General features: G+C 47.2%; 105 protein-coding genes, 3 rRNA genes, 2 pseudogenes and 1 riboswitch (1 of these 111 only partly in view). Of the genes and pseudogenes, 83 read left to right on the forward strand and 27 right to left on the reverse strand.

What is annotated here, in order from left to right:
• Both NST33_RS02730 and NST33_RS02735 read right to left on the reverse strand, forming a co-directional pair.
• Positions 1-18: the start of an aminoglycoside phosphotransferase family protein gene (locus tag NST33_RS02730; protein WP_339306650.1), read on the reverse strand. 1,020 nt of this gene lie to the left of the window's left edge; the window shows 18 of its 1,038 coding nt (coding positions 1-18); its start codon is at positions 16-18; its stop codon lies beyond the left edge, outside the window.
• A 21-nt stretch (positions 19-39) separates the two neighbouring features.
• Positions 40-1,014 carry an SMI1/KNR4 family protein gene (locus NST33_RS02735; RefSeq protein ID WP_221823692.1) on the reverse strand — a complete coding sequence of 325 codons (975 nt, stop codon included), beginning with the start codon at positions 1,012-1,014 and terminating at the stop codon, positions 40-42.
• Between the two features lie 192 nt (positions 1,015-1,206).
• On the opposite strand from NST33_RS02735, the gene NST33_RS02740 reads away from it, so the two are divergent.
• Positions 1,207-1,914, forward strand: coding sequence for a helix-turn-helix domain-containing protein (locus tag NST33_RS02740; RefSeq protein WP_221823690.1), 708 nt, complete (start codon positions 1,207-1,209; stop codon positions 1,912-1,914).
• A gap of 50 nt (positions 1,915-1,964) precedes the next feature.
• A complete protein-coding gene (locus NST33_RS02745) occupies positions 1,965-2,294 on the forward strand; it encodes a DUF6516 family protein (protein WP_339306653.1) in 330 nt (109 codons plus the stop codon).
• A gap of 112 nt (positions 2,295-2,406) precedes the next feature.
• Here NST33_RS02745 and NST33_RS02750 read toward each other — a convergent pair whose 3' ends face one another.
• Positions 2,407-3,438: a ribonucleotide-diphosphate reductase subunit beta gene (locus tag NST33_RS02750; protein ID WP_145325587.1), complete on the reverse strand. Its 1,032-nt coding sequence runs from the start codon at positions 3,436-3,438 to the stop codon at positions 2,407-2,409.
• A gap of 366 nt (positions 3,439-3,804) precedes the next feature.
• Entirely contained in the window at positions 3,805-6,123 is a 2,319-nt protein-coding gene (locus NST33_RS02755) for a ribonucleoside-diphosphate reductase subunit alpha (RefSeq protein WP_221823685.1), read from the reverse strand.
• A gap of 774 nt (positions 6,124-6,897) precedes the next feature.
• Between NST33_RS02755 and NST33_RS02760 the strand changes: the two genes are divergently transcribed.
• The gene (locus NST33_RS02760; protein WP_221823684.1) at positions 6,898-7,224 is read left to right on the forward strand and encodes an MTH1187 family thiamine-binding protein; all 327 of its coding nucleotides are present in this window, start codon (positions 6,898-6,900) and stop codon (positions 7,222-7,224) included.
• Between the two features lie 135 nt (positions 7,225-7,359).
• On the opposite strand, the gene NST33_RS02765 is transcribed toward NST33_RS02760, so the two are convergent.
• Positions 7,360-7,887 carry a stalk domain-containing protein gene (locus NST33_RS02765; protein WP_221823682.1) on the reverse strand — a complete coding sequence of 176 codons (528 nt, stop codon included), beginning with the start codon at positions 7,885-7,887 and terminating at the stop codon, positions 7,360-7,362.
• Positions 7,888-8,131: 244 nt separating this feature from the next.
• Here NST33_RS02765 and NST33_RS02770 point away from each other — a divergent pair.
• A pseudogene (locus tag NST33_RS02770) lies at positions 8,132-8,299 on the forward strand (thiamine-binding protein); the annotation flags it as partial.
• Positions 8,300-8,522: 223 nt separating this feature from the next.
• A pseudogene (locus NST33_RS02775) lies at positions 8,523-9,703 on the forward strand (IS3 family transposase).
• A 74-nt stretch (positions 9,704-9,777) separates the two neighbouring features.
• On the opposite strand, the gene NST33_RS02780 reads toward NST33_RS02775, so the two are convergent.
• The gene (locus NST33_RS02780; RefSeq protein WP_221825907.1) at positions 9,778-10,902 is read right to left on the reverse strand and encodes a PsbP-related protein; all 1,125 of its coding nucleotides are present in this window, start codon (positions 10,900-10,902) and stop codon (positions 9,778-9,780) included.
• A gap of 443 nt (positions 10,903-11,345) precedes the next feature.
• On the opposite strand from NST33_RS02780, the gene NST33_RS02785 reads away from it, so the two are divergent.
• The 6 genes from NST33_RS02785 (at position 11,346) to NST33_RS02810 (ending at position 16,429) form a co-directional block, all read left to right on the forward strand.
• Positions 11,346-11,450, forward strand: a complete 105-nt coding sequence (locus tag NST33_RS02785; RefSeq protein ID WP_017690880.1) for a hypothetical protein — start codon at positions 11,346-11,348, stop codon at positions 11,448-11,450.
• 42 nt (positions 11,451-11,492) lie between these two features.
• Entirely contained in the window at positions 11,493-11,600 is a 108-nt protein-coding gene (locus NST33_RS02790) for a YjcZ family sporulation protein (protein WP_221825910.1), read from the forward strand.
• Between the two features lie 263 nt (positions 11,601-11,863).
• Positions 11,864-12,175 (forward strand): hypothetical protein, encoded by a 312-nt coding sequence (locus NST33_RS02795; protein WP_260633066.1) that lies wholly within the window; start codon positions 11,864-11,866, stop codon positions 12,173-12,175.
• Positions 12,176-13,149: 974 nt separating this feature from the next.
• Positions 13,150-13,746 (forward strand): sigma-70 family RNA polymerase sigma factor, encoded by a 597-nt coding sequence (locus NST33_RS02800; RefSeq protein WP_076215584.1) that lies wholly within the window; start codon positions 13,150-13,152, stop codon positions 13,744-13,746.
• Between the two features lie 188 nt (positions 13,747-13,934).
• Complete coding sequence (locus tag NST33_RS02805) at positions 13,935-14,726, forward strand: anti-sigma factor (RefSeq protein WP_339308592.1); 792 nt, start codon at positions 13,935-13,937, stop codon at positions 14,724-14,726.
• Between the two features lie 191 nt (positions 14,727-14,917).
• The gene (locus NST33_RS02810; RefSeq protein ID WP_221825929.1) at positions 14,918-16,429 is read left to right on the forward strand and encodes an HD domain-containing phosphohydrolase; all 1,512 of its coding nucleotides are present in this window, start codon (positions 14,918-14,920) and stop codon (positions 16,427-16,429) included.
• A gap of 4 nt (positions 16,430-16,433) precedes the next feature.
• On the opposite strand, the gene NST33_RS02815 is transcribed toward NST33_RS02810, so the two are convergent.
• Complete coding sequence (locus NST33_RS02815; RefSeq protein ID WP_036607365.1) at positions 16,434-17,087, reverse strand: phosphatase PAP2 family protein; 654 nt, start codon at positions 17,085-17,087, stop codon at positions 16,434-16,436.
• Between the two features lie 353 nt (positions 17,088-17,440).
• On the opposite strand from NST33_RS02815, the gene NST33_RS02820 reads away from it, so the two are divergent.
• From NST33_RS02820 to NST33_RS02835, 4 genes are all read left to right on the forward strand, one after another.
• On the forward strand, positions 17,441-18,853 hold the full coding sequence (locus NST33_RS02820) for an ATP-binding protein (protein WP_339306658.1): 1,413 nt from the start codon (positions 17,441-17,443) through the stop codon (positions 18,851-18,853).
• Between the two features lie 163 nt (positions 18,854-19,016).
• On the forward strand, positions 19,017-20,219 hold the full coding sequence (locus NST33_RS02825; RefSeq protein WP_339306660.1) for an MFS transporter: 1,203 nt from the start codon (positions 19,017-19,019) through the stop codon (positions 20,217-20,219).
• A 235-nt stretch (positions 20,220-20,454) separates the two neighbouring features.
• The gene (locus NST33_RS02830) at positions 20,455-21,141 is read left to right on the forward strand and encodes an oxidoreductase (RefSeq protein WP_221825715.1); all 687 of its coding nucleotides are present in this window, start codon (positions 20,455-20,457) and stop codon (positions 21,139-21,141) included.
• Between the two features lie 149 nt (positions 21,142-21,290).
• Positions 21,291-21,665 (forward strand): RidA family protein, encoded by a 375-nt coding sequence (locus NST33_RS02835; protein WP_017690870.1) that lies wholly within the window; start codon positions 21,291-21,293, stop codon positions 21,663-21,665.
• Between the two features lie 117 nt (positions 21,666-21,782).
• On the opposite strand, the gene NST33_RS02840 is transcribed toward NST33_RS02835, so the two are convergent.
• The gene (locus tag NST33_RS02840) at positions 21,783-22,541 is read right to left on the reverse strand and encodes a tryptophan-rich sensory protein (protein ID WP_339306662.1); all 759 of its coding nucleotides are present in this window, start codon (positions 22,539-22,541) and stop codon (positions 21,783-21,785) included.
• A gap of 223 nt (positions 22,542-22,764) precedes the next feature.
• Here NST33_RS02840 and NST33_RS02845 point away from each other — a divergent pair, with 223 nt between their 5' ends.
• Positions 22,765-23,733, forward strand: a complete 969-nt coding sequence (locus NST33_RS02845) for an arsenic resistance protein (protein WP_339185306.1) — start codon at positions 22,765-22,767, stop codon at positions 23,731-23,733.
• Between the two features lie 361 nt (positions 23,734-24,094).
• Here the strand turns inward: NST33_RS02845 and NST33_RS02850 are convergent, their stop codons facing one another.
• Together NST33_RS02850 and NST33_RS02855 are read right to left on the reverse strand one after the other, a co-directional pair.
• Positions 24,095-25,723, reverse strand: a complete 1,629-nt coding sequence (locus NST33_RS02850; protein ID WP_339181602.1) for a response regulator — start codon at positions 25,721-25,723, stop codon at positions 24,095-24,097.
• Between the two features lie 5 nt (positions 25,724-25,728).
• Positions 25,729-27,558, reverse strand: a complete 1,830-nt coding sequence (locus NST33_RS02855) for a sensor histidine kinase (RefSeq protein WP_339306664.1) — start codon at positions 27,556-27,558, stop codon at positions 25,729-25,731.
• Between the two features lie 143 nt (positions 27,559-27,701).
• Here NST33_RS02855 and NST33_RS02860 point away from each other — a divergent pair, with 143 nt between their 5' ends.
• From NST33_RS02860 to NST33_RS02915, 12 genes are all read left to right on the forward strand, one after another.
• Entirely contained in the window at positions 27,702-28,583 is an 882-nt protein-coding gene (locus NST33_RS02860; RefSeq protein WP_036607341.1) for a sugar ABC transporter permease, read from the forward strand.
• Positions 28,583-29,419: a carbohydrate ABC transporter permease gene (locus NST33_RS02865; protein ID WP_145325571.1), complete on the forward strand. Its 837-nt coding sequence runs from the start codon at positions 28,583-28,585 to the stop codon at positions 29,417-29,419. The genes NST33_RS02860 and NST33_RS02865 overlap by 1 nt, the downstream gene beginning before the upstream one ends.
• Before the next feature lie 619 nt (positions 29,420-30,038).
• On the forward strand, positions 30,039-31,337 hold the full coding sequence (locus NST33_RS02870; protein WP_237177715.1) for an ABC transporter substrate-binding protein: 1,299 nt from the start codon (positions 30,039-30,041) through the stop codon (positions 31,335-31,337).
• A 429-nt stretch (positions 31,338-31,766) separates the two neighbouring features.
• Positions 31,767-32,333: a TetR/AcrR family transcriptional regulator gene (locus NST33_RS02875; protein ID WP_339308593.1), complete on the forward strand. Its 567-nt coding sequence runs from the start codon at positions 31,767-31,769 to the stop codon at positions 32,331-32,333.
• Between the two features lie 61 nt (positions 32,334-32,394).
• Positions 32,395-34,386 (forward strand): alpha/beta fold hydrolase, encoded by a 1,992-nt coding sequence (locus NST33_RS02880; protein ID WP_339306666.1) that lies wholly within the window; start codon positions 32,395-32,397, stop codon positions 34,384-34,386.
• A gap of 95 nt (positions 34,387-34,481) precedes the next feature.
• Positions 34,482-35,429 carry an aminopeptidase gene (locus tag NST33_RS02885; RefSeq protein ID WP_339306668.1) on the forward strand — a complete coding sequence of 316 codons (948 nt, stop codon included), beginning with the start codon at positions 34,482-34,484 and terminating at the stop codon, positions 35,427-35,429.
• 387 nt (positions 35,430-35,816) lie between these two features.
• On the forward strand, positions 35,817-36,041 hold the full coding sequence (locus NST33_RS02890; RefSeq protein ID WP_339306670.1) for a hypothetical protein: 225 nt from the start codon (positions 35,817-35,819) through the stop codon (positions 36,039-36,041).
• A gap of 14 nt (positions 36,042-36,055) precedes the next feature.
• Positions 36,056-36,475: a chemotaxis protein CheW gene (locus NST33_RS02895; protein ID WP_164783412.1), complete on the forward strand. Its 420-nt coding sequence runs from the start codon at positions 36,056-36,058 to the stop codon at positions 36,473-36,475.
• A gap of 205 nt (positions 36,476-36,680) precedes the next feature.
• The gene (locus tag NST33_RS02900) at positions 36,681-39,884 is read left to right on the forward strand and encodes a DEAD/DEAH box helicase (RefSeq protein ID WP_339306672.1); all 3,204 of its coding nucleotides are present in this window, start codon (positions 36,681-36,683) and stop codon (positions 39,882-39,884) included.
• Between the two features lie 46 nt (positions 39,885-39,930).
• Positions 39,931-40,743, forward strand: a complete 813-nt coding sequence (locus NST33_RS02905) for a hypothetical protein (protein WP_339306674.1) — start codon at positions 39,931-39,933, stop codon at positions 40,741-40,743.
• A gap of 239 nt (positions 40,744-40,982) precedes the next feature.
• The gene (locus tag NST33_RS02910; protein ID WP_127551134.1) at positions 40,983-41,957 is read left to right on the forward strand and encodes a M15 family metallopeptidase; all 975 of its coding nucleotides are present in this window, start codon (positions 40,983-40,985) and stop codon (positions 41,955-41,957) included.
• A gap of 227 nt (positions 41,958-42,184) precedes the next feature.
• Positions 42,185-42,616, forward strand: a complete 432-nt coding sequence (locus NST33_RS02915) for a RidA family protein (RefSeq protein WP_237177720.1) — start codon at positions 42,185-42,187, stop codon at positions 42,614-42,616.
• Between the two features lie 197 nt (positions 42,617-42,813).
• Here the strand turns inward: NST33_RS02915 and NST33_RS02920 are convergent, their stop codons facing one another.
• Positions 42,814-43,884, reverse strand: coding sequence for a copper amine oxidase N-terminal domain-containing protein (locus NST33_RS02920; RefSeq protein ID WP_339306677.1), 1,071 nt, complete (start codon positions 43,882-43,884; stop codon positions 42,814-42,816).
• Positions 43,885-44,132: 248 nt separating this feature from the next.
• On the opposite strand from NST33_RS02920, the gene NST33_RS02925 reads away from it, so the two are divergent.
• Both NST33_RS02925 and NST33_RS02930 read left to right on the forward strand, forming a co-directional pair.
• Positions 44,133-44,609, forward strand: a complete 477-nt coding sequence (locus NST33_RS02925) for a GNAT family N-acetyltransferase (RefSeq protein WP_339306679.1) — start codon at positions 44,133-44,135, stop codon at positions 44,607-44,609.
• 47 nt (positions 44,610-44,656) lie between these two features.
• Positions 44,657-45,727: a Gfo/Idh/MocA family oxidoreductase gene (locus NST33_RS02930; RefSeq protein WP_339308595.1), complete on the forward strand. Its 1,071-nt coding sequence runs from the start codon at positions 44,657-44,659 to the stop codon at positions 45,725-45,727.
• A gap of 89 nt (positions 45,728-45,816) precedes the next feature.
• On the opposite strand, the gene NST33_RS02935 is transcribed toward NST33_RS02930, so the two are convergent.
• The 3 genes from NST33_RS02935 to NST33_RS02945 form a co-directional block, all read right to left on the reverse strand.
• Positions 45,817-46,185 (reverse strand): hypothetical protein, encoded by a 369-nt coding sequence (locus tag NST33_RS02935; RefSeq protein WP_339306682.1) that lies wholly within the window; start codon positions 46,183-46,185, stop codon positions 45,817-45,819.
• Positions 46,186-46,280: 95 nt separating this feature from the next.
• The gene (locus tag NST33_RS02940) at positions 46,281-46,442 is read right to left on the reverse strand and encodes a hypothetical protein (protein ID WP_339306684.1); all 162 of its coding nucleotides are present in this window, start codon (positions 46,440-46,442) and stop codon (positions 46,281-46,283) included.
• The gene (locus NST33_RS02945) at positions 46,432-49,014 is read right to left on the reverse strand and encodes a UvrD-helicase domain-containing protein (RefSeq protein WP_339306686.1); all 2,583 of its coding nucleotides are present in this window, start codon (positions 49,012-49,014) and stop codon (positions 46,432-46,434) included. Before NST33_RS02945 ends, NST33_RS02940 begins: the two co-directional genes overlap by 11 nt.
• A 531-nt stretch (positions 49,015-49,545) precedes the next feature.
• On the opposite strand from NST33_RS02945, the gene NST33_RS02950 reads away from it, so the two are divergent.
• Together NST33_RS02950 and NST33_RS02955 are read left to right on the forward strand one after the other, a co-directional pair.
• Complete coding sequence (locus NST33_RS02950; RefSeq protein ID WP_339306688.1) at positions 49,546-50,361, forward strand: zinc ribbon domain-containing protein; 816 nt, start codon at positions 49,546-49,548, stop codon at positions 50,359-50,361.
• A gap of 73 nt (positions 50,362-50,434) precedes the next feature.
• Entirely contained in the window at positions 50,435-51,241 is an 807-nt protein-coding gene (locus NST33_RS02955; RefSeq protein WP_339306690.1) for a helix-turn-helix domain-containing protein, read from the forward strand.
• 264 nt (positions 51,242-51,505) lie between these two features.
• Here the strand turns inward: NST33_RS02955 and NST33_RS02960 are convergent, their stop codons facing one another.
• Positions 51,506-52,198, reverse strand: coding sequence for an NUDIX domain-containing protein (locus tag NST33_RS02960; protein WP_339306691.1), 693 nt, complete (start codon positions 52,196-52,198; stop codon positions 51,506-51,508).
• Positions 52,199-52,277: 79 nt separating this feature from the next.
• On the opposite strand from NST33_RS02960, the gene NST33_RS02965 reads away from it, so the two are divergent.
• Entirely contained in the window at positions 52,278-52,580 is a 303-nt protein-coding gene (locus tag NST33_RS02965; RefSeq protein WP_017690846.1) for a hypothetical protein, read from the forward strand.
• 242 nt (positions 52,581-52,822) lie between these two features.
• Here NST33_RS02965 and mscL read toward each other — a convergent pair whose 3' ends face one another.
• Together mscL and NST33_RS02975 are read right to left on the reverse strand one after the other, a co-directional pair.
• Complete coding sequence (gene mscL, locus NST33_RS02970; protein ID WP_339306693.1) at positions 52,823-53,317, reverse strand: large conductance mechanosensitive channel protein MscL; 495 nt, start codon at positions 53,315-53,317, stop codon at positions 52,823-52,825.
• Positions 53,318-53,588: 271 nt separating this feature from the next.
• A riboswitch (purine riboswitch) is annotated at positions 53,589-53,688 on the forward strand.
• A gap of 99 nt (positions 53,689-53,787) precedes the next feature.
• The gene (locus tag NST33_RS02975) at positions 53,788-53,934 is read right to left on the reverse strand and encodes a hypothetical protein (RefSeq protein ID WP_339306695.1); all 147 of its coding nucleotides are present in this window, start codon (positions 53,932-53,934) and stop codon (positions 53,788-53,790) included.
• Positions 53,935-53,991: 57 nt separating this feature from the next.
• Between NST33_RS02975 and NST33_RS02980 the strand changes: the two genes are divergently transcribed.
• Positions 53,992-54,579 carry a xanthine phosphoribosyltransferase gene (locus NST33_RS02980; RefSeq protein ID WP_221825729.1) on the forward strand — a complete coding sequence of 196 codons (588 nt, stop codon included), beginning with the start codon at positions 53,992-53,994 and terminating at the stop codon, positions 54,577-54,579.
• Between the two features lies 1 nt (position 54,580).
• Positions 54,581-55,942: a nucleobase:cation symporter-2 family protein gene (locus tag NST33_RS02985; RefSeq protein ID WP_339306698.1), complete on the forward strand. Its 1,362-nt coding sequence runs from the start codon at positions 54,581-54,583 to the stop codon at positions 55,940-55,942.
• Between the two features lie 268 nt (positions 55,943-56,210).
• Here NST33_RS02985 and NST33_RS02990 read toward each other — a convergent pair whose 3' ends face one another.
• Together NST33_RS02990 and NST33_RS02995 are read right to left on the reverse strand one after the other, a co-directional pair.
• A complete protein-coding gene (locus tag NST33_RS02990; RefSeq protein ID WP_047840268.1) occupies positions 56,211-56,549 on the reverse strand; it encodes a membrane protein in 339 nt (112 codons plus the stop codon).
• A gap of 197 nt (positions 56,550-56,746) precedes the next feature.
• Positions 56,747-57,022, reverse strand: a complete 276-nt coding sequence (locus tag NST33_RS02995) for a transposase (protein WP_221825736.1) — start codon at positions 57,020-57,022, stop codon at positions 56,747-56,749.
• A 399-nt stretch (positions 57,023-57,421) separates the two neighbouring features.
• On the opposite strand from NST33_RS02995, the gene NST33_RS03000 reads away from it, so the two are divergent.
• The 9 genes from NST33_RS03000 (at position 57,422) to NST33_RS03040 (ending at position 65,037) form a co-directional block, all read left to right on the forward strand.
• Positions 57,422-57,610, forward strand: a complete 189-nt coding sequence (locus NST33_RS03000) for a hypothetical protein (RefSeq protein ID WP_017690840.1) — start codon at positions 57,422-57,424, stop codon at positions 57,608-57,610.
• Positions 57,611-57,743: 133 nt separating this feature from the next.
• Complete coding sequence (gene map / locus NST33_RS03005) at positions 57,744-58,505, forward strand: type I methionyl aminopeptidase (RefSeq protein ID WP_076329704.1); 762 nt, start codon at positions 57,744-57,746, stop codon at positions 58,503-58,505.
• Positions 58,506-59,070: 565 nt separating this feature from the next.
• Positions 59,071-60,123: a cytochrome c oxidase subunit II gene (gene coxB, locus NST33_RS03010; RefSeq protein WP_047840266.1), complete on the forward strand. Its 1,053-nt coding sequence runs from the start codon at positions 59,071-59,073 to the stop codon at positions 60,121-60,123.
• 32 nt (positions 60,124-60,155) lie between these two features.
• Entirely contained in the window at positions 60,156-62,045 is a 1,890-nt protein-coding gene (ctaD, locus tag NST33_RS03015; protein ID WP_047840265.1) for a cytochrome c oxidase subunit I, read from the forward strand.
• Complete coding sequence (locus NST33_RS03020; protein ID WP_047840264.1) at positions 62,042-62,668, forward strand: cytochrome c oxidase subunit 3; 627 nt, start codon at positions 62,042-62,044, stop codon at positions 62,666-62,668. The genes ctaD and NST33_RS03020 overlap by 4 nt, the downstream gene beginning before the upstream one ends.
• Positions 62,669-62,671: 3 nt before the next feature.
• The gene (locus tag NST33_RS03025; RefSeq protein WP_036613178.1) at positions 62,672-62,992 is read left to right on the forward strand and encodes a cytochrome C oxidase subunit IV family protein; all 321 of its coding nucleotides are present in this window, start codon (positions 62,672-62,674) and stop codon (positions 62,990-62,992) included.
• 108 nt (positions 62,993-63,100) lie between these two features.
• Positions 63,101-64,024: a cytochrome c oxidase assembly factor CtaG gene (ctaG, locus tag NST33_RS03030; protein WP_221825744.1), complete on the forward strand. Its 924-nt coding sequence runs from the start codon at positions 63,101-63,103 to the stop codon at positions 64,022-64,024.
• Positions 64,025-64,058: 34 nt separating this feature from the next.
• Positions 64,059-64,523: a DUF420 domain-containing protein gene (locus tag NST33_RS03035; protein WP_221825738.1), complete on the forward strand. Its 465-nt coding sequence runs from the start codon at positions 64,059-64,061 to the stop codon at positions 64,521-64,523.
• Between the two features lie 142 nt (positions 64,524-64,665).
• The gene (locus tag NST33_RS03040; RefSeq protein ID WP_036613171.1) at positions 64,666-65,037 is read left to right on the forward strand and encodes a hypothetical protein; all 372 of its coding nucleotides are present in this window, start codon (positions 64,666-64,668) and stop codon (positions 65,035-65,037) included.
• Positions 65,038-65,147: 110 nt separating this feature from the next.
• On the opposite strand, the gene NST33_RS03045 is transcribed toward NST33_RS03040, so the two are convergent.
• On the reverse strand, positions 65,148-65,477 hold the full coding sequence (locus tag NST33_RS03045) for a hypothetical protein (RefSeq protein WP_221825739.1): 330 nt from the start codon (positions 65,475-65,477) through the stop codon (positions 65,148-65,150).
• A 213-nt stretch (positions 65,478-65,690) separates the two neighbouring features.
• Between NST33_RS03045 and NST33_RS03050 the strand changes: the two genes are divergently transcribed.
• The 11 genes from NST33_RS03050 (at position 65,691) to NST33_RS03100 (ending at position 77,935) form a co-directional block, all read left to right on the forward strand.
• On the forward strand, positions 65,691-66,404 hold the full coding sequence (locus tag NST33_RS03050) for a hypothetical protein (protein ID WP_221825740.1): 714 nt from the start codon (positions 65,691-65,693) through the stop codon (positions 66,402-66,404).
• Between the two features lie 89 nt (positions 66,405-66,493).
• Positions 66,494-66,883: a GntR family transcriptional regulator gene (locus NST33_RS03055; protein WP_036613231.1), complete on the forward strand. Its 390-nt coding sequence runs from the start codon at positions 66,494-66,496 to the stop codon at positions 66,881-66,883.
• 15 nt (positions 66,884-66,898) lie between these two features.
• The gene (locus NST33_RS03060) at positions 66,899-67,795 is read left to right on the forward strand and encodes an ABC transporter ATP-binding protein (RefSeq protein ID WP_221825741.1); all 897 of its coding nucleotides are present in this window, start codon (positions 66,899-66,901) and stop codon (positions 67,793-67,795) included.
• A 20-nt stretch (positions 67,796-67,815) separates the two neighbouring features.
• Positions 67,816-68,718, forward strand: a complete 903-nt coding sequence (locus tag NST33_RS03065) for an ATP-binding cassette domain-containing protein (RefSeq protein ID WP_036668607.1) — start codon at positions 67,816-67,818, stop codon at positions 68,716-68,718.
• Positions 68,711-70,006 (forward strand): ABC transporter permease, encoded by a 1,296-nt coding sequence (locus NST33_RS03070; RefSeq protein WP_339306701.1) that lies wholly within the window; start codon positions 68,711-68,713, stop codon positions 70,004-70,006. Before NST33_RS03065 ends, NST33_RS03070 begins: the two co-directional genes overlap by 8 nt.
• Positions 70,007-70,103: 97 nt before the next feature.
• A complete protein-coding gene (locus NST33_RS03075; RefSeq protein WP_221825693.1) occupies positions 70,104-70,382 on the forward strand; it encodes a hypothetical protein in 279 nt (92 codons plus the stop codon).
• 182 nt (positions 70,383-70,564) lie between these two features.
• Complete coding sequence (locus tag NST33_RS03080; RefSeq protein WP_221825695.1) at positions 70,565-71,785, forward strand: TraB/GumN family protein; 1,221 nt, start codon at positions 70,565-70,567, stop codon at positions 71,783-71,785.
• Between the two features lie 538 nt (positions 71,786-72,323).
• Positions 72,324-73,876 (forward strand): 16S ribosomal RNA (locus NST33_RS03085).
• A gap of 307 nt (positions 73,877-74,183) precedes the next feature.
• Positions 74,184-77,111 (forward strand): 23S ribosomal RNA (locus tag NST33_RS03090).
• A gap of 75 nt (positions 77,112-77,186) precedes the next feature.
• Positions 77,187-77,303: ribosomal RNA gene (gene rrf / locus NST33_RS03095) — 5S ribosomal RNA — on the forward strand.
• The 16S, 23S and 5S rRNA genes sit together here, the layout of an rRNA operon.
• A 278-nt stretch (positions 77,304-77,581) precedes the next feature.
• On the forward strand, positions 77,582-77,935 hold the full coding sequence (locus NST33_RS03100; protein ID WP_221825673.1) for a FlxA-like family protein: 354 nt from the start codon (positions 77,582-77,584) through the stop codon (positions 77,933-77,935).
• 155 nt (positions 77,936-78,090) lie between these two features.
• On the opposite strand, the gene NST33_RS03105 is transcribed toward NST33_RS03100, so the two are convergent.
• On the reverse strand, positions 78,091-79,446 hold the full coding sequence (locus NST33_RS03105; protein WP_221825670.1) for an MATE family efflux transporter: 1,356 nt from the start codon (positions 79,444-79,446) through the stop codon (positions 78,091-78,093).
• A 162-nt stretch (positions 79,447-79,608) separates the two neighbouring features.
• Here NST33_RS03105 and NST33_RS03110 point away from each other — a divergent pair, with 162 nt between their 5' ends.
• The 11 genes from NST33_RS03110 to NST33_RS03160 all read left to right on the forward strand — a co-directional run bounded on the left by NST33_RS03110 (position 79,609) and on the right by NST33_RS03160 (position 90,223).
• The gene (locus tag NST33_RS03110; RefSeq protein ID WP_221825669.1) at positions 79,609-80,343 is read left to right on the forward strand and encodes a class I SAM-dependent methyltransferase; all 735 of its coding nucleotides are present in this window, start codon (positions 79,609-79,611) and stop codon (positions 80,341-80,343) included.
• 227 nt (positions 80,344-80,570) lie between these two features.
• Entirely contained in the window at positions 80,571-81,149 is a 579-nt protein-coding gene (locus tag NST33_RS03115; protein ID WP_221825667.1) for a sigma-70 family RNA polymerase sigma factor, read from the forward strand.
• Positions 81,146-82,429, forward strand: a complete 1,284-nt coding sequence (locus NST33_RS03120; RefSeq protein ID WP_221825666.1) for a hypothetical protein — start codon at positions 81,146-81,148, stop codon at positions 82,427-82,429. Before NST33_RS03115 ends, NST33_RS03120 begins: the two co-directional genes overlap by 4 nt.
• Positions 82,430-82,488: 59 nt before the next feature.
• On the forward strand, positions 82,489-82,947 hold the full coding sequence (locus NST33_RS03125; protein WP_221825664.1) for a DUF523 domain-containing protein: 459 nt from the start codon (positions 82,489-82,491) through the stop codon (positions 82,945-82,947).
• A 195-nt stretch (positions 82,948-83,142) separates the two neighbouring features.
• Entirely contained in the window at positions 83,143-84,888 is a 1,746-nt protein-coding gene (locus NST33_RS03130; RefSeq protein WP_339306706.1) for a methyl-accepting chemotaxis protein, read from the forward strand.
• 210 nt (positions 84,889-85,098) lie between these two features.
• On the forward strand, positions 85,099-85,776 hold the full coding sequence (locus NST33_RS03135) for an NAD(P)H-dependent oxidoreductase (RefSeq protein ID WP_339306708.1): 678 nt from the start codon (positions 85,099-85,101) through the stop codon (positions 85,774-85,776).
• Positions 85,777-85,936: 160 nt separating this feature from the next.
• Positions 85,937-86,380, forward strand: a complete 444-nt coding sequence (locus tag NST33_RS03140; RefSeq protein ID WP_313771532.1) for a MarR family transcriptional regulator — start codon at positions 85,937-85,939, stop codon at positions 86,378-86,380.
• Positions 86,381-86,546: 166 nt separating this feature from the next.
• Positions 86,547-87,128, forward strand: a complete 582-nt coding sequence (locus tag NST33_RS03145; protein WP_221825658.1) for an NAD(P)H-dependent oxidoreductase — start codon at positions 86,547-86,549, stop codon at positions 87,126-87,128.
• A gap of 114 nt (positions 87,129-87,242) precedes the next feature.
• Positions 87,243-87,554 carry a metalloregulator ArsR/SmtB family transcription factor gene (locus tag NST33_RS03150; protein WP_036668255.1) on the forward strand — a complete coding sequence of 104 codons (312 nt, stop codon included), beginning with the start codon at positions 87,243-87,245 and terminating at the stop codon, positions 87,552-87,554.
• Between the two features lie 159 nt (positions 87,555-87,713).
• The gene (locus NST33_RS03155; protein ID WP_051449565.1) at positions 87,714-88,748 is read left to right on the forward strand and encodes an LLM class flavin-dependent oxidoreductase; all 1,035 of its coding nucleotides are present in this window, start codon (positions 87,714-87,716) and stop codon (positions 88,746-88,748) included.
• Between the two features lie 314 nt (positions 88,749-89,062).
• Positions 89,063-90,223 (forward strand): AI-2E family transporter, encoded by a 1,161-nt coding sequence (locus tag NST33_RS03160; protein ID WP_047841385.1) that lies wholly within the window; start codon positions 89,063-89,065, stop codon positions 90,221-90,223.
• 151 nt (positions 90,224-90,374) lie between these two features.
• Here NST33_RS03160 and NST33_RS03165 read toward each other — a convergent pair whose 3' ends face one another.
• Complete coding sequence (locus tag NST33_RS03165) at positions 90,375-90,746, reverse strand: metalloregulator ArsR/SmtB family transcription factor (RefSeq protein WP_036614212.1); 372 nt, start codon at positions 90,744-90,746, stop codon at positions 90,375-90,377.
• 227 nt (positions 90,747-90,973) lie between these two features.
• Here NST33_RS03165 and NST33_RS03170 point away from each other — a divergent pair, with 227 nt between their 5' ends.
• From NST33_RS03170 to NST33_RS03200, 7 genes are all read left to right on the forward strand, one after another.
• Entirely contained in the window at positions 90,974-93,322 is a 2,349-nt protein-coding gene (locus tag NST33_RS03170) for a heavy metal translocating P-type ATPase (protein WP_221825657.1), read from the forward strand.
• A gap of 209 nt (positions 93,323-93,531) precedes the next feature.
• Positions 93,532-93,888 (forward strand): SdpI family protein, encoded by a 357-nt coding sequence (locus NST33_RS03175; protein WP_221825655.1) that lies wholly within the window; start codon positions 93,532-93,534, stop codon positions 93,886-93,888.
• Between the two features lie 190 nt (positions 93,889-94,078).
• Positions 94,079-94,531 carry a MerR family transcriptional regulator gene (locus NST33_RS03180; RefSeq protein ID WP_221825653.1) on the forward strand — a complete coding sequence of 151 codons (453 nt, stop codon included), beginning with the start codon at positions 94,079-94,081 and terminating at the stop codon, positions 94,529-94,531.
• Between the two features lie 230 nt (positions 94,532-94,761).
• Positions 94,762-95,982 (forward strand): MFS transporter, encoded by a 1,221-nt coding sequence (locus tag NST33_RS03185; RefSeq protein ID WP_062837652.1) that lies wholly within the window; start codon positions 94,762-94,764, stop codon positions 95,980-95,982.
• Positions 95,983-96,098: 116 nt separating this feature from the next.
• Positions 96,099-96,209 carry a universal stress protein gene (locus NST33_RS03190; RefSeq protein WP_260633054.1) on the forward strand — a complete coding sequence of 37 codons (111 nt, stop codon included), beginning with the start codon at positions 96,099-96,101 and terminating at the stop codon, positions 96,207-96,209.
• Positions 96,210-96,371: 162 nt separating this feature from the next.
• The gene (locus NST33_RS03195; RefSeq protein ID WP_221825647.1) at positions 96,372-97,796 is read left to right on the forward strand and encodes an aldehyde dehydrogenase family protein; all 1,425 of its coding nucleotides are present in this window, start codon (positions 96,372-96,374) and stop codon (positions 97,794-97,796) included.
• A 369-nt stretch (positions 97,797-98,165) separates the two neighbouring features.
• Positions 98,166-98,978: a TipAS antibiotic-recognition domain-containing protein gene (locus NST33_RS03200; RefSeq protein WP_221825645.1), complete on the forward strand. Its 813-nt coding sequence runs from the start codon at positions 98,166-98,168 to the stop codon at positions 98,976-98,978.
• A gap of 151 nt (positions 98,979-99,129) precedes the next feature.
• Here the strand turns inward: NST33_RS03200 and NST33_RS03205 are convergent, their stop codons facing one another.
• The gene (locus NST33_RS03205; RefSeq protein ID WP_036614172.1) at positions 99,130-99,627 is read right to left on the reverse strand and encodes a GAF domain-containing protein; all 498 of its coding nucleotides are present in this window, start codon (positions 99,625-99,627) and stop codon (positions 99,130-99,132) included.
• 185 nt (positions 99,628-99,812) lie between these two features.
• Between NST33_RS03205 and NST33_RS03210 the strand changes: the two genes are divergently transcribed.
• The 3 genes from NST33_RS03210 (at position 99,813) to NST33_RS03220 (ending at position 102,659) form a co-directional block, all read left to right on the forward strand.
• Positions 99,813-100,109: a hypothetical protein gene (locus NST33_RS03210; protein WP_036614170.1), complete on the forward strand. Its 297-nt coding sequence runs from the start codon at positions 99,813-99,815 to the stop codon at positions 100,107-100,109.
• 199 nt (positions 100,110-100,308) lie between these two features.
• Positions 100,309-100,881, forward strand: coding sequence for a GNAT family protein (locus NST33_RS03215; protein ID WP_076254763.1), 573 nt, complete (start codon positions 100,309-100,311; stop codon positions 100,879-100,881).
• A gap of 254 nt (positions 100,882-101,135) precedes the next feature.
• On the forward strand, positions 101,136-102,659 hold the full coding sequence (locus NST33_RS03220) for an MDR family MFS transporter (RefSeq protein ID WP_221825640.1): 1,524 nt from the start codon (positions 101,136-101,138) through the stop codon (positions 102,657-102,659).
• A 357-nt stretch (positions 102,660-103,016) separates the two neighbouring features.
• Here NST33_RS03220 and NST33_RS03225 read toward each other — a convergent pair whose 3' ends face one another.
• Positions 103,017-103,478 carry a MarR family transcriptional regulator gene (locus tag NST33_RS03225; protein ID WP_017690799.1) on the reverse strand — a complete coding sequence of 154 codons (462 nt, stop codon included), beginning with the start codon at positions 103,476-103,478 and terminating at the stop codon, positions 103,017-103,019.
• 347 nt (positions 103,479-103,825) lie between these two features.
• On the opposite strand from NST33_RS03225, the gene NST33_RS03230 reads away from it, so the two are divergent.
• The 3 genes from NST33_RS03230 to NST33_RS03240 all read left to right on the forward strand — a co-directional run bounded on the left by NST33_RS03230 (position 103,826) and on the right by NST33_RS03240 (position 108,179).
• Entirely contained in the window at positions 103,826-105,157 is a 1,332-nt protein-coding gene (locus NST33_RS03230) for an MFS transporter (RefSeq protein ID WP_237178479.1), read from the forward strand.
• A gap of 207 nt (positions 105,158-105,364) precedes the next feature.
• Positions 105,365-106,714 carry a hypothetical protein gene (locus NST33_RS03235; RefSeq protein WP_221825637.1) on the forward strand — a complete coding sequence of 450 codons (1,350 nt, stop codon included), beginning with the start codon at positions 105,365-105,367 and terminating at the stop codon, positions 106,712-106,714.
• Between the two features lie 49 nt (positions 106,715-106,763).
• Positions 106,764-108,179 carry a hypothetical protein gene (locus NST33_RS03240; RefSeq protein WP_339306716.1) on the forward strand — a complete coding sequence of 472 codons (1,416 nt, stop codon included), beginning with the start codon at positions 106,764-106,766 and terminating at the stop codon, positions 108,177-108,179.
• 79 nt (positions 108,180-108,258) lie between these two features.
• Here the strand turns inward: NST33_RS03240 and NST33_RS03245 are convergent, their stop codons facing one another.
• Together NST33_RS03245 and NST33_RS03250 are read right to left on the reverse strand one after the other, a co-directional pair.
• Entirely contained in the window at positions 108,259-108,651 is a 393-nt protein-coding gene (locus tag NST33_RS03245; RefSeq protein ID WP_221818669.1) for a type II toxin-antitoxin system death-on-curing family toxin, read from the reverse strand.
• A gap of 1 nt (position 108,652) precedes the next feature.
• Positions 108,653-108,946, reverse strand: coding sequence for an AbrB/MazE/SpoVT family DNA-binding domain-containing protein (locus NST33_RS03250; protein WP_105405851.1), 294 nt, complete (start codon positions 108,944-108,946; stop codon positions 108,653-108,655).
• A gap of 195 nt (positions 108,947-109,141) precedes the next feature.
• Between NST33_RS03250 and NST33_RS03255 the strand changes: the two genes are divergently transcribed.
• The 3 genes from NST33_RS03255 (at position 109,142) to NST33_RS03265 (ending at position 111,800) form a co-directional block, all read left to right on the forward strand.
• The gene (locus tag NST33_RS03255; protein WP_221818670.1) at positions 109,142-109,873 is read left to right on the forward strand and encodes an ABC transporter ATP-binding protein; all 732 of its coding nucleotides are present in this window, start codon (positions 109,142-109,144) and stop codon (positions 109,871-109,873) included.
• A 21-nt stretch (positions 109,874-109,894) separates the two neighbouring features.
• Positions 109,895-111,142, forward strand: coding sequence for an ABC transporter permease (locus NST33_RS03260; protein ID WP_221818671.1), 1,248 nt, complete (start codon positions 109,895-109,897; stop codon positions 111,140-111,142).
• Positions 111,143-111,413: 271 nt separating this feature from the next.
• Positions 111,414-111,800, forward strand: a complete 387-nt coding sequence (locus NST33_RS03265; protein ID WP_221818672.1) for a hypothetical protein — start codon at positions 111,414-111,416, stop codon at positions 111,798-111,800.
• A gap of 363 nt (positions 111,801-112,163) precedes the next feature.
• Here the strand turns inward: NST33_RS03265 and NST33_RS03270 are convergent, their stop codons facing one another.
• Complete coding sequence (locus tag NST33_RS03270; protein WP_339306720.1) at positions 112,164-113,432, reverse strand: NAD(P)/FAD-dependent oxidoreductase; 1,269 nt, start codon at positions 113,430-113,432, stop codon at positions 112,164-112,166.
• A gap of 195 nt (positions 113,433-113,627) precedes the next feature.
• On the opposite strand from NST33_RS03270, the gene NST33_RS03275 reads away from it, so the two are divergent.
• On the forward strand, positions 113,628-115,322 hold the full coding sequence (locus NST33_RS03275) for an ATP-binding protein (protein WP_221818674.1): 1,695 nt from the start codon (positions 113,628-113,630) through the stop codon (positions 115,320-115,322).
• Positions 115,323-115,343: the final 21 nt, after the last annotated feature.

Below are 115,343 nucleotides of genomic sequence, written 5' to 3' on the forward strand. Positions count from 1 at the left end.
ATATATACGGGTTGTCATATGGCCGGACCCTCCTGGATATTAGTCCTCATTCTCTTCGTCAGACAGGTCATACGTATCCTCATCGACCAATCCACGGATGAAAGCTTCAAAATTCGGCGCAAGATATGTAATCTCATAATCATTTTCCTGATCTACATGAACGACACAAGGTTCACCTTCAGGGCCGCAGAAGCGATAATCCAGCATAACGACATCATGACCAGCGGATGGACAATCACAGATCACAATCCCCAGGTCGGGGTATCCCCAATCCTCGATCATGAACCGACTTCCCAGCTCACCAGCGAGTGCGTATGTTTTATCGTGTCCGATTCCCATAATGCTTGAAATGGCAATGTGATCCTCAGCCCAGGAAGTCGCTTCTTGGGTGGGAAATACAGTGAGCGCAGGGATACCGCCGTTTTGCGTATTCATCAGTTGAATATAGGAGGCAGGGAGCTTGTAACCCAATTCGTGTTCAATCGAAACAATCGTGGCTTCGTCAAAGGGAGCCGACACATGGTTGTCCCGTGCATAATCACTCTGTTTCCAGAATGTCCCTGGGTCGTAGGTTCCTGAAGCAGCACGAAGATGGTTCAACGTGCCACGCTGCTCCCATTCTGTTACTTGTTCTTCATGGCGTTGTCGATCCCGCCGCATCTTCTCAGCGAAAGGTCGAATCTGACTTAGAAATTCAAGGGTTGATTCATCATGTGGCTGAAGTTCGTTAGCTCTCTCAAAAGCCAGTAGTGCCTGTTCATAACTCGCTATATGACAGTATGCATAACCCAAGCGGTATTGCCAGAGCGGGTCGTTTACTCCTTGCTCCTCGACAGACAACAGTTGTTGAATGGCTTTGTGACAACGTGCATCATTATTATAGGCTCTGGCGAGTTGACCAATCAGATCATAATCCCGCTCTGAGACGGGGATACGTTCAATATGTTCAATAATGAGACTGAATTGGTCCTGCTCATGCCACAAATTAATTTGTTCCAGCAGTTCTTTTTCCATGAATAGGCCTCACTTCCGTAGGAGGGGTATGAATCTCTTTCATTATATAATAAGTGCGTGTTGGTTGGAGAATGTATAAATCAAGATCTTCGTAGCATACTGTTTAAGTATACTTTAAGTTGTGTTTAACTTTGTTTAAGTGATATGTTGAAAGTTAAACTTTACTATCCTATACTAGGAGTGTGAGGTGAGATGGATATGGGAATTACAAGAGTTGAAAAGAATATATTTAGTCAGAACACAGATGAGATTGCTTCTGAGTTAGTTCAGAGCTTGAGCAATACGGATAATAGCATTTTACTGTTCAAAGTGCTGGCACTTGCAGTCAAGAATAATACTGAATTTGTTCGTAGCCTGGATGAATCTATCTTTGAAGATGCTGATATCTTTAGAGAAAAGTATGTTACTCTTCTCAAACATGCGTTAAGTCAAGCAGTGAATGTACCGACAGGAATTACAGACAGTGGTGTTCCTTCTATTGAAGCTGTACGTTCTTATACTCCTAAAGAATTATCTGTATTTTTTGGAGTGAGTATTACGACGATTTTTAACTGGATTGATCAAGGCCGTTTTATGGGGATTCAAAGAGCCGGGTCCAACAAACATAATCTCATCCCAGACGATACTACATATGTGTATGGATCAGGTAAAAGAACGACGATTAAAGAGATTGTGACTATGTGGAAAAAGGAAGAGGCAGGACGCCAATCCACAATAGAAGTCAGTGACCTGGATTACCACACGGGGCAAATTGCCTTATACGAAGATAAATACAAAGGGGAATTCGAACGGACACTCGGAACTAAATTGAATTTAACACCTGAAGAAGAAACCGATGCACAAGTTTGGAAACACCATTTGGGGAGGCAGCATCTTGGCTTTAAAGATACCGAAAAGTAATTTTCGTTTTATTGAGAATGATTTTTCAGATATTATTATGGAGATTCGAGATGGTGACCAGGGTCTTCCAAGCAGCACTAGAACTATTCGTAAAACAATTGTCTTTAATGATTTATCGAAGGATGTACTGTGTAGAGGAGATAGATCGAAACGGGGGATTCATCGAGTTATATTGGTATGATTGGTATGATGATCAAAAGGAGTTGGTTATGAAATTCCATGCTCACTATCATCCTGATGAAACACCCGCTAATATCACGATGTATGACCCGTTTCATATTCATACGGCAAATGAAAGAAGATTGAATAATGAAAAATTTCAAGAATTATATACGATTCTTGAATTTACTAGATTAAGAAATATCTCTATTAAATTATAATAGTTCAACGCTGATATAATGTTTGTACATACGAATTAAACAACACTCCCTGAACTTAGGCATGATAGCCACAGTTCAGGGAGTGTTGTTTTTATTTATAGTCTATTCTTTATTACAAATCGTCAAATCCGTTATCGTCGCCAACTTTACCGTAGTTACGGGATTTAGCTTCGAAGAAGTCGGTTTTGGTTGCATTCAATGCTTCATCGGAGAATGGTTTGATCCAAGGCATGCAGTTTACATCCACACCTTCATATGCTTTTTCCATCCCCATCAGACGCAGACGTTTGTTGGCGATGTACTTGATGTAATCTTCCAACTCGTTCAGGTCAATACCGCGCACGTTGCTGAGTGTGTAATGTGCCCAGTTGGTTTCAAGTTCAACAGCACGATGGATTGTTTTGTATACATAGTCCATGTTCTCAGGTGTGTTCAGTTCAGGGAAGTCTACCAGCAACTGTTTGTACACTTCAGCGAAGAAGTAACAGTGTTGGTTTTCATCCCGCTGGATATACGAGATCATCTGGCTGGTTGCCATCATTTTCTGGTCACGGGCCAGATTGTAGAAGAAGGCAAACGTACTATAGAAGAAGATACCTTCGAGTACCAGATCGGCTACCATAGCCTGGAAGAACGTCTGTGGAGACGGCTCATCCCGGAATGTTTGGTAGATGTCTGCGATGAAACGGTTACGGTCAAGCAGAACTGGATCATTTTTCCAGTATTCAAAAATTTCCTTTTGCTCCCGATCAGATACGATCGAAGACAGGACGTAGGAATACGATTGGTTATGAACGACTTCCTGTTGTCCGATAATGGCCGAGATCGCTTCGAGTGAAGAATCGGTAAAGTAACGTTTTACGTCACCAACAAACATCGTCTGCATGGAATCAAGTACCGCGAGCAGAGAGATGTTGATTTTAAACGTACGTTGCTCTTCCTCGTCCAGTTGAGCAAACTGGGAAGCATCTTTGGACATTGGAATCTCGTCTGCGATCCAGTGATTGAGCAGCAATACTTTGTATAATTTGTACATATGAGGCATGCGAATGTCGTTCCAGTTCAGGATACCGGAGCATTCACCTTCAATAATACGTGTTGATTGGTTAGGGGCTTCGGTGTTGAAAATTTTCTGTACTTGCATTGTTCCGTTCACTCCTTGAATGAATTTACACTGTATAACTACGATGACAGAACAACCTTCCGATCGCTGTTATCCCCTGATTTTTTTGGTTCCCTCTTTCAAAGGGAAAAATCCGGTGATAAAGGCGAGCGCTCCGCTTCTTCAGCTTCTTTCTGTCCTCTTCGTTATCGTGTAATCATTAATTCTTTTATATATTAGGGTTGTATAATGTGGCATCTATATCAACATCTTGCGATGCTGTGATCGTGTTTTAGGCAAAAAAGAACCAGGGCAACGCCATTTTGCAATCAAAACAGGATGCCCTGGTAGTCACCTCGAATCTAGTATATCTTCTCTATCATGGATAAAGCGTAAATTGCGCAAAAATCAAGATTCTTCAATTGTTAATGCCCGGCTACGAACATAATAAGTTGATTTCATGCCGGCTCTCCAGGCGTGCAGATGCAATTCCAGGAATTCTGTTGCTTTAATATCTGGTCGAACGTAGAAGTTGAAACTTTGTCCCTGATCGACGTGGCGCTGACGGGCAGCCGCCATATTAATGGAAGCATGTTGATCCACCTGGAACGCCGTTTGGTAATAAGGACTTGTTTTTTCGGACAGATCCGGAGCTGGATTGGCAATTTTGTAAGTTGTTTTCTCTTCATAAGATAACAGCTCATAGAGCGGATCAATACTAGCCGTTGAACCAGCAATAATGGACGTGGAACCGTTAGGTGCAATGGCGAACAACCAGGCATTACGTACACCGTTTTGTCGTACTTCGGCTTGCAGTTCTTTCCACTGTTCGGTTGTCACGAATTCGCCTACGCGCTCACCTGATGTGTACTCGCGTTGGTCGAAGTAATGACCACTTTCCCAATCGGAACCTTTGAATTTCGGATAATGTCCTTTTTCCTTGGACAGCTCCATACTGGATTTCACGAGCAGGTAGTTAATTTTTTCATACAGATTATCGTTATACGTTACAGCTTCTTCAGACTCCCAATGAATGCCTTCGAGAGCAAGCAGGTGATGTAGTCCGAATGTTCCCAGACCGACTGCACGATATTGGCTGTTGGTATATTGGGCTTGCAACACTTCAATGTTGTTAATGTCGATAACATTGTCTAGCATGCGCACCTGAATCGGAACGAGACGCTCCAATACATTATGAGGTATAGCACGTGCCAGATGGATGGAGTTCAGGTTGCAGACAACAAAGTCGCCAGGCACTTTGGAAATCACGATGCGAGTTTGTCCATCCTTGGTTACGAGTTCTTCCTTTTCAATTACAGTAGCAGACTGGTTCTGCATAATTTCGGTACACAGGTTGGAGGAGTATACCATACCGTGTGCACGGTTAGGATTCGAGCGGTTAACCGTATCCCGGTAGAACATGTATGGCGTACCTGTCTCCAGTTGGGATTTCAGTACTCGCTTCATGATGTCAATCGCCTGTACTGTAATCCGGGACAGCAGTGGGTGATTCACTGCTTCTTCGTATTTATCACGGAACGCACCTGCACCAAAGGACTCATCATAGAAATCTTCCAGTCCGAGTGCACGACCATTCTCGTCCTTCCAGCCCATCACTTTCTTTGTTTCGTGTGGACAGAACAAGCTCCATTCGCCGCGGCTGGATACCCGTTCCATGAACAAGTCAGGCAGACAGATGCCGTGGAATACGTCATGCGCACGCATACGCTCGTCACCGTTGTTCAGCTTCAGATCGAGGAAGGCCAGAATGTCTTTGTGGAAGACGTCCAGATATACAGCAATGGCACCTTTACGCGTACCGAGCTGGTCTACGCTGACCGCTGTATTGTTCAGTTGGCGAATCCAAGGGATTACACCGGAACTTGTATTTTGGTGACCACGGATATCCGAACCACGAGCTCTGACTTTGCCGAGGTAAACGCCGATGCCGCCACCCATTTTGCTCAGACGAGCTACATCCGTGTTGGAATCAAAGATACCTTCGAGTGAGTCGTCCACCGTATCAATGAAGCAGCTGGAAAGTTGACCGGCTACTTTTTTACCTGCATTGGACATCGTAGGAGTAGCTGCGGTCATGTACATGTTGCTCATTGCCCAGTATGCTTCCTTGACGAGATCCATACGTTTCTCGGCAGGCTCTTGGTGCATTAGGAACATGGCGATAACCATATAACGCTCTTGCGGCAATTCCATTACTTTTCCATCAAAATCGTGTGCGAGGTAACGTTCTGCCAGTGTGAGCAAGCCGATGTAATCGAAAAGCAGATCGTTGCGGTAGTCAATGCACTCAGCAAGTTCATCGATCTGTTCTTTGGTGTAACATTCCAGCAATTCTTCGCGGTAGATACCTTTTTTCACGAGATCTACAAGAAGAGGATGGAATGCGCCATAAGGCTCGTCCGGGTAAGACTTGTATCTGCGGTTGGTAGCCGCTTTTTTGTAAAGGGAAGTGAGCAGGGAGCGCGCCGCTGCAAATTTCCAATTAGGCTCCTCTTTGGTTACCAGTTCCAGTGCGCTCATGATAAAAGCGTTGCTGATTTCGTCTCCGGTAACTTCATCACGGCGGAGCTTGCTGTTTACCCCACGTACCAGACGTTCCTTGTCCAGCATTTCCAGTCCTTCCAGAGTACGGTCGGCATATACCGAGATGCGCATATCATCAAAGGCAAGCTGGCGGTTGTTCGGCTTGGTCACAACTTGTGGCATGAATATTCCTCGCTTTCGCATGTTTAAGAGATAAATTGGAGAAATTCTTTATATAAAGAATTGAGTGTTGTCTTACGGTGAGAGTAAGGTAAAGGTTGCTTTTGGCAGACTGAAACGGCGGTGACAAGTTCATGTCTTAAATCGCTCAACTTGAGGAGCACAAAACAGCACAATGCAGAACATACTCATATAAAAAGCATTCTCCCCGCCTCGCGGCTGAAAATGCCCATGGATGCTCTGGCTTCCTTACTGTCTTAGAGGTTCAGAATATCGACAGAAAAGGGTGCTTATGTAAGCTTTTGTCTATTGCAGATGTGTCTGTAGTTTGAGGATACCGGATGCAGTCCAAACAGCCCCGTTAACCTCCATGTCAACTCTGTTTCGAGAAAGCGATTTACACCTACAGGGACGTGCCTTTGGAGGTGATTTCATCCTGTTTTTCGCGAGAATGCAGAAGGTGACTAATAGAAGCGGAGAAATCTAGTGTTACTACATTTTGTAGCTGTCAACATACTGTAACCCAACATATTGTGTTTGTAAAGTGGGCAGAACCAGTAAAACGTAATTCCGAGTATACCATTTAAGCCAGGAATCCGCAAAGGAAAAGGACTGGAAGATTTGAAGATTTATCAAAAAAAAATTTTGAACAATTTGAATGACGTCTTCACGTCAGTTTGAATTGTAACGCATTCAACTGGTAGAATAAAAATAGTCAAAAATCGACTAAAATTAGCGGCAGCGGTTGTTCACGGGGCCCTTAGGAGGCGGAGCAAAATGGCAATAGCAGAAGTGACTGTAATTCCAATTGGAACGGGTACAACCAGTCTAAGCAGTTATGTGGCGGATATGCAAAAGGTATTGGAACATCAACGGGGCATTACATATCAGTTAACTTCCATGAGCACCATTATTGAGGGACCGCTTAACGAGATCTTTACAGCAATTGCGGCTCTACATGAAGCGCCGTTTTTGTCAGGAGCTCAGCGTGTTTCCACATCCGTCAAAATTGACGACCGTCGTGATAAACCGGACGCCTCAAGTATACAGAAGTTACAATCGGTTCAGGATAAACTGACATCACATCAGGCAAGCCCCAATTAATAACTAATCATTGTTCTAGAAGAGAAGCAAATTCTTCATATATCAGAAATGGAACTATCGATATTTTTACGACAAAGAAAAATAAAACAATCCTCGTTGAAATTCTCTCACCGAGGATTGTTTTGTTTTATTAGACTATTGGATCAAACCAGCTTTTTTTAGATCTCCACGATTCAGAACTAGGGAACCCTGTAATTTTTTGTAACGGATTGTTTTACCTGAGGGATCCGCGACAACTTTTTCCTCGTTTTCCTTAAGACCATTGGCGTTGACACTAAGGATGGTTTTTAGATTTTTTGAGACGTTGTAAACATCCGCCGAATCTCCTTTTAGAGCAACTTTATATCCATTAGATGCGGATAGATCAATCAGGCTAATCCAATCGGCTTGTGATTGACTCTTCGCAGAAAACTCAATGGAACGGGACGCACTGGTGTAATTAACTTCATAGCCAAGGATCTTGGCAACTTCACGAAGTTGTAAATACGTATTGCCCTTATAAAGCAATTGATCTGACGTAACAGTTTTGGACTGACCGTTAACAATAACTTTAAAGTTTGCCAAAGTTGCTTGAACTTTTTGTGAGGTAGCAGCCACAGCCATTGAAGAAGAACCAACCAACATCCCTATAGATAAAGCAACAAAAACCTTTTTCATTTTCATCTTGATCATCAACTCCTATGTAAATGTATTATACCTGAGAATAATACCCTAATTAGGAAGCGTTGACACGGGCGGAAACTATTATTTTTTTGCTTCTTACGACTCATAATTTTGCTGAACCACTGATAATTTGAACAATTAGTATGGAATTATAATAAGGATGAATTAATTCAGTCTAAAATCACCAATTTTGAATATGAATAGGGGCTAGGCAATAATAGTGAAGACACACATAACGAGATCTTTTACAGCAATTGCGGCTCTGCATGAAGCGCCGTTTTTGTCAGGAGCTCAGCGTGTTTCCACATCCGTCAAAATTGACGACCGTCGTGATAAACCGGATGCCTCAAGTATACAGAAGTTACAATCGGTTCAGGATAAACTGACATCACCTCAGGCACATCCGAATTAATGGTTTAGTGTAAACATCCGTATATTCGGTTATTCGGTATGTTATAAGTCATTAATTAAAGGTTAGATTGTGTCTGTCTGTGTAGTTAACGTGAATTTCTGACATCTATAAACCGAAAGAAATAAAAAGACCAGCTTAATGGTATTATCCCCTTTAAGTAGACACTTGAAAAAGCCTTCATGTTATCATGAGGGTTCAAGTGACACTTGGAGGGGATATTTTTATGGCAAAAAAAGGACAAACATTTCAGACGTATACCGAAGAATTTAAATTGAATGCGGTTAGATCCTATGTCGAAGGGTCTTCAAGTTATAAAGTGGTAGCTGAACGCGAAGGAATTCGAAACTGTTCACAACTGAAGGTGTGGGTGAAAAAGTGGAAAAACGGGGAAGCGTTCGATGAGCGAAAAAACAATGTTCCGAATCCAATGAAAGGACGTCCCCGTACTGCCTTTAGCAGTGTAGAAGAAGAACGTGACTACCTTCAAGCACAGGTGGATTATTTAAAAAAGCGGTATCCAAATCTAGTAAAGGAGAAGCGCTGAGCCAACGGGAGAACTACGATATCATAGACGAATTGCGCTGCTCGCATAGCATTACACGCCTATTATCGATTACAGGAATACCCCGTTCCAGTTATTACAAATGGCGAGCAACACAGCCGCAGCGAGACGCAAGACAAGACCGTGATCGTGAGATCAAAGAACACATGATGGCTATTCATTTTGCAAACCGAGAGTTTGGTTATCCTCGCATGACAACGGCGCTCTGGGAGGCTGGTCTGAACGTTAATCACAAGAAAGTATGGCGAATCATGCGGGAACTATCGATCCAATCGGTCATTCGTAAGAAGCGGAAGAAGTCCAGCTATACGCCATCTGTGATTTATCCGAATCGCCTTAAGCGTAAATTTCATGCCACAGCCCCCCAGCAAAAAATGGTGACGGATATTACTTATATTTCGGATGGAAACACATTCGTTTATCTGTCTGTCATTCAAGACTTGTTCAACAACGAAATTGTAGCTTGGCAATTATCTAAACGGAACGATGTTCAGCTCGTATTGGATACGGTGGAACAATGGACACAAAAAAGAGACGTTTCGGAAGCCGTGCTCCATTCGGATCAAGGCTTCCAATACACGTCTCAGGCGTACAACACACGATTAGAAGCATTCGGCGTGAAGGGCAGCCACTCTCGCAAAGCAACCTGCCTGGATAACGCATGCATCGAATCCTTCTTTTCGCATCTCAAGACAGAGAAGCTGTACCTTAACCAGTGTAATTCAGAAGCAGAGATTCGACAAGCCGTGGAAGATTACATGTACCATTACAACTACCGACGATTTCAAGCCAAACTCAAACAGCGCGCACCGATTGAATATCGATGCGCGCTGGCAGCATAGCTTTTTTCATCTGTCTACTTGACAGGGGTATGACCATTAAGCTGGTCTTTTTGTGTACTCATTTAACATTTTAATTAATCTGCAACTACCAATGAGGCTCCAATCAAAGTGGCGTTGGTGTAACCACCGCCAACATTTTCAAAAGAGAAGTTGGTAATTGGAGCACCGATAACAGTGGCATAATCACCATCAAGCAAATCTCCGGTCGTTGCAGGATATAACGCTATAATATCGTTTCCGTTCTCATCCATGACATGAACGACAGAGAAAGTTGCTCCGAGAGAGCTATCTTCTTCAACGGAAATGACTTCCCCGTTAACTTGTACGAAAGTATTGTAATAGTTGGCTACATTTTTATTCAGATGACGGGTCGTTACATTGGAGTCAACGAGCCCCTTTGCCTTTTTGCGGAGTTCTGCTGTACTGGCAGGGAACACATCGCTATGCTTGCCAAAGAAATCATATGAAGCCTGCTCCATGAAAGCTGTATCTTCCGTAATGTACGGAGTTAACTCATTAAAGAAATCGGCAACTGATGCTGTGGCAGATGAATTTCCAGTCGTTGCAGTTGGTGCTGTTTGCTCCAAAGGAACAGTAATGCTCAGGGAATCAAGGATATCTTTGATCTCATCCTGATTATAAGTATCCTTGGCGTAGGTTAACGTCATGGTATAGAGTTCTGTATTGGTCGGAATCAGATACTGCACAAGGACAACATCTGTACCCGAGGTGTGTTTATAGGCTCCTTCCAAGACACCAGCGCTATATTCTTTATAAGGCTTGTTCGTGTAGCTGGTTTTTGTATAATCGGAAATGCCGATGCTTGAACCGTTCTGTGTGTAATAATCAACTATATTATTGGCGTATTCTTCAGGATTGATTGAACCGGTTGAACTGGCCTCAATCGTCAGATTCATATTATCTGCAAATGTGGCTGATGAAGATTGGTTTGAAAAAGCAGCTTTAATGGATGGAGCATTCATTTGACTTGTATCTACACTTTTCCAGGATTCAGGATAGGCAAAAGAAAATCCTTCTCCACTATATGTAGTGTATTTCGTAGCTTTTGCTTCTGTTGAGACAGTTTCAGTTGCCTTGGATGCTTCGGTCGTTTGGCTATCGGCTGTTGTGTTTGTTTCTGAATTACCACAGGCACTAAGCAATGTGGCTAATGCCAAAATCGTAATAAGTTTCTTCATTATGTCTAATTTCTCCTAATGTGTTTCCCATCGGTTGGGATTTTTTCTAAGGTCATCATTTCGTTTAGGATAATCTAGTTTAGGCGGTGGGCATAGAAACTCCTTTCTACTTTATTAGTAAAATAATAACATATATAAAGGTTTCAGTATTCATAATTACTAAAAAGGTAATTTATCTGTATTTAACAAGTTAGAAGCTAATACTAGACCGTATGGGTATCCATTTTGAACGATAGTACATACATTTGATGGATATAACCGTGAGATTTATTTATGACTTAAACGTATTCGAACATAACATTCCGACTTAAGGACTAACCCTTTATGTAGGTGCAATTAGCCAATAGTCGGTGAAAAAAACAGCCCATTTTCGACCTGAGCCCGGTCCCATGTGTGATTGGTGCATATAGTGAACTGTACCTCAAATCAAAGGAGGGGTTTACATGAGTGGAGTAGTAGGTGGATACGGCGGCGCATGGACATCGACTGGCGCGATCTTGGTTCTCTTTATCTTGTTGGTCATCATCTCTAAAGCATTCTTGATCTAATAAACGCTTGGACCCTAATATATTCGTAAAGGAGGGTTCTGTATGAGTGAAGTAGTCGGAGGCGCAGGATACGGCGGCTGGACATCGACTGGAGCAATCCTCGTTCTGTTCATTCTGCTCGTAATCATCACTAAATCTTTCTGGGTATAATATGGCGAGCTCTGCCGGGCAACCGGTGGGGTTTTTTTTCTAGAGGACAAGCATGGTGGAGAGCCAGGAAGATAAGATAGCTTGTGGTTGAACGGAAGAATTGGTGGAATTCAAGAAATGGAAGGATGGCGTATGCTTCGAAAATGGGGAAGGTACCTAATGGCTAAACGCCCATTTTGTCAAGATAAGGGCGATAGCCCGGTCCAGAGGTAGGCTGAATACATAGCTTAGGGGTGTAGGCAAATGTTAAGGAGGAATGAACAATGAGCGAAGTAAAACCGAATTCACCGAACGGACAGGGACACGTATACGGACATATGGGAGGTTATGAGCATATGCAAGGATACCAATACACAGGTCATGAAATACATGGGTATGGATATGGTTGTGGAACAATGCCAATGGGATATGGCTATGGATACGGACACCATGCCAATCAGGCTCCAATGATGCACGGTTATCAACAGGGTTGTGGAGTATCCTATGGTCATGGCGGCGGAAGCTGGGGTTCCATGGGCACAATCCTTGTACTGTTCATCTTGCTGGTCATCATCTCCAAAACGATGTTTATCTAAGGATTTGTGAATGCAAGGAGACTTTGCTGATCGTGGATCGTTGCGACAGGTGCTCTAAATAAACTCCGAGTTTGAGTTCCATGTTGGGGCATAACGTACCTATGTTTCAGAAAGGGACAGCGCTGGATTTCATCCTGCGTTGTTCCTTTTTTATTAGAAGTGAAGGAGCGTTGGGATTACTTTCTTTAACGAACTCCACAGACGCTATTCCATGCATTTTTCCATTTCAAAAGTTTAACGAATCGTAGACGTCTTATTATCTGAATCTGGGCATGTTTGGAGCCTATATTCATCAAGTGACATGGATTAACGTGGCTGAGATTCGTTAGATTTTACATAGCACAGAAATCCTCAATATAAGGTGTGCAGGATTCGGTAGCGTCTGATAAGTGAAAGGAAGACTTTTCTCAAAGAAAGGAACGGTGTCCGACAGTATGTAGATGTTGCTAAATTGGATATGTAGACATGGATAAACACCCGGAACCCAATTCCGGGTGCTTTGTGTATGTTTTCAATCTTCTCAAGAATAAGTGATATCCAAAACAACAAAAGCCCTACCTCTCTTTTGTCCTTGCGGCTCCGATGACCGCGCCAGTGTGAATGGGAACATCTTGTGAAACTCTGTACTACCGGGTTATTGTGATTCAGGTTCTTCAATCTTCATAGGTTAATTGTGCTTAGAGTTCGCTGCGGTCGCAGCATGAAGAAAATATTCCGGGGTTTAAAGAAGACAGAAATCATATGAGGTTGTTTAATACAACTTTTATAGTATACCACAGGTTGTAATTTTCTGCAATAAAAAGGAAAGCGCGACCAGAGCAACATGTATTCGGACTGTTTTTATGATAGAAAGTGAAAGGTTAGTTTGAAAAGATACAGAAAAATTTTCAAACTATTTCTTCATAGGGGTAATCCTCTTCAAAAGATTCTGCGTAGGTTATAATAAGAGGGAAGAAACAGAAAGGGGCCCTCGCATGACTGAATCGATGGAGGACAGCAGGTTAATGCGGCAGATCGCGGAACGTGATGCCTCCGCACTGGAGCTTTTATATGACCGTTATGAGCGAGCGGTGTATTCTTTTGCCTACCGGATCGTTGGTGATCCCATGACGGCAGAAGAGACCGTTCAGGAACTTTTTATGCGGGTCTGGAATAATGCCGAACGTTACGATGCCTCACAGGGGAAGCTGACCACATGGATGTTTGCGATCACGCGTAACATTGCAGTGGACATGCTGAGGCGGAAATCAAAAGGGGCAGCGGCTACTTCAGTTGAACACGAGACACTGGCGGCCTATGCCGATGAGCATACAAATACGGAAGAAGAAGTGCAGCGTAAATGGGAAGGCACCCGGATTAAAGAGGCGTTGTCCCAATTGAACGGTGATCAGCAACAAGTTATAGAATCGATTTATTATGCGGGATTAACCCAGCAGGAAGTATCCAGCCGATTCGGGATTCCGCTGGGTACAGTAAAGAGCCGTGTCAGGCTTGCCATGCGACAGCTTCAAAAGTTGCTGGCCGATGCTGAATTGCATCCGGACGCGGGAAGGGAGGGCATACATCCATGATAGAACGACATGAGGAGTGGTCTGATCTGGCACCGATGTATGTGCTGGGCGGACTGGAAGCAGAGGAAGTGGCGGCGTTTGAAGCGCATATGGCAACCTGCGAACCTTGCCGCCAAGAGGTGAGGGAATTGCAGGAAGTGACTGGCTTCCTGCCACTTGCGGCGGAACCTGTAGCACCGCCGCCAGGCATGCGAGCACGTGTACTGGGCAACGTGCTCGGACACGTGCAGGAGAGCGCCGAGGCGAAGCCAGCGGCTGCTCCTGCAGAGCCTGAAGCACCCGTGGTGCTTCAGGAGGATCTTGCGCCGCAGCACGAACGTGCGGCGCAGCCCGGGCCAGGCTTGCCGCCGGTAACGGCGGTGCCTGCGGCCCGGGTGGAAGAGGCTGCCGAGGCACAGCCATGGCAGCCACAAGCGCGCGCGCGTGCGCGCAGCAGCCGCGCCTGGCGCGTGGCCAGTGCCGGCCTTGCGGCCGCGGCACTGGTGCTCGGCGTGTACACGGCGCAGCTGCAGAGCCAGATCGACTCGCTGACGCAGCAAGCGGCGGGCTCGTCGGCTACGCAAGAGCAACTGGTGCAGGCACAGGAACAGAATGCACAGCTGCAAGAGCAGCTGGCATCAGCACTGAAGCCCGCACAGGGCATGCAGACTGGCGAGGCAGTGAAGCTGAATCCTGCAACGCAGGACATTGTAGCTCAGGGTCTCGCAACCATCGTTATTGACAGCAAAGGCACTCACCTGGTTGTGCAGGCTGAGAACCTGCCGAACCTGGAAGGCAACGAGGCTTTTCAGGTCTGGTTGATCAAAGGAGATACCCCTCAGAATGCGGGTACTTTCCTTAGTCGTGACGGAACGGGAGCAGTATACTACACATTGGATTCGGTCAACGACTATGACACGGTTGCCATCACGCTTGAACCGGATGCAATGGGAGATGAGCCGCGCGGTACAATGATTCTGGCTGCCAAGATTAAAGGATAAATATAGGATATATTACCAAAGGCTGCTCCCTCGTGGAGCAGCCTTCTTGTGTTTCCCAGTTCTGGTGCCCACCCATTGGATTTTATTAATTTTTTTAGTCGGAGTAACCGATAAACAAATAGAAGGCAATACCCTTAATCTCCCTGTGTCTCAAGGGAGAACTGGTTGCACATAGAGAGTGAGGGGTTCAGTTGGAAGCATACCGTTCATTTATCTTTCGCCTGATACGCAATTATCTGATCGGTTCACTGGCAGCTGTTTTTGTTGTCGGTACAGTAGTTATGGTATCTACTCTGCAGATACCCAATATTCAATTTGTTCGACTCATCTTCATTGTACTGATCTCACTCTTGTTCATGCTGGTTGCAGAATTAATTACCCTGTGGGTGCAGCTTGGCCCTATAAGACAATTTTTCACTTCCGAGCATCATGAGAGAGACGAATTGAACCACATGTATGAGAAAATTCATCGTTTCCCGGGACAGACCATATATCGGATCATGGGTCCGCACATGCTTGGTTTTTCACTTCCGGCAGCCGGATTAACAATATGGATGATATCCACAGGGTGGCTTGAATTCCCTTACTTGTATATTGTCGTGGCCGCTGCGTGTGCCTTTCTGATTGCCGTCATGCATGCGCTGATTGAGTATTACCTAACGGTGCGGGCGATTAGACCCCTGTTGCTTGAGATTCGTCATCGAGGCAAAGTCCAATACGGGATGGAACCTTCACTGGGAGGGCGTATTCTCGTATCGATCCAGCGTAAATTTCAGCTAAGTACGGCACTGATTGGCTTATTTCCTTTATTTCTATTTTTCCTGGCTACATATATCCGACTTCAGTATATGGACAGTGAATTTGCGAAAGAGTACATACTGTGGGGAATTCTCATCGTTGTTCTGGGCGCGGGGTTTGCGCTGGTGGGAAGCTGGCTGTTGATTCGTGATGTTCGTGATCCAGTTGCTGAACTGACACATGAGATGAACCGAATTCAGGGGGGAGATCTTGGCAGACGAGCTCCGGATCTATATGCGGATGAGTTTTCGGCACTGATCTCCGGCTTTAATATGATGATTAACCGGCTGGAGATGAGACAGGAACGCAATCGACAGTTATTGCAAAGTTATTTTTCTACGTTGGCTGCTGCTTTAGACGCCCGAGATAAGTACACGGCAGGGCATTCCATGCGTGTGGCAGAGTATTCGCTGATGATTGGCAAGCTTAGCGGAATGAATGAGGAACAGGCGGATTTATTGTACAAATCAGCCCTGCTTCATGATATCGGGAAAATCGGCATTCCTGATGAGGTACTGCTGAAAGATGGAAAACTAAGCGATGAGGAATTCGCGATTATTCGCACACATCCCGTGCAGGGAGAGAGTATTTTGTTGCAAATAGAGCCTATTGATGCCATGGCCGACTTTTTGCCAGGTGTACGATCTCACCATGAGAGATATGATGGCAAAGGATACCCGGATGGGATGGCTGGTGACGATATTCCCCTTTTTGGCCGCATCATTGCGGTAGCGGATGCCTTTGATGCCATGACGTCTGATCGACCATATCGGAATGGGATGAGTCACGAGAAAGCGCTAACGATTTTGGAAGAAGGAAAAGGGACCCAATGGGACCCCTATTTTGCAGGTTTGTTTATTGATGAATGGAGACGACAACAGCATCTTCAGAAACCATCGAAGTGAGGGATCAGCTGATTCCCTCGGTCCACTTCGATTCTTTTCTGCGTCTCCGGTGAAGAGCGAGGCCTGTTATGATGGTGAGAACACATTCGCCGAGTATGACTGCACCCAAGGCGTCATAGATCACGTGTTGTTTAATCATTAGCGTGGATACTATAATGGTTGCTGCCCCGGCGGCTACCAAAATCTTGATGGGTTTGCGGATGCTTGGAACCGAGAGAACGGCACGCATAACCAGATAAGAGTGAAGAGAATGAATACTTGGAAAACAATTATAAGGACGATCCTGGCTGTAGAGCCATCCGAGAACAGATGCTCCCAAGCCAGTACCCGTCAGTTCCGGGCGCGGTACCATGGTCTGAAAGTTGAAGTAGATCAGATAACAGATCCAGACACAGATATTCATGGATAACAAGACGCGGTAGTACGTCAGTCGATCCTTGGCACACAGGTAGGCGAGCACACCGAATACAAACGGGTACCAGCCCAAATATGGAATGGACATGCCAGGCACGTAGGGAATGATCCGGTCGAGCGGCGAATCAAGCACTACGAACCCGCGTTCTGGACTATTAAGAATATCATAGAACAGCCCCATGACAGCCAAAGACAGCATTAAACTCAATGACAGCCAATAGGATTTGCTTTTTAACAATTGCACAACATCTTTCTCCTTTCATTCATGTTCCAGAGGAACATGACCCCAGCAATAACTATATAAGTTGCACTATACATTCATTTACACGAGAACGCAGAGGCAGAAATACCAGAAGGTTGTTCTGTCATCGGAGTGGCAAGTGTAATTATTCTTTAGTTCAATCTATATAGTAGTTTAAATTTAAACAACAATATATTCTACTACGACCAGCGCACAAATTGAATCCTGATTTGTGTATTTTTGTGTATTTTTTTGACGAAGAAGGAATGCGGAAGTTTCAATGGGCATGATATGATAGAGACACATGCGGACGAAGGCACTTTGGCCAGTAAAGTCGGTACAACAGGAGTGAGTGAATGCAATTTTCAAAAATGTTCGTATTGAATATGGGGATGCTTATTACCATTGCATATCTTGCCAGTGTGTTCTATAAATATGTCGTAATACGTACCTCTTCCCGAGTGAAGCAGATCAGTTCCGTGCTTGTCCTTATTTTTGCAGGTTGGATCAGTACGGTTTTTGGGTTTCAACTCACCGATGAAGTGGTCTTTGATCTTCGATATGTTCCTTTAATTGTTGCCGTTCTAACGTATAGACAGCCCTATAGCGTAATCATCGTAGGTATTGGAATTGGGCTGTCGAGGCTGACTTTTGGCATCACGGATGCTACATTGGCGGCAGTACTTAACATGTCTATTTTGGGCGTGATGTGTGCAGGTCTGAATATATGGATGAGACGCAGCGACTACAGGCTGATTATTAAAGGAATCCTTGTTACAGTTATCGTCAATGTGGTCAATAGTGTAAACATTGCTATCGTTGGTGTGATCCCGGCTACATACTTCTTTTCACATATTATGCCTTATACACTCCCTACAGGCATTTTACTGAGTCTTATTTTTGCATTTATTTTACGTGATTTTCAGAATGAACAGAATCGTATTTTGCTGATCCAGAGTACAAACCGGCTATTGTCTGTGCAAAAGGAAGAGTTACAGAAAGCCCAGATTGTACTGGAGGATCGAGCGAAACAATTGATGATTGCCTCACAGTACAAATCCGAATTTCTCGCCAATATGTCCCATGAACTGCGTACACCACTGAACAGTGTCATTAACTTTGCCCAGATGATCAGCGAGAATGCCGACATGGACCAGGAGGATATTGTACGTTTTGCCAATATGATCGACCACTCCGGGCAGGAACTTCTTACGCTCATTAACGATATTCTGGATCTTTCCAAAGTAGAAGCGGGGCGGCTTGATATTGTACTGGAGGATATCAGTGTCGCACAACTTACAGAAGATGCCATGAGCCACTTTCAGCTTGTTGCCGAGAAAAAGGGAATTCAGTTGGTTCTGGACAAAAAACAGGGACTGCCCGAGACGCTCTGGTCTGATCCCCAGCGGGTTCAACAGATTTTGCGGAATCTGATGTCCAATGCCATCAAGTTCACTCACCGGGGGAAGGTCACGCTGACCGTAAGCACCAAGCAGATTAAGAATGCAGGTATTCAGAATCGATGGCTTATTTTCTCCGTTCAGGACACAGGTATTGGTATTTCTGAGGACAAGCATCATTCCATATTTGAAGCATTTCAGCAGGCTGACGGGTCGATTAGTCGGAAATTTGGCGGTACCGGACTAGGCCTGTCGATCAGTCGGGATTTAGCGAGATTACTGGGGGGATCGATTGAACTGGAGAGCACTGAAGGTAAAGGAAGCACCTTCTATCTCTATCTCCCGTTGGACCGTGAAAAAATGAGTTGACAACCTTCGCGCCGTGAGTAGAATTTGGGATGACAACTAGCATCGACCGGCTTTTGAGACCCGGTCTAAGGAGTGTATCCCCATACAGAATACGGTCAACGTTACCCCTCCCCCGTCAGCAAGCAAACCACGGCGCAAGGGTTCGACACAACGCACGAATTTATTGATTGCAACATGGGAGGGTGTACCAGCTATTATTTTACAGACCTTGCTGGGAGGCCCGTTTTTAACCGGATTTCTGCTGTACCTTGGGGCCGGGTCGAGACATATCGGCTTTGTGCTCGCGATTACCACGTTTGTGAACATTGCCCAGATCGGAGCAGCTTACTGGATGCAGCGTATTCGCAGCCGAAAACGCATGCTGCTGTTATTTGTGGGCACACATCGTATCTTGTGGAGTGCAACGGGATTGATTCCGTTTATATTCCCCAAAGAGTGGTGGGTAAGTGTATATATTGGCGTGTATACGGTTGCTTTTATATCAAATACCATCGGCGGTATGATCTGGACTTCACTAATTGGCGATATCGTACCTGCTAAGGTGAGAGGGCGTTATTTTGGAATTCGAAATACGATTCTGAATGCTCTTGGAAGCGTATGCTTATTCGCAGGTGGTATTGTTTTGGACCGTTACCCTGGAGAAATGGGCTTTCTGATCCTGTTTATTCCGGTGTGGATCTGTGCCATTGCCAATACAGTCATCTATTTCTTTTATCCGGACGTGCCCTTTGAACGTTCTACCGAAAAGGTTTTCTGGCGCATGTTTATCAAGCCGTTCCAGGATCGTTCTTTCCTGAAAGCAACGCTGTTCCTGGCTGTCTGGTTATTGATCCAGACCTTGATTGTTCCGCTCTATTCCTATGTGATGCTTGATCTGCTGAATATCAATTATCAGACCGTATCCCTGATCACAGTAGTCCAGACGCTGGTCATGATGGCCGGGTTCTATGTCTGGGGCAATCTGAATGCCAGATTCAGTAACAAAACCCTGTTGTTTTGGACGTTGCCCGTCATTGCATTCTCCTGTTTGTCGTGGGGGTTAATGTCGTTCATGCCCGTATTGATCGCACTATTTCTATCTCATATTTTCCTTGGGATCGGTGTAGGTGGATTCAATCAGCTGGCATTTAACTTTACGATTGGAGACACACCCAAAAGTGAAAGACCGATGTTTGTCGCGGTGTATTCGGCTCTGACCGGAGTCACTTCGTTTCTTGGGCCGTTGTTGGGTGGCTGGTTGTATGAAAAGATGGAAACCTGGTCTGATGCGCTCGCCTGGATCTCAGCCTATGGATTTCAGGTGGGGGTTGGTGTCGTGATGCTGATTCTGACATTTACCCTTGGACGTCGTGTACTGTTAAAATAGAAACGATATAATTTCAACTCATGAATATTTACACTGGCACTTCGATGACAGAACAACCTTCCGATCGCTGTTATCCCCAGATTTTTTTGATTCCTTTTAGAAAAGGGAAAATCCGGGGATAAAGGCGAACGCTTCGCTTCTTCAGGTTATTTCTGTCCTCTCCGTTATCGTGTAAATGATTAGGTTGATCATATATATCTGGTATGACTTCAAAAAAAGATGGCGAAGTGGAGGGATGCATTTGAATCGTCTCGAACGGAAAGCCATGGTGATTGGAGCCACGGGGCTTGTAGGCGAATTACTGGTTCATCATCTGCTGGAACACTCGGCATACAGCATGGTTCGCGTTCTGGTTAGACGTCCGCTTGAGCTGCAACATCCCAAACTGGAACAGCATGTGGTGGACTGGGAACAGCTGGAGAGCCAAGACCACTTATTCGATGGAATCGATGACCTGTACTGTTGTTTGGGGACAACGATCAAAAAAGCAGGCAGTCAGGACAGTTTCCGTCAGGTGGATTATCATTACCCGGTTCGTGCAGCTACGATTGCGAAGCGACATGGTGTATCACAGATGCTGGTGATCTCCTCCATGGGAGCGAGTGCAGGTTCCAGAGTCTTTTACAGTCGGACCAAAGGGGAAATGGAGGATGCGTTATCCGATATCGGTTTACCGTCATTGCATATCTTCCGCCCTTCCTTAATTCTGGGAGATCGAAACGAGAAGCGGTTCGGTGAGCAGATGGCTGCCCATGCCATGAAGTTTCTGGATCGCTGGATGAAAGGCAGAGCGGACAAATACCGGGCGGTCCACGCCGCAACCATTGCACAGGCCATGACAAATATTGCACTGGTGCAAGCCAAGGGAAACCATGTGTATGCGAATGAAGTCATTCATGTCCTTGGCGCGGACGGAGGTTAAGAAACCTTTGAACGAGCTGTTTGCTTCATCTGTAAAGGCAGGAGCGTTTCTCGCTTGAGGTAGATCGTGGTATAATAGGCAACAAAAATGAGTTCGAACCCTGACTCCATGCGGCAGCAGGATAACGAACACAAAGGAGAACTCGTCCCATGAAAAAACCAATCTCTACCGATCAGGCGCCAGGCGCCATTGGTCCATACAGTCAAGCCGTTGATGCAGGCGATTTCATCTACACTTCCGGACAGCTTGGTCTGAATCCTCAAACGGGAGAATTCGGCGCAGATGTACAGGAGCAGACACGTCTGTCTTTGAGCAATGTGAAGGCTATTCTTGAAGCAGCAGGTACAAGTATGGATAAAATCGTGAAAACGACGGTGTTCCTGAAAGACATGAACGACTTCGTTCCTGTGAATGAAGTGTATAGCACGTTCTTTGAACAGCCGTACCCTGCACGCAGTGCAGTGGAAGTTGCTCGTTTGCCAAAAGATGCACTGGTGGAGATTGAAGTTATTGCCCTGAAATAGGACAACCTTATTCGTTCTTTTTATACATAAACAGCCGATTTCAGGTCGAAGACCAGAATCGGCTGTTTGCGTTACGTTTTTACGTTACATTTAAGCGTTATATATGATGGAAGTCGCTCAATCACGATCCTGATTACGGGCGAAGAACAACCATACCGCATAGATCGCTAGTACGATCGCAATGATGATTGCCGTATAATATACGGAAGTGACATCCTTTTGTTTAAGTACAATGGCGATATACGCCCATGTGAATACAAGTGGGTATATGCTATCGCGATAACGGAAGCTAACGAGTACAGCCAGCACCATACCCACAATCAGCATGATGATCGTCCAGGTCGGTTCGCTGAGACCAAAACCATCCCAGCCAATTTTATATAACAGAACAGCTGCATTGACAATTGTTGCCACGCTAACCCATCCAAGATAGATGCTGAATGGCAGCTTCACAAGCCAGATCTCAGCAGTGGTTGGCACGGTAATAGTACGTGTTTTTACATACAGCATGATCAAGGACAATAGAAGCAGTACAATAATCAGTAAAGCGAGACCAGTTTGCAAGTTTTGAAAAGCAAAAATCCATGCTACGTTGAAGGCACAACTTGCCAGGAACCAGTACCCGAGACGGGTAATCGAGTCCCTTTTCCAGGAAGCGGGCACGAACTGATAGATCACAAACCCTGCCAACAGCAAGTAGATCAAACCCCATATAGCGAATGCATAGCCAGAAGGTGTGAGCAGCACAGGATACATATCCGATACTTCTTTATTGGTCTTGCCCCCGATTGGAAGAGCGTTGGAGAGGTAATTCACGATAATTACTGCGATAAAACCAATGGCGTTTAACCACTTGTACGGATTGTTACGTGACATTGTGTTTCCTCCTTGGTTTAACGAATGAATGAACCACGGGTCAGTCTACAATGAATATACCCAGTTCTTGCACATTCTAATAACAGCCGCAAAAAATTCACAAGTGGGATCTTTCAGATCCTTGTGCTCTGCCACTACGTTGGAACGGTACTCTGTCCCAATGTACGCGAAACGAAGCGGAAATATGTCCATGCCCACGATGTCCCACCAGAAGAGGAGGAAGATAATGCTCACAAGAGAAACGATGGAGCGACAGCAAACCGGGTTCTATGTAGTTGCATTGTTTTTAGGAGCAGCGATAGGGCTGAGTAATCCGGTATGGGGGAATGTTTTACACTACACCGTGTCCCCAGTTCTTGCCGTTCTGTTATACAGCATGTTTGTACAGATTCCCTTTTTACAGTTAAAAGAGTCCTGGTCGAATCTTCGATTTATGGGGGCGCTACTGGTGGCTAATTTTATCGTAGTACCTGTAGTTGTATGGTTGCTCACACTTGTCTTTCCGCAATCACCAGGCGTTCTGATCGGAGTCTATCTGGTACTGTTAACGCCCTGTATTGATTACGTCATTGTGTTCACACAACTCGGCAGGGGCAATGAGAAGCTGATGCTCGCCGCAACACCACTTTTATTCGTTATACAAATGATCCTGTTGCCGTTTTATTTATGGCTATTGATGGGTACTGAGGTGGCGCAGATCATGCAGGTAGGGCCGTTTGTAGAGGCTTTTCTGTTCCTGATCGTTATTCCACTGCTGCTCGCTGTTGTTACACAAGTTTTCTCCAGAGGTAAGGTGAGCGGGGAGCGGGTCATGAATGGGACGGCATGGCTCCCGGTTCCGATGATGGCACTTGCGCTGATCGTGGTTGTCGCTTCCCAGATTGGCAAAGTCTACAATGATATGGCGATTATCGTGAACGTGATTCCGATCTACGTTTCTTTTCTGATCATTATGCCTTGGATATCTCGGATCATTGCTAAGGGGTTTCGATTGAATCCAGCCGCCGGGCGGGCGTTGATTTTCAGTTCAGCCACACGGAATTCGCTGGTTGTTCTGCCGCTAGCGCTGGCACTCCCACCAGAATGGGCAACCATTGCAGCGGCTGTTATTGTTACACAGACTCTGGTGGAGCTTGCAGGGGAGCTAATCTACATTCGACTTGTACCTGCGGTGATTTTGCGGGATCGGTGAGCGTACTAGGGTGTATCTATGTTATGATCTAACATGATTAATAAAACCATTTTTGGTAAATAAAAGGGGAAGGTGAGAATCCCTATTTATCGAAAGATTATGTTCTACCTGGATATTGTCCTATTACTGTTCAGCCTCATCTATTTCCCCGTAGTAGCTCATAAGACAGGAAATAATATGGCTTATGGATTTATGGGTGTAATTTTAATAGGTACAATCTCTCGGATCGTATCCTATCTTAGAAAAGAAAGAGCCAACAAGTCGTCATGATATAGGCTATTTTCTGTAAAAGTAAAATCAAAAAGAGTACTTCCGATGGGCCATGCCGGGAGTACTCTTTTTAATTCGGATCAGGTACTCGTTACGTACCAGCCTCCAATAATGTTTTACGATATTCCGCTGGCGTGATGCCCTCCATCTTTTTAAACACTTTGCTGAAATACTTTTCATCCTGAAATCCAACCATCTCCGAGATTTTGGCGACACGCAGGGAAGGATTTTGCAGTAAAAGCTTGGCGTTGTTGATCCGCAGTTTGCCCAGATATTCCGACCAGTTCAGACCAAATTGCTGTTTGAATTTGCGGGAGATATACTCCCGGCTCAGATAGAAACGCGCGGCAATCTGCTGCAAGGACAGGTCCTCCTGATAATGGGCGTCCATATAACGTGCAATCTCACTCATGGGATCAGGATTGGCGTGGTGATGAGCGGTGAGCGCCTTACCGGCCGCAAGCAGTCGTTGTTCCAACAATGAACGAAGCAGGGGGAAGGATAACAGTCCTTCAGCGTCCAAAGGTAACTCGGCAAAGGGAATAGACTGTTCCTCCGTCACTTCTTCCTCTTGGAATGACGAACCTGCCGTATCATCAAGCCAGCGGCTCAGCATCCATTCCAGCTCGTCGATCCATTGCTGGATCTGCTCAGCACTGACAACCTCAAGATCAGTAATCGGGTCAAGCCACTCGGCGGCCGCAGCAGATACACTGGAAGCCCGGCAGCTCATGGCTGCCATACGCAGGGGTTCTTCATGGGCGGTTAAACGCCTGATTTTATTCCCATTTGATGATTCCATTGAGGCATGGATTCGCTGTTTAATTTGCACAGCATTACGTCGCCACAGCCTTGAACTTGCTTCCAGATAGGCCGCTGAGATTCCGCCAGGATAAGACTCACAGGTGGAGATGCCAAAATGAAGCCGGCGCTGAATCGTCTGTTCCAATCCATGATTGACCTTGTCCAGAATATGTTCCAATGAAGTGGATGGACCCCAATGCAGCAGAACAATCTCGTCCGGTTGATCCAACTGACGAAACATTACGCCTTCGTCTGGTGTGGATAACATCTCGGCACCGATATTGAGCACGGAGAACACAAGCAGGTCCGGTTGACTGCGGTATTTTGCCAGACAATCTGCATCCAGGTGGGACAGGCTGGTGACAGCGACACTACAGACAGGGATTAGACAGGGGAGATTTAACTCATCCTGCAATCGCTGCATGTGTGAAGGGCTGCTGCCTCTTCCGACGACAAGTTCGGTGAGCAGTCGATCCTGGTAGTGGGGGCGCATTCGATTAACGACAATGGATTGCCTGGTGGATTGTATCCGAATGGCGTCCTCCTCTTCCCAAGCTGTAACGGCCTTTAATAGAGATGCATTCAGCTCATCTGCTTCCACAGGTTTCAGGAGGTAGTCCATACCACCATGTCTGATGGCATGCCTCACGAGTTCAAAATCATCATATCCACTAATGACCAGTACCTTGCTGTGTGGGGTATGAGCCGATATCCATTCAAGCAATGCCATACCGTCCTTTCCCGGCATACGCATGTCACTGAGTATGATTTGAGGTTGATGTGCCGTGATGGCGGCGATGGCTTCATCCCCGTCTGCTGCTTCAAGTAAAGTATCAATGCCAAACTCTTCCCAATGACCAAGCAACCTTATGGCGTCGCGGACATGTTTTTCATCATCTACAAGCAGTGCCTTCATGTTGTTCACTCTCCCGCGTATAGTTTAACCGTGATCTTCACACCATTGGGTTCCTGATTGTTGATCTCAAGCCTGGCTGAATGACCGGGGTGTGAGTTCAATTGAAGTCGGCGTATTACATTTCGTAGACCGATGGATTCAGACTCGTTGGATTCTTGTGTGGATAACCCGGTTGTTGTATGACTTTGATGCAGCCATCCGCGGATCTCCAGTAATTTATCTTCTGGTATGGAGGGGCCGTTATTATTCAGTTCTATTTCAATCCAATGATCATTGATCCGGCGGCTGGATAGGGATATGTGACCTTTGCCAGGCTGAATATCTGCTCCATGTTTGAAATAGTTCTCAATTAAAGGTTGTAACGTCATTCTTGGCATTTCGACAGACAGGGTATCTTCGGCAAAATCCAAATCCACCTCAAGGCGGTCACCAAACCGCTCCTGCTGCAGTTCCAGATATAACCGGGCATGCTCCGCCTCTTCGCGTAAAGTCACGCAGGTCTGATCCCGCATGCTGTAGCGCAGCATTTTGGACAGGCTAGAGAGTAGTGTATACGCCCGTTGTCCTTGCTGTTGAAGGGCAAGTGTACCTATGGATTGCAGTGTGTTATATAGAAAATGCGGATGAATCTGCGCTTGCAACGCTTTAAGCTGATTTGTTTTATTGGCGATTTCGAGTCGATATTCCCGCAAAATAAGATTATTTACCGTATCCATCATATCTCGGAAATGACGAGCGAGCACCCCGAATTCATCTCGGCTGGATAGATGGATATCCACATGCAGACGCCCGGCTTGAATCTGGTTCATATATCGCATAAGTTGCTTGAGCGGACCGGTGATTCGGATGGAGATGAATAAGGTTGCGACAATGACCAATACAAGTGCTGCAATGGCAATCATTGCGTTATTCCACGTAAGTGTGGTGGCTCTGGCATATAACGTCTCATTCGGAATCTGTTTGACGATGGTCCAGTCAGCGTACGTGCTGCCAAGTTGCTGGTATACATACATGGAACGATCCTGTTCAAAATGCCCTGCGACATTCTGGGCTGTACCTTCGCCAGATCGTGCGATATTCAGTTCACTAGCCGTTTCCTCTCGTAGTGCATCCGTATGATTGACCTCGGAACGCCCCTGGTAAATGATCTGATTCTGACCATCCACAACATAGATCTGTTCCTTAGCCGGATCATACAGCCTGCCACAGATTGCTGCAATGGTATTCATATTCAGATCAATGGCGAGTACACCCAGACGCTCAGTGGACGGAATATCCTTGATCACCCGATGCAGGGTAATGACCGTTCTTTCAGGATCATCGGGGGAAGCAGCCTTGAATCCGTACGTGTGACTCATATGTGCCGATTCCACCCAGATGTCCGGGCTGTCACCGCCTGTTTTTCCATGAAGGGAGCCGGAATAGGCCTGTTTGCGTTCCTCCCGCTTCGGAAAGGGATTGGTAATTAAGGTGGATTGATTGGCGGCAAAAGAGTGCAAATACAGCTGGAATACATCCGGCACAGCCGCGCGGATCGTCTGCAAAGTGGTGTACACCTCGGCAACCGCACGATAATCACCAGGAATCTTTGCCAAGTTTCGCAGAAAGTTCGGGTCGTTATACACAGCGAGCGACGCTCTGGCCACGTTATCCACATAGTTATTGAGATTGGTGGACGCTTGGTAGATCAGGCGTTTGTTCTCTTCAACAGCTTGTTCACGCAGGGCTGTCTTGGTCTGGATAAACGTCATGCTGATCGATGCGAGCAGCGGAAGGGTGGTAGCAATGAGCATAAAGGCAATTAATTTGGTGCGTATACTGTAGTATTTGGACATCGGAACACCCCTTCTGGTTGCAGGTTAAGAGAGGACAATATTTTACCCCCAACTGTTCACAAGGGTCGGTGTTTCCCTCGGCGATAATGGGGTTTAATAGAAAAAGAGACCAATTTCATCCATCTATAGAAGGGGAGAACGATATGAAGCATCGCAAATCTTCACAGCTGTTACAGCAGCTTGTGTTCGTGGGTCCCTCCATCGTGTTTTTTATTCTCATCATCGTGGTCCCTTTCCTGCTTGGCATGGTGTATTCCTTCACGGATTGGAACGGGGTATCCGAGAACATTAATTGGGTAGGGTTTGACAACTTCGTGCATGTTTTTGCGAATGATCCCAAGTTCCAAACGGCGTTTTGGTTTACGGTGCGCTTCACCGTGGTTGGTGTAGTACTGACCAATGTGATTGGCTTTTTCCTGGCGTATTTCCTGACCAAACCGCTCAAGACGAGAAACATTCTGCGTACGATCTTTTTTATGCCTAACGTGATCGGTGGGTTGTTGCTCGGCTTTATCTGGCAGTTCATATTTGTGAAAGGGTTTTCAGCAGTAGGCGATGTAACCGGCTGGTCCTTCTTCAACCTTCCTTGGCTGGGAGACGAACCAACCGCCTTCTGGGGAATCGTGATTGTATTTGTATGGCAGACCGCAGGATATCTGATGGTCATCTACATCTCATCTCTGACAAATGTATCCCCTGATCTGCTGGAAGCCGCCGAGATTGATGGCGCAAGTCGCTGGCAGGTACTGCGGAGCATCATTCTTCCGCTCATTATGCCGGGTGTAACGATCTGTCTGTTCCTGGCGATCTCTTGGTCGTTCAAAATGTTCGATCTCAATCTGTCGCTAACCAAAGGTGGACCGTTCGGATCAACAGAATCGGTTGCACTTAATATTTACAATGAAGCCTTTGTGAATAACAGATATGGCATCGGAACCGCCAAAGCGCTCGTGTTCTTCGTAATCGTTGCCATCATCACCATGATTCAGGTACGTCTGACGAAGAGCAAGGAGGTAGAAGCCTAATGGAGACGACGAAAAATTACCGCTTCAGTACCATTGTAACCGAGATTGTCATGGTACTCATTGGACTTTTATTCCTGGTTCCGTTTTACTTCCTGTTTGTGAATTCAGTCAAAACCTTCGGTGATCTGCTCACCAATTCGGCTGCATGGCCGGAAGTGTTCCAGTGGGGCAATTATGCGAACGCCTGGGAGAAAATTAACTTCCCGTCGGCACTGATGAACTCGCTTATCGTTACGGTAGTCAGCAATCTGTTGCTTGTGCTGATCAGTTCCATGGCCGCGTACCGAATGGTTCGCAGCAATACCCGGTTCAATCGTATTTTGTTTGGCATGTTCATTGCCGCTATGGTGATTCCGTTCCAGTCTATCATGATTCCACTTGTTACTGTAACCAGTAATCTGGGATTGATCGACAGCCTTGGCGGCCTTATTATCTGTTATCTTGGTTTCGGAGCACCGATGTCGGTCTTCCTGTTCCACGGATTCGTAAAATCCGTCCCACTGGAGATTGAGGAAGCGGCTCGTGTGGATGGAAGCTCGGTCTACGGAGTGTTCTTCCGGATCGTATTTCCACTCATGAAACCGATGTATGTAACCGTCATCATTCTGAACACACTCTGGATTTGGAATGATTATCTGCTTCCATCCCTGATCCTGCAAAGCTCCAACCTGCGTACAATCCCGATTGCGACCTTTGCACTCTTCGGTCAGTACACGAAGCAATGGGATCTGGCTTTGCCAGCACTTGTACTTGGCATTATGCCGATCATTATCTTCTTCCTGCTGATGCAGAAATACATCATTCAGGGGATTACGGCTGGATCAGTTAAAGGGTGAGTGCGAGTGCAGGTCGCTCCGGGATCAAGTTGCGCTTTCGGTCGCTGTTGCTCCTCGGTGGCCTGAATGGATTGGGGCAAGGAAGCCACCGAGTATCAAAGGCGAACGCTCCGCTCCTCCATCGCATCCTGATCCCTCTGCTCCCACCTCGCATGGAGGTGTGCAAAGGGAGTCATGCCCGCATAGCTTGGGCATGACTCCTGGGGAAAAGAGCAATAAAGAGAAAAGACTGATAAAGAGAAATGACCAAGAAAGACGCTTGTAGAGCCAGGAACTTCTTCTGCAGAGTGAAGTGATGGTAAGCTCCTTTTTCAAAGCGCTAACGAATCCACCGCATCTTAATAGGTGGATAATCAAGGAATACAAATTGTAACGAATCTCAGCAACGTTATTCGGGTACAAAACGGCGTCAGAGCCTTGAAAATCGACCAAATCGACGAAATAACATCGCTGTGATTCGTTAGAATGGGAGCCTGTGCAAATAGGTGCGAATAACGTGCGCTCGGTTCGTTAGGATGAAAACACGCTTCAAGGGAAGGTTATTCTGTCATCGGAGTGCCAGTGTAAATATTCATTAGTGGAACTGTTATACTGAAACTACTATAGGGAGAGTGTATGTATGAAAAGAATGACCAAGTTGACGTTGCTTATGCTGATTGCTTTTTCGGTAATGCTTGCGGGTTGTGGCAATGGAGACAAGAGTGGTAGTCCGGTCAACACGGATGCTCAAGGTGGTGGCGAGGCTGCTGCTGGAGATAAAACCATTAAAATATTCCAATTTAAAGTCGAAATTGCGGAAGCGCTCAATCGTCTCAAAGCTGAATATGAATCCTCCCATCCAGGCGTCAAACTGGACATTCAAACTGTAGGTGGCGGCAGTGACTACGGTGCTGCATTAAAAGCCAAGTTTGCCGCTGGCGAACAACCGGACATATTCAACGTAGGTGGTTATCGTGAATTGGATACATGGCTTGAATATCTGGAAGATCTGTCTGGAGAAGCATGGGCCAAGGATGCACTCGAAGTAGCCAAAGAGCCAATGACCAAAGACGGCAAGCTCTACGGACAGCCGCTGGCGCTAGAGGGTTATGGTTTCATTTATAACAAAGACCTCTTCCAAAAAGCAGGTATTACCGAAATTCCAACGACACTGGAACAATTGGATCAAGCTGCACAGAAACTTCAGGCCGCAGGCATTACGCCTTTCTCGAACGGATATCAGGAGTGGTGGGTGCTGGGTAACCATAACGTAAACGTGGCATTTGCAAATCAGGCAGATCCGGTGAAGTTCATCCAGGGACTTAACGAAAGTACGGAGAAAATTCCTGGCAACCAAGTGTTCGCCGACTGGATCAACTTGCTCGACTTAACGCTGAAATACAGCAACAAAAACCCGCTGACAACCGACTACAATACGCAAGTTACGTTGTTTGCGAGTGGAGAAGCAGCGATGATGCAGCAAGGGAACTGGACTCAAGTACAGATCGATGGAATCGATCCGGATCTGAATCTGGGTATCCTCCCAATGCCAATTAACAATGAACCAAATGACAAATTGTTTGTCGGCGTGCCGAACTATTGGGTTGTGAATAAGAACTCTCAAGTGAAACCGGAAGCAAAAGAGTTTTTGGAGTGGCTCGTAACTTCGGATATCGGGAAACAATACATGACCAAAGAATTCAAATTCATCCCGGCGTTCAGTTCCATCACGGCATCCGAAGAGGATCTGGGTGACCTCGCCACAGAGATCATGAAGTATAGCCAGGAAAATAAAACACTCAGCTGGAACTTCAACCGTTTCCCTGAAGGGGTTCCACAAGAGTATGGCAGCACGATTCAGGCTTATGTTGCAGGCAAATCGGATAAAGCCGGATTGCTCGACGCATTGCAACAGAACTGGGATAGTCTGAAAAAATAATCTGGATCATGGACGGTATCCACAGGTTACCGAAAACTGTTCAAAATTTTGGGATAGAAAGTTAGTCTATCGGATATAAGTTAATTGAAACGGGCCAACCAGAATACAATTTCTGGTTGGCCGTTTTTGTTTTTCCGAGGAGCCATAAAGTATTCGCTGGAAAAATGATAGATGGTAATATCCCTGAAATGTGGATAACCGAAAAGTAGTTTAAGGATCTCATGACGTATTTAACACAGAGTTAATACTATATGTGGATATCCTGTGTGTATAACACTCTAAATGTGGACAAGTATGGAGTAGTTGGAGTGGGAGGTCCTCTTTTGTTAACAGAAATACTTGTTTTCAATTGACTAGTACTGTATAGTTCTAAATATGACAAATCCAAAAATGAACACGGGACCTGCCAAATCCAAGAGTTCCAATCCGGTGAACCGGACCAAGGCAGTTGAAGTGGCGGCACAATTATTTCTGCGTCAGGGGTACAGCTACGTCAGCATGGATGAAGTCGTGCGAGTGAGTGGGGTATCCAAGTCGAATATTTATTATCATTTTAAAAACAAGGAGGAACTGCTCCAGGCCGTGGTACAATACTGGATTGCCCAGTATGAGTCGGAGCTGTATCTGCTGCTCAGTCAGCGTGAGCGAGGAGTGGAGGAGCGTATCTACTCATTCATGGCATTACTGTCGGCAGGCATTGAGGGCCGAAATTACGAAGGGAGCTGTCCTTTTGTTACGTTATATATGCAGACACCGGACAGTGCACCCCAAGTGAAGGAAAGCATATCCAGATTCTTTCGTGAGCTTAGACCTATGGTGGAGAAGTTGTTTCAACAAGGTTTAGATCGCGGTGAATTTCGCAAAGAAATTGGGCCGGGTCCGGCTGCGTTGTTGTTTATTGCAGCACTGGAAGGTTCGCTAATCCTAGCGGGAACTGCCCGTGATGTTGGGATTATAGAACAATCGGCACGTACGTTTTGTCAGATGCTTCGTTAATCGAAGCTCTTTTTTTGAATATAACTAGTACTATATAGTACTAAAAAGGAGCCGTAACAGAATGATTGTACATACTAACCGTGTATCCAATGAAGAAAACGCAGCAGCAAATTCAACAAATATGAATCAGGTAATAAGCAAGTCTGATATTGCAGACACGACCATTTTTATGACAGGAAGTACAGGTTTTATCGGCAAAGAAACGGTCAAACAACTCACGCAGGGAGACGCACAATTGCTCTTGCTGGTTCGTTCGGAACAGCGAGCCAGAACTGTGCTGAAGGCTTATGGAGTGAAGGATTTCGACCGGATTACCTTTATTAAAGGTGATTTATCCATTTCGGGTCTTGGCCTTACCGCAGCGGATCGGGAGTGTGCTCTTGAAGCGAATGTGATCATTCATGCGGGCGGAACGATGGACGTCACTTTGGAACGAAAAGTAGCCGAGCAGATATTCATGAACGGGGCCAGAGAAGTGGCACAGCTAGCACAGGAAATCCACCGTACTCATGGATTGAGACACTTTATCCACGTTGTTGGTTATATGAGTCCTTATGGAGAGCGGAATGAACAGGGGAATTATCTCCAGGTTGAGCATGTGGATAACAATGAAAGTGCGTATGAAGAGATGAAGTTCCATGCCGATCTGCACATTCGCGAGCATGCAGAACAGCATCACTATCCCTTATCCGTTGTAAATCCGAGTACAGTGGTTGGACCACGTCCCACAGGTGAAACTGAGCAAACGGGTGGGATTGGGCTGCTCATTCAGGCGATTCAGAAAGGACTTATGCCAGTAGTGCCGGGAGGTTCATCCTATTGGTTACCGCTTGTGGAGAATGACATTGTTGCACAGACGCTTGTTTTTCTATCCAGGGAAGCTGCTCCAGCGGGAGGAACCTATCCACTGTTGGCGCGGAAGGAAGACAGTCCCAATATGAAGGAACTGCTGCAACTCTTGGCGCAGCAATTGGACGTACCCAAGCCCAAAGGGGCTGTGCCACTACCATGGATTCAATGGATCATGAAATCAGGTGGTTCACGCATCAGTGGTGTTCCAGCGGAGTCGGTTGCTTTTATTACCAACAGGTCATTCCCGGTTGAAAAGACGGAGGCTCTGTTTACACGTATGGGGCAATCCTGGCCGGACATCCGGGAACAGCTTCCGCTGGTTACAGCCGATCTGGACTATCGTCTTCGGTATACGCCGTTACCTGAGGGTTTTCCGACAGATTATATTCGGTCGCGAAGTGGAAATATGGCTATGCTTGGTTGGGAGGGCGAGGGAGAGCCTTGGATTATTGTGCATGGTTTGCTTCAATCTGCAGATGAGATGTTACCGTTAGGAAAACAGCTTAGGGAACGGACCGGGAACCCAGTATGGTTAATCGATCTCGCTGGATTCGGACGGTCTCCGGTGCATCAGGGGGATGAAGCGTTTGAAGGTCAGGTGGATGCACTGCTTAAGGCTCTTGGTGAGTTTGAGGGTCCGGTGAAGCTGGTTGGTCATTCGATCGGGGCTGCTATTGCAGCTGCGGCACAGATGCGTAGCGGGCGGACAGACATTCGGCTGGGGTTGCTTCAGCCTGTAGCTAACAATTCGAATCCAAATGTGCTGAAATGGGTTTCCCGTTTGCCAAGAGGGGTGATGCGCTCCCTGCTGCGTGGCAGATCGGAGAAAAGTTGGAATCAAATGTTCAGTTCACATAGCGGCGTAGGCGACAGCAGTGTTATGGCCGATACCATGGGCAAGAGAATACGCTCCAGTCTCCAGTCCCCTCGCATTGCAGGAGCACATGCAGACTTGTTGCGCTGGATCCACTCGGGTCAGAGGAAAGGCGCCAGATCAACGTTGTGGGCGGAAATGGAAAGTCAGCATTATGCCAAGAATGTATTAGTTGTATGGGCCAATCAAGATCGGGAATATTACTTTCCCCAGGATATGAACTCACAGGTCAAACGAATAGATGTACCCTATGGACATTACTTTCCGACGTTTCAGTATAAGGAAACAGCTGCAATCCTCACTGAATGGGCCGATACCTTGAGGTGAGTTCAGGTTTGGACATGCAGGAATCCCGTGCCAATTGTCGAAAGGGTCAAGTCGAGTTGCGAAGAGGATTAACCAAAGACAGGAGAGATGAATGTATGAGTCAGGAACGTGTGGAAATCAGTAAAAGTGTGCTAACCGAATGTCTCGGACTGCGCAGCGGAGAGAATCTGGTGGTTGTCGCAGACGATATGAAACGGGATCTGGCTGAATCCATATATGAGGCAGGCAAAGCACTTGGTGCAGAATCGGTTCTGTTAATCATGAAGGAACGCAGCAGATCTGGAGAAGAGCCACCTGCGCCGATTGCAGAAGCGATGATTCGAGCAGATGTAGCCGTGTGTGTAACGCGATATTCATTAACACATACCCAGGCACGCAAAAAAGCCGCTGCATCAGGGACACGAGTGGCAACCATGCCTGGCATGACAGAGGATATGTTTATGAACGGAGCCATTACAGCTGAATATTCGCAAGTAAAGGCGTTGACCGAGAAGGTAACGGCTCTATTAACCGCAGGTCGACATGTGCGAATAGAGAAGCAGGGCCATAGTCTTTCCTTTTCCATTGAAGATCGTAACGGTGTACCAAGCACAGGTATGTATTTGAACCCCGGTGAATCGGGCAACTTGCCGTCAGGAGAAGCCTATATTGCTCCCATTGAGGGCAAGGGCGAGGGCAGTATTGTTGTAGATGGTTCCGTTGCTGGAATTGGGGCACTTCGTGAACCGATGTTATTAACCGTTAGTGAAGGACGGTTGGTGTCAGCCGAAGGAACAGATGGGGCTCAATTACTGGAAACGCTTGGTGAGGGCGATGGTCGTTTTCTCGGCGAATTCGGGATCGGTACCAATAACAAGGCACGAATCACGGGTGTGGTGCTGGAAGATGAGAAGGTATACGGCACAATTCATGTGGCCTTTGGCAGCAATAACACATTTGGTGGAACGATCGCCGCGGGTGTTCATATTGATGCCGTTGTACAAAAGCCGGACGTGTACATCGATGACAAGCTGATCATGCGTCAGGGTGAATTGGTCGAATAACTACAGCGAAGGAAATTGGGCGTGTCCACAACGTGTCCACAGTAATGGATAACTGAAGCGGAAATTCGGATTTTACGTCAGATTTACAAACAAATACACAACATGTCCACATTAAATTAATGAATATCCACATGAAACGCCAAAGATATCCACAGCATGTGTGCAATATGTGCACAACTTATCCACAAATCAGGTATAACTCGTGTTTTCATGTGATAAAACAGCCGTTTTGGAGTAATAAAACAAGTTATCCACAGGAATATCGTTTTTTTGTTCCAAGTATTTGAAAACATAGAAACAGATCCATAATATATGGGGATAAAAAAGACCAAAAATCGGCATAAAGCTGATCTTTGGTCTTTTTTTTGAATATAATTTTTCAATCCGATGTCAGGTTACTTACGCTCAATATTAAAACGACTGACTTCCACCACCCTCTACAACAGGGCAAATGAGCAGAGCGGAGACAGCAACCGTAATGCAACGTCTGCTGAAGTTGGCAAAATTGATCTGAAGCCTAAACATTTGATCAAAAATAACCGATACACCAAAGTAACATCTAACTGGGACGAAAGTAGTCTGATTATAAGGAATGAGAGGGTATGGGGATAACTATGGACGAGGGAATGCAATATATTAATTTTTCGGTAGGAGACCAGATCTTTGCACTACGAATCGATGAAGTTCATGAGATCATCAGAATGGTGCAGGTGACAACAGTTCCATTTGGAAGCCCGGAGATCAGAGGTTTTGCTTCGTTGTATGGTAAGGTCGTTTCGGTGGTGAGTCTTCGTGTATTGTTAGGCATGCCGGACCAGGAGGATACCTCTTCTACACGTATTATTGTGGTGCCTTACAAAGGTGGATTTGTACCGCTGATCGTAGATATGGTTGATTCTGTCGTAAGTTACGATCGTTTCGAAGAACCAGCTGAGGAACACCGCCGTTTCATGCTTGGCGTTTTTGACAAAATCGGGTTCTGTGAAGATCATCGTGCAGGCATTTTGAACCTGGATGTATTGCTGGGCAGTTTGATCAGATCATAGTAGTATAACGATCCGTAATTCTTTCAATATTCAGTATTATCCTTCGGTTGACCCAAATGTTCCTCATCCGCTTTTCGGGAGAAGGGACATTTTTTTGTGCCGCAAACCATCGAAATAACCACTTTTTATGGGCAAAGGTTTTTAAATCCGGTCATTTTCGTATATGATGGAGAGTAACAATGCGAAGGGATGACGGGAGACTTTAATGATGCAATCGCTGTATGGAGTATGGCTTGGTGACGTATTTTTTTGTTTTTCCGGTGAAACATCGGAACCGCGTGTGGATGCATGGAGCCACGTGGTAAGAAGGTTGAATTTTGGCGACGGGGGTCGTCTGTTTCAGCCTGCCGCTCTGCGTCTTGCGGAGTTGCGCTGGCCGAATCCGCTGAGGAACACGGCTGAAGCCAAGAACACGAAGCGGCGTCAACTGTTGGGGCGCACATTGGAAGGATTGGCAGTCTCGCCTAAGGATGCTTTCAGGTTGCTGCTGCAATGGGATGACCGTTTGTTAAATGCAGCCGGAATTCAGGTTGGAGAAGAGATGCGTTACTGGATCAAAGCAGCGCAGTTCACACAGGAGCTGCTGTTGCGGGGAGCAATTGCTCCATCGGCTGAATTCGCAGCAAAGACCGGAGCACGGCGACGGACCGGGCAAGAGACATTAACAGGCGTATGGCGGCCACGCTTGCAGCAGGAGGAGGACATCGAACGCTTCCGCGATCTTGCTGAAGCGATGCCTCCGATTGGATTGGCTGCTCCTGGAGCTTATGCTTCATTGGAACCGGAAACGCGTGAAGAAGCAGGGGCTGCGGTATTATTTTCATTCATGAGTGGCATGATTCATGCTGTAGTGACAAGTGAACTGGAGGGCATGGACAGTGAACTGTCCCGTTACCGCACCCCATATCGACGCGGATCTTCGCCAGTAGCCGAACTCTGGTGGAACAGTCTGATCTCGATGTTCCGTCCTGTGACGGTGCAAGGGCCGACGGACGATATGACAGCGTTTATTCATACGCTGCAAGAAGTTGGTGGAACATCAATGCCAAGCGTGGGAGCAGAAGAGATGGCGCCTGCGGTAGGCCAATTGAAGCTGGTGCTCCGCTTGGAGCCTCCACTGGGCGAACATGAAACGATCTGGGGAATAAGCTTTTGGGTGGACAGTGAGCAGGAACCAAGCCTGAGGTTGCCTGCACGGACTATCTGGGCACATCCAGAGCGAGATTTGGACCGGGGGAAGGTGTTATATACCTCGGCGGCAGAGCAATTATTGATGGCAATCGGGCAAGCAGCAGAACTGGCACCTGAACTGGAGACGGCGCTGCTTACCGCCCGTCCGGAGGAAATTAAGCTGGAGCAGCAGGGTTTCTTTGAATTTCTCACGCATGCGGTTCCGCGTTTGCAGAAGGCCGGGATAACCGTTCTCATGCCTTCAAGGTGGAGTCGTGCCGGGAAACGTCGTGCGGGACTGCGTCTGCAGATGTTGAATCGGGGAACAGAGCGGTTGCCTGGAGCCGCATCGGCACTTGGCATGGAACAATTGGTTGCTTTCAAGGCGGAGCCTATGCTGGATGGGAAACCGGTCACGGCGGAGGAACTGGCAGCACTGGCTGAATCCACAGTTCCGTATGTTATGTTCCGCGGTGAATGGATTGAAGTGGATACAAAAGAGATTCGCCAAGTCCTGCGTTATATGAAAAAAGAAGAAGAACAATATATGCCTCTCTCCGAATGGCTGCATCTGGCAGCGGATGAAGGGGAGGATTCCGCATGGAAGGGCCTCTCCGTCTTTGGCGCCGAATCTGATGGGATGCTTGCTTTCCTGCTCGATGGACAGGTGCTTCGCAGCATAGAGCCTCGTCAGGTTCCGGCAGAGTTGCATGGTGAACTCAGACCTTACCAGGAACGAGGTTACCAATGGTTATCCGCGATGCGTGAGCTGGGCTTTGGCGTATGTCTCGCGGACGATATGGGACTTGGGAAGACGATTCAGGTAATTACCTGTCTGCTGGACCGCAAACACGAGGAACGCCAGGCAGCTGAAGAGGAAGCCCGTGAGAATGAGCTGTTGAATGGATCAGATGATTCTTTCCCGGCCGATCAGCACGCGAATGAGCAGCCTGTTCATCTGCCTGCACTTATTGTGTGCCCTACCTCGCTGCTTGGAAACTGGCAGCGTGAGCTGAAGCGGTTTGCCCCGGATCTGTCGCTATATATTCATCATGGTGGACAACGGTTGCACGGGAACGAATTCCAGGCAGAAGCGCAGACGCATGACATTGTACTGACGACCTATCATCTGGCAGGCAGAGATGGCCCGGATCTGGCTTCGTTGCACTGGTCCACCATTGTGCTGGATGAGGCACAATATATTAAGAACTACCGTACCAAACAAGCGCAAAGCGTCATGCGCCTGTCTACACTTCATCGTATTGCGATGACGGGAACGCCTGTAGAGAACCGACTGAGCGAACTTTGGTCGATTTTCCAGTTTCTCAATCCGGGGTATCTGGGCACAGCTTCATCGTTCCGCCAGCGGTATACGGGACTGGGGCCATCCGAAGAAAATGCAGCATCTTTGCGTGAGCTTCATCGACTGGTATCTCCATTCATGCTGCGCAGGCTGAAGAGTGATCCGGATATTCGCAAGGATCTGCCAGAGAAGCTTGAACTGAAATCCTATTGTTCCCTGACGCCGGAGCAGACGGTGTTGTACCAGCGTGTGGTGGATGATCTGATGGGTGGTCTGGACGGCAGAAATGGCATTGCCCGAAAGGGGATTGTTCTGTCCTCCCTGACCAAGCTCAAGCAGATCTGTGATCATCCGGTGCTGGCGGACAGTAATCGGAAAGACCACGGCAAGGCTGAGGCATCCGGTAAGATGGAACGTTTGCTTGAACTGCTGGACGCCATCCGTGATAACGGGGAATCGGCCTTGATCTTCACGCAGTATGTTGCTATGGGAGATCTGTTGGTATCGAGGTTGAAACAGCGATATGAGGAAGAACCTTATTTCCTGCATGGTGGTGTGTCGAAAGCGCAAAGAGATGATATGGTGGAGACTTTCCAAAAAGGAGAGGGGCCGTCCATGTTTGTTCTATCTCTTCGTGCCGGAGGTGTAGGTCTGAATCTGACACGCGCGAGTCATGTCGTTCACTATGATCGGTGGTGGAATCCTGCGGTTGAGAATCAGGCAACGGACCGTGTATTCCGAATTGGGCAGAATCGCAACGTGCAGGTGCATAAGTTGATCTGTCAGGGAACACTGGAGGAACGGATTGATGAGCTGATCGAAAGCAAGAAGGCACTGTCCGAGCAGGTCGTCGGTTCAGGTGAGAACTGGCTGACCGAGATGTCGGATGATGAGCTGCGTGGCCTGATCTCTCTTCAGGGTGAGACGTGGCTGTGACCTTGAGCATTCAGAGGAATATAGATGTTGAGAAAGGGGGATTGTTGTGAGCGAAAAATGGAAGATCGAGCTGCATATGTCCCCCGGTGGATGGACAGCAGAAGTAAATACAGTAGCGGAAGCGGGCCAGGAAGTTTCCGTTTCCGCTTCCGCTGCTGAGGGCAAGACCGGATCAGCCGCAGGCATGTTCACAGTCACGGGAACGCCGGCGCGACTGAGCGAAGCGCAGCGCGAGTCTGTACTGGCTCAGCTGCGCAAGCGCCCGCTGACGCTGTACGCCTTGCTGCGCGGCGGCCCGGCGCCCGAGGAGCTCGCGGGGCTACTACCGGCTGCGCAAGCGCCCGAGGGCTCGCCAGGTGCAGCAACGGCCAGCGCGGCCGTGGCGTGCACCTGCGGCCGCCCGGGCTGCGCGCATGCCGCGGCCGCTGAGCGCGCCGTAGCCTCGCGCCTCGCGGCCGAGCCGCTGCTGCAGCTGGCGCACGCCGGCCTGCCGCGCGAAGCGCTGCTCGCCGGCGTGCTGGGATCATGGGCGGAGGAACTCGCGCATGATCCCAGCGGCCCCGGCCGCGCAGCGGAAACGGCTGGCCGCCCGCAAGTGCGGGGCGGCGAAGGCGGCGCGGCCGTCGGCGAGTGGATCGCCGAGGCGGCCGCGGACGGCGCCATGCACCAGCCGGGGCCGGGCTTTGGGGCCGTTGAGGTGCGCCTTACGCGGCCGGGCAAGCCGCCGGCGTTGCCGGAGCTGACGGCGCTGCTGCCGGGCGTGCCGGCCACCGCAGGGCTGGATTTGATCCGCGAGCGTGTAGCCACGCGGATGTGGCAGGCTGTCCAGAAGAAGACGGACAGCCCGGCAACCAAATGATGCACCCATCAGAGCGGGGGAGATCTCAGATCACCCCTGCTTGTTTTTATTGCAGCATGTTGCTCTAAAAGTCCAAAAAACGATCATACAGGCTGTACAGCCCGTATATGTTCATTCGGATCTCTTCTAAAGGACGTCTTTACTAGTGGAGCTTCGCTCCCAATTAAGGTATACTGTCGCAGGGAACATTGCATACAACAACTAGACAACATTTATATTATTGCGATAGGAGTTTTTACATGAAATCAACTACAGGAAGACAGCGCCGCATGGTGGTTATGCTGTCCTCATTGATGATATGCGGAGCATTGCTTGCCGCGTGCCAGAACGGTTCAGGCACAGAGGAAAGCCAGAATCCGAATGGAACAGGTAACACACAACAGGAGACGGACGGCACAACGGTTCATTTTACGGAGGATAAAGGAACTGATGGCGACAATGCTGGCGGGGATGACACATCATCTTCTGGCAACAGCGGTGAAGGCACGGATAGCGAGTCTGGGAATGCTTCAGCGGGCGGAGAGCAGGGCTCTTCGGACAATGGTAACGGGGCGACAGCGGAAGACCCATTGCTGGAGAAACGCAGTATCAGCGCACTGCAAACGACGATTGATGCACAATCCGTGGTGACCAATGCGGAGTCTATGACCGTCATTGTGAACAAACAACGGAGTCTGCCTGACGGTTACGAGCCGAACGATCTGGTAGAGCCGAATGTACCGTTCTCCTTCGACGAACCACACGAGAAGCGGCATATGCGCAAGGAAGCTGCGGAGGCGCTGGAGAAGTTGTTTGCAGGTGCAAAAGCGGACGGCATTGAGCTTCGTGCGGTGTCCGGTTATCGTTCATATCAGCGTCAGGTATCCATCTATAACAATAATGTTAAAACCAAAGGTCAAGAATACACAGATCGCGTGAGCTCTGTGCCAGGCCGAAGCGAACATCAGACGGGTCTTGCCATTGATGTATCCAGCCCGAGTGTGGGCAATGTGCTGGAAGAGGTATTTGGCACATCGAAGGAAGGCCAATGGCTCGCTGAACACGCTGCAGAATACGGATATGTCATCCGTTATCTGCAAGGTGAAGAAGATACTACAGGTTACGTCTATGAGCCTTGGCATATCCGGTACATCGGTACAGATTTGGCACCGGATGTGGCGAAGAGTGGGTTAACTCTGGAAGAATACTTCGATGAGGCTAATATCAAGTTGTAATGCGAATGTTTTACCCTTAAGGAAAAGATACTATTTCTCATAAAATCCCCGAATGAACCGTCCTTGATCTAACCAATGGGCAGTCATTCAGGGATTTTTTTCTGTGCAAAAATGTTAATGGAATTAAGATAGAATTAATTTCATTCCATTGTCTGAGATGATGGTGGACTGATATAATTCATGTTTAATCCATTTAGATAAATACACCCAAAGCGAGGGACGAGAGAATGAGCAGACAGCAGGTTTTTACCGGTTCCCCATGGGAACCGTTGGTGGGATATTGCCGTGCCATCCGTGTAGGGAACCGAATTGAAGTGGCGGGTACAACCGCGATGCAAGATGGTGTAGTTGTTGGGGCAGGTGATCCGTATGCACAGACAAGGTTCGTTTTGCAGACGATCGAGAATGCACTGAAAGAACTGGGGGCTGACATGTCGCATGTGGTGAGAACCCGAATGTTTGTGACCGATATCTCCAGATGGGAGGAAGTTGGCAAGGCGCACGGTGAATTTTTTGGACAGATCCAGCCTGTAGCCACCATGGTTGAAGTTAGCGCACTCATTGATCCCTTGTTGATGGTTGAGATTGAAGTGGAAGCGATCGTTGAAGATGAAGATAAACCGGGAATAATTGTATCGCTAAATAGTCACAAAAAATAACTCCATAAACTAAAAAACAACCTTATCCATGCCTGTCAGAAGACAGGCGGATAAGGTTGTTTTGATTAGACTAGCCGTATAGCTGCTGGCTGGTCATCGTGATGCGTTACAAGCCTTACATCACTTGCCAGAAGATACATGCGGTTTGCAATATACAGTCTCAGCATATGTTTAACCCGCGCTTTTCACAAACCGTATTATTTCGCTTCCAGCTCTGTTGCAGGTGTTTCAACAACCACTTTCCAAGCCGTTCCGATTGGAGGCAGGCTGCGTGTCAACACAGGGCTGTAGAACCCAATGACTTTAGCGCCTTTGGTCAGTTCTTCAGCTTTTACCGTTTCACCTTCGTGGTTCACGATCAGTGTGTCTTTGTCGATGTTCAGCACGACATGGTCAGGAGCTGTTTCTGTTAACCGTGTACCTGTGATTTCAATCTGTGAGATGCTGCCTTCAGCTGTTGTTACATTTTCAATTGTACCCGCTGTGCCCAGAAGCTCTTTAGGTTGTGCCTCAGATGCTGTAGCCGCATCCAGTACAGTGACTGTATAGGTTGGCGTTTGTGGTGGCAGACTGCGAGTAGTGATCAGGGAATGCTCAGCTTCCACGTTCATGCCAATGGCCAGATCAGTCAGTGCAATCTCTTTCCCCTCAACTGAGATGAATTTTGTCTCATCACTCAGATTGAGCACAATACCATCCGTACCTGCACCGCCAATCTGGATGGACTTATATTTATCTTGGTTCGAGATTCTGGTAATTACACCACGTTCAGTAACCGTCTTCACGTCCTCTTCACTGGAGATCGTCACCTGATTTCCTGTTGTGTTCACTTGTCCATGCAGTGCTTTCTCAGCAAAAGAAACCGGTACATACAATTTGCCGCCTGTGATTTCGGGCGCTGTGCCCAGTGTGAGCAGCATTTTATTCACAGAATATTGATCCTTGCCTGTGATTACCTGTGTCCAGAGAGCACCACGAGTCAGCTCTGCAGTTTTGGTTTCTTTATTCCATTCCAGTTCAATACCCAGTGCGTCGGTAAGATCACGCAGCGGGATCATGGCTACTTTGCCATCCTTGTTCCAATAACCATCAGAGATGGATGCACCATTCACGGATACGTTTACTACACTCACTGCGTTACTATCTGCTGAAACGGATGTTTGATGGAGTGGTTGTGTGTTGTCCAGTGTTGCTGCATAAGCGGCTCCGCCACCCAATGCCATGGATAGGGCCATCAGTGCACTTACTTTTTTCATGTTGTTGTTCATCAATAATCATCCCTTCTAATCTGTGTACTGTCGCGGTAAAATCTTCCTTAGGGCCGCGCTTCAAGTTAATAGACGGGACAAATCGTCTAAGTGTTGCAGTTGAAATGCAATGAACGTAAGCGGTAGATTATTTTAAATTAGAAATATCGCTTGTATTGCAGGTTATCCGCAGCAGGATCAGGTTAATTTCAGGTAGTGGCCAAACCATTGTCCTATTTCACATTCAAGTACGAGGAGGAACGGATTAGATGAGTGATATGTTGGTAGCGCTCTATCGTTTGCCGGAGCAAGAGAGTGGACTGAGAACGCTGGTGGAATCCTCCATTGTGATTCGTAGAGCCATTACCCCAGAAAAACAGCTTGTACTGGATTGGGTGAGGTCACATTTTAGTCAGGCTTGGGTGGATGAATGTGAGGTCGCTTTTGCACGTCAGCCCGTGTCCTGTTATATTGCGGTTGAGCATGGGAAAATGATTGGTTTTGCCTGTTACGAAGCGACATGCCGCAACTTCTTCGGACCCACAGGTGTGAGCCAGGATGCACGGGGCAAAGGTGTAGGCACAGCCCTGTTACTGGCCTGTATGCATGCGATGAAGGCGGACGGTTACGGGTATGCCATTATCGGATCAGCAGGACCTGTGGATTTCTATGCCCGGACGCTGGGTGCGGTGAAGATTGAAAATTCAACGCCGGGTATTTACGAAGGCATGCTGCGGGCAGACTAGACGATAATGATGTTCTGGAAGTTGTGGAAAAGGAAGGGAGGACGATGATGAGCACGAAACAAATGTTGCACATCGGAATGATTGGTACAGGATCAATCTCGGATCTTCATATGAGGTGTTATGCCAAAAACGAGGATGCCGTCATCTATGCCATCTGCGATCTGAACGAAGAACGGGCTAAGGCTGCTGCGCAGAAGTATGATGCCCAATCCGTGTACACCGATTATCGGGAGATGCTGGAGGACCCGCATGTGGATGCTGTCAGTATCTGTACCTGGAATAATACACATGCCGAATTTGCCATTGCTGCACTGGAGGCAGGTAAGCATGTGTTGTTGGAGAAACCGGTCGCAACCAATGTGGAAGATGCGCTCCGGATTGAAGAAGCGGTGAAGAAGAGCGGACGTACCTTTATCGTTGGATTTGTGCGGCGTTATGATAACAATATGCAGATGATGCGCAGATTCATTGATGCCGGAGAGTTTGGTGAACTGTATTATGCCAAAGCTTCCATTCTGCGGCGTCACGGCAATCCAGGCGGTTGGTTTGCTGATAAAAGCCGTTCCGGCGGAGGCCCCCTGATTGATCTCGGCGTACATATTATTGACCAGTGTTGGTACCTCATGGGCAAGCCGAAACCTGTTTCGGTCAGTGGTAATACGTATCGGAAGTTGGGCAATCGTGCCCATATCGAACATCTTTCTTTTTACAAAGCAGCCGACTATAGCGCAGCTGTGAATGACGTGGAAGATATGGCGAATGCACTTATTCGGTTTGAAAACGGGGCTTCGCTGGCGGTGGATGTGAGCTTTACCCTGCATGCACGCGGAGATGAATCTTCGGTGAAATTATACGGCGAGCGTGGTGGGTTCGAACTGGAGCCGGAGACACTGATCGTCACGGAGAAAAATAATACCATCCTGAATATTGAACCCCAGACGGACAATACGGGTCTCCATATTCATAGTGCATTCCAGAACCAGATTGACCACTTTGTGGATTGCTGCCTGAACGGTACAGAGCCGATCAGTCCAATTGCAGATGGTGTGACTTCCACACGCATGCTGTGCGGAATCTACGAATCCGCTGAGAAAGGGCAGGAGATCCGTCTGGATTGAGTCCATTTTACATGGCCGTTGTCCTTCATCATATTAAAAAGCATGCGTCTTCCGCGTGATCTGCGGTTACGCATGCTTTTTGGCATCAGTCATTTGTTCAACGGTGAATTTTCGTACCCAGGGTCATCATAATCCGTATCTTGCAGCCTTGGAAGCACATTCATGCTCTCAATTGCCTGCCGGGTATCCGGCGTGCCGTGGTCATACAGAAAGGTATACAGCAAGGTCATACCATCCGAAAATTGCTCTGTTGCCTCATCGTGGTCTGCTGATTTGTAGGGTACCGGTGCCCGTTGCAAGGTATAGGCATCGTCATCCTCCAGCACCTTCATCAGATCTTTCAATCGGCCCACCTGTTCGTCATCCACCAACACCTCAAAAGGTGTAGATTCGTTCTTTGTTTGCTCAATAAGATTATGAGTTACCGATACATACAGATGTTGTTTGTCGTCCTGCATAATCCAACCCCCATTCTGAAATGGAAAAAAGACGCTTCTACTGTTAATAAACAGCAAAAAGCGCCCTGAAACGAGCTACTATGCTCGTGTGTTATTTACTCATCCACATGTTCAGTCACATATGACCAGCCATTACCTTTTCCTTCTAATCGACTTTGTTCAAAAAAATCAATTCCATCTACTGTAATACTGACTGACACGAGAGATGGTTCATCGCTAACTCCATAAGGGACCTCTTCTTTTGAGTTATTTCCCAAATCTCCCCGTTACGGGAACCTGGCGGGTGCCTGCCTCCATCGATCCTGAACACAGGGGACAGGCGGGAGGGCCCGATGATGCTTTCTTGGTTGCTTTAGAAGGTACAGCTGGCTTCTGTCTTAACCACGCCTTACAGGTGGATGAACTGCACTTCCAGACCGCAACGGTCTCCCTACGCTCAGCATTACCTGAACCTGAAGTGTGCGAATGTGAACTCGAGGAATTCGCAGCTGTCTGACTCACACCCGTGGTGCTGAATGCCTTATGGTTGCGAATCTCCCCACTACCACGCCGTTCACCGAGGCGATCCTCATCACGTTCGTTGTGGACCTCGTAGTCACGACGGTCACTGTGGCTGATGGCACGACGCTGTGCCGCATCCCGACCTTCTGAACGGGCACCTGAGCCGGACGAGCGGGCATACTGTCCGTTGCCTTTACCATATGAAGCCTGACTGCTCGTCCGGCTCTCCTCACGAGGTTTGCGTTTGTCCGGTACTTCCATGCCGAAGGCTTCAAGCAGGAAGCGGGACACATCCGCTGGTTTTCCGTGATGGCTCGCCGGTGAGGTGACATACAAGTACTGCTTGGCCCGTGTGATGGCAACATAAGCGAGTCTTCGTTCTTCCTCCAGCGCCATGTCCAGTTCGGCATCTGTCTGCTGCATAGCAAGCGCAGCTTTCTGATCCTCAGGAATATCCTGACGCAGTGCTGTACTGTGAGGCACAATGCCTTCACTGGCTCCGATCCAGTACACACAAGGGAACTCCAGTCCTTTGGCCCGGTGAATGGTCATCAGCTGCACTGCGTCACTGTCCTGTGCGCGGCGCAAAGATTCCATCTCACGGTGTCTGCGGGACAGCTCATCCGCGAATTGAATGAACTCTTCCACGGTTTCGAATTTTTTGACGGCAGCTTCGAATTCATCCAGGGTTTCCAGCATCGTTTCCTTATAATGGGTGAAGATGCTGGGATCACCACTTTCCATATACTTGTCGTAGAACTGCCTGCGCATCTCCTGAATGGCGATGATGGGCTTTAGTTTGTGCAGTGATTTGATCAGCTTGATGCGCTCCTTGACCTGTTCCTGCTGGAACGGTTTCAGCTTGTCCCATTTCACCAGATGGATGAGCGGATATTTCTTCGCCTGTTGTTGTTCGCAGCGCTGAATCCATTCCAGGCCAGCATCCCGTGATACATAGAGTGGACCCAGTGCACTTGGGATAGCATCCATGGCACGTGGATCAAGAGACAGACGCAAATGATCCATCAGGGGTCTGATGAGAGACTGGTCATAGAACACCGGGGAAGCACCATGCTGTACAAAAGGTACATCTTTCAACACAAGCTGCTCGAATACAGCCCGGCTGCTGCTTGCTGTCCGGTGAAGAATCGCAATATCACGATAGGTGTGCTGCCCTTCTTCAACCTGTTGACACAGCTGGTTTACAACCCACGCCGCTTCTTCCTCTGCATTGGAAGGTGTAGCGAAACGGGGCGCATCGCCGCGGTTTCCGGCGGCACGCAGCCGTTTGTCACGTCTGCGTTTATTGCGGGCGACCAGCTCACTTCCGAGTCCCAGGATGCGTGCATCACTGCGATAATTGATATCCAGCGTCACAATGCGTGCACCGGGGTATACTTTATCGAATTCCAAAATCGATTCCTGGCGTGCGCCATTAAAGGTATAGATCGTCTGGTCATCGTCTCCCACAACCATCAGATTGCGGTGAGCGGAAGCCAGTTTTTGCACAATTTCATACTGCAGATGGTTGGTATCCTGGAACTCATCCACCATAATGTACTGGAAACGCTTCTGAAGCGGCCCCAGAACAGCAGGATCACGAAGCAGCGCGGCTGCCCGCAGTAAAATATCATCAAAATCCATTTTGCCCCGATCTTGCTTCCAGGCTTCGTAACCAAGCAGGACACGCTTCGCATCGCGTTCTTCCTGCGATTTCTCAGGCAAGTCGGTTGTTTCCGATCCTTGCATCTTCCATGCGGACAGCATGGCCAGCAGACTTTCAGGCTGGAAGGCTTCACTCATGCCATTTTGGCGAAGAAGCATCTTCAGCACCGTATGCTGGGCTCGCGACTCGCCAAAGATCTCTTCCTGCACACCGTAATGACGTAATAATGTCAGCGCAAAAGAGTGGAAGGTGCGAGCCTGTACGGCTCTCGCGGCTGCCGGACGTATGCCTGGCAATGCGGCGATCCGGTCTTTCATCTCGGTGGCGGCCTTGTTCGTGAACGTCACCAGCAGGATACTGCCTGCATGTACGCCGCTGACCTCTATGAGGTAGCCGGCTCTTGCAGCCAGTACAGTTGTTTTGCCACAACCGGCTCCGGCGAGCGTCAGAATAGGTCCTCTGCCGTGACGGACTGCCGAGATTTGTGGTGCGTTTAACTTGATACCTGCCTCTTCCAGCGAGCGAAAATAAAAGGCATCCTGTTGATCATTGCCCACGAGTTGTCGACTGGTCTCCAGCGGAGCAGACGGGGACTGGGGCAGGGACGCCGCCGGGGTAACCCCGAGCGGACGGGGGTAGAACGTTGAGTTCGGACTTAACATGTTTCATCCACCTCTGTATGCATTCAGGGATAGGACTATCCCGGCTAAAAGTAAACCATTTGCCCTTTTCACAATCACATTGTAAATTGGTATGATAGAGTTAGTCGCCTAATTAGGCGGTTAAGTATGGTCAAAGCTTCATTATACCCGAACGTATGGTCTTGACGAAAGCCCCCGATTTCATCCAGTATCGGTATAAAACGGGCACCTGCACGAGATTACGCAACTTTTTGGCATGATTTCGTATAAGTTATATGCCTGAGCATTTTGCATGAAGGATGTAATATGCTAATTTACCACAAGTATGTGTTCAAAAAGTCTGGTTTTCAGTACCGAGAAGATGGAATGAAGCTAGAAATGGAGTAGCGGAGCGTAGGGAAAACTACGTGAGCAACGGACATTTCGGCTGAATGCCATACTCGATGCTGAGGATGCCACTGGCATCCTTCGTAATCAAAAGCGGACTTTTTGAATAACCTCTAAAATTTGAAATGATAATATTGGTTTTGACGGGACAGAGGAGGAATGGTCATGAAACTGCTTCAGCGCATCAAAGACGGAGCGAACAAAGCAACAGAGCGTGCCCAGCACGCCGTTGAGATTGGGAAATTGAACAACCAGATTGTGGGCTTGCAACAGGAACAGGAAGTCCATTTTACAGATATGGGTCGCATCTTCTATGAGGGTTATCGGGCACAGGATATGACGCGTGCAGAAAAAGAGATGGTGGATCTGTCGCAGCTCTGCGACGAATTGCAGGACGAGATTGATGGTCTGCGCAACAAGATTGCACAACTCAAGAACGAACGGTTGTGCGAGTGTGGACACGTCGCTTCCCTGGATGCCAACTTCTGCCCTAAATGCGGACGCAAGTTGGGTGAACTCAAGAAGCCAGCACCTACAGTAGGAGCTGCAGGAGTCGCAGGAGCCACCACAGCTGCGAGACAGGAGGCAGCTGTAGCTCAGACCCCAACTCCAGAGCCAGACTTCTACGATGCGCCACCTGAGTTGGAACTGGAGGAAGATGAGCCGTATCATACGGTTATTCCGTCCATAGCGGATCTGGAAACGGAATCGGAATATAACAGTACGGAATTTACCCAGGAAGAAAAGGAAGCGTTCGATGCGGAGTGGGAACGTCGCAGAGATGAAGAGATGCAACGGGAACGTGAGCGTCAGCAGGAACTGGACGAACGCATCCGCTACTGGAAAGAAAACAACCCGATCGTGAACACGGTGGACGTACAGACCGAAGTATCACGCGAAATGGTGAATTGTCAGATTTGTGCAGCCGAGCTGCCCAAAGGGTCGAAGTGGTGCCCGCGTTGTGGTGCTGAACAGATCTGATCTGATGCAGTAGAAGCACTGCTGCATCATTGTGGGGCAGTGCGGGTTGCTGACAGCATGGGGGGACGGGAATATGGACCAACTGCTGCATCATTTGCGTCATCTCGGGTTTACCGAGATGGAATCTAAAATTATGGTGGAACTCGCTCGTCAGGGATCAGCCTCAGGCTATGAGGTTGCAAAGCGGCTTGGCGTGTCCCGTTCCAATGTATATGCGACCCTGCAACGGCTGGAACAGCGTGGATTCTTGCGGTGTAGTCCAGGGGAACCGGCGAAGTATAGTGTGCTGAAGCCGGAGGAAATGACACGCATGATCTCCGATCAAATGCGTACCTCGCTGGATTATGTCCAGAGCAGCATGCCTAAGAGTGAACCGGAGAAACCTGTCTTCTATAACGTCGAAGGGGACAAAAATGTTTTTGAGAATCTGAGCCGTGAATTGGCTGAGGCTCAGCATGAGATTGTCGTAGACGTTTGGCGTGAAGAGGCGGAACTGTTACGTAATGACTTACAGCAGGCTGAAGCTCGCGGTGTGCGGTTGTTATGGTCGTGTGATGGTGGCGAAGGCATGCTTGATCAGCCTGTTCCTTTGCCGGGTCTGCCTTTGTACGGTACAGGTAATGGTCGGAAATTTTCCCTGGTGGTGGACCGCCGCTGGTGCATGCTAGGCATGCGAGGGGAATCATGCGCCACACAGGCAGTGGTGACGGAGCATCCGGTAATGACCGGACTGCTGCTGAATCATTTTGCTCAAGAGCTGGTGTTGTACGAATTAGAACAGGATATGGGTGAGGAACTGGAGTCCCGCTACGGGCACCGGTACGAAGAACTCTCTGCGCGTTATTGGTCTTCTCCTTCAGGAGAGGATGAACAGAGCTAGACAGATCGGCGACTAATTCACCTCTGATGGAGCATGCCAGCACAAAGATACCTATATTGATGAAACGAATACGTGTGTACATAAAGCAGGCGTTGCCGAAGGCAGACGCCTGTTTGTGCTGGTTTGAGATATGACAGTGATGTTCGTCACAGCATCTGTTCCCAGTCAAGTCGATAGTAAAGGTATGAAGTTATGCTATTTTTGAGAAAATGAAGCTATGAACATTCGATTGAACTGGATCGGGTTGAACAAGATTGTACGTGATCAATCTTTGGGCACGTGGTACAGAGCTTCCAGCACTTCCGTATAATAAGCTGTGCCATGAGGCACGAATTCTGCTGCCCGAATCTCGCGAACGATACGTTCCGGATCATCAGCTGCATGATCACTTAATGGGTCCTTATGACCGATGGAATGTGGTGTTAATGTCAATGGCTGGGCTTGAACTCCGGTAGCTTGAATCACGTCGATCTCATTACGAAACAAAGCGAGTAGATCATCCAGCGGAACTTCATACAGGCTATCCACCTCGCTGGGCTGCAGAACGTAGGCTTCGAGCGGCTGGTTCAGACATAGTCCATAGACGGCACTGAATTCCCGATCTATGAATGGGACACCACGCACTTCTCCTTGGAGCTGCTGTGTAGCTGTGAGTAGATAGGTTAGTGCCTCGAATGGAGTATAAACACCCAGTTCTTCCTCCAGCTCACGACTGGCGTCTCGCAGTTGTTCACCTGCGGTGAGATGACCTGCTGCTGTAATGTCGTAACATCCGGGGAAGGTATCCTTGATATCACGTCGCCGCTGAAAAAGAACCTGTCGTTGCTCGCCTTTGTCACGCACGATCCAGCAGTGGAATGAACGGTGCCAATATCCTTTGGCATGGACCTCGCTGCGTAGTGAAGTGCCGATCCAATTTTGCTGATCGTCATAAATGTCGAAACGTTCTGGGGTCATGAAACGTATCTCCTTATATAGCAGTTTTTAAAGTTCAAAATTTCACAAAGTATGTTTTAAACGAAAGGGGAACCATCGTATGGAATGCATTGTACACTTTCAGGTGATTTATCCGCAACCTCAGGAACGTAAAAGTCTTAGAGGACTTATATTTGTAGGGCAAGGTCAGGAACCGGCTAATAGTCAGTTAAGCAGCATGTTTAAGGATATGGGATTTAATGTACGTTTGGAAGATGAGGCACAGTTGTTGTTCAAGCCAGTGGATGCTTCGGCAAACTTTGAATATATTCGTGTGACAGAGCTTGATACTGGGGAAGAAGTTTACAAAGAAGATAAAGATCTGAAGTCGATCCTGGAGCATTTGCTGCCACGCCGTTTCTAATTCATGAGCATGGCCGCGAATGAAATTCATGGGGGAGCATATGTAATACATGTATGATAGGCACAAAAAAGGCCCCACCTTTACGGTGGAACCTTCAAACCTTTAACCTACGCAACCCATTGTTAATGAAGCCCATCTGGCTAGCTTTTCATACATAAACCCTAGCAAGTAAGAGGTTGTCCCTCGCATCAGGATTTATATCCGTAATTCAACTCGGCGCGTCTTTAAAACGTTTATCGTGATTATGCCGGAGCGCCGGTGCCTTCAGCTTCAAGCTCTGAAGTACAGTGCGAGCAGCGGGTAGCTGCGGCTGGAATTTCCGATAGGCAATACTTGCAAGCCTTGGTCGTTTTTTGCGGCTCGGGCTTTTTGTGTTCTTTGCTTTTGAGATAGTTGATGCCCTTCACAAGCATGAAAATACAGAACGCGACGATAATAAAATCAATCATGACGTTGATGAACTGCCCGTAAGCAATTACGGTTGCGCCAGCTTCGTTGGCTTGTGCTAATGTCTTGATTTCCTGCCCGCTGGCGGTTTTCATATCCCAATCCAGATTGAAAATCTTCTGGCTGAAATCAACCCCTCCAAGCAGTTTTCCAACCGGGGGCATGATGATATCATTCACAAGGGATGTGACGATTTTACCAAAAGCAGCCCCGATAATAACACCGACCGCCAGATCGATGACGTTGCCGCGGACGGCAAATTCCTTGAATTCTTTAAGTACGCCTTTCATGTTTGCATATCTCCTTTGATCATTCAATTCAAAATATAGGCCGCGTTTCCATCTATTCTCCGTTCGGATTCGCGCTTCCGTTCTCATATTGTACATAAAAAAGTGATTCCAATCACCCCCTGTTTGCAAATTAAGACAAGTTTCCGCAACTTCCATGAAAATACTTCTTTATTTCACGCCGCCGATTCGGTATACTTCTAACATTGTCAGTTATGTTTAACCATTTATATTCAGGTTCGCGATCATACATTGTAACGAATCATGGAGCCAAAAAATTAAATATGCCGTTACTCGTATATGTGCAGGAATAGGCCTGCATGTCTCTACCCGATCACCGGAATGATCGGACTACGGGAAAGATGTTGTAATGTTTTGTATGGTTGGCATGAGATCATTCATTCTCAGGGCAGTTTGACAGAAGAGCAGGTTCAAGTGGTTTATCTGTTTCCGATTACACTGTTTGAGGTTTCTCACAACAGGATTGAACTCTTGTCATTCTGTCCATCCAGCACACTTGCAGCATCCATACGGCTTGTCCATATATGTACAAGTCCGTCTTTCCCATCTCCGGTTATTCCGCAGCGTGTGAAAAGGCGGGCTTTTTGCTTTTTTACCATGCGATTGGAAGAGCTTGTAAGCTACTGTGCGGAGGGCATTCAGGGGGAAGAATTACAATGCAATTGTTAAAAGACAAGGTAAGACAGGAAGGCATTGTCCTGTCCGAGCAAGTACTCAAAGTGGATTCATTCCTGAACCACCAGATGGACCCGGTTTTGATGAAGGAAGTGGGCAAGGAATTCATTCGCCGCTTTGAAGGTGAGAATATCACACGTGTGCTGACGATCGAGTCGTCAGGGATCGCACCAGGCATCATGACTGCGTTGGAGCTGAACGTGCCGCTGATCTTTGCTCGGAAGCAGAAGTCGCTCACACTGACAGAAGACATTCTGGTAGAGAGGGTCTACTCCTTCACGAAGCAGGAGACCAATGAAATTACCGTTGCCAAGAAGTTCATGAAGCCTGGTGATCGTGTGCTGATCATTGATGATTTTCTGGCAAATGGTGAAGCAGCATTTGGTCTGGCTCGTATTGTGGAGCAGGTTGGAGCCGAAGTGGTGGGTATCGGTATTGTTATTGAAAAAGCATTCCAGCCGGGAGGTCGCTTGCTGAAAGAAGCAGGATACCGTGTGGAATCATTGGTTCGCATCGGGGCACTGTCGGATGGACAGGTTACATTTGCGGACGAGGAGGGCACGAACTAATATGGCACGCGAACGTATTTTTCAGCGGCATCGGCATCCAATCAAAACGATCTCCCTCGGACTACAGCATGTGCTTGCGATGTATGCAGGAGCCGTCGTTGTCCCATTGATCGTCAGTAATGCATTGGGTTTTACACAGGAACAACTAACCTATCTCATTGCCATTGACCTGCTCGCATGTGGTGTGGCTACACTGCTTCAGGTATGGGGAAATAAATATTTCGGCGTAGGGCTGCCTGTCATGCTCGGTTGTGCATTCCAGGCCGTGTCTCCGATGATCCTAATCGGGATGAACAGTGGAGTATCTGCCATTTACGGAGCGATCATCGCTTCAGGGCTGTTCGTATTGATCTTCTCCGGAATCTTTGGGAAGCTTATTCGGCTCTTTCCACCAGTGGTTACGGGTTCGGTGGTTACAATCATCGGTTTAACCTTGATTCCGGTTGCTTTCCACGATCTGGGCGGCGGTCAGGGGTCAGAAGATTTCGGCAGTGGAGTGAACTTGTTACTCGGTTTCGGCGTGCTGCTCTTTATCATTGTAATGACTCGATTCACTACAGGTTTTATCCGTTCCATCTCGGTACTGATTGGTCTGCTGGCAGGTACGGTGGCAGCAGGGTTCATGGGTGAAGTGAACTTTGCCCCTATTCGCGATGCAAGTTGGTTCCATGTTGTTCAGCCGTTTTACTTCGGCAGACCGACGTTTGAGATTGTACCTATTCTGACGATGATTCTGGTGGCGATTGTCAGCGTGGCCGAGTCCACAGGCGTATTTATGGCTCTGGGCAAAATCCTGGACAAGGACCTATCGTCCAAGGATCTGGCCCGTGGTTATCGCGCGGAAGGTCTGGCTATTGTATTAGGCGGTATTTTCAACTCGTTCCCGTATACAACGTATTCGCAAAATGTAGGACTGGTACAGATGACACGTGTGAAGACACGTGATGTCATTGTAGTAGCTGGTGGAATCCTGGTGGTCATTGGATTTGTACCCAAAATTGCAGCCCTCGCACAACTCGTTCCAGGGGCAGTACTTGGCGGAGCCATGGTGGCCTTGTTTGGCATGGTGGTATCATCAGGCATTCGAATTATCGGCAGTCAGGTCGATCTGAACCGACATGAGAATCTGTTTGTCATCGCTTGTTCTGTAGGTATGGGGCTTGGGGTTACCGTTGTGCCTGAGTTGTTCGCAGGTGCACCGGCTTGGGCTCAGATTATGCTCGGTAATGGTATCATTGCAGGCAGTTTCACAGCGATCTTCATGAACCTGCTGTTCAACGGTCTGGGTACCAAGGAAACAGCCGCCCAAATGGCTGAACAACAGGCAGATGCCATTCTTGGAGAAACAGGCAAGTCAGCTTAATTAGCCGAATTAGGCCTGGCTTATCATCCAGCAGGATTGTTATGTTAACTGTTATGAATAGACGATTCACAAGATGAATAATGAATCAGGTTAATCATGATGATATACAGCATGAATGGTTTATGACATACATCGTTTATGCTATGAATGTTCAAGCGCATGAACGAATGAAAGAAAGAGACAATTTTAGATGCGAAACACCGAAGATACAGGCTCAACAGAGTTGTGTCTTCGGTGTTTTTGTTTTATTTAACTATGATGAGCGGGACTACAGATGACGCAACTGTTTCTCTGCAAAATCACCAACCCACGGCAGTTTTAGCCATTTCCCCTGCAGGCTGGTAACGACCATAATCAGCCAGACCACTACACCAAGCAGGGATAACAGCGATGCCACCAGTGGTCCGAACAACGGAAGGAAAGCTGATAATACATGCCCGACCATAATGATGCCAAAGACCGTTACAGATTGTAGCGCATGAAATAACACGAACCGACTCCGCTTCTCCACAGCGAGAAAGACAATCCCACCTACAAAGGTAAACAGATAACAAAGCATGCCAGCAATATTTTCATCCAGACCGCTAGACGATTTCATGGGGGACATCCGGTCCAGCCTCCTTTGACCTTTTTAACTAGGCTATGAGAGAGGTGGACAGAACTGAACCGATGAATTTATTTGCCTATAATAGGATGGAGTGAAAGAACAGTCAAAAACAAGAAACAGGGACAGGATCAGCTGAGTTACAGCATGATCTGCCCCTGTCCGGATGAAGAACTCGGTACTTCTAACAAAAATAATCACTACCCACCCTGAAACTGTCTGCGTGGGCTGTCGATCTTGCCTTTTTTATCGGTGTCGTTTTCTTTGGGAACCAAACGTTCATCGGTTCGTCCTTCGTGGTGATTATCAAATGCATATTCGGTCAGTTTCCATTCCGACTTGCCTAGAACGGGGTCAGACGGGAAGTGTTGCCCCCGGTGAAGATGTTCCTCTCGTCCGGCTTCGTTAATGTAAACTCCGTCTACTTCCACCTTTTCATGCGAAAGGGGCAGCATATCCTGTTCTTTGCGGTCCATGAGACGACGCCTCCTTTGGATACCAGTAATTTAACTGTATGGGTTGTCCGTGATAATATCCCCCGAATAGTTCAGTGTTATGCTGGATATATTAATTCCGTATAGAATGGCGGCATTCATAACATATGATTCGGAATTAAACTTTTTGGGCTTGAAAACCGTTATATTTATTAGAGGAAATCGTCAAGTCGTAAGATACTTCCGAATATGCTACAATAAGATTATGATTCATTCCGAATCATATCGGGTATTTATAGTGTCAGGTACTTGCTTTCTAGCGAGGTTCCCGACCTAAAGCTTGCTTTAAGCCGCGCACACAACTTCATGGATGGCATTTAAGACTTATTCGGCATTCTCTAAACGGAGCATTCACTTTCAACGTTTTGGGAGGGAATTACAATGGCAACGAAAGGTCACAATGAGGTCAAAGAAAGTTTGAGGGAAATGACTCGGATTTTCCGTCCTAAAGATCCAAAAAAATTCGTGAAGGAGTACGTGAGAAAATACCGGATTACGGGTGGATACGAGGAAGAATTGACTTCTGTGGTTGAGCATGAGCTTGTCAAGATGGATTCTTCCGTGTCCTGAAACAACACACAACTCTGATTATACTGTTCCGATAATGAATAGAACCGTCTCCCGGGCGATAAGCTCCGGCAGGCGGTTTTTTTTGCGTTCCTGCTGCATATATATGGGAGTACACCTACAGCGGGAAGGATGAATGCATGTGGACCCTATTTTGAAAACCAAAGAAGAGATTGGCTACATGCGGGAAGCTGGCCGAATTTTGCGAAGTTGTCACCAGCATATTGAGCAGTGGATGATCCCCGGTATCACGACAGCAGCGATTAATGAGCGGGTGGAAGAGTTTCTGGCAGCACGAGGAGCCACACCGGAGCAAAAAGGGTACAAAGGATATCCGTACGCGACATGTGCCTCTGTTAATGAAGTGGTCTGCCACGGATTTCCTGGGGAAGAGGAGCTGGCGAGCGGGGATGTAGTGACCATCGATATGGTGGTGAACAAAGACGGCTGGCTTGCTGACTCGGCCTGGACATATGGAATTGGTGAAACAAGCAGATCCATTCGCAAGCTGATGAGACGAACGGAGAAGGCCCTTGAGCGGGCGATTGCCCAGGCAGTTCCAGGAAATACACTCGGAGATATTGGAAGTGCCATTGAACGAACAGCCAGGTTGTATCGGTACGGTATTGTGAAGCCTCTCATTGGTCATGGAATTGGTCAATATATTCATGAACCCCCAAATGTGTTGCCTTATGGCAAACGCAGAACGGGCACGATGCTGACAGAGGGCATGGTTATTACGATTGAACCCATCTTTACAAAAGGCAGTTCCGGGGCCGTTGTGTGGGATGAAGATGGATGGACGGTAAGGACGGTAGATGGCAGCTGGGGGGTCCAGTATGAGCATACGGTTGCGATTACTGGGAATGGCCCCTTGATTCTGACCGATGGCACGTGAGATGAAGTCAGTGAAGAAGAGGACTTGAGTTGAACTTTCTCCGACATGCTCCATGCTGTTTTGAGCTTGAAGATAGCGGTATGGAGCGATAGGCATGTCTTCTGAATGGATATGGAAGAGGTTTTCCATAAATTCTGATCTTTTTTTTGCATAATAGCACATGTTTTCAATGTGAGAAAAATCACCAATAAATCGAGTTTTATCACCGAAATTTGGCAAAAATTTTCAAATGTAGAGTGTAATACTTTTAACTGAAATCGTTTGCAAATCAAGTTGCAGAGCGGTTTTTTACATAAAGTGAACAATTTGTGAACATGTGTCCAAAGATTGACAAAATCATACCCTCAACTTATATTTAATAAGTGATTGAAGCATATAGAATGAATTGGAAGAATGCGCAGACATGCCCTGAGCAGGAAATCACGGGAGTACTGGAAGCGTTATTTTTGGAAGCGTTCTGTATGATGAAGAGGATTATGCGTATCGTGCTGAAACGTACCTTTTGTTGCCTTTCTACCGAACGACAACGGTAATCTACGAAAACGTAAAAAAGTGGGGTAGATCAATGATGAAACAGTGGCAGGTTGCAAAGCGAATTCTCCCCTTGCTGGCGGTGTTCTCTTTGCTGCTATCCGCATGCGGGCGGGAAGACTTGTCGGTAATGAAACCTCAGGGTCCTGTAGCGCAAGGCCAATATGATCTGATGAAGTTATCCATCGCGATTATGATCGTGGTGCTCATCATTGTATTTGCCATAGCGGCCTATGTTCTGATCCGGTTTCGCAGACGAGCCGGGCAGACTGAGATGCCCGAACAGGTTGAAGGTAATTTCAAGCTGGAAGTAATATGGACAGCCATTCCGTTATTGCTGGTTATTGTTCTGGCAGTACCGACGGTCCAAACGATTTTTGCCCAAGGCGAAGATCTGTCCAATGACAAAAACGCACTTAAGGTCCAAGTCACCTCGCATCAGTACTGGTGGGAATTCACTTATCCTCAATATGACGTAACCACCGCTCAAGATCTCATCATCCCGACCGGAACCAAAATCGCATTCGAATTAAAAACCGCTGACGTGCTTCACTCCTTCTGGGTGCCGTCACTTGCGGGCAAAATGGACACAAACCCGGATGGAACACTTAACAAGTTCAGTTTCTCTGCACCGAATGAAGGCGTTTACCGCGGTAAATGTGCCGAGTTATGTGGCAGATCACATGCTTTCATGGAGTTTAAGGTAAAAGCAGTGAGTCAGGAATCGTTTGACAGATGGGTGAACCAGATGAAAGCACCCGCAGTCCTTCCTGAAGATACTCAATTGGCCGAAAAGTTCAAAACAAACTGCCTTTCTTGCCACGCTGTTGGTGATCAAGGTGGACCGGTTGCACCTAACCTGACGGGAATAGGCGGCAAGGAATCTGTCGCAGGCATTTTGCTGAATTCTCGCGAGGGACAGGAAGAAGGTAGTCCGGTACTGGATAACATGAAAGAATGGCTCCATGATCCACAATCCGTGAAGCCGGGCAATACCATGCCGAATCCCAAAGATCTTGGGTTGACGGATGAAGAAATCGACGGAATTGCCGAATATCTGGCCAACTACAAATTGGACTATGAATAGAACAGCAAGGACGAAGAAGGGGGTACACAACCTTGGCTCATGCGCATAGCGTCAAGAGGTACAGGGGCTTGATGGATTGGATCACCACCGTCGATCACAAAAAAATCGCCATTCTCTATTTGGTTGCGGGTGGATTTTTCTTTGGAATCGGCGGCATTGAAGCCATTTTGATTCGGATTCAACTGATGAAGCCTATGAATGATTTTGTATCGGCACAGGTCTTCAACGAATTGATTACAATGCATGGAACTACGATGATTTTCCTTGGTGTCATGCCACTTATTTTTGCCATAATGAATGCTGTCGTGCCTTTGCAGATCGGGGCACGGGACGTTGCTTTCCCGTTTCTTAACGCGCTGGGTTTCTGGACGTTCCTGTTTGGTGGGTTACTGCTGAACCTGAGCTGGGTTATGGGTGGAGCGCCGGATGCAGGCTGGACCTCATATACGCCGCTTTCGGGCAGTGAGTACAGTGGAACGCATGGTGTGGATTTCTACACCATCGGCCTTCAGATCGCGGGTCTGGGAACGCTCATCGGGGGCATTAACTTTCTCGCAACGATTATTACTATGCGTGCTCCAGGCATGTCCTACATGCGGATGCCAATGTTTACATGGACAACATTTATTACATCTGCCATTATCCTTTTTGCGTTTCCTGCCATCACGGTAGGGCTTGTACTTTTGACGTTTGACCGTATACTGGGAGCGAATTTCTTCGATGTCGCAGGTGGCGGTAACCCCGTACTCTGGCAGCACATCTTCTGGATCTTCGGGCACCCGGAAGTATACATTCTGATTTTGCCGGCATTTGGTATTATCTCGGAGGTTATCCCGACCTTCTCGCGTAAACGATTGTTCGGATACAGCTCCATGGTATTTGCCACCATCCTGATTGCCTTCCTGGGCTTCATGGTATGGGCGCATCACATGTTTACAACAGGTCTGGGTAATGTAGCCAACGCGCTTTTCTCCATCTCCACGATGTTGATTGCCGTACCTACCGGGATCAAAATCTTTAACTGGCTCTTTACGATGTGGGGTGGACAGATCCGTTTTACAGCGGCAAACCTGTTTGCAGTTGGTTTTGTCCCAACCTTCGTTATGGGTGGCGTTACAGGCGTTATGCTGGCATCTGCTCCGGCAGACTTCCAGTTCCATGATACGTACTTTGTTGTAGCCCACTTCCACTACGTTATTGTAGGGGGACTCGTACTTGGATTGTTCTCAGGATTACATTACTGGTGGCCGAAGATGTTCGGACGTATTCTCAGTGAAACACTGGGAAAATGGACGTTCTGGACGTTTATGATCGGTTTCCAATTAACGTTCTTTGTACAGCATTTCCTCGGTCTGATGGGGATGCAGCGCCGGATCGTTACATATTTGCCGAATCAGGACTTTGACCTGCTCAATCTGGTCAGCTCCGTCGGTGCGTTTCTAATGGGTGTTGGGGTTATCATGTTCCTCGTGAACATCGTAATCACAATGAGAAAACCGGCTGGTGCGCCAAACGATCCATGGGAAGACGGCCGTACACTGGAATGGTCTATTCCATCTCCGCCGCCGGAATATAATTTCAAGCAGACGCCGCTGGTACGCGGAATTGATGCATATTGGAAGGAAAAAATGGCAGGACATACGGAGATGACACCGGCAGAACCTGTAGGTTCGATTCATATGCCTTCAGCAACGCCGTTGCCGTTTGTAATGTCAGTAGGTATCTTTATCGCCGGACTTGGCTTGATGTTCAGTAACGATGAATTTGGTAATGCATTTATGAACGTCATTTTTAACAATTATATTGTAGTTATTATTGGTCTCGTAATCACATTTGGTGCAATGGCACTTCGTTCACTTTATGATGATCATGGCTGGCATATTGAACCGGAGGATCAGGATGAGAAGGGGGCTAGAACATGACAACCTCACATGCCGAACCGGTGAACGACAAATTGCCGCATGAACCGGAGAAAGCAACGCTGGAAGGCCGTAACAAGCTTATCGCCTTCTGGCTGTTCCTTGGCGGCGAGACGGTACTGTTCGGTACACTCTTTGCTACCTTCCTGGCTCTTCGTGGCCAAACCAATGATGGACCTACGGCGAATGAACTGTTCCACCTGCCACTCGTGGCCGCTGCAACTTTCATTCTCCTGGTCAGTAGTTTGACGAGTGTATTTGCGATTCAGGCCATGCATAAGGGTAAGCGAGATGCATTGGCGTTGTGGCTTGGCATCACGGTAGTACTTGGTATGGGATTTCTCGCACTGGAAATCTACGAGTTCTACGAGTATGTGAAACATAAAGAATTTGGCATGACCACGAGTGCATTCAGTTCAGCATTCTACACACTGGTAGGGTTCCACGGAGCCCACGTTGCTTTTGGTATTGTGTGGATCGGAATCATTATCGGTCAGCTGTTCAAAAAAGGATTGACGGTCGTAACCGCACCTAAAGTATACGTCTCCGCAATGTACTGGCACTTTATTGACGTGGTCTGGGTGTTCATCTTTACGGTCGTGTACCTGCTCGGAAAGGTGGGGTAACACATGTCGGCACAGGATAAGACAGATCAACAGCCTGTGAAACACCGTCACCGGACGGAAGGGCCACAGAAACACGTCGTGGTGTTTATCTTCTCCATTATTCTCACGCTGATTGCGTTTGCGGCTGCTTCTGCCGGAGGGGTCAACACAACCTTTATCATTATTATTTTGCTCGTCATGGCTATTCTTCAAGTATTCGTTCAGTTGGGTTATTGGATGCACTTAAAGGACAAAGGGCACTTAATGCCGATTCTGTTCATGGCCTTTGGCTTTTTCGTAGCCTTTACGTGCATCATTATGGCACTCTATTGGGTCTGGTGGTAAAAGAGATGGCGGCGGCGCATTGCCGCCGTCTTTTCCCCTTTTTGGCGAATGAATCTTCACAAAGTAATGAAGGCAACAACCAAATCAGGTCACGGGGAGGTTTCCCGTATGCTCGGGTTGCAATATTTTAGCTTCAACGATTTATGGAGTCCGCTTATATTGGCTTTATTTCTGATCATTGCTGCGGCTTATTTGGTGCTTGTGGGACCGTTAAGCGAGCAAATAAAGGATGCAGAACCTGCGAGTGCTGCACAGAAAATCATGTTTATTACAGGGTTGTTTGTCCTGTATCTGGCTCAAGCTGGACCATTTAATCTGCTTGGTCACGTGATGTTTAGCTTCCACATGGTGAGCATGGCGTTCTCCTATCTGGTAGCTCCGCCGCTGATGATGAAAGGTTTGCCGATATGGGTATGGCGCAGAGTCGTACGCTGGTTGCCTACACGTCAGCTATCGTTCCTGGCTCATCCAATCGTTGCGGCAGTGCTCTTTAACGGGCTGTTCTCGCTGTATCACCTACCGATTGTACATGATTACGTCATGCTGAATTTTACCGTTCACCGGTTGTATTATATTGCATTGTTCATCACCTCGATGCTCATGTGGTGGACATTGCTGAATCCGTTGCCAGAAGGCAGACAAGCATCGGGGTTATCCAAGATCGGTTTTATTTTTCTGAATATGGTACTGCTCACGCCTGCGTGTGGATTGATTATTTTTGCGGCCGAGCCGTTGTATCAGACGTACAGCAACCCGGCAGTATGGGCTGAAGCAATGCGGTATTGTGTGTCTGGAGATTCTACGGCGTTACTTCGCTCATTCGGTGGGCCTGCGTTCTTCAACTTCCTGTCTTCTGCGAAAGAAGATCAGCAGGTCGGTGGCATTGTCATGAAGTTTATTCAGGAAGGAATCTTTGCCTCCATGCTGGCTTATGTCTTTTTCCAATGGTATCGGAAAGAGAAGCAGGAAGATGATGATGATTCGTATCCTGCAGGGGACACAGGGGGGCCGCTCAATCCGGCTGCCAAATAATGAAGTAATGTTCTGACAAGAGGGGGAACACACGATGGATATGTATTTTTGGCTACCAACGATCAGTACTTCTTTCATTGTGATTAGTGCAGTGCTGGTAGGGATTGGATGGGTACTGATTATTCGGGGTAAGCGTAAGGCTCATCAGTCCGCCATGGTAGCAGGTGCGATTGCAGCTCTAATCTTCTTTGTGATCTATATGTCGCGCACGGTATTTGTGGGCAATACAGCTTGGGGTGGGGACCCAGATCTGGAGATCTTTTATCGGATATTTCTGATCTTTCATATTATCTTGGCTACCGTGGCAGCGATATTCGGCATCTCCACACTGGTGCTGGGGTTCAAAAAGAAGTTCGGAACACATCGCCGCTGGGGCAAGTTCACGTCCATGATCTGGTTCGGATCAGCGTTAACGGGTGTTGTTGTGTATGTTCTTCTATATCTCTTATATCCTGGTGGTCATACACGTCCGGTATGGGAAGTTATCCTCGGCGTATAAAAGTATAGATATAACCTCCGGTTACTTGGGCGTGCGTCACTATAACCTTCCGAAAATATGAAAATGGACTAATCTAATAGACGATTCGTCCACGCTTCCTCTCTCATTCATTCATAGAATGATTTCGAGAGGGGGAAACAAAATGAAAAAAACAGTCAACGTCAGTCAAACGTATCCACGTCTTACCGTGTATTCAGAAGAGAACTACAGAGGGAGAAGCCGCATCTATCGTGGCAACACGGGGCTCCGCAACCTGGACAATATTTTGGATGGGGTGGAGAGCCTGCGCTTTTTCTCAACAAGTTCCAATGCAACACTGGTTGTGTTTACACGTCCTAACTTCCAAGGTGGATTCCGGGTCTTCCGAGGCAACACCAACTTGAGAGATTTGGATGATCTTATCCGTGGCAATGATGTGGAATCCCTGATCTCCACCAATCAACGGTTAACGCTGGCTCAGATTCGTGCAATCCGCAGGGATCGCAGTCTGCCTAGTGGCTACAACCTCGTTTAATCGTAAGACCTCTTCTGTAAACAGGTGCTAGAGAACGGCAAAGGGCTGTACCCGAATTGTGTTTACACAATAATGGGTACAGCCCTTCTTTTGTGTTTGCCGAATGAAGTCTAATCCCCGCCACCTCCACTGTCTCCGCCACCGCTATCTCCACTGCTGTCGTTGCTGCTACCACTATCGCTGTTGTGATGAGAATGTGTGCCTGATGAAGAATCCGAATCATGATGTTTGTGATCCGGTGTGTGTCTGGCATGTCGATCGTAGGAGTCATCTCCCATAATGACCGGGTATCCCGAAGCAGAGTCCGTATAACCGTTGTTACGGCGAATGCGGTGTCTGCCTTTTTTGGCAGAATGACGATGAGGTTCATCCCGGAGGACCAACCAGATAACGACGATAAGGAAAAGGAGTACAAATCCGATCTCTACCAACCAATCCATAGCTGTAACCTTCCTTTCTTTGATTCGGTACTATAGTTTATTTTAACGTAAATTTGAAAAGTGTCCCATCCCATCTTCCTGATTCAGGAAATTTAGGGGTTGACGGGATGAGAATTTGGTCTGTATACTGTGTATATTGATATATACAGTAAACACAGTGAACACAGTAAGCAAGATGAGTGAGTGAATGACAGGTGAAAGGCAGGCATGCATATGAACGAATGGAAGCAGGCGTGGTGGTTGACCCGCAGCCAGACGAGTAAGGATAAGCTCCAATGGCTATGGTCTGCATTATTCATGATATACACTGGCAGCATGAGCGGTGTGATGTTTTTAGGACAACAACAGACAGAAATCATTAATCCAGTAGTGGATTCCTTCTTTTTAATCATGTTGCCATTTCAAGGGTTCATGTTCTGCAGGCGTTCCTTTCGTTACATACAGGAGGATTCTTATACGCAGATGCTGGCCTACTATCGTAGAATTCCCATCCCTGAACAAGTGGTGATGTGGTCCAGGCTACAGCAGTCTCTGATGGCGTTTACGTACAATGGAATCTTTTTCTACGGATCGTTATACGTGGTTAACTTTCATGCCGAAGGATTCCGATGGGATCAGTACCTGGCCTTCAGCCTTACCTGTACAGGTTATGGCCTTTTGGTAACAGGATTGTATATTTACGGTGAGTTTCTGAACAGTGGCAAGAAATACTTGCTTCTCAGTACGCTTTTTATACCCATCGCCATTGGCATATCCATACTGATTCGAATGTCAGGCAGTTACGGATTACGGATTGTAATGGATGGAAGTAAATCATGGGGGCTACTTTCCCCGATCATGTGGATTGCTCTGGTGGCTGGCGTAGCGGGATTATGGCTGTTTAGTCGCTTGACGCTGAAGAAGCTGGTTCATCGGGATTTGAATTAAAATGAGAATTGAGCTTATGTACGAATACAGGATGAAACCGGCACGGTCAGGTAACAGACTGGAGTGTACCGGAGGGCGAGGTGCAAGATGTGAAAATACCCATTCAAATTAATGAAAATAGCGCTGAACCTTTATATCACCAAATTGAAAATCAGTTAAGATCGTTAATAATTACGGGTCAGTTGGGGGAGGGAACACATTTGCCGTCCATTCGTGAGTTCGCCGGAGCACTGAATTGCAGTGTTATTACGGTTAGACGGGTCTATCAGGATCTGGAGAATGAAGGCTTGCTTCGTACGAAGCAGGGGACAGGGACATTTGTGGCCCAAGTAGAAGCCGGCGATAGAGAAAATTATAGATTAAAGGCCGCACAAGAAGCGATGCAGGCAGCGGTGCAGTCCGGGAAATCGGTAGGCTGTACGGAAGAAGAGATGGAGAGCCTGTTCCGGGAAGTCCTGAAGGCTATTTACGTGAAGTAAGGGAGTGATTCATACGTGGAACCCATAGCAATCCAGTTGAACGGCGTATCCAAAATGCGAAAACGCAGAGTTATTGGCCCAATTGATCTGACCATCCCGGAAGGGTATATAGTGGCTATTCTCGGTCACAACGGTTCAGGCAAAAGCACCCTCCTTAACATGCTGCAGCAAGTGGTGCTGCCAGATGCTGGGCAGATTATATGGTTTGGTCAGGAACATGATGGGCCACTTCCCATTGAACTGAGACAACAGATTGGTTTTGTGGCAGATAACGCTGGTTCAGAAGAGAACCGGATAACAGCACAGGAAGCAGCCCATTTCCGGGCGTACTGGTACCCACGTTGGGATATGAAGTTGTTCGACCAACTGATTCAGGATATGGAAGTACCTGTTGATGTGAAGCTGAACAAGATGTCCAAGGGAGAGCGGCGTAAATTTGAGATTGCAGCTGCAATTGCAGCTCGCCCAAGACTATTGCTTTTGGATGAGCCTTCGTCAGGATTGGACCCCTTTGCCTGGAAAGTGATGGTTGAGCAGTTCCGTACCTTCATGGCAGGTGGTGACACCACGATTCTGATTGCCACACATATTGCGGACGAAGTCAAAAGGCTTGCGGATTACATCGTATTGATGCACCGTGGTCAGTCGCTGGGGATGGCCGAGAAAGATATGGTGCTCGATCAGTGGAAGGAAGTCTGGTATGAAGGAGACTTAAGGCCAGAGAGCATCCCTGGTGTTGTGGAATCTTCTTTGGAAGAGGGCGGTCTGGTTCGCGTAATTACAACCCGGGTCAGCGAAGCGCAGGAAAGGCTGGAGCTGTCGAATAACCGAGTATTGAAAATCCGTAACTTGGAATTGGATGAAGTGCTGGCATTCTGGATTGCCGGGTATGCACCCGTACAGTGGAAATAACCGAAGGGAGACGATAAATGATGAACCGATTGGAATTGAAGCAAGTCGTCAAGCAATATGCAGACAAAACAGCCGTTAATGGAGTCACGCTCAATGTAAAAGAGGGGGAGATTTACGGATTGCTCGGAGCCAATGGTGCAGGTAAAACAACAACAATGCGCATGGTGCTCGGACTGATTCACCCGGACGGAGGGAATATCCTGTACAACGGCAAGCCCTATAATACGGAACTGCAACAGATTATGGGTTATCTTCCGGAAGAGCGCGGATTGTACCCGAAGGTGAAAGTCAGCGAACAGATTAATTACCTGGCACGACTTCGTGGCATGAATGGTAAGGACGCAGATCAGAGCCTCAAGTACTGGCTGAATCGGTTTGAGGTACCTGAGTATTACGATAAAAAGATCGAGGAGTTATCCAAAGGTAATCAGCAGAAAATGGGCTTTATCGCGGCTGTAGTGCATAGACCGCAGATTCTCATTCTGGATGAAGCGTTCAGTGGACTGGATCCTGTCAACGTGGAATTACTCAAGTCCACCGTCAAAGAATTGCGTGACGAAGGTACAGCAATCCTGTTCTCAACACACCGTATGGAGCACGTTGAAGAGTTGTGTCGTCAGATTACCATTCTGCATCGTTCCAACACAGTCGTACAAGGAGAGATCAAGGAGATCAAGAGCCGGTATCCGCGTGAACAGGTATTCCTGGGTACGATTGGTAGTGTGGAAGGACTCGAACAGTTGTCTGGTGTGAAGAAAGTCGAGCGGAATGAGCGCGGTTACCTGATACATATTAGTCAGGTGGAAGCGGCTCAAGAGATTCTGAGAACAGCCATGACTCAGACGACAGTGGAACACTTTGAACTGAAGGAACCAACGCTTAACCAAATCTTTATTCGTGAGGTAGGTGAGTCGAATGAATAAAATGGGAACGATTACGGGTTTTACATTTAAAAACAAAGTTAAAACGAAATCATTCATGGTGACGACCATTGTACTTGCACTTTTAATTTCAATCGGACTCAATGTCCCGTATTTCATTACCTTATTTAATGGGGGTTCCATCGGTGGAGCTTCAAGCAGTAATCCTGTAAATATCGGTCTTCTGAGTACAGGGCAGCCTGAAGTTTCCGAGAAATTGGAGAGCTTCTCTGCGGCTCAAGGAGATCAGGCCTATCGATTTATTGCCAGTGGTGACAAAGATGAAGCTGCTCTTGCGGCGGATGTGGAAGCAGGGCTTACCGATGGTTATCTGAAGTTTGAATCTGTTTCCGGGCAAGAGTTCCCGCAGCCCATTCTATATTCTGCAGATGACGTATCACCTCAGATCATTGCATCCATTGAAGCGGCATTACAGAGTGTAAAGCTGGATGTGGTTGTGAAGGATGTACTCACAGCGGAGCAGAAGGAACTGATTACAACACCTGTGAAGCTCACCGAGCAAAATTTGAGTACAGATGAGAGCGGAGCAGGTACTGAGTCTGAAGGTGCAATGAGCCCGATTAACTATATTGTGGTGTACTTGCTGATCATCCTGCTGTTTACCTCGACGATGATGACAGGTAACATGATTGCCTCCGAGATCACAGCTGAGAAGAGCTCGCGTATTATGGAGATTCTGATTACGAGTGTATCACCGCTCAGTCAGATGTTTGGTAAAATCATCGGTATTTTCATGGTGGGGATGCTGCAAATCGGGATCTTCGGAGCGGTGGTTGCCGGAAATATCCTGCTGCCGCATAACCGTGCAGTATTAGGTGATTTCAATATGAGTCTGAGTGATGTGAATATTGCGGTTATTGTGTACGGACTCATATTCTACATTCTGGGTTACTTCCTGTATGCCGTGTTGTTCGCTGCCATTGGTTCAATGGTAAGCCGTACTGAAGAACTCGGTCAGGCTGTTCTGCCGATTACAATGTTGTCACTTGTTTCCTTCTATATTGCGATCTTCAGTATTTCTACGCCAAACATTCTGTTGTTGAAAATCGCAAGCTTCATTCCATTCACGTCGCCGACCGCGATTCTGGTACGAATTGGCGCAGGAGTTGCGCCAACTTGGGAGATTCTAACGTCCTTAGCGATTCTCATTGTATCCATTATCGTCTTCGGATGGCTTGCAGCCAAAATCTATCGCACAGGTGTGTTGATGTACGGTAAACGCCCAACCTTCAAGGAATTGTTTAAAGCGATGAAGGCATATAAGATCTAGGTTGAGTGTTTGAAGGTAAGGTGTGTGATGTGGTGGTTAGTGGTGTGCTGTGTCGGTGGTGTTATATTAAATCGAGTTCAGGAGAGGGTTGACGATCATGCAGCAGTTAAAAGGGTTCTATATACAGTTTTTGAGGGAACCTCTGTGGTTTAAAGCATTGATCCTGACTACACTGCTACTTTCCATTGTATTCAGTAGTTCAGCCTTTTCAGAGCAGGTCTATTACCAAAGCATCGCTAAATTAGCTATCGCTATTTTCTTCGTTGCATATGGAGTGAAGCTGGGGGGTAATCGGAAGATTGCTGTAGCGTTCTTTTTCCTGGCAATGATCAGTATCTATTTATCATGGAATAGCTTGGATTTTGCGAATATCTAACATTGAACATATATGACGGTTTCGTATGTATTGTTTCTTATCTAATGAGTGTAATGCAGGGATAAAGTGCTGCTCCGTTTGTGGAGTGGCACCAATTCCCATCTTTAACCGTAGTATCTAAGTATGTCCATTCTATTAAATGTTGGATTGGCAACTATATTCAATAAAGGAGATTACATAATATGAAGAATTGGAAACGCATGCTCTTATCTCTCACAATCTCGGTAGGTTTGCTCGCATCTTCAGTACCAGCTATGGCTGCTCCACAAGGAACTTCCGTCAAGGTTAATGATCAAGCTGTGAAATATGCCACAGGAGCACCAATCCTGGATAAAGGTACGACATTAGTTCCACTGCGGACTACGCTGGATGCCATGGACGTGAAGCTAACAACTGCGACAGATGATACGATCACGGCTGAAGTAGATGGCAAAACGATTACACTCAAAAGTAAGCTTACACGAATCAACGGTGTAACGTATGCGCCAATCCGCATCGTCGGCGATGCTGCAGGTTATGAAGTTCGCTGGGATGCTGCAACGCGCACCGTGCTGTTGGTATCCAAAGGGGGAGCAACTGAAACTGCGCAAACTGGTGGACGTGGCTTCATGTGGGAAGTTGAAAGCAATGGCAACACGGTCTATTTGGTAGGGTCCATGCATATTGCGGATGAGAGCTTCTATCCATTGCGTCCGGAGTTTGAAGAAGCCTTTGCGGAAGCTGATTATCTCGGGGTAGAGATTGATATTAGCAAAGCCGCTGACGAAGAGCAGCAAAAGCTGGTTCTAAGTCTGGGTTCGTATCAGGATGGAACAACACTGAAAGACCACATTTCCAGTGAAACGTATACTAAGCTGGGTGATGTATTGAAGAAAAATGGTCTGGAGTCTAACGCCTTGGATGCATTTAAGCCTTGGGTAGTAGAGAGCACACTTGCAAGTTTGAAGTCCACAACGGCAGGATACGAAGCGTCAGCAGGAGTGGATCTGTATTTCATCCAGAAAGCGATCGAGCGCAAACTTCCAGTTATTGAGTTAGAGAGTTATCAATCTCAACTTGGCATGTTTAACGACTTTTCCAAAGAAACACAAGAGGAAACACTGAAAGCGACAATCGAAAACTTCGACGTGTTGGATAACAGTGTGAAAGAAATGGCTGAGATGTGGAAAACGGGTAATGACGAGCAACTGCTTGAACTGACAAACAGCTTCTCCACTAACGAGGAATATAACAAAGCGATGCTGGTTGATCGTAACATTGGTATGGCGGACAAAATCGATGGTTACTTGAAAAACGGCAAAAGTGAGGAATATTTCATTGTTGTTGGCGCGGCACATTACTTGGGTGATCACGGTATCGTGAAACTGCTTGAGGATAAAGGATATAAAGTAGAACGTAAATAAATATAGATTACTATAGAAGGTAACCCTTTTGTCTCGAATATAAGAGTTGAGAGGGTTACCTTCTTATATATAGAACAAAGACAGATTAAATAAAGAAGATCAAGCTGTAGGATAATACAATTGAACTTAAGAGTTCATTCTAGATTAAAGGTCCTTAATATGGTTAGATCGTGGATTTGATATGTTTTGAAATTAACTCTTTACAAGTGTATGTTCTACATGGTATATTCTATTTCCGGCCAAAAAAACACGAGATACACGGTGCGGCAAGCAAATGAAATAAGCTTCGAAAGAAACTTAAAAAAAGAGCTTGCAAAGTTGGTTCGGACATGATATTATATAAGAGTTGCTGAAGAGAACGACATTCGGTAACAAAAATAAGTTTGATCTTTGAAAACTGAACAACGAGTGAGTAAACATTCTGCTTGCAGAATGAACGCGAAAGTTAGAGACAAGCCTTGGCTTGAATCGACTGGAGCACAAATGAGATTTTTAATCTCGTCAGATTCAAAATGAGCTTATCGCTCTTTTCAATACTTTATTGGAGAGTTTGATCCTGGCTCAGGACGAACGCTGGCGGCATGCCTAATACATGCAAGTCGAGCGGAGTTGATAGGAAGCTTGCTTCCTTGATACTTAGCGGCGGACGGGTGAGTAACACGTAGGCAACCTGCCCTCAAGTTTGGGACAACTACCGGAAACGGTAGCTAATACCGAATAGTTGTTTTCTTCGCCTGAAGGAAACTGGAAAGACGGAGCAATCTGTCACTTGGGGATGGGCCTGCGGCGCATTAGCTAGTTGGTGGGGTAACGGCTCACCAAGGCGACGATGCGTAGCCGACCTGAGAGGGTGATCGGCCACACTGGGACTGAGACACGGCCCAGACTCCTACGGGAGGCAGCAGTAGGGAATCTTCCGCAATGGGCGAAAGCCTGACGGAGCAATGCCGCGTGAGTGATGAAGGTTTTCGGATCGTAAAGCTCTGTTGCCAGGGAAGAACGCTTGGGAGAGTAACTGCTCTCAAGGTGACGGTACCTGAGAAGAAAGCCCCGGCTAACTACGTGCCAGCAGCCGCGGTAATACGTAGGGGGCAAGCGTTGTCCGGAATTATTGGGCGTAAAGCGCGCGCAGGCGGTCATTTAAGTCTGGTGTTTAATCCCGGGGCTCAACCCCGGATCGCACTGGAAACTGGGTGACTTGAGTGCAGAAGAGGAGAGTGGAATTCCACGTGTAGCGGTGAAATGCGTAGATATGTGGAGGAACACCAGTGGCGAAGGCGACTCTCTGGGCTGTAACTGACGCTGAGGCGCGAAAGCGTGGGGAGCAAACAGGATTAGATACCCTGGTAGTCCACGCCGTAAACGATGAGTGCTAGGTGTTAGGGGTTTCGATACCCTTGGTGCCGAAGTTAACACATTAAGCACTCCGCCTGGGGAGTACGGTCGCAAGACTGAAACTCAAAGGAATTGACGGGGACCCGCACAAGCAGTGGAGTATGTGGTTTAATTCGAAGCAACGCGAAGAACCTTACCAGGTCTTGACATCTGAATGACCGGTGCAGAGATGTACCTTTTCTTCGGAACATTCAAGACAGGTGGTGCATGGTTGTCGTCAGCTCGTGTCGTGAGATGTTGGGTTAAGTCCCGCAACGAGCGCAACCCTTATATTTAGTTGCCAGCACTTCGGGTGGGCACTCTAGATAGACTGCCGGTGACAAACCGGAGGAAGGTGGGGATGACGTCAAATCATCATGCCCCTTATGACCTGGGCTACACACGTACTACAATGGCCGGTACAACGGGCTGCGAAATCGCGAGATGGAGCCAATCCCAACAAAGCCGGTCTCAGTTCGGATTGCAGGCTGCAACTCGCCTGCATGAAGTCGGAATTGCTAGTAATCGCGGATCAGCATGCCGCGGTGAATACGTTCCCGGGTCTTGTACACACCGCCCGTCACACCACGAGAGTTTATAACACCCGAAGTCGGTGGGGTAACCGCAAGGAGCCAGCCGCCGAAGGTGGGATAGATGATTGGGGTGAAGTCGTAACAAGGTAGCCGTATCGGAAGGTGCGGCTGGATCACCTCCTTTCTATGGAGAATCGTTTCCTGCAACGGAAACATTCAAAACTGCAGCTTAGCTGCAAAACACTCACTCGTTGCTCAGTTTTGAGAGCTCAAACTCTCAAAACAGCTTGCTTTTGCATGGAGCTTGTTCTTTGAAAACTAGATATCGAAACGAAACAAACGCGAATTAGAACATTCCTTTTTAGCTGAACTTGTGTTAAACAAGTTTAAATAAAAACGGTAGATTGCACGTACGATGGTATCGGGTGAGAGCGACTTTTGGCTTTGCGCAAGCAAAACAAGGGAAGCGAGCAGTCGAAACCGGAGCACGAGGTTAAGCTACTAAGAGCACACGGAGGATGCCTAGGCGCTAGGAGCCGATGAAGGACGTGGCGAACAACGAAACTGCCTCGGGGAGCTGTAAGCAAGCTTTGATCCGGGGGTGTCCGAATGGGGAAACCCAGCTGGGGTAATTTCCAGTTACTCACAACTGAATACATAGGTTGTGTAGAGGCATACCAGGGGAACTGAAACATCTAAGTACCCTGAGGAAGAGAAAACAATAGTGATTCCGTCAGTAGCGGCGAGCGAACGCGGAGAAGCCCAAACCAGAGAGCTTGCTCTTTGGGGTTGTGGGACGTCTCACATGGAGTTACAAAGGAACCGGTTAAGCGAAGAGGTCTGGAAAGGCCCGCCAAAGAAGGTAAAAGCCCTGTAGTTGAAAGTCTGTTCCCTCCGAGACGGATCCCGAGTAGTGCGGGGCACGTGAAACCCCGTATGAATCCGGCAGGACCATCTGCCAAGGCTAAATACTTCCTAGCGACCGATAGTGAAGCAGTACCGTGAGGGAAAGGTGAAAAGCACCCCGGAAGGGGAGTGAAATAGAACCTGAAACCGTGTGCTTACAAAAAGTCAGAGCCCGTTTTAGGGGTGATGGCGTGCCTTTTGTAGAATGAACCGGCGAGTTACGTTCCCGTGCAAGGTTAAGGTGAAGAGCCGGAGCCGCAGCGAAAGCGAGTCTGAATAGGGCGACTTAGTACGTGGACGTAGACCCGAAACCGGGTGATCTACCCCTGTCCAGGGTGAAGGTGCGGTAACACGCACTGGAGGCCCGAACCCACGCATGTTGAAAAATGCGGGGATGAGGTGGGGGTAGCGGAGAAATTCCAATCGAACTCGGAGATAGCTGGTTCTCCCCGAAATAGCTTTAGGGCTAGCCTCGGAAAACAGAGTCGTGGAGGTAGAGCACTGATTGGGTGCGGGGCCCGCAAGGGTTACCAAGCTCAGTCAAACTCCGAATGCCATAGACTTACTTCCGGGAGTCAGACAGTGAGTGCTAAGATCCATTGTCAAAAGGGAAACAGCCCAGACCATCAGCTAAGGTCCCCAAGTGTGTGTTAAGTGGGAAAGGATGTGGAGTTGCACAGACAACCAGGATGTTGGCTTAGAAGCAGCCACCATTGAAAGAGTGCGTAATAGCTCACTGGTCGAGTGACTCTGCGCCGAAAATGTAACGGGGCTAAACACACCACCGAAGCTATGGCTTGATGCTTTGCATCAGGGGTAGGGGAGCGTTGTATAAGGGTTGAAGGTGTACCGTAAGGAGCGCTGGACATTATACAAGTGAGAATGCCGGTATGAGTAACGAAAAGATCAGTGAGAATCTGATCCGCCGAAAGCCTAAGGGTTCCTGAGGAAGGCTCGTCCGCTCAGGGTAAGTCGGGACCTAAGGCGAGGCCGAAAGGCGTAGTCGAAGGACAACAGGTCGAAATTCCTGTACCACCGTAAGCCGTTATGAGCAATGGGGGGACGCAGTAGGGTAGTGACGCGGACTGATGGATGTCCGTCTAAGCAGTGAGGCTGATGTGTAGGCAAATCCGCACATTGTAAGGCTGAGCTGTGATGGGGAGCGAAAATTATAGTAGCGAAGGTCATGATCTCACACTGCCAAGAAAAGCCTCTAGCCAGGTGATGGTGCCCGTACCGCAAACCGACACAGGTAGGCGAGAAGAGTATTCTAAGGCGCGCGGAAGAACTCTCGTTAAGGAACTCGGCAAAATGACCCCGTAACTTCGGGAGAAGGGGTGCCCCGGTAGTGTGAATAGCACGAGGGGGCCGCAGTGAAAAGGCCCAAGCGACTGTTTAGCAAAAACACAGGTCTGTGCGAAGCCGTAAGGCGAAGTATACGGGCTGACGCCTGCCCGGTGCTGGAAGGTTAAGGGGAGTGGTTAGGGAGTAATCCCGAAGCTGTGAACCGAAGCCCCAGTAAACGGCGGCCGTAACTATAACGGTCCTAAGGTAGCGAAATTCCTTGTCAGGTAAATTCTGACCCGCACGAATGGCGTAACGACTTGGGCGCTGTCTCAACGAGAGATCCGGTGAAATTTTAATACCTGTGAAGATGCAGGTTACCCGCGACAAGACGGAAAGACCCCATGGAGCTTTACTGCAGCTTGATATTGAATTTGGGTACGATCTGTACAGGATAGGTGGGAGCCTTTGAAGTGTGAGCGCCAGCTTGCATGGAGGCAACGTTGGGATACCACCCTGATCGTATCTAGGTTCTAACCTGGTACCGTAATCCGGTGCGGGGACAGTGTCAGGTGGGCAGTTTGACTGGGGCGGTCGCCTCCTAAAGAGTAACGGAGGCGCCCAAAGGTTCCCTCAGAATGGTTGGAAATCATTCGAAGAGTGCAAAGGCATAAGGGAGCTTGACTGCGAGACCTACAAGTCGAGCAGGGACGAAAGTCGGGCTTAGTGATCCGGTGGTACCGCATGGAAGGGCCATCGCTCAACGGATAAAAGCTACCCTGGGGATAACAGGCTTATCTCCCCCAAGAGTCCACATCGACGGGGAGGTTTGGCACCTCGATGTCGGCTCATCGCATCCTGGGGCTGAAGTAGGTCCCAAGGGTTGGGCTGTTCGCCCATTAAAGCGGTACGCGAGCTGGGTTCAGAACGTCGTGAGACAGTTCGGTCCCTATCTGTCGTGGGCGTAGGAAATTTGAGAGGAGCTGTCCTTAGTACGAGAGGACCGGGATGGACGTACCGCTGGTGTACCAGTTGTTCCGCCAGGAGCACCGCTGGGTAGCTATGTACGGACGGGATAAACGCTGAAAGCATCTAAGCGTGAAGCCCCCCTCAAGATGAGATTTCCCAGTATGTAAGACCCCTTGAAGACGACGAGGTAGATAGGCTGGGGGTGGAAGTGCAGCAATGCATGGAGCTGACCAGTACTAATCGGTCGAGGGCTTATCCAATAGCAAGTTGTAAATCGCATGTTTCGTTTCGAATCTAGTTTTCAGAGAACAACACTCTGAAATGTAAGCTACGCGTTTGGTGGCGATGGCGGAGGGGTTCCACACGTACCCATCCCGAACACGACCGTTAAGCCCTCTAGCGCCGATGGTACTTGGACCGCAGGGTCCTGGGAGAGTAGGACGCCGCCAAGCAATAGGAAGACACACTTGATGATATCGAGTGTGTCTTTTTTGTGTTACTATTTTCTGCCGAGAAACAAACTAACTATATAGATAAGACAGCATCAATATAATCATTTATATGAAGACCCTCAGTATTAATAATTAGACTACGGATTAATACTGATATACATACTTCCATATGATTAACTTCAGATTTTTAGCTCGTTCAGCAACCTTTCAGTTGAATTTAACGTACGTTTCAGTGGGATAGGGTATAGTGAAGCCAAGTAAAGAGGAGGAGAACCATAATGAATATATCTTCTACAGCCAGCTCCACTACATCATACATATCGACATCTTCGAGCTCGGACAATTCAAGTAGCTTGGAGAAACAAAAGACGAAGCTTGAGGCTCAACTGGAGAAAGTGCAATCTAGCAAGGACGATGAGCGAACCAAGGAGACAAAGACCAAACAGCTTGAACAGCAAATTAAGCAGATTGAGGCACAGATTGCACAGCAAAGCTCTCAAGGAGCCGGTACAACTGCTACGAAGGAGGCGCTATCTGCCCAACCACCATCCAATGGAATGGGCGTAGCTACCCCTAAGGAGATTGCAAACGCAACAACAGATAGTAATGGCCGATTTGATATACGCATCTAATGACATCTAATTTAGGATAAAACAAAAGCCCAGACCGATCTATATTGATCGTGCGGGGCTTTGTTTATTTGTTTGTTAGATTATTTATGAAGTCTACCTACATTCCATTTACGTTCCATTTATTTGCTATCTGTTGCTGTTATTATCTGTTAACGTTATTCAGGGCGCAGCGCGTTTATTCGATCCGTAAGGGATCGTTTTCTATAGTATACGGCTATGGTTGCGAGAACCAGCATTTCGGACAGCGGTACGGCAAGCCACACACCCGTGACACCAAAGAATGAAGGGAGAATCGCAATCAACGCAATCATGATAATCATTTCACGCGCAGCTGTGATCCAAATGGCCATTTTGGCATTGCCTACAGATTGGAAATAGGTGCTCATGACAAAGTTAACACCCATAAACACATAGGCAAATGTAAATATACGTAATCCGTAAACGGCATTATCCGTTACGCCACTACTGAAGTTTCCAAAGATTTGCACGAAATAAGGCGCACCGATCTGAACAACAACCAGTAACAATAGACCGCATGCGAGAGCCGTTTTGGTGGCTAACCGTATTGTTTGTTGTACCCGTTTAATCTGATTGGCACCGTGATAATAGCTGATCAGAGGTTGGGCAGCAGACGCCAGACCCAGGAACGCTAACAGTACCACACCATGAATATAGTTCAATACGGTAAAGGATGCTACACCATCCGTGCCCGCAATGCGGTCCATGGAGATATTGTGAGAGACAGAGAAGACCGACATGCCGAGTTCAGCCAGAAAGCTGGGGAAACCAATGAGCAGCAGGGAAGCCAGCAGTTTGTTGTTCCATTTGAACCGGGTGAACGTGAGATTATTTGTTTTTTTGAAAAAGTGAGTGAACAGGACAAGTAACGCAAGAGACGCTGATACAATTGTACCGAGGGCCACACCGCGTACACCCCATTCGAGTACATACAATGTTATATAATTGATGATGATATTGGCTATAGCAAACGTAATCTGAGCGTACATGGACGTGTTGGGATTACCATCGTTTCGTACAAAGATAGAGAGTGCATTCTCAATGGTGAAAACGAATCCGAACAATAACATGATATTCATATAATCCGAAGCAAACGGGAAGGTCTCGGCGTTAGCACCGAGGGAGTATACCAGCTTGTCTTTGAACGTAAATGCAGTATATCCAATGGCTATCGTAACTAGCATAATCAGCATAATGGATTTGGTAAAAATTTGTTTGGCTGATGTGATATCTTTTCTACCCATAGCGTTGGAGTACAAGGTTGCCCCGCCCATACCGATCCACAGCGACATAGCAACAAAAAGTGTGTAAACAGGTGAGGCAATGCCGATTCCCGCCATCGCGGTAGAACCCAGTTTGTGTCCAACCATAATGCCGTCGATAATAAAATTAAAAGCAACTACCAGCATCCCCAATACAGAAGGCACGAGGTAGCTTATAAAAGCTTTACCTACAGATTGCCCTTCCAAGGGATGCGTCCAATTCGTATTCATAATGACCTCCGTTAGTAGACTGAATGTTCATTCTGTATTTAAAAATACTGAACGTTCGTTCTGTATGATAACACGTCGTGAATTCTCTTGGCAACTTTTGCGTTTAAATATCGTTTATGTGGTAGAGTAGGTTGATATTTATAAAGCGGGAGGATTCTCTTGATGAAACAAAATAAATACGATGAATCTGAATTTTTCAATAACTATAGTAAGATGGCACGTTCCGTTCAAGGGCTGGATGCAGCGGGGGAGTGGCATGAACTGCAGACTCTATTGCCTGATTTGAAGGACAAACGTGTGCTGGATTTGGGATGTGGTTTTGGCTGGCACTGCCGGTATGCGCGGGAGCAGCAAGCGAGTTCAGTGATCGGAGTAGATTTGTCTGAAAATATGCTTCAGCGTGCTCGTGAAATGACGGACGATCCACAGATCCGGTACGAGCAGCTGGCGATTGAAGATATTGATTTTGCACCGGGACAATTCGACGTTGTGATCAGTTCACTTGCTTTGCATTATATTGAACGGTTAGACACGGTGTACGCTAAGATCAATGATTTTCTCGTAGAAGGGGGCACATTTGTACTATCTTCCGAACATCCCATCTTCACCGCTCGTGCTGCCCAGGATTGGCATTACGGACCCACAGGTGAGATTCTTCACTGGCCCGTGGATGATTACCACGATGAAGGGAAACGTGTGGCGAACTTTCTGAATCAGGATGTGGTCAAATATCATCGCACACTGGCAACACATCTCAATGAACTGATTAAGGCGGGGTTTGCTATTCAAAAGGTGGCTGAATCCAAACCATCACCGGAGATGATTGAACAGGTCCCAGGCATGCGAGACGAGAATCGGAGACCGATGTTTCTGATGATTGCTGCGGTTAAAGTATAACGAAGAAAATGATACGTTAGACCAGAGGGCAGAATTAACTGATGAAGTGGTGCGTTCGCTTATAAGCTTCCTGATAGAGATTTCTAACAAGCAAACTTGAAGGAATCAGCGTGTTCAGCGATGTTGAACATGCTGTTTTTTATTTTGCTACAATAATAAGAAATAATGTCCAAAACAGGGAACCAAATCACATTAGACTCAGTCATATTAAGTGAGGTGAACAACAGTTGGATGATCAATTACTGGCACAAGCTCAGACCATAGACAATTACACACTTAGCAGCATAATGGATGACTACGGAAATGACGTGTGGAATTACGCTTATTTCCTGACCAAAAGTGCCGAACAGGCAGATGAATTGTCACAGGAGGTATTTATTCGGGCGTACTCGGGGATCGCTCTTTATCGTGGGGATTGCTCACTGAAAACATGGCTGTTGACGATTACTAGGAACACGACTTTTACATATCGAAAATCCAGATTTTTTCGTAGTAGCCTGTGGGGAGAGACGTTACCCATTGAGACAGAGCGTGGGGATTCAAGCCAAAGAGTCATGATTGCAGAGCAGCCTGCACATCCTTCGGCCGAGATGGAAGTGATGCGTAAGGAGCATATCCATGAAATCTGGGATATTGTTCTGGCGTTGCCGAAGAAGTTCCGGGAGATCCTTTTGCTGAATCTGAAATATGAGCTTACGACGAGTGAGATTGCTGAGATATTGAAAATCAGCTTAGGCACAGTAAAATCCAGACTATCCCGAGGTAAGGATAAGGTACGGAAACAATGGGAGGAGCGAAGCAAATGAGACACAAGGATGAGCAATGGGAGAAGGAAATCCGGAAGGGACCGTTTGCTTCGTCTCCTTTTACGGAGGATCACAAGCGAAAGGTGCTTCAACAGGTGGAGTGGATGAAGAAGTCGGAAGAGGGGAGCAAGGGAGATAGGTCAGAGGACAGTTCCAGGCCATCCAGGCCGTTTAGACTGAAAGTGAACAACGTGTCCCACAAGCGTCGCCCTAGAAAAGGACCTCTTGTTGCCGGCACAGGTGCGTTGGTTATTGCGGCTGGATTGTTCCTATGGATCTGGAATGATGGACAGCTGGTGAAACCCGTAATCGAGCAGGTCTATCCGACAGCAACGTTACAGTTATCCGATGGTTTGAACACAAATCTGCTAACCGACAAAATGAAAAGAAATGTTGCGACTACGATGCGAGATGATCTGGGTAAACAGCTGAAGATTATGAAAGTGGAAGACCTGCCTGTGTCCGGCAGAATATATGTAGAGGCTGGAAATGAAAGCGAGAAGGAGTATGCGCAGATATGGCTCGATGCGACAACAGGAAATCTGCGTGAAGTACAGATGAGACGTGAGATGCAGCCAAGCGAGTTGGAGCACCGTTATCTGCGTCAAGTTCCAACGCTTTTGCAAAGTATAGGCAGCACTCCAACGCTTAAACCTGCATCAGTCAAACGTTTTGTGAGTATGAAGCAAGGGGAATTGGAGCCGATATCACATACGACATTAGCGTTAGAGAATGAGACTGGCCATGGTTATGGGGAGATTGTATGGCAGCAGGACAAGGCTGTATCGATCACAGGCGACCTTAGACCTGATCAAATATCACAGGCAGCGCTGGCGGATGCCAGAAACGCGATTGAGGCTCTGTCTGGTAAAGCCAATCTTGATCTGGTAAGAGCAAGCCGAAGCAAAGATGATGAACTCGGCAAAGATACAGTCTCCTTTTCCTTTAAAGATAACTACTTTGTCCAGATGACCGAAGGAAAAGAGGGCTTGGGTTATACGGTTGGGGATGCTAATCATTATGAGCAAGACTTTGCAGACTGGGAAGAAATAGAGGCTTATTATCAGGAACTATATAACATACAGGAGTCTCTTCTTAGAGAAGGAGTAGAACCTATAATTAAAAAAATATTTAAAATGGATCTTCAAGCGTATAAACTTCACCGTAATCCTGACCATCCAGGCATGGTCACATTTGAACTGGAGTCGAGCACGGATGTTTTTCAGGTTGAATACAGGGAAGATGGACGGATCAAGATGATTACCAGAGGTGAGTTATAGGGCTTGATCTTATATGTTACAATTTACTTCATAGATGGAATGAGTATAAGGAGATAACGATGAAATATTTGGTGAGTTCATGTCTGGCGGGGGTAGCTTGCCGTTACAATGGAACAGCGAGCCTGGATGAGAAGATTCAGGAGCTTGTGAAGCAGGACCAGGCTAAGATGGTATGCCCGGAGCTGCTTGGTGGATTCTCCACTCCGCGAGAACCGGCTGAAATTATCGGTGGCACAGGCAAGGACGTGCTGGCAGGCACTGCAAAAGTGATCGAGAAAAGTGGCAAGGACGTCACAGAGCTGTATATCAAGGGAGCCTATCAGACGCTCGAATGGGCGCGAGAATTGAATGTATCGTGTGTGGTACTGAAGGAGTTTAGTCCGTCCTGTGGTACACAGAAGATCTATGATGGGAATTTTGCCAATCAAAAGGTAACTGGAGAAGGTGTCACCTCAGCATTGTTGAGACAAGAAGGATATACCGTCATTTCTGAAAATGAGTGGATGGAGCAACTATAGGTCGCATAGATATCGTTTCATATTCACAGAAAAGCCGCTGGATTATATTCTGGCGGCTTTTCTGTTGTCTCCCATTACTTTTCTCATTAAAAGAATAAAGTCAATTTTCCTGAAATGCTAACAAACAATATGGATACATACGATATAGATATAAGATATATAAGGCTATCTACTATTTAAAGTGGGGGAATAATCATGTCAATTCAGTCTAAGCCAAAATATAAGAAAGGAAATAAACTCAAAAATATGAAATTAACAACAACGATGGTCATCATGACTGTGATTAGTCTAATCGGCTTGTTTACTGTCTTTCTGATTGGAATTTTGGGAATGAACGAAGCAAAAACGGGACAAGGTATCCTCTACAATGACCGTTTCCAGCATCAAACCAATGTTCTTGAATTGAAAAGTAATTTCTATAATATGCGCGCCAATTATACAAAGGTTCTTGATAATGCAGAGTACACCGACAAACAGTACGATCAGGTTCAGAAAGGTAAGAAGAGTATCACGGATGGCTTGAATGAATTTTCAGCAAGAACATTGGATACCAAAGAAAAAGAGATATTTGCAGATTTGGTAGCAAAGATGGATACATATTATCAGGATATTGAGCAAATCATGGATACCAAAAAGATGTCGGGCACCTACGATAGTGAAGAGAGAGGAAGAATTAACAAAAGCAGTACAGCGATTGTGGAGACAATCACCCTTTTGAGTGCGTATAACGAAGAGGAGTCAGCCAAGCTCTATGCGGATACACAGGAAGTAATTCAGCAGCGAGCATTGGTGCTCGGTTCGGTTCTTTTGCTTTCCCTTGCAGCGCTCATTCTGATTTCATTTGTAATGATTCGCAGTATACGTCAACGAATGAAAGCTATCACCCGTTATTGTGAAGAAATAACAAAAGGCAACTTAACGGCATCCTTGGATCCGCACCTAACACAGGGAAATAATGAGATAAGTGTCATCGCACGAGCTATTCGTACAATGACCGATTCCACAACAAATGTCATTCGTGGTGTAGTTCAGGAATCTCATCATATCAACCAGGTTAGCGATCTTACCAACCAGAATATGGCTGGTCTGAATGAACGAATTCGTGAAGTATCAGCTACAGTTGAAGAGCTCTCTGCTGCAATGGAAGAGGCTTCAGCCCATACGGAAAATATGAATCATTCGGCTGCTGAGATGCAACAGGGAGCCGAATATATATCGGAACAGACATCTAAACAAGCAGAGTCCGCGTATGTGACCAGCACGAAGGCTGAAAAGTTGAAGCAGGAAGCCCGCGAATCGAGCCGAGCAGCCATAGACATGTACGATCATACGAGTAAGAAGATGTCAGAAGCGCTGGAACGTGCAACTGCTGTAGATCAGATTGGTATATTATCTCAATCTATTTTGGATGTTACGGCGCAGACTAATCTGCTTGCACTCAATGCATCCATTGAAGCTGCAAGAGCTGGAGAAGCAGGCAGAGGTTTTGCGGTTGTAGCAAGCGAGATTCGAAAGTTGGCTGATGATTCCAGACAGGCTGCCGATCAAATTCAGCAGGTCACGGAAGAAGTTATGCAGTCTGTAACCAATCTGTCCTCGAATGCCAAAGAATTGCTATCCTTTATGTTCAATCAGGTTGGCAAAGATTATAAATTATTGGAGGATACAGCTGAACAGTATTATGTCGATTCTCTTGATCATGCCAATGCCGTTAAAGATCTCAATGCAACCTCACAACAAGTGACTGCCAATATCAAAATACTAGTGGGCTCCATTCATGAGATTGCATCAGCAAGTGAACAATCCGCCGCATCCAGTCAGGAAATCGCAGGACATATGGTTGCCTCTGCTGCGCAATCTGTGGAAGTAGTTAAACAATCTGATCAAGTCAAGGAGAGTGCATTAAATCTGAATAAGCTGGTTCAAGATTTCAAGATTTAAAAGGAGAGAGTCGCAGATAATCCACTAGGCGCCATGTAAGTGCCTAGTGGATTATTGCTGTCTTCATCCAATACTTACTTTTATAAACTAAGAAACAATAATGTGCGTACTTTTAATTTATACGCATAGGTCCTAAACTAATACTTGAGATGAAGTCACTTTAACATTATTGTTCAACATAAAAAAATATATAAAAGGACGTGGAGCTGCATGGAAGTTACAACAAAGTCAAAGACAAAGGAAGACATCTTAAAGGCATATCATTTCCGGCATGCAACAAAGATATTTGATGATACCCGTAAAATCTCGGATGAGGATTTCCAATTTATATTGGAAACAGGCAGATTATCTCCAAGTTCCATTGGTCTTGAACCGTGGAAGTTTCTGATTGTACAAAATCCGAACCTGCGTAAGCGTCTGTCCGAAGTCTCTTCCGGCGCTCAAAAGCAATTGGCTACAGCAAGCCATTTTGTTGTTATTTTGGCCCGATCAGATGCCAGTTATAATTCTCCTTATGCGGAGTACATGTTGAAGGAAACAAAGGGAATGCCAAATAACGTATTTGAGCTAACAAGTGAGGCTTATGGAAAGTTCCAAAATAATCAGAAAATTCTGGATAATCCAAGATCATTATTTGACTGGGCATCTAAACAAACTTATATTGCACTTGGCAACATGATGACGGCGGCAGCTCAGATCGAGATTGATTCTTGTCCAATCGAAGGTTTCAGCCGTGAGGACGTCCACCGTATTATGGAAGAAGAGGGTTTGCTGGAAAATGGCGCATGGGGCGTCTCTATGATGGCAGCCTTCGGTTATCGGGTAGAGGAGCCCCAACGTGAGAAGTCCCGACAATCCGTTGAGAAAATCACGCAATGGATTAACTGAATTCAGCGTGAATCCAGCATGAATTCAAAAATGATTATCTAAGATCTTACATTACAGATCAGGATCAGAGCAGAATCGAAACAGCCCGATATTTTCCACCTGTTAGAAGCATGGAAAGGGCTGTTTTTCTTTTTATAAAAAAGAACTTGAAAATACATAGATGTCTATGTATAATGAGGTCATGCCTAAATACAACGCAATTGCACTGATTGCAAGAATCAGGGACCATGTCAACAAACGGATTGTACACGAATTGGAACAGCATGAGGTAACAGGGATTGTTCCTTCTCATGGGGATGTATTAATGTTCTTGTACCGGGAAGAGACGCTGTCGATCAAGATGTTGGCTGAACGTGTCCAACGCACGCAACCAACGGTAACAGTACTGGTCAACAAGCTGGAGAAGCTTGGCTATGTTGAACGCAGCAAGAGTGCCGAAGATAGCCGGGTGACGATGATTCGCCTTACTGATCAGGGGAAGCGTCTTGAACCGATCTTCCATCAGGTATCAGAGCAGATTAATGACATCATCTATAGTGGCTTGTCCGATGAACAGTCGGAGCAATTGGAGAGCTTGCTGTCCATGATTGTCCGAAAGTTATAATGAATGAACTCTTCTGTCTGCAACCCTTCCAGATTTGGATGGGGTGGAGGCAGAGGAACCCAAATATTTTTTTAACCAAATGCATAGATGTCTATGTATGTGGAACGTATCAATGTAACCCCATTTTCGCAACCTAACTCAAACCAAACCTGGAGGGATTCACACTATGAAACATCTTATCGTATATGCTCACCCGCACACAGACAGCTTGAATAACGCAATCCTCAATACTGCTGTAGAAGCTCTCGAAGCTCAAGGCCATGAAGTAGTCGTTCGTGACTTATATAAGCTTGGATTCCAACCCGTACTGACTGAAGCAGATACAGCTTCCATGCGCGCAGGACAGACACCACAGGATATCGCTACAGAGCAACAGTTTGTTACAGATGCAGAAGCCATTACATTCATCTATCCGATCTGGTGGACAGGTCTTCCTGCCATTCTGAAAGGGTACGTTGACCGTGTATTCGCCTATGGTTTTGCGTATGCAGCAGGTGAAGCAGGAATCGAGAAATTGCTGACAGGCAAAAAAGGCCTCATTATCAACACCCATGGTACACCAAATGAAATATATGACCAGATCGGCATGACTGCTGGATTGAAAATAACTTCAGACGTAGGTATCTTCGATTTTGTAGGTATTGAAACCGTAGATCATCTGCTCTTTGGTAGTATTGGATACCTGGATGCACCCGCATATCAAGCGATGTTGGATCAGGTTAAACAGACGGTAACGACCAAATTCTAATATAGATGTTGGTTCCCTATAAGGATTCCATATGATACCAGACCGACTCGATCAAGAGTCGGTTTGTTTGTTCATGTGTTTGCAAAATGGATGAAAGGGGGTATAATCGTACCCATGGAACCTATACTTATATTCAAAGCATTATCGAACGAGACACGTAGACAAATCTTGTTGTGGCTCAAAAACCCGGAGCAACACTTTCCACCGCTGGAACTATCACAGCATCCGGATGGTGGCAAGAACGGAATCTGTGTTGGCACGATTCAAGTGAAGGCTGGACTGGCTCAGTCGGTTATATCCAGTTATCTGCTGACTATGCTCAAGGCAGGATTGCTGCTCTCCGAGCGAAGAGGACAATGGACGTATTATCGGCGCAACGAGGAGACAATCCGTCAGTTTGCCGAGTACGTGCAGAACGAGTTATAAGCCGGATGCCGGAACGGAAGCTAGGATGCACATGCACGCAGGGATTCCGTCCGGATGTAAACGGCTAGTTTATCATCACATCACTATATCCAGTTGCGATTTAATTAATCTATATATCTGGATATACAAAAATATAATCATCGAGGAGATTAAACGATAATGACTACAGAAAATACGGCTTCATCCCATAAAGAACACATTAACGACGTTAAGCTTTCCATCTTGGATCTGGCTCCTGTCGTAGTAGGTGCAACACCTGCTGATGCACTGCGCAACAGTCTCGATCTGGCACAGCATGCTGAGCGTTGGGGATATCACCGTTACTGGGTAGCTGAACATCACAACATGCCGGGTATTGCTTCATCCGCAACTTCGGTTGTTATTGGATATCTGGCTGGTGGAACCAAAACGATTCGTCTGGGTTCAGGAGGCATCATGTTGCCTAACCATGCACCGCTTGTCATCGCTGAGCAGTTCGGCACACTGGAATCCTTGTATCCTGGCAGAATTGACCTGGGACTGGGTCGCGCACCAGGTAGTGACCGTCGTACATCGCTTGCACTACGCAAAGATCTGAACAGTGGGGAAGATTTCCCTGAGTTATTGGCAGAACTTAGAGCATACTTTGATGCTTCGGCGACATCTTATCATGCGCCTGTTCGCGCAGTTCCTGGAGAAGGATTGAATATTCCAATTTACCTCTTGGGGTCCAGTGATTTCAGTGCACGTCTGGCAGGTCAGCTGGGATTGCCGTTTGCTTTTGCCAGCCACTTCTCGCCCGATTACACCCGGATTGCATTAGAGACGTATCGAAACAACTTCCAACCATCTGATAGCTTGAAGGAGCCACATGTGATTGTTGGTGTCAACGCTGTTGTTGCGGATACAGACGAGGAAGCAGCATGGCTGGGTACAACGATGCAACAGCAGTTCCTGAACATTATTCGTGGCACAACGGGATTGGTACAGCCTCCGGCAGAGATGGAAGGCAAATGGACGGATCGTGAGAAAGCTGGTGTAGAGCAGACGCTGAAGGCAGCTGTTAATGGTTCACCAGAAACCGTACGTGGGCAGTTGGAATCCTTCATTCGGCAGACACAGGCAGATGAGCTGATTATTACGTCGATGATCTATGATCATAAGGCACGTCTGCATTCCTATGAGTTGATTGCACAATTGGCGGGAAAAGCTTAATCTTCCATTTTCAGCGTTAAAACTGGCTTAATCGTAGGGTATAGCTATAAATTTACGGTTCGTCTCCCAGTGAGGCGAGCCGTTTTTGAATAGGGAGAATTTGCAAATGATTCGTGTGGGGCAGAAGACTCATTTTGGGGTAAAATGACTTTACCGGTTTAATTTGAAACGGTTAATCAGCACCATACGTATAAATCCAGAGTGTTATACATATGTTGGCTTGTACAAGGTATTTTTTTATTCGTGTGTATGGGCATTTATCTAGCTTTATAGTTAAGTTTTGATTAAGGGTCATAAGAGAGGACGACACGCCTATGGAGCAACCTGAGCAACCCCGCGTTTGGCCGGAGCGGTTCAAGCGATTTTTTCTTAACAACAAGTTTGTCCTATTTCTGCTGATTCTGCTGTTGGTGGGACTGAACGTGATGGTTCTGACCAAAGTATCTTTTGTTCTTCATCCGCTCGCAGTACTCATCAAAACCATTGTGCTACCTATTATTCTGTCAGGCATACTCTACTATCTGCTGAATCCGATTGTGGATGTGATGGAAAGATGGAAAATCAAGCGTGGCTGGTCCATTCTGATCCTGTATCTTGCCATCGGAGGCATTCTGACCGTTGTAGTGTTGGCAGTCATTCCGGTTGTGCGGAACCAGATTATGGGGCTGATCGAAAATTTCCCAACATACAGCGAGACGGTAAAACAGCAGTTTGAGGAACTCACGGGCAGCCAACTGTTCGGTCAGTTCCAGGAGACGGTGAATCTGAATTCGCAGGACTGGTGGGGAACAATCTCCCAAAAGGCTACTGAAATTCTGAACTCGACCTGGACCAAATTGGGCGGATTCCTCGGAGCTTTCACGGAGACCGTGCTGTCCATCGTAACGGTTCCGTTCATTCTGTTCTATCTGCTGAAAGACGGCAAGAAGCTGCCAGCGAAAATTCTGTCTTTCCTGCCGATCAAGAGCCGTACGGGCGCAATGCATGTGCTGGAAGACATCAATCACCAGATCAGTTCATTCATTCGTGGACAGATTATCGTCAGCTTCTGCATCGGTATTCTGCTCTATATCGGTTATATGGTCATTGGGCTGGATTATGCACTGATTCTTGCGATTATCGCATCGTTCACGAGTGTTGTTCCTTATCTGGGACCAGCAATTGCAATTACCCCTGCGTTGATCGTGGCCCTGGTTACTTCGCCGGTGATGCTGCTGAAGATGGTTGCCGTATGGACAATCGTGCAGTTAATCGAGGGTAAATTCATCTCACCACAGATCATGGGCAAAACGCTGAAGATTCATCCCATCACGATTATCTTTGTCATTCTGACTTCGGGTAATCTGTTTGGAGTCGTGGGTATTCTGCTCGCTGTTCCAGGATACGCGGTGCTGAAAGTATGTGTATCGCATATCTTCAACTGGTTCAAGGACAGATCCGGCCTGTATGATCCGAACAAAAACAATCTTTTATGACTAAAGTGGCAAGCTCCAATGGATAGTTAATCAGAAGATCTAGTCACTCTGTATCCTGTATAAAACGGTACCCTTACCAAGAAGAACCCCCGTCCATCGGCATACAGCCGAGAGGCGGGGGTTCTTCTGCATGAACAAGCTTGGCTGCTGCCTAGCTGTGTTTAATATGTTGGAGCGTTTGCAGGAAAATCTGCTCAATATGAGCATCATCCAGAGAGTAGTACACGGTCTTGCCTTCCTTGCGTCGCTTGACGATCCGCATGTTGCGGAGTGAACGCAGCTGGTGTGAAATGGCCGACTGTCCCATGTCGAGCAGAACCGTCAGGTCATGAACACATAATTCCTTCTGTAACAGCGCATCAATAATACGTAGACGTGTGGGGTCGCTGAATGCCTTGAACCAATCTGCCATCTCGGAAGACGTCTCCCGATCTATGAGTGAAGTGCGAATCGTCTGCACGTCGGCTTCAGTGCCTGAGCAGGCTGCATCACATTCGCTTGGTGCTTTAACCGGTTGTTCCATTTCCTATCACCGCCTATGTTAACAACTATAGCTCTATTATATCCAAAACCCGCCTAAAGCGAAATGATTACTATTAGCATAATCTGTATGAAAAATCAACAACGATTGTTGACACTCATGTTTAGGCGTGCATATAATAGGGTTAACCAAACATATGAATGAGTGCTCATATATTGAATGTAATTGAAATATAACATCGTTTTTGTACTGCAAAGGGGAGAATTCACATGGGAACCGGACAGGAACAGGTGAAAAGGGAACTGCTGCTTGAGGGACTGGATTGTGCGAACTGCGCTTTGAAGATTGAGAATGGCGTTAAAAAAATTAAAGGCATTAGCGAATGCTCTGTCAATTTTGTTACCAAAACATTATCGCTACACACCACTTCCGATATGGATGAACAGGTAGTGGAAGAAGCAAAGCGCAAAGTGCTTCGGCTGGAGCCGCATATTCGCATTTCGGAAAAAGGAAAACACGTGAACGGACATGTGCACACCCATACAGGGAGTGCAGCTGGTGCGCATAATCACAGTCATGACCATACCGGACATGATCATGGACATTCACATTCATATGGCAAACACTCGCATACTCATGATCACTCAGATTCAGAGGAACACACACATGGTCATGTGCATGAGCATGGAAGTCATGCTGGACATGATCACAGCCATACGCATGATGATGCCCATGCAGGCCATTCGCATGAACATGGTGCAGGACAGACAAAAGTATTACTTGCTCGTCTTGCTGCAGGTTCTGTGCTGCTCGCAGCCGCAATCTGGTCGCCGCTGGAGGGCTGGGCGCAATTTGCTCTCTATGCACTCGCTTATCTGATTGCCGGGGGAGATATTGTGCTCCAGGCGTCCAAAAACATCATCCGCGGCCAGGTGTTCGATGAATACTTCCTGATGTCCGTCGCTACCTTGGGTGCCTTTGCGATTGGAGAGTATCCGGAAGGGGTAGCGGTTATGCTCTTTTATCAGCTCGGGGAGCTGTTTCAGGGTATGGCTGTTAATCGGTCACGCAAGTCGATTCAGTCACTGATGGACATTCGCCCGGATTACGCCAATATCCTGACGGGTTCGGGTGACGAAACCCAACGTGTATCTCCGGAAGACGTACGGATTGGTGATCGTATTGTCGTGAAAGCAGGAGAGCGAGTACCGCTGGATGGTATCGTTAGAGCTGGCCGCTCCATGGTGGACACTTCTGCTCTGACAGGTGAATCGGTACCTCGTGAGCTGGAGCCCGGAAATGATGTACTGAGTGGATTTGTGAACAAGAATGGTATGTTGACGATTGAAGTGACCAAAACGTTTGGTGAATCAACGGTATCCAAAATTTTGGACCTGGTGCAGAACGCAAGCAGCCGGAAAGCGAAAACAGAACATTTTATTAGTAAATTCGCCCGTTATTACACACCGGTTGTTGTTATCCTTGCAGCCGTGATTGCATTTGTTCCGCCGTTGATACTTAGTGGTGCAACATTTGCTGACTGGATCTATCGTGCATTGGTCTTCCTGGTTATCTCATGCCCCTGTGCGCTGGTGGTCTCTATTCCACTTGGATTCTTTGGTGGTATCGGAGCAGCTTCACGTAACGGGATTCTCGTTAAAGGCAGTAACTACCTTGAAGCGTTGAACGATGTGAAAATTGTTGTTTTTGATAAAACGGGTACACTAACCAAAGGTGTATTCAAAGTAACAGCCATTCGTCCCGAAGGTGGACGTACGGAAGATGAACTGATGAAGCTGGCAGCTATTGCTGAAGCCAATTCCAATCATCCAATCGCTGAATCCATTCGCGCAGCTTGGGCCAAGGGCATTCCCACGCAAGGTGTGGAAGGTTATGACGAAGTTGCCGGACACGGGATCAAGGTGAGTGTGGATGGTCGGGAAGTGCTTGCAGGCAACGCCAAATTAATGGAGCAGGCGGGTATATCCTATACCACACCAGAAACAGCCGGAACGATTGTCCACGTGGCTGAAGCTGGCACGTATGTTGGTCATCTAATTATTGCTGATGAAGTGAAGGATGATGCAGCCGCTGCTATTCAGGCGCTGAAGAAACTCGGCATCCGCAAAACGGTCATGCTGACAGGTGATGCCAAAGCCGTAGGTGAAGCGGTAGGACGCGAGCTGGGTGTGGATGAGGTCTATGCTGAATTGCTGCCACAGGACAAAGTGGAGCGGCTGGAGAAACTGGAAGCTGCCAAATCTCCGAAGGAGAAAATGGTGTTTGTCGGTGACGGCATCAACGATACACCTGTACTGGCGCGCGCCGATGTGGGCGTGGCCATGGGTGGACTTGGTTCAGATGCTGCGATTGAAGCGGCAGATGTGGTCATCATGACCGATGAACCGTCGAAACTAGCGAGTGCAATCCGCATTGCTAAGCGTACACGAATGATTGTATGGCAAAATATCGCGTTTGCTTTGGGGGTTAAAGCGATCTTCCTGCTACTCGGTGTGTTCGGCATAGCTACCATGTGGGAAGCGGTATTCTCCGATGTGGGTGTCACAGTGCTGGCTGTACTGAACGCCATGCGTGTACTTCGAGTGAAGAATATCTAAGTTTACGAAACGATCCAGGCGGCTCTTCGTATATACGTAGAGCCGTTTTTATATTTTTATGTAGATAAGTCTAACCAGACATGTACACGAGAACGGAGAGGACAGAAATAACCTGAAGAAGTGAAGCTACATCGGCAGGTTATTCTATTTATCGGAGGAGTCTCAGTGTAAGCAGGTCTATGGAAGACAACAGTGAAGGGGAGAACGTTTTGACAGGAGCAATAGTTGGGATCATCATCGGAGTGTGTTATTTCATTCTGGGGTTCATGGTGTTCAAAAAACCACCGAAAATGATTAACGGGATATATGGGTATCGGACTCCGCGTGCAATGAGTAATCCCGAGTTGTGGGACGAAGCACAAAGTTATAGCGCCAATCTGATGATGCAATTTGGTGTGATTATTACGATATTCGGCATTATCGGTTTCTGGCTTACAGATGTACGAGCTTTGGTACTGAGTCTGGTTGTTACAGGGTTCTATACGTTCAGACTGTTTACCAGAGTGGAAGGCCGATTGAAGCAAATGCAGCGTGCTCAACAGCAACAGAATGAGCAGAACGTTTAAGGTAATTTGAATGAATAGTGTACAGAGGAAGACCTGCGTGTGAAGCGGGTCTTTTTTTGTCGAGATAGAAAATTGTAAGAGGATTTTAACTTGCTAAGGCTTCATACCTGAAATCTAACGTTGACGTTAACGTTAATATTATATTTAATTATGTACATAACATTATAGACATATGGAAGAGGTGAGGGAAATGAGTTTATATAAAATCGACGACGTAGCCAAGGAATGCGGTTTGACCAAGCGAACCATTCGGTATTATGAAGAGATTGGTGTCATGCCTTCACCTCAGCGGACAGATGGCGGTACGCGGTTGTACACTCGGGAGGATATCGATTATCTGAAGAAGGTGGTTCGCGCCAAAGAGGTACTTGGATTCTCCCTTCAGGAGCTACATACCTATGTGGCAACGGCAGATGCCTTGAATGAACAACGTTTTGACTACCAGCAGACGACCGAAGTAAGAGAACGGATCGAGAAGCTTACCACGATGGAAACAACGCTGGATGGTCAGTTGCAACTGATTGAGGAGAAACTTCAGAGCATACATGCCGTACAGACTGAACTGGAAGAGCTGCGTGAACGCGTTCGGAGTGGTATTCAGAAGTTACAGGCACATGATCCGCAGGGTGATGAAGACGGCTAACCCAATTAGCATCCAATATTTAATAAACAAAACTGTATACACATAATCGCTACATGGAGTGAGCACCATAGTACCTGTGGCGATCCTGTACAAACACCGGATGTTTCGGTGTCATTTGTGCCGTTTTGTTACCTATATTCATGAAAATGAACGCAATATTTTCATCGTTTTCACTGCTATTTTCAAATAAAATGTTTCACCACATAAATTATTCACAGGAGGAATTACGTATGAAAAGAGAGCCATCATTACCGGACGAATTGCCGTCATCACGTGGGGGCCTGTTATCCCAGCCGCGAGCGGTATGGGCGGTTGCCTTTGCATGTATCATATCCTTTATGGGTCTGGGTCTGGTTGACCCGATTCTGCCCGCAATTGCAGATCAGCTGCATGCATCCAAAAGCCAAGTGTCACTGCTATTTACCAGTTATAACGCTGTAACCGGGGTAGCGATGCTGATTACAGGTGTCGTATCCAGCCGGATTGGTGTGAAGTGGACGTTGCTCAGCGGTATATTGTTGATTATTATCTTCTCATTCCTCGGCGGTACCTCAGACACGGTAGGTGCACTGGTTGGTTACCGTGGCGGTTGGGGGCTTGGTAATGCCTTGTTCATCGCAACGGCGTTATCTGCCATTGTGGGACTGTCCACGTCGGGGACAGCCAAAGCGATTATTTTGTACGAAGCAGCACTTGGTCTTGGGATTGCGGTTGGACCGCTGCTTGGTGGTGAACTAGGTTCCATCTCTTGGCGTGGCCCGTTCTATGGGGTGGCTGTCCTGATGGCGATTGCCTTTATCAGCATTACATTTATGTTGCCCAAGATGGCCAAACCGAAAACACGCAGTTCTTTGTCCGATCCGTTCAAAGCATTAAGTTATCCTTCATTGAAAACATTGGCGATTACCGCATTCCTGTATAACTTTGGTTTCTTTACCTTGATGGCTTATTCACCATATGTCATGAATCTGGATGAGCACGGCTTGGGATATGTATTCTTTGGCTGGGGACTGATGCTGGCGATTACGTCTGTATTCGTGGCACCAAGATTGCAACGTCGATTCGGATCAGTACCGTCCATGAGTGTCATGCTTACATTGTTCGCGATTGATCTGGTTGTTATGGCAGTAGGTACGGTGATGGGTTCACCAACTACCGTTATTGTTGCAGTTATTGTAGCCGGGATTTTCCTTGGAATTAACAACACATTGATTACAACGGCTGTTATGGAAGCTGCACCTGTGGAGCGTTCTGTTGCTTCTGCTGCATACAGCTTTGTTCGTTTCCTGGGTGGTGCACTTGCTCCATGGCTTGCAGGTAAATTGTCCGAGTGGTTCCTGCCAGAAACACCGTTTTATTTTGGCGCATTAATGGTTCTGATTGGTGTCGTGGTACTGCTGGTACGCCGTCATCATCTGCGGGATATCGATTCCGCCATTACATCTCACTAATTCACAGGAGGAATTGCAATGCTGAAACATATATTGGTTGCTGTTGATGGTTCGGATCATGCGCAGGTGATCCCGTTAATGAGATCTGCCGTGTGGGGCGCGAACGAGATTGTGGAATGATCGTGATGGGTACCGGCGGGAAAGGCATGCTCGCAGAGATGATCGTGGGTAGTGTCAGTCATGGCGTGTTAAAACATGCAGAATGCCCCGTCCTGATGGTTAAATAGGATGTGAAATCCATTATAATGCAATAGCTCAAGATCGCCACAATGGCTCTTCAGGAACGTTAGAAGCTATGATTGCCGAACACCGTAGTGGGTTGATGGCACGGAAATAGTGTATAAATAGATTAAGTTCAATAGGCTCTAAAAGGATGGAGGATGCAGCATATGAAAAAACAACATCTGTTTATCGGGGGCAAACCGACTGAATCCGTAGATTATAAAACACTTCAAGCACCATACTCCGGGGAAACGCTGGCAGAAGTCTCTTCGGCTTCAGCCGAGGAAGCGGAGGCTGCCGTTGCAGCTGCGGTTCAAGCCGGGAAGGCAATGCGCCAGATGCCTGCACATCAGCGTGCAGATATTCTGTACAAGTTGTCCTCCATGCTTGAAGAACGCAAAGAAGAAGCAGCGCGAATCATTGCGCTTGAAGCGGCAAAGCCAATTACCGCAGCACTGGCAGAGGTTGACCGGACGGTGGAAACATATCGTTTTGCCGCTGAGGAAGCCAAGCGGCTGACCGGAGAGACGGTTCCGATGGATGCAGCCAAAGGTGGAGAAGGGCGCATCGGATATACGATGCGGCAACCTCTAGGTGTCATCGGTGCGATTACACCGTTTAATTTTCCAATGAACCTGGTAGCCCACAAGGTAGGTCCAGCGCTGGCAGCAGGCAATACGATTGTTCTCAAACCTGCGGAGCAGACGCCTCTGTCTTCCTATTACATCGCTAATCTGCTTCAGGAAGCCGGGTTGCCGGATGGTGTACTGAACGTGGTGAGCGGTGATGGCAAAACGATTGGTGATGTGCTTGTGGAGCACCCCCGTGTTGCTCATATTACGTTTACAGGCAGTCCAGCGGTAGGGACGAGCATTCGTAGCAAAGCAGGACTCAAACGCGTGACATTGGAGCTAGGGTCGAATGCAGCGGTGATCGTGGATAAGGACGCAGATCTGGACAAAGTGATTCCTCGATGTGTGACCGGAGCTTTCACGTATCAGGGACAGGTATGTATCTCGCTACAGCGAATCTACGTACATCGTGACATCACGGAAGAATTCATCCGGCGTTTCGCTGAAGCTGCCAAACAAGTGGTGGTCGGAGACCCGCTGAGCCCGGATACGGTGGTCTCTGCGCTGATTACTTCCAAGGATGTACAGCGTACACTCGATTGGATTGAAGAAGCCAAACAGGCAGGAGCTGAGGTGGTAGCAGGCGGTCAAGCTGAAGGAGGCATTCTGCGTCCAACGGTACTGATTAACGTTCCGCATGATGCCAAGGTATCCTGTCAGGAAGTGTTTGCACCCATCGTTGTGATCAATACGATAGATTCCGTTGAAGAGGGTATTGAACATGTTAACGATTCGATATACGGGCTTCAGGCGGGCGTATTTACAAACGATATCCATACCGCCCTCCATGCTGTCGATCAGATCGAAGCAGGCGGAGTTATGATTAACGATATTCCGACGTTCCGAGTGGATCACATGCCCTATGGCGGGGTGAAACAAAGTGGGATTGGGCGTGAAGGCGTAAAATATGCTGTAGAGGAAATGACGGAATTGAAGTTTGTTATGTTTAATAAAGGGTGATTTTCTTCCATTCTTTACTCAATATACCGTATGCCAATGAAAACATAACCACACACCTCCTGTGCCAGAATAATGGCACAGGTTTTTTTTATATGAAGATCATGGAAAAAGTTTCAAAAATACATGCGGATTCTTCACTGACTGCGGGTTCACATCTGATGAGACGGGTATAACATAGTTAACATACCGCAACATAACTGACTAAACGCCGTTCATATCACCGAAGCATGATGTACCCATCCAGAGCACGAGCGGAATGAAGCGGTACAGCATTGCCGAAAGTCTTATATTCTCTCACTATTCAAATAAAATGCAGTATGAATTAAGCCTGAACTCTGGAGTTGCAGGACAGGCAGGAGGTGTATTCAAATGGCGTATTCCATGGTGGACGTATCGGGAATGTCAGGCGTAAGTCTGAACGAACTGAGCCAGTATGCAGAGACAGGTCTTCTGAATCCGGCCTTTGGGGATGTAGATGAGGACATCTATTATGAAAAGCAGGAATTGCTAAGACTCCAGCAAATCCTTTTCTGTAAGGAAGTGGGTATGAAGGAGAATGAGATTGCCCCGATGCTCCGGGATAATCCCCAGGATGTCATACGCATCATGAAGCAGCATCGGATTGACATGCTGGAGAAGGCACTCCGTCTGCATGGATTGATTCAGACACTGGACAAAACGATCTCTCATTTGCAAGGTGAACAGGAACTTGATGAACATGAGCTGTATATCGGTTTTGTAAATAAGGGGCGTCACCAGTTGCTGAATGAATCGGGTTCTGACCCTGTAGTCAATAATGATATGTACCATGTGCAGACAGAGGGTGTTCAGAGGTCCGACATCCAATCTTCCAATTCATCCACATTACCTGAACATCAGGAGTTGAAGTCAAAAGAAGATTATCTGGATTCCCAGGCGAGAATTGACCAGGTTCATCTGGACTTGCAACAGGCCATTGAGGATGGATTGGAACCCGGTAGTGCAAAAGTACAACGGATTATTGGCAGGCATCTTGAATGGATCAAAGGTTATTATACACCCACCGCTGAGATCTATCGGGATTTGGCCAATCTGTATGTAGAGCATAAAAATTTCCGTCAGATGTATGATGGTTATCACCCGAAATTGGCTGAATTCCTGCGGGATGGGATGATGATTAAAGCGGAACATGATTTATCCTAGATGCATAAAGTAACATGGGCGAGCAAGAACATGGGTGTGAATCATAAAGGATAACAAAGAGCGCAGACCTCTGAGAGGACTGCGCTCTTTGTTATTACGGGTTCTTCATCATCGTGTGTGATGAGACTCCGATCCTCTTGTTCATCATTTCCTAAAGGGGTATGGTTGCTTCCAACTGCTCTGTGAGCAGGCTTACGGCTTTCTCCAGGAAGACGCGGTCTTCGTCGTCAAAACGATTTTTGATCGGGCTGTCGATATCCAGCACCCCGTACAGTTCGCCGTTTTTGATAATCGGTACGACAATCTCACTGTTCGATGCTGCATCACAGGCAATGTGGCCTGGGAAGGCATGAACATCGTCAACGACCAGGGTACGTTTTTCCGCAGCAGATGTGCCACATACACCACGTCCCAATGGAATTCGGATACAGGCAGGCAGTCCTTGGAATGGCCCGAGGACCAGTTCTTTTCCATCATACAGATAGAAGCCGACCCAATTGGTGTCGGTCATAAATACATTGAGCAGCGCAGCAGCGTTCGCCAGATTGGCAATCGCACTAGGTTCATCGCGGATCAGAGCACTTAACTGTCCCAGGACGGCGGTGTGCTGCTCACTTCGTGTTCCTTCATAGGAAACAGCTTGAAACATGGTAAATCACCCTCCCGAGCAAAATGGTACTTATTTTCAAGATAGTGCAGAGGATGCGGTTAGTCAAGCGGAGGATTTCGGAAAGGGAAGGGAATACCTGAAGAATCCTCCTGTTTCTCAGCTTCTTGCGTGGGGTAAATACTTAGCAACCACGGAGGGCTATAACCCGGGAAGGAGCTTGGCTTATGCATGCAGAGGTACAGAATCTTTTTGTACGGATTCATCTACTATATTTCGCGCAAAATCAGGATTTGAACGTTAGCGAGGCACTGCCCCTATTGGAAGAGCGGGGATATCGCGTTGGAGAGCGGGAGATCAAGCAGGAGCTTGAACACCTGACACAGGAGAATTTCCTGACCGCCCACGGGGACCAATGGAGCCTAACCGGGACTGGCATCGAAGAATTCAAGGAAATCACGGCTGTGTTTGGCCGGGTTAGCGATGAATTACTGGGGAAGGGCAAGAAAACGTCCAAAGCTTAAAATTCATTGGACAAGCCATGATTCCGTAATTCACTCAAACTTTGAATTGTTCCATACGTACAACAAGACCGGGAGCGAAATTGGCCCGGTTTTTTGACGTGTGTCCATGACTGAATAGTTGCCATTCGGCGCAGGTTATGATTAGATGACTAGTGAATATTATGGTCTGCGGAGATAGATCGGATCGGAGTGTCTTTATATGTATAAATGCAAAGGAAGAATTCCCGAAATGGAGACTGCGCGGCTTCGTCTGCGTAAAATGCGTCGCCGGGATGCGGCCCAGATGTTCGCATGCTGGTCAGATCGGGAGGTGACCCGTTACATGAATCTTGCGCCCATGATTGGGACAAGCGAAGCGGCAGACATGATTGGACTGCTCAACCAAATGGCAGGAGAAGAGGATGCGATCCGGTGGGGGATCGAACTCAAAGAAACAGGCAAGCTCATTGGCAGCTGTGGCTTTAACACATGGCAGCTTGAAGGCGCATTCCGGGGTGAGATCGGTTATGAGCTAGGACGTGACTATTGGCGCCACGGTTATATGACGGAGGCTTTCTCGGCATTGCTGCCCTTCGGGTATGAGACCATGGGTCTTAATCGAATTGAAGCGCTGGTTGATCCGCGTAATCTGGCTTCCGGCGAGTTCTTGACAAACCGTGGCTTCACGCGAGAAGGGTTGCTACGACAGGTGCAACATACGTCCACTGGATACAAGGATATGGTGATGTATTCGATGCTGTATGATGAGTTCCTTCGTAAGAAAGGTAAATAAAAGAGACAATAGATAATTGCTTTTAAATTACACGTAAACGAAGAAACAGAACAAAGCTGGAGAAGCGAAGCGTTCGCCTTTAAAGCTTTCTGAAAGAAAGCTACATCGGAAGCATACGCTATCACCGGATTTCTCCTTTAGAGAGGAGAAGAAAAAATCTGGGGATAACAGCGGTTGGAAGCTTGTTCTGGTTCGTAGTAGATGTGTAAATTAACGTACCAATTATATAGAGAAACGAAGAGAGAAGGGTTTGTGTGAATGCAACTGGAGGTTTAAAGCGCAGTTTCATCTTGACGGGGCTGCTGCTCGCGACATTTCTGTCAGCGATTGAAGGCACCGTAATTGGTCCGGCAGGGCCGACCATTGTCAGTGAGCTGGGGAGTGTACAGTTGCTGAGCTGGATTTTCACCGCATATCTGTTAACGATGGCTGTGAGTACGCCCATTTTCGGCAAAATCAGTGACTTGTATGGACGAAAGCCTGTATTTCTGATTGGCTGTGCCTTATTTTTACTGGGTTCACTCTTGTGCTGTCTGTCGCAGAACATGGAGCAGTTGATTATTTTTCGTGCTATTCAAGGGATTGGTGCGGGTGCGGTAGTTCCTGTTACATTTACGATTATTGGGGATATCTACGCCATTGAAGAACGTGGCAAAATCCAGGGCTGGATTAGCTCCGTGTGGGGTATTTCCTCTCTGGCTGGACCGCTGCTTGGCGGTTATTTTGTTGATAATCTGGGCTGGCAGTGGATCTTTGGTTTTAATGTGCCGTTTGGTCTGCTTGCGATGTGGTTTGTATTTCGTTATCTGAAGGAAGATATCTCGCCGCGTACGGCCAAAATTGATTATGTCGGTGCACTGACCTTCACGGTGGGCATTACGGCGTTGTTGTTCGTCCTGTCGGCGGGTGGGCAGTATTATGCCTGGAGTTCTCCGTTGATTGTTGTGCTGAGTGTGGTCGCCGCTCTGTTTATCATTTTATTTTTCGTGGTGGAAAAAAGAGCTCAGGCCCCAATGGTTCCACTACATTTGTTCCGAATACGGGACATCCGTGTGGCGAATATCGCCGGACTGCTGACCAGTACTTTGATGATCGGCCTGACCAGTTATTTGCCGCTCTGGGTGCAGGGGGTTCGGGGAGGTAATGCGACGGAATCCGGGCTGCTGCTCGCGCCGATGTCAGTGGGCTGGCTCATTGGTAGTGTGATGGCAGGCCGCCTATTGATGAAAATTGGATCACGTATGACCGCATTGATTGGATTAACCGGAATTGCGATCGGGTCGGGTGGACTCTTTCTGGTGGGTGGGACATCCCCACAGGCTGTGCTATTTATATTGACCTTTATTTATGGTCTCGGCTTCGGATTTGCGTTTACGATCTTCACCATTATTGCGCAGTCTTCTGTAGGGTATAAGGAGCGTGGCTCCTCAACCGCGCTGCATACGTTCATGCGTACATTGGGACAGACGATTGGTGCAGCGGCTTTTGGTACCTGGTTGAACTATCGGATCTCCACGTTATCGAATGAACAGAATCTGGCGGAGGCTGGAATATCGGAGAATGATCTGAATGAACTGCTCGCACCACATACGGATGCAGCGCTATCGGATGATAAATGGGCATTGCTGCGTAACGTGCTGGAAGGAAGCCTGCATTCCCTGTTTGTCATTATGTTTGTCATTGCACTGGTCTCGTGGGTAACGACGCTTGCTCTACGCAAACGTTTAATTGTACCCGAAGATGCAGATGCTCCACCGCAGCCACAAGGCTCAAAGTAAAAGTGGATGTATACGAAAAACCGGATTCGCCGATGTCAGGCAAATCCGGTTTTTTTTGTTGGCACATGTGCAGTGGACTAGAGTGCATCTTCCAACTCAGGCAAGTGATATCTTATTTGACCTTCTGCTCCTCTTTTTAAATTGTAAGGAACATGAGACACGTTATTTCCCGAAATCACCTGAAAACACGTTGTATAAGGCTGTTTATTCAAAGATAGCGTGTGTCAGATTCTTTAAAATGCTCCGAGTACTTCAAACCCCTGAATAAGACGTCACAGGTTCGTTAGCGCTCCCGCTTCATATCTGCTCCAGAACATTCAGTTACGTTATGGCTTTCGGCAGGTTTGAGGATACGCTCTAGCTGCTTGCTGATAAACGGTCTGCGGAATGTGCAAGCCTTCCCAAGAGTTCGGACAGCAATTCCTTGTCTTCCTCGCTCAGTCCGCTGACCGCACGATCAATCTTCAACGCATAGCCTGGATAGATGTCATCCATGGTACGCTGTCCTTCTTCGGTCAATTCCACAAAGATGATACGTCTGTCTTGCGGACAATGTTTGCGGTGTAACAATCCTTTTTGCTCCAGCTTATCGATCACATAGGTCACATTACCACTTTGCAGCAGAAGTTGTGCGCCAACCTGTTGAATCGGCTGAGCTCCTTTCATATATAACACTTCGAGCACCCCGTATGCGGTGGGGTTGAAGCCATGCACTTTGCTTCCGGATACAGCGTGTTCATTCACGCTCTTGAATGTCTGGGCCAAGGTGCGGTACAGATGAAGTGAACGTTCGGTTCCGATTTCTTGTAATTCCAGCATGCTGATCCCGCCTTTTCAGATTAGTTTTATAAGTTGAAATGATGAAGAGGGGTCCTCTCCGTTATGCTGTTCATGTAAAAGAGTATTTCAACTTATATAAGTTGGTTAGTTATGTTTGACGATTCAGGTTGTCGCCATGGTTTAATTGTAAACTTCTATTTCTACGAAAAACATGCGATATGTCACAAGATTTGCATTTTTAGCATTTAAAATTTGATCATTCATCATGCTGAAAAATCATCCTTCAGATGTCGCTTTTTCTCCGCCTCTGGCAGGAGGTCGAGTCAAGGGCTGCTCTATATAATGAGTTCATACTATGAATTGGAAGATAATGGAGGAGAAGAAGGATGACAAGTGATTTAACGTTTGAAGGACAACGACCACTGAAGAATAACCGATCTTTTGTAACATTGATGGTGGCACAGGCCATTTCCAATCTGGGTGATTGGCTGCATCTGCTCGCAATACTGACCCTCGTGGGTATCCGCTGGAATGCAACGCCATGGGAGATTACATTTGTCACACTTTCCGCAGCAATACCCATTCTGTTAACAGGGCCATTCGCAGGCACACTTGCAGATCGCCTGAACCGAAAATGGCTGATGATTGTAGCCGATGGTGCACGGATCATCATCGTGGGTGCGTTAATTTTTGCTGACCAGATCTGGCACATCTACATACTGCTGGTCCTCAAATCCCTGTTCGATGTCATGTTCTCTCCGGCCAAAAACGGAAAGCTGAAGGAGATTGTACCTCACGAACAACTTGCGCAAGCTGTATCCATCAGCTCGATCATTGAACAGATGTCCAAAATTATTGGTCCAGCGCTTGGTGGACTGCTGGTAGCCGCTTTTGGCATCACCTGGTGTTTTGTTATCGATTCAGCGTCTTTTTTGATCTCCGGCATCATTTTATTGTGGATTCCTGGAACTCGGGTGATCCAATCTGCAATTCATAACGTAACAGAAGTAGAGGAAGAGACAGCTGGGGGTGTTCGTAACCGCTCAAAAGGCTCTTTTTGGAAGGAAACACAGGAGGGCATTCGCATGCTCGCATCTCTCCCTCACGTAGGAACGTCTCTGATTTTGCTTGCTTCAGCCATACTTTTTCTGCAATTTGCCGATTCACAGACTGTGGTGTTATTCAGACAACTTCCCGGAATTTCAAGTGATCTACTGGGATGGTGCGTGGCAGCAAGTGGTGTAGGTACATTAATTGCAGCGATGAGTGTACGGAAGTGGAAGCATGCAGGGCATATTTTGAAAATGGGTCTGGGTACCATACTCATGGGTCTGGTTATCGGCGGAGCCGGAGTTATTGTTGGGGTTTGGCCGCACGCCGGGCTAGGTGCCAATCTGTTGTTAGTATCCCTCTTTGCCCTGGCAGGTGTCGGAATTGGGTTTGCGATTGTACCCTTTCAGATCCTGTTGCAGGAACAGACACCTGAGGCGATGACAGGCAGGGTATTTGGAACGGTAGGCAGCGTGATGACTGCCAGTAATATTATGGGCCCGGTGGTAGGCGGATTTATGGTCACCTCATTTGGTGTAGTGCCGGCTTTTGTCTGTTCAGGCATTTTGATGACCCTGCTTGGTTTGATTTATTTGATGAAACGCAATGGGGAAAAAGCCGATCTGAATGGTTCCATTGCAGCCAAAACAATGATTGCAGGCGACTAAAAACAGGCCGGATCTGCTCAGGTTAGAACAGTTGAAATGAAGGTTTGAATTTACTTCAAATTTTAAGTTTTTGATTAAAAAGCGTTTGAGTAAACGCCTTCACGTTTAATGAGGAACAGGCAGAAATCCCTGTATTCTAATTATTCCTAGGGGAAAACTCATATGCCTTGTCCCACCAACGCATTTGCGGAAAGGGGGTGAAGCAACTTGAATGTAAAGTTACCAAAATCGATTGTACGTCTGGGAAGCATACCACTGGTTATACTCGCCGGGACTTTGATGCTGGGGTTTGGAACGTCACAAGTGTATGCGGATGATGCTCAGGTATCTTCGGATAAACCGTCCAGCGGATTGTCGCTGAATTTGTTTTCACGTGATTCGGATGGCGGGTTGAACCTGACTCCGTCGGTATCGGTATCCACACCACTACTGAATGTTGAAGTTCCGTCGATCAAAGCGAATGAATCGACAGGTAAGCTGAGTGTATCTGAGCTGAAAGTAGATACAACGCTTGGATCGGCCGGAACATCAGAGATTGGGATTGATGCGAAGAAGGGAACCGTCGAACTGCCGTCTGTACAGGCGGATACACCGGTGATCAAAGCCGATGTATCAAGCAGTCAGGTGAACCTCAACGAAGGTACTGCTTCCTTGCCTGGTGTTACCGCAGAGGTACCCGAGGTGATCAAGGCAGAGACGTCTGCTGTGAAAACAGACCTTCGGCAGGGCAAGGTTGAATTACCTTCGGTTAAGGTGGATGTGCCTGAGGTTACTTCCATCAATATCTCTTCATCCCGAGTGGATCTGAGTAAGAGAAATGTCCAGCTTCCTTCTGTGAGAGCAGAAGTTCCAGTTGTAGACGTGACCGCTGAACTCAATCCTGATCAGGAAAAGGTGGATATTCCAAGTGTGAAGCCGGAACCGCCTGTAGTCACTCCGGAAAAGCCGACGGTTGTCAAAACACCGAATGTTGAAACTTCCAATACGAGTGCACTCGCAGATCCTGTTTCACCACAGAACACCGAGGAAGGACAGGACGCAGTACAGGTTACGGGCAAAGTGGTGGAGGTCACCACGGAACCAGAAGTAAGTCCAGAACAACCTGCTGTCCCGCAGGCATTGCCTGTGGAAGGAACCAATCTGACGCAGGATTCCGATGTTAATGCAGGTTTGCCAGATAACGAGTTATTCCTCGTAGATCAGACATCTGCTGAACCAGCTTTCACTGAACAAGTGCAGAGTAACCAGGAAGCCAATCTGAAACAAGATGATGCTGATGCAACATCTCCATTGCAGCCTCGCACAGAACGACCAACCAGTTGGTCTGTTGCAGCAACTTCTCCCGGAGTAGCTAATGCTTCAGCAGGGACAAGCTCCGGTTCGTCCGGTGTAACTGGAGGTGGAGCAACCGCTCCAGCCGCTGCACTTCCGGGAGCAACAACGGGTCTGGTTACGCCAGATTACGATTATGCCTTCCGAATGGAACGGCTCGATGGGTTCAGTCAATGGTCACAGGCACCGCCTGGGCGGCCACCGCAATATACCTCTTTCTCTTAGGCAACAATGGCGTTAATTCAACCAAAATTGAGAAGGAGTGTATATCATCATGAAAAAAGTGAATCGTTGGGTAAAATTGTCGGTATTGTCGGGTACGTTGGTGGCTGGATTGCTGGGGGCTTCGCAGGCAACTTACGCAGATAGCTATAGCAATAACAGCAGTGGTAATCTGGATCTAAATGCAGGTTTGCGCCTGGAGCTGGGATCTCTTCTGTCAGGACACCGTGACACAGGTCACGAGAACTATGGTAGTTACGGAGGTTCATCCAGTGCAACTGGAGCATTGAATCTGGATCTTGGCCTTAACGCCGGCTTATCTTCCGAGAGTATGAACCGTTACAATGATCGTTCTTCCGACCACACAGTTGAGCGTAGTAATTCTGGCAAGCTGGGCCTTGGCCTGAATGCCAATGTGTTGGGAGAAGGTACAACGATGAGCGACTATTCACGAGGCGGCGATGATCGGAACGTAAACAGCAGCTATGAGAGTGAAAGTCGTGGAGCGCTGGGTCTCGGTCTGAACGTAAATGCCGAAGGGGAGAGTGCAACGATGGCTCAATCCGAACGCACTAACAGCGTGAAAGACGGTGAGCGTAACACGAACAGTAGCTACGTGAGCGAAAGCCGCGGCGCACTGGATCTGGGTCTGAACGTAAATGCCGAAGGGGAGAGTGCAACGATGGCTCAATCCGAACGCACTAACAGCGTTAATGATCGTGAGCGTACCGTGAACAGCAACTACGCAAACGAAAGCCGTGGCGCATTGGATCTGGGTCTGAACGCGAAAGCCGAAGGAGAGAGTGCAACGATGGCTCAATCCGAACGCAACAACAGCGTGAAAGACAGCGAGCGTACTGTGAACAGCAACTACGCAAACGAAAGCCGTGGCGCATTGGATCTGGGTCTGAACGCGAAAGCCGAAGGAAAGAGTGCAACAATGGCTCAATCCGAACGTACTAACAGCGTGAAAGACAGTGAGCGTAACGTGAACAGTAGCTACGCGAGCGAAAGTCGTGGCGCACTGGATCTGGGTCTGAACGTGAATGCCGAAGGAGAGAGTGCAACGATGGCTCAATCTGAACGCACTAACAGCGTGAAAGACAGCGAGCGTACCGTGAACAGTAGCTACGCGAGCGAAAGTCGTGGCGCACTGGATCTGGGTCTGAACGTGAATGCCGAAGGAGAGAGAGCAACAATGGCTCAATCCGAACGCACTAACAGCGTGAAAGACGGTGAACGTAACGTGAACAGTAGCTACGCGAGCGAAAGCCGCGGCGCACTGGATCTGGGTCTGAACGCGAAAGCGGAAGGAGAGAGTGCAACAGTAGCTCAATCCGAACGCAACAATAGCGTGAACAGCAGTTATGCAAACGAAAGTCGTGGCGCTTTGGATCTGGATCTGGATCTGAATGTGAATGCAGATGCAGAGAGTGAAACTACTTCTGTGGTGGAGACAAATCGGTAATATGAGATTTTCATTGTAATATGAAGAAGCAGGGGATCCGGAACCCCTGCTTCTTTTTTGCATTTATAAGACATATGAGCTAGCGTTCTTCTGAATGTTCTTCTAATAAGCGTACTATCTTTTCAAATGTATACTCGCCTTCGGCAATCTTGACCATAAATTCAACGGCATATTTACGTTCCATCTGCAAATGGTAGCCATTCACTCGCAGAAAGGACTTGGTTACAAGATAAGCTGTACGTTTATTTCCGTTATAGAAACAGTGGTTTTTAACCAATGACTCTAATAAGGCAGTAGCTTTATCAAATATGGAAGGGTAGGCATCCTCTCCAAACAAACTTTGGAGAGGTCTATTTATCGCAGAATCCAACAAAGCAGAATCCTTAACCCCAGCTTGTGCTGTATCATTCATCTTCTTCATCATAAAATGGTGAGCGGCTACTACTTCTTCAATGGTAAGGAATATGGTCATCTTAACGATCCCTTAAATCATTAAGGATATCCTCATCTTCTTCGAAAACGTCGAAGAAAGCTTCCAGTACTTCGGGTCTTACATTTTCGGGTATTTTCATTTGTTTAACCTTTTTTAGTACAATTTCTCCCTGACTGTTTTCAATAAATTCAATCTCATCGCCCTGAGAAACATGGAGCTTATCAATTAAAACCTTGGGCAAGCTAATGCCCAAGCTGTTTCCCATTTTGCCTATTTTGCGAGAAAGAATTTTTCTTTTGGAATGCTCTTCTTTCATCTGAGCCCCACCATTCATGATATATTCCTCCTATAGTATGATCCAACTTATGAAAGTAATACATTTGTATGTATTAATGTTAGTATGTAATAACATTATAACATGGTTTGTACTTCAAAATGCTCAGAATGATCAAACAAACAGCCCACAACTCGATTACAATAAAACATAAAGAGTGAAATAAACGCCTGATCAGAACAGGGAGTGAATGATATGGGAACGGAATATAACAGTACAGCCGTACAGGAGTCCATATTGGACGTACATATTACAGAGGCAGGATACGAGCCGGGACAATCAACCATACGCAATATTCGAATGAACGTGGCGCGAGGAGAGCTGGTGGGTATTATCGGACCGAATGGTGCAGGCAAAAGTACCACGATTAAAACGCTGCTGGGTCTGCTGGAACATGCCAAGTATGAGGTGACGATTGGGGGAGAGGGTCGCTATGCCTATATCCCGGAGCAACCGGTTTTTTACGAATACATGACCTTGTGGGAACATCTTGATCTGGCCGCAGCGGCGTATGAAATGGAGGAAGAAGCTTTTGTTGCCCGAGCGGAGGAACTGTTGGTTCGTTTCGGTATGGACCATGTTCGGAATGATCTTCCAGCCAGTTTCTCAAAGGGCATGCGTCAGAAAATGATGTTGATGATCGGATTTCTGTCTTCGCCGGATATCTATATTGTGGACGAGCCGTTCATCGGACTGGACCCTCGTGCAACCAAGGATTTTCTAAAATTACTTGATGATGAACGTCGCCGCGGCGCGGGTGTGCTTATGTCTACGCATGTACTGGATACCGCTGAACGAATCTGCGACCGGTTTATTCTGATTGCTTCGGGCAGATCGGCTGCCGAGGGAACATTGGATGAGATCCGTGAAGCAGCAGGATTGCCGGAAGCCTCTTTGTTTGACTGTTTTGATGTACTGACGTCTTAGATAGAGAGAGGGTGAGAGAGAATGGAGACTTCCCAGCGTTATACCCCACTTCGTTTATACAGACGAAGACGCAAAGAACATTTCAGGGAACAGATGAAAAATCTCAGACTCGTCGTGGATTGGACCGTATGGGTATATTTGCTTGTTCCGGGTCTGCTCTATCTGATTGGATGGTACACGAGTCTGTGGACCAAACCACTGCCTGCATGGGCGACAGGATTACCGCTCCCCGTACTGACTGGGCTGATTGACGTCGTTATGCTTACCGGTGGTGTGTTGATATTTGTGGAGGAAGCGGATGTATTATTTTTGAAATCAAGGCCGTTGTGGATGCGCACGTTAATGAGGCAAGGACTCTACCGGTCCTGTCTGCAACATCTGGGCAAAATGATCCTGATTACAGCGCTGACTGCTCCCCTATGGTCCCATGTCTATGAGATGTCGAATCTCCAGATTACACTTATGGCTGTCTGGTTTGGTGCAGTAGCTTCATTCCAAGCCATAACACTACATATGACAAAGGTCCGACATACAGGATGGCGACGCTGGATTCAGATGATCCCTCTCGTCATTGGCATGGGTTACATGACCATTCATGCGACATCATGGATGCATGGACAGACGTGGAAAATCAGTTTTGGAATCGTAATTATCATGCTTCTTCTAATTACAGTTGGACAGATGAGGCTGTTGATGAAGGGAACGTTTGAAGGGGATCTGCGGGAGGATCTGCGGAGCAGGCTGCAACTTACAGCTCTAATGTTAAGTCGGGCGGTGAGCAAGCCGAAAGCCCCACGAACACGATCCATCATTTTCCGGAAACCGCGTAAACTGTTACGCAATCGTTCTATCGCGAATCGGACAGCGGAGATTGCATTCAAGGCATTTTTCCGGAACTCGGCCACGATGAAATTGTATCTGCAGCTTGGAGGACTATCCATCGCAGCTGTTGCATTGCCACCTTTTCCGGTCAATATCATCGTGTGTGCGTTATTAATCATCATGTTGACGGTGATGTTTTATCGTTCCTGGGATGTTTTTGCCACGTCCGACTATGTTCAGCTTATAACATATGACTCGGAGGCGCTGCATCTTGCAGGTTCAATGATGGTTCGGATGTTGTTTGTCCCCATTGGTATTCTTATGGGATTCACGCTGGGATTGGCCTGGCTCGGCTGGATCGTCGGTATTCTGACAGCTGCAGGTGCGGTGGCCTTCGGACTTTGTGTCTTATCTATTGCCGGATGGGTTCGACTTACTCGAGCCTAGGACGTGTCTCAAAAACTCGCTGAAGTTCATCTTTACCGCCTTTTCGCCCCATGCTGTGTCACTTTCCCTTGACGTGCCCCGGCACGCCTTCGGAAAACTTCCTTGCTTGGAACGAAAATTCGGCAAAATCTGATTCCTTCGGAGTTTTCAGACACGCCCTAAAAGAATTCCTTTGTATTTCCGAGCATATGACGCGCTATATCTGCCCATGCTATAGAAGAAGAAGCTCATCCCTGGATGATGAGAGATTAGCTGTAGCAAGGAGGAAGAGATGATGATGGATAATAGCGAACTACAGGTGCATTTCTCAGACGGTTCAGCGTTGAATGCAGCACGGGCAACCTTGGAGGAATTAGGGTATAAGCCTTATCAGTCTGGTCCGCTGGAATTGTACATCCCTACAGATCGCCAGGATCCTCAGTCAGCCGTAGAGATTGTACAGTCTCATGGAGGAAGTGCCGTATTTGCATCTCAAACGGAAGAGCTGGATCAGTTTCAGAATATCTCAATTCCGGCTCATCTCGTGAATGAGGACTGGAATGAGGGTTATGCGAGTGGAAACCAGGGGAGTCAGGCTGAGCAAGGTGCACATAATTATAGCGATGACCCAGCATACGATGACTCGGCTGATGGATTCTCAGGCAGCGTCAAAGCATAGAAGTATCACAAGCTAAGAGCAGTTCGAGTCATTTTTCTAAAATGGAACAATGCCCAAAAACCCCGATACTCCACAGATAGTGGATATCGGGGTTTTTGGCATCTGAGCTAATTCATTATCGGGTTAAAAGGTGTAATACCTAGTAATGAGAGTTCAAAAAGTTCGGTTTTCAGTACCGAGAAAATGGAATGAAGATAGAAATGGAGTAGCGGAGCGTAGGAAAACTACGTGAGCAACTAAAATGTTTCTGAAGGAAACATACTTCGTAAGCATCAACCTATTTCGGCTGAATTTCATATTCGATGCTGATGATGCCATTAGGCATGATTCGTAATCAAAAGCGGACTTTTTGAACAACCTCTATTATGATGTACCGTGTTTATATTCAGCCGCATGCATGCCAGCCGTATATCCCGTGGAGAAAGCAGCAGTGATATTATACCCTCCGGTGTAGCCGTGAATATCCAAAACTTCGCCGCAGAAGAATAGTCCAGGCAGCAGCTTGGATTCCATTGTTTTTGGGTATATCTCCTTTAAGTGGATTCCTCCCCCAGTAACAAAGGCTTCTTTGAGCGATCTTGTTCCGTCTGCACGGAAGGTAAAAGCTTTCATTAGCCCACACAAGTTGCTTAACATACCTTTGGGGAAATGGTGGAACGTGAGGTCATCGCTGATCTCTGCCCGTTTCATCATTAAGGGAATCATGCGTTCAGGAACCCATGTTTTTAAAATGTTTTTGACAGCCTTGCGGGATTCTTGTTCCAATACCTGTTGCACCTGTGCTTCCAATGCACCCAGGGACAGCTCCGGGAACAGATCAATGCTCATAATGACCTGTGGGTTTCCAGACTTCATCTGAACCTTGCGGATAAATTGGCTGCAACGCAGTGCGACGGGTCCGGATACTCCAAAATGCGTGAATATCATATCCCCGCGATGGGAGATGACCGTTTTTCCTTTGGCATCCACTACGGATAGAGCGATATCCCTCAAAGACAAACCTTGCAGTTCTTTGGATTGAATCCAACTCTCCCCAGACACAATAGGCACTTCGGTTGGATATAACTCTGTAATGGTGTGACCCGCAGCCTCAGCCCAGGGATAACCGTCTCCGGTTGATCCGGTTTGGGGTACGGATTTGCCGCCGGTAGCGATGATGACAGAGCGCCCAAGAATGGTTTTACCTGATATCAATTTAACACCCTGTATCTGCTGACCGTTCTGAATAATTTCCTTGACCGGTTCTTTGGTGCGAATCTCAACGCCGAGGGAAACAATCTTTCCTACCAGCGCATCCACGACTGTTTTCGCTTTATCGGTTACAGGGAACATTCTGCCGTTGTCTTCTTCTTTCAGGGCAATTCCGAGATTTTCGAAGAAACGCATGATTCCCTGGTTGTCCAGATTTTGAAACGAACTATATAAAAAGCGTCCATTACCCGGAATATGTCGGATGAGTTCATCCGTTTCCTTGGCATTGGTTACATTGCATCGACCTCCGCCAGAGATGCCGAGTTTACGACCCAGTTGATCTCCTTTATCCAGCAGAAGCACGGAGGCTCCATGCTCGGCAGCAGCAACGCAAGCCATCAGGCCCGCAGATCCACCACCAATTACAATGACATCATACATATGTTATTACCCTCTTTTTTCATTGATTTTGTCTGTTTTACATAAACCGTGTCTACTCCTGGCTTTTTCTGAAATATAATGGAGTTATGAGTAGTTCTATTATGGAGTCTCAAGGGATATATTGTAATATACTGTCGCCTATGTTTTAATCAGAAATACATGAGGGAATGTGCAGGCAGAGGAGGAGATGGCATTGTGGTTGCGTTAAAGGACATTCTTTTACAAGTACTGCTGGCGGGGTCGGCGGTATACCTGATTCCCTTATTACATCTGGGGCTCTCCAAGCGGGCTGTGGCCAAGCTGGAACATGCCGGAATGATGCAGACCGTTTTTGCTGTGACGAGTGTCGCGAGTATGCTATTGTGTTTGCTGTTCGCGCTTCACGGGAGTCCATTGGCTGTACCCATATCACTAAGCATCGTACCTGTAATACTTGTTATTTTGTATTGTAAGTCCGTTATAGGCTTAACGCTGTCCATACTACATATTCTCTTCTATTTCCTTTTTGCGCATTCCTATGATCTGTACGGATTTCTCCTTCATACGGGTATTCTTCTCTATCCTATTGTATGGTTGTCTGCCAAACGATTCAAGCATAATACACCTTCGCGCAAAATGACGATCCTCATCATCCTGATTACAATGGAACTGGTTGTAACGAGTTTGTTATGGATCGCATCCCTCCAGAATGAATCCACGTACTCTGCGACCTACATAATACTTACAGCACTTGGGTATACCACTGGAGCCATTGTTGCGGGTAGTCTGAGTCTGCTATGGCTGGAACGGATGAAGCACTATCGCGGGCTGGAGCAGCATCTCTCGGAAGTCCACCATCGATACATAGCCGAAACGGAGAAACTTCATCAGATTCTGAACGCAGTGCCTCTCTCCATTGCCACCGTAGATAAACAAGGCACAGTGATATTTGTCAATGAGATGATGGAGCAAACCGCAAGGGAGCAGCTACCATGTACGTCCACGCCTGATCTCATTGGACAGCCTGCCAGTCAATTTGTTGAACAAGGTCAGGCGGACAAGATGGATAAAAGCATTCGCAGAGCCATCGTTCATGGTGAGATTAGTGGGTTGACCGTTCGTTACGGTGCACACGTATTTCAGTCCCGAACCGTACCGATTTATGCCTTTTCAACAGAGTCTGCGAGTGAAGTTACAGGAGCCATGCTGATCATTCAGGATATCACGGAGCTTGAGATGTTGCGAAGTGAACTGGATAATGTGGATCGTCTCAGTCTGGTGGGGCAGATGGCTGCAAGCATTACGCATGAAGTGCGTAATCCAATGGCGGTTGTGCGTGGTTTTCTTCAACTCATGCAGGAAAAGAGTCCTGATTCCCTCGATCACTATTACCGAATCGTTCTGGAAGAGCTGGACCGGGCGAATAGTATCATTAATGATTTTCTATCGCTGGCCCAGGATCGGATTGCGGAAAAAGAGGAATCCCAGCTGCATGATATCATTCATGAACTCAGTCCATTGTTGTGGGCCGATGCGAACCTGCGTGGTCAGAGTATTGAACTCATGCTGGACCATAATGTACCGAAGTTGCACCTCAATCCAAAGGAAATTAAACAGGTGGTACTCAATCTGGCCCGTAACGGGATGGAAGCCATGAATGAGAAGGGCGTGCTTACGCTGGAGACGCGGATAGTCGATGACAAAGTGGAACTGTGTGTACGTGACACAGGGCCTGGTCTACCCAGAGTGAAGAAGGAAAAGCTGTTTGAACCTTTCTATACCACAAAAGCCAAGGGAACTGGACTTGGATTGTCCATGTGCCTAAGTATTGTGGAACGACATAATGGAACTATTACTGTGGAATCGGAGGAAGGACAGGGCACGACCTTCAAAGTGGCATTTGAACGTTAGTCATTCAGCATATTTTGCCAG

Source organism: Paenibacillus sp. FSL L8-0435 (assembly GCF_037965655.1).
Taxonomy (GTDB): domain Bacteria; phylum Bacillota; class Bacilli; order Paenibacillales; family Paenibacillaceae; genus Paenibacillus.

What these genes read in the sequence shown, in the direction of transcription:
- NST33_RS02930 (WP_339308595.1), top strand. Translation starts at nt 44,657, where the DNA reads ATGAGCACGAAACAAATGTTGCACATCGGAATGATTGGTACAGGATCA.
- NST33_RS02950 (WP_339306688.1), top strand. Translation starts at nt 49,546, where the DNA reads ATGAAACTGCTTCAGCGCATCAAAGACGGAGCGAACAAAGCAACAGAG.
- NST33_RS03075 (WP_221825693.1), top strand. Translation starts at nt 70,104, where the DNA reads ATGCAGCAGTTAAAAGGGTTCTATATACAGTTTTTGAGGGAACCTCTG.
- NST33_RS02865 (WP_145325571.1), top strand. Translation starts at nt 28,583, where the DNA reads ATGGAGACGACGAAAAATTACCGCTTCAGTACCATTGTAACCGAGATT.
- NST33_RS02765 (WP_221823682.1), bottom strand. Translation starts at nt 7,887, where the DNA reads ATGAAAATGAAAAAGGTTTTTGTTGCTTTATCTATAGGGATGTTGGTT.
- NST33_RS03215 (WP_076254763.1), top strand. Translation starts at nt 100,309, where the DNA reads ATGTATAAATGCAAAGGAAGAATTCCCGAAATGGAGACTGCGCGGCTT.
- NST33_RS02885 (WP_339306668.1), top strand. Translation starts at nt 34,482, where the DNA reads ATGAGTCAGGAACGTGTGGAAATCAGTAAAAGTGTGCTAACCGAATGT.
- NST33_RS03080 (WP_221825695.1), top strand. Translation starts at nt 70,565, where the DNA reads ATGAAGAATTGGAAACGCATGCTCTTATCTCTCACAATCTCGGTAGGT.
- NST33_RS03120 (WP_221825666.1), top strand. Translation starts at nt 81,146, where the DNA reads ATGAGACACAAGGATGAGCAATGGGAGAAGGAAATCCGGAAGGGACCG.
- NST33_RS03040 (WP_036613171.1), top strand. Translation starts at nt 64,666, where the DNA reads ATGAAAAAAACAGTCAACGTCAGTCAAACGTATCCACGTCTTACCGTG.
- NST33_RS02890 (WP_339306670.1), top strand. Translation starts at nt 35,817, where the DNA reads ATGTCAGGTTACTTACGCTCAATATTAAAACGACTGACTTCCACCACC.
- NST33_RS03270 (WP_339306720.1), bottom strand. Translation starts at nt 113,432, where the DNA reads ATGTATGATGTCATTGTAATTGGTGGTGGATCTGCGGGCCTGATGGCT.
- NST33_RS02735 (WP_221823692.1), bottom strand. Translation starts at nt 1,014, where the DNA reads ATGGAAAAAGAACTGCTGGAACAAATTAATTTGTGGCATGAGCAGGAC.
- NST33_RS02870 (WP_237177715.1), top strand. Translation starts at nt 30,039, where the DNA reads ATGAAAAGAATGACCAAGTTGACGTTGCTTATGCTGATTGCTTTTTCG.
- NST33_RS03255 (WP_221818670.1), top strand. Translation starts at nt 109,142, where the DNA reads ATGGGAACGGAATATAACAGTACAGCCGTACAGGAGTCCATATTGGAC.
- NST33_RS03265 (WP_221818672.1), top strand. Translation starts at nt 111,414, where the DNA reads ATGATGATGGATAATAGCGAACTACAGGTGCATTTCTCAGACGGTTCA.
- NST33_RS02745 (WP_339306653.1), top strand. Translation starts at nt 1,965, where the DNA reads ATGGTGACCAGGGTCTTCCAAGCAGCACTAGAACTATTCGTAAAACAA.
- NST33_RS02855 (WP_339306664.1), bottom strand. Translation starts at nt 27,558, where the DNA reads ATGTCCAAATACTACAGTATACGCACCAAATTAATTGCCTTTATGCTC.
- NST33_RS02790 (WP_221825910.1), top strand. Translation starts at nt 11,493, where the DNA reads ATGAGTGAAGTAGTCGGAGGCGCAGGATACGGCGGCTGGACATCGACT.
- NST33_RS03110 (WP_221825669.1), top strand. Translation starts at nt 79,609, where the DNA reads ATGAAACAAAATAAATACGATGAATCTGAATTTTTCAATAACTATAGT.
- NST33_RS02995 (WP_221825736.1), bottom strand. Translation starts at nt 57,022, where the DNA reads ATGGACCGCAAAGAACAGGATATGCTGCCCCTTTCGCATGAAAAGGTG.
- NST33_RS03160 (WP_047841385.1), top strand. Translation starts at nt 89,063, where the DNA reads ATGGAGCAACCTGAGCAACCCCGCGTTTGGCCGGAGCGGTTCAAGCGA.
- mscL (WP_339306693.1), bottom strand. Translation starts at nt 53,317, where the DNA reads ATGAAAGGCGTACTTAAAGAATTCAAGGAATTTGCCGTCCGCGGCAAC.
- NST33_RS03135 (WP_339306708.1), top strand. Translation starts at nt 85,099, where the DNA reads ATGGAAGTTACAACAAAGTCAAAGACAAAGGAAGACATCTTAAAGGCA.
- NST33_RS03100 (WP_221825673.1), top strand. Translation starts at nt 77,582, where the DNA reads ATGAATATATCTTCTACAGCCAGCTCCACTACATCATACATATCGACA.
- NST33_RS03200 (WP_221825645.1), top strand. Translation starts at nt 98,166, where the DNA reads ATGGCGTATTCCATGGTGGACGTATCGGGAATGTCAGGCGTAAGTCTG.
- map (WP_076329704.1), top strand. Translation starts at nt 57,744, where the DNA reads ATGCATGTGGACCCTATTTTGAAAACCAAAGAAGAGATTGGCTACATG.
- NST33_RS02915 (WP_237177720.1), top strand. Translation starts at nt 42,185, where the DNA reads ATGAGCAGACAGCAGGTTTTTACCGGTTCCCCATGGGAACCGTTGGTG.
- NST33_RS03240 (WP_339306716.1), top strand. Translation starts at nt 106,764, where the DNA reads ATGAAAAAAGTGAATCGTTGGGTAAAATTGTCGGTATTGTCGGGTACG.
- NST33_RS03230 (WP_237178479.1), top strand. Translation starts at nt 103,826, where the DNA reads ATGACAAGTGATTTAACGTTTGAAGGACAACGACCACTGAAGAATAAC.
- NST33_RS02895 (WP_164783412.1), top strand. Translation starts at nt 36,056, where the DNA reads ATGCAATATATTAATTTTTCGGTAGGAGACCAGATCTTTGCACTACGA.
- NST33_RS03050 (WP_221825740.1), top strand. Translation starts at nt 65,691, where the DNA reads ATGAACGAATGGAAGCAGGCGTGGTGGTTGACCCGCAGCCAGACGAGT.
- NST33_RS02750 (WP_145325587.1), bottom strand. Translation starts at nt 3,438, where the DNA reads ATGCAAGTACAGAAAATTTTCAACACCGAAGCCCCTAACCAATCAACA.
- NST33_RS02805 (WP_339308592.1), top strand. Translation starts at nt 13,935, where the DNA reads ATGCGAGCACGTGTACTGGGCAACGTGCTCGGACACGTGCAGGAGAGC.
- NST33_RS02910 (WP_127551134.1), top strand. Translation starts at nt 40,983, where the DNA reads ATGAAATCAACTACAGGAAGACAGCGCCGCATGGTGGTTATGCTGTCC.
- NST33_RS03045 (WP_221825739.1), bottom strand. Translation starts at nt 65,477, where the DNA reads ATGGATTGGTTGGTAGAGATCGGATTTGTACTCCTTTTCCTTATCGTC.
- NST33_RS02920 (WP_339306677.1), bottom strand. Translation starts at nt 43,884, where the DNA reads ATGAACAACAACATGAAAAAAGTAAGTGCACTGATGGCCCTATCCATG.
- NST33_RS02780 (WP_221825907.1), bottom strand. Translation starts at nt 10,902, where the DNA reads ATGAAGAAACTTATTACGATTTTGGCATTAGCCACATTGCTTAGTGCC.
- ctaG (WP_221825744.1), top strand. Translation starts at nt 63,101, where the DNA reads ATGCTCGGGTTGCAATATTTTAGCTTCAACGATTTATGGAGTCCGCTT.
- NST33_RS03180 (WP_221825653.1), top strand. Translation starts at nt 94,079, where the DNA reads ATGAGTTTATATAAAATCGACGACGTAGCCAAGGAATGCGGTTTGACC.
- NST33_RS03190 (WP_260633054.1), top strand. Translation starts at nt 96,099, where the DNA reads ATGATCGTGATGGGTACCGGCGGGAAAGGCATGCTCGCAGAGATGATC.
- NST33_RS02785 (WP_017690880.1), top strand. Translation starts at nt 11,346, where the DNA reads ATGAGTGGAGTAGTAGGTGGATACGGCGGCGCATGGACATCGACTGGC.
- NST33_RS02880 (WP_339306666.1), top strand. Translation starts at nt 32,395, where the DNA reads ATGATTGTACATACTAACCGTGTATCCAATGAAGAAAACGCAGCAGCA.
- NST33_RS03260 (WP_221818671.1), top strand. Translation starts at nt 109,895, where the DNA reads ATGGAGACTTCCCAGCGTTATACCCCACTTCGTTTATACAGACGAAGA.
- NST33_RS03020 (WP_047840264.1), top strand. Translation starts at nt 62,042, where the DNA reads ATGACAACCTCACATGCCGAACCGGTGAACGACAAATTGCCGCATGAA.
- NST33_RS02740 (WP_221823690.1), top strand. Translation starts at nt 1,207, where the DNA reads ATGGATATGGGAATTACAAGAGTTGAAAAGAATATATTTAGTCAGAAC.
- NST33_RS02835 (WP_017690870.1), top strand. Translation starts at nt 21,291, where the DNA reads ATGAAAAAACCAATCTCTACCGATCAGGCGCCAGGCGCCATTGGTCCA.
- NST33_RS03245 (WP_221818669.1), bottom strand. Translation starts at nt 108,651, where the DNA reads ATGACCATATTCCTTACCATTGAAGAAGTAGTAGCCGCTCACCATTTT.
- NST33_RS03000 (WP_017690840.1), top strand. Translation starts at nt 57,422, where the DNA reads ATGGCAACGAAAGGTCACAATGAGGTCAAAGAAAGTTTGAGGGAAATG.
- NST33_RS02990 (WP_047840268.1), bottom strand. Translation starts at nt 56,549, where the DNA reads ATGTCCCCCATGAAATCGTCTAGCGGTCTGGATGAAAATATTGCTGGC.
- NST33_RS02760 (WP_221823684.1), top strand. Translation starts at nt 6,898, where the DNA reads ATGGCAATAGCAGAAGTGACTGTAATTCCAATTGGAACGGGTACAACC.
- NST33_RS02975 (WP_339306695.1), bottom strand. Translation starts at nt 53,934, where the DNA reads ATGGTAAAAAAGCAAAAAGCCCGCCTTTTCACACGCTGCGGAATAACC.
- NST33_RS02860 (WP_036607341.1), top strand. Translation starts at nt 27,702, where the DNA reads ATGAAGCATCGCAAATCTTCACAGCTGTTACAGCAGCTTGTGTTCGTG.
- NST33_RS02925 (WP_339306679.1), top strand. Translation starts at nt 44,133, where the DNA reads ATGAGTGATATGTTGGTAGCGCTCTATCGTTTGCCGGAGCAAGAGAGT.
- NST33_RS03130 (WP_339306706.1), top strand. Translation starts at nt 83,143, where the DNA reads ATGTCAATTCAGTCTAAGCCAAAATATAAGAAAGGAAATAAACTCAAA.
- NST33_RS03205 (WP_036614172.1), bottom strand. Translation starts at nt 99,627, where the DNA reads ATGTTTCAAGCTGTTTCCTATGAAGGAACACGAAGTGAGCAGCACACC.
- NST33_RS03065 (WP_036668607.1), top strand. Translation starts at nt 67,816, where the DNA reads ATGAACCGATTGGAATTGAAGCAAGTCGTCAAGCAATATGCAGACAAA.
- NST33_RS02795 (WP_260633066.1), top strand. Translation starts at nt 11,864, where the DNA reads ATGAGCGAAGTAAAACCGAATTCACCGAACGGACAGGGACACGTATAC.
- NST33_RS03170 (WP_221825657.1), top strand. Translation starts at nt 90,974, where the DNA reads ATGGGAACCGGACAGGAACAGGTGAAAAGGGAACTGCTGCTTGAGGGA.
- NST33_RS02945 (WP_339306686.1), bottom strand. Translation starts at nt 49,014, where the DNA reads ATGTTAAGTCCGAACTCAACGTTCTACCCCCGTCCGCTCGGGGTTACC.
- coxB (WP_047840266.1), top strand. Translation starts at nt 59,071, where the DNA reads ATGATGAAACAGTGGCAGGTTGCAAAGCGAATTCTCCCCTTGCTGGCG.
- NST33_RS03210 (WP_036614170.1), top strand. Translation starts at nt 99,813, where the DNA reads ATGCATGCAGAGGTACAGAATCTTTTTGTACGGATTCATCTACTATAT.
- NST33_RS03035 (WP_221825738.1), top strand. Translation starts at nt 64,059, where the DNA reads ATGGATATGTATTTTTGGCTACCAACGATCAGTACTTCTTTCATTGTG.
- NST33_RS03225 (WP_017690799.1), bottom strand. Translation starts at nt 103,478, where the DNA reads ATGCTGGAATTACAAGAAATCGGAACCGAACGTTCACTTCATCTGTAC.
- NST33_RS02800 (WP_076215584.1), top strand. Translation starts at nt 13,150, where the DNA reads ATGACTGAATCGATGGAGGACAGCAGGTTAATGCGGCAGATCGCGGAA.
- NST33_RS02965 (WP_017690846.1), top strand. Translation starts at nt 52,278, where the DNA reads ATGGAATGCATTGTACACTTTCAGGTGATTTATCCGCAACCTCAGGAA.
- NST33_RS03195 (WP_221825647.1), top strand. Translation starts at nt 96,372, where the DNA reads ATGAAAAAACAACATCTGTTTATCGGGGGCAAACCGACTGAATCCGTA.
- NST33_RS02755 (WP_221823685.1), bottom strand. Translation starts at nt 6,123, where the DNA reads ATGCCACAAGTTGTGACCAAGCCGAACAACCGCCAGCTTGCCTTTGAT.
- NST33_RS02960 (WP_339306691.1), bottom strand. Translation starts at nt 52,198, where the DNA reads ATGACCCCAGAACGTTTCGACATTTATGACGATCAGCAAAATTGGATC.
- NST33_RS02850 (WP_339181602.1), bottom strand. Translation starts at nt 25,723, where the DNA reads ATGAAGGCACTGCTTGTAGATGATGAAAAACATGTCCGCGACGCCATA.
- NST33_RS02830 (WP_221825715.1), top strand. Translation starts at nt 20,455, where the DNA reads ATGCATTTGAATCGTCTCGAACGGAAAGCCATGGTGATTGGAGCCACG.
- NST33_RS03125 (WP_221825664.1), top strand. Translation starts at nt 82,489, where the DNA reads ATGAAATATTTGGTGAGTTCATGTCTGGCGGGGGTAGCTTGCCGTTAC.
- NST33_RS03185 (WP_062837652.1), top strand. Translation starts at nt 94,762, where the DNA reads ATGAAAAGAGAGCCATCATTACCGGACGAATTGCCGTCATCACGTGGG.
- NST33_RS02935 (WP_339306682.1), bottom strand. Translation starts at nt 46,185, where the DNA reads ATGCAGGACGACAAACAACATCTGTATGTATCGGTAACTCATAATCTT.
- NST33_RS02820 (WP_339306658.1), top strand. Translation starts at nt 17,441, where the DNA reads ATGCAATTTTCAAAAATGTTCGTATTGAATATGGGGATGCTTATTACC.
- NST33_RS03165 (WP_036614212.1), bottom strand. Translation starts at nt 90,746, where the DNA reads ATGGAACAACCGGTTAAAGCACCAAGCGAATGTGATGCAGCCTGCTCA.
- NST33_RS03070 (WP_339306701.1), top strand. Translation starts at nt 68,711, where the DNA reads ATGAATAAAATGGGAACGATTACGGGTTTTACATTTAAAAACAAAGTT.
- NST33_RS02840 (WP_339306662.1), bottom strand. Translation starts at nt 22,541, where the DNA reads ATGTCACGTAACAATCCGTACAAGTGGTTAAACGCCATTGGTTTTATC.
- NST33_RS03250 (WP_105405851.1), bottom strand. Translation starts at nt 108,946, where the DNA reads ATGAATGGTGGGGCTCAGATGAAAGAAGAGCATTCCAAAAGAAAAATT.
- NST33_RS02980 (WP_221825729.1), top strand. Translation starts at nt 53,992, where the DNA reads ATGCAATTGTTAAAAGACAAGGTAAGACAGGAAGGCATTGTCCTGTCC.
- NST33_RS02955 (WP_339306690.1), top strand. Translation starts at nt 50,435, where the DNA reads ATGGACCAACTGCTGCATCATTTGCGTCATCTCGGGTTTACCGAGATG.
- NST33_RS03150 (WP_036668255.1), top strand. Translation starts at nt 87,243, where the DNA reads ATGGAACCTATACTTATATTCAAAGCATTATCGAACGAGACACGTAGA.
- NST33_RS03145 (WP_221825658.1), top strand. Translation starts at nt 86,547, where the DNA reads ATGAAACATCTTATCGTATATGCTCACCCGCACACAGACAGCTTGAAT.
- NST33_RS03105 (WP_221825670.1), bottom strand. Translation starts at nt 79,446, where the DNA reads ATGAATACGAATTGGACGCATCCCTTGGAAGGGCAATCTGTAGGTAAA.
- NST33_RS02985 (WP_339306698.1), top strand. Translation starts at nt 54,581, where the DNA reads ATGGCACGCGAACGTATTTTTCAGCGGCATCGGCATCCAATCAAAACG.
- NST33_RS03155 (WP_051449565.1), top strand. Translation starts at nt 87,714, where the DNA reads ATGACTACAGAAAATACGGCTTCATCCCATAAAGAACACATTAACGAC.
- NST33_RS03025 (WP_036613178.1), top strand. Translation starts at nt 62,672, where the DNA reads ATGTCGGCACAGGATAAGACAGATCAACAGCCTGTGAAACACCGTCAC.
- NST33_RS02900 (WP_339306672.1), top strand. Translation starts at nt 36,681, where the DNA reads ATGATGCAATCGCTGTATGGAGTATGGCTTGGTGACGTATTTTTTTGT.
- NST33_RS03140 (WP_313771532.1), top strand. Translation starts at nt 85,937, where the DNA reads ATGTCTATGTATAATGAGGTCATGCCTAAATACAACGCAATTGCACTG.